A 115,343-nucleotide genomic window follows, 5' to 3' on the forward strand; every position below is an offset into this window, starting at 1 on the left:
GTGAAAAATGGCTTGAAACTGTCATAAACTTGCACAGTTTCACATTTGCAGCCCGTCTTTCTGAAGTTGTCAGGTTTGCTGCTTAACCAAAAACGCCCGACCGCCTGCGCATCAACTGCACAGAACAATCGGGCGTGAAAAGGCTTTTGGCTATCTAGCCGCCTATTTACTTCTTGCGAGCCTGACCCGGCTTCGGAGCCGGCTTGGACGGCTTGGAAGAGATCTTCTTAGCGTCGTCAGCGTTCTTCTTCTCGGTCTTGACCTCGTCGACCTTGATTTGAGCCTGCTTGGAAGCCTCTGCGGCCTTCTCCTCAGTGGTCTCCTTGGCCTCAGCAGCCTTGTCCTTGGCCTCGTCGGCCTTGTCGGCTGCCTTGCCCTTTACCTCTTCAGCCTTGTCCTTAGCCTCAGAAGCCTTCTCTTCAACGGTCTCCTTGACCTCTGCGGCCTTCTCTTCGACCTTGTGCTTAACTTCCTGGGCCTTCTGCTGGTACGGAGCTGGGTCAACCGGGAGCTTGTCGTCCTTGCGCAGCTTCCAAACGATGACACCGACGATTGCTGCAACAACAGCGAAGACCAGGGAAGCGGTTGCGATGCGACCGTTCTTGGCGCGCTGCTCTTCCTTACCGGTTACCTTGTCGATAGCCTTCTGGGTACGCACCTCGAGGTCCTTGCGAGCCTTCTTGGCCTTCTTTTCAGCCTTCTTAGCCTCGCAGCGAGCCTTGCAACGGGTCTTCTTGCCCTTGCGCTTAGCGTCCTTCTCGGCCTGCTTCGCAGCCTTCTTAGCCTGCTTCTTGGTCTCCTTGGACTTCTTCTCAACCTTGCCGGTCAGTTCTTCGGCCTGCTCAGCGAGCTGATCGCGGGCGTCGGAAACCTTTTCCTTAACGTCTTCCGCCCAATTGGTTGCTGCGTCCTTTGCTGCCTCGTTCTGTGCAGCTGCCACCTTCTTAGCCTCCTGCATCGTGTCGTAGAGCTCTGCAGCCTTCTTGTCCCGGTAATCCGAGTAGCTGTCGTAAGCGGACTTCAGTCCCTTGACAGCCAGCGAGATTGCGTTGGGGTTCATGACTCTCCTTTATTAGTGCGTCGCCAACAGGCATCGCCTTTAATTCTCAATCAATGATTAATACTGCTGCGGCGCCAGTGCCTCTGAGACCAAGATGCTTCTAAGTCCAAGAGCTAGGGCCCAGTTAGGCCTAGCGCCGAAATATTTGCAGCAGGCTCACATTCCAGCTTAGGCACTATTTGGCCTCCATGGGGGTCAACGAAGAACTCTTTTCCTTATCTTGAGAAACGTTTTCGCTGGTTTCTGCCACGGAGAAACTCACCAGTAGGAGCAATTGGCCACCAAGGTCGGTATCCTAAGGAATGTGACTATTAAGACTGCTACTGCAACTGTGCACACCAACCATGGCGATATCGTGATTGACCTGTTCGGCAACCACGCGCCGAATACCGTCGACAACTTCATCGGCCTGGCAGAAGGCACCAAGGAGTACAAGGGGCAGAACGCCTCTGGCACCGAGTCCGGCCCGTTCTACGATGAGGCCATCTTCCACCGCATCATCGCTGGATTCATGATTCAGGGTGGTGACCCGCTGGGCACCGGCACCGGCGGCCCGGGCTACATGTTCGACGATGAGATCCACCCGGAGCTCCAGTTCGATCGTCCGTACCTGCTCGCTATGGCAAACGCCGGCAAGCGCGGCGGTCGTGGCACCAACGGTTCCCAGTTCTTCATCACCGTTGTTCCGACCCCGCACCTCAATGGCGCTCACACCATCTTCGGTGAGGTCGCTGATGACGCCTCGAAGAAGGTTGTCGACGAGATCGCTCGTGTGGCTACGGATCACTGGGATCGCCCGCTGGAGCCGGTCGTGATTACCTCCATCGACATCGAGAAGTAATCCGCTAGCTTCTACGCTCTTTAACCCGTCCGGTTGTTCCGGGCGGGTTTTTTCATGCCCATTTTCGCTTTACGACGGCCCGTAACTTCAATGTTGTGTTTAGGGGTAGTGGGGGTAGTAGCACATCGTGTTAATTCTCCACATGTCCACAGCCCTGTGGACAAAATACTCCACTGTTCACCTAGGTGAACACGGGCCAAGAAGCACGTTACGGGTCCCAATTTTCACAAATTACAACAATTCACAGTTGTCCACAGACTTGTGCACATGTGTGGATAATTCCATTCTTGTAATTTACGAACCAGCGTTCGAAAGTGGTCGAACTCCGCAGAATATTGGAGTTACGCACAACTTGACTTGCAACTATGTTACTTGTTCACAGAGTTATCCACAGGCTGTGGATACTGTGGACACAGGGGATAGAACCAAAGTTGTCATGCTTTACGGTTTCTGTCACGTAACCCGTGAGAAATTTGGGACGAAATCTCTCCACAGTTATCCACAAATTACATGATTGTTACACAGGTTTCTGTGGATAACTTTTTTGCGCGATCAGTAGGAGGGAAATCCTCATTCGTCGAAAAACGTGTGGGAAACGGGTGTATTGACGGGGGTGAATTGACCTGGGTTTTTAGGTATGAAAAAAAGGCGCATCCAAAAGTGGATGCGCCTGAGGGGGTGCGATGTATTAGAGCTGACTAACGCCAACCCATAGTCATCAGCAGACCAACAATGAAAAGACCAAAGCCGATGACGTAGTTCCATGCGTTCAAAGTCACCATGAACGGAATATGCGGACCCGCGATGTAGTTGACCAGCAGCCAGCCCAAACCAATCAGCATGAACCCGAACATCAGCACCTTGTACCACACCGGCGTCTGAGTGCTGTTGATTTTGACCGGGGTACGGCTGACGGAGGAGCCACCGGATTGTGGTGAATTAGTGCTTTCGATCTTTGCCTTAGGCATAGCGCTTTAAACTCCTTAGGTTGTGGTCAGCAGGTTGCGATCAGCGCGGTATCTACACTCCCGCGGTATATGCATAATTGTAAACTTTGCATCCGAACTTACCAGTGAAGTTCGCAGGCAGTAGAATTCCCAGTTATGCAGATTCTCGTCGTCGATAACTATGACAGCTTCGTATTCAATCTGGTCCAGTACATAGGCCAGCTCGGCGAAACGGTTACTGTCTGGCGCAATGATGATGCGCGTCTCCGCGATGTTGACGACGTCGTAAAGCAATTTGATGCAATCCTACTGTCGCCCGGTCCCGGTGAGCCGTCTAATGCGGGGTGGACAGAGGACATTATTCGCGCGGTGAGCAGGCAGGACGAGCCGACACCGGTGTTGGGTGTGTGCTTGGGTCACCAGGCGATTGGTGAGGTTTTTGGTGCGCAGGTTGTGCGTGCCGACGAGTTGTTGCACGGCAAGACCTCCCCGGTCACTCATGACGGCACGGGTGTTCTGGCCGATGTGCCCAGTCCTTTTATTGCCACGCGCTACCACTCGTTGACGGTGGATCCGAAGACGTTGCCGGAGGAACTCATTGCCACGGCATTCACCGATTCGGGCATGCTGATGGCGATGCGCCACCGCGACCTGCCGATTCACGGCGTGCAGTACCACCCGGAGTCGGTACTCACCCAGTACGGGCACCGCATGCTGGTCAACTGGCTGCGACTGGCCGGCGGCGAGTACACCGAGGAACTCCTGGCGGAGTTGGAAGAGCAGCAGGCCGTGTACCAGCGCGCCTTCTCAGACGTGCTGGCACACTAGCCGCTAGTTAGGCAGCAGATCCGGCAGCCTTATGGGAGGTTCAGGAGCAGGCCGTTCCTCTGAAGAACCCTCCGGGGCAACCCCCAGCCGGTAGACGCGCAGGGTGACCTCGCCGTCCTTGTTGAGCTTGGAGCCGGCTGACGGGTCGGCCTTCTCCACGTGGTCGACCTTGGACAGATCCAGCGTGGTGACTTCCTCGGTGCGGATAGTTCCCTCGAAGCCGGCATTGGTGAGTGCCTTCTCCGCATCGCTGAGAGTCTGGCCCTCAACTCGTGGCATCTTAATTTGGTTGCCGCGCGAAACGTGCAGCTCGACAGTCGTTCCGACGGTGAGCTCCGTGCCCTTCTGGGGAACCTCAACAACGGTTCCCTGTTCCTCAGTGGAGTCAACCTCCACCACCTCGACAACGAAACCAGCGGACTCGAGGGTCGTGCGGGCGGAATCCAACCTCTGACCAGTGACATCCGGAACAGTCTTGGTCTCGATACCGGAGGAGACAGTCAAAGTTACGCGGGTTCCCTTCGACACCTGAGAACCGGCAGCTGGAGACTGCTCGATGACATTGCCACGCGGAACGTCCTCACTCGGTTCCTCTTGCAGTTTCGGATTGACTACAAGCCCCGCCTCCTCGAGCAGGCGGCGAGCTTCCTCTGCCTGTTTGTCGCGCACATCCGGCACATTGGTCAACTCCGGGCCCGAAGATACGCGCAGCTTGATGCGAGATCCCTGCGGCAACCCCGATCCGACACCCGGTTCGGTGGCAATCACCGTGTCTCGGGGCACATCTGGGTTCGGCTCGTCGACGCGGTTGACCACGAAACCAGCCTGCTCGAGAACCTGCGTTGCCTCATTGACATTTAGGCCCTCGACCTGCGGAATGGCAACGGTCTCGACCTCGGTGGACGAGTTGAAAAGCTGGTAGGCGCCGTAGCCGACACCGCCAAGAGCGACCAGCGCAGCAGCCGCCAGTGCGACAGTCTTTCCTGCGCCACCCTTCTTTTTCTCAGGCTCGTCAGTGTTAGCAATCTGAGCAGGGGCTTCCGGTTGGGCAGCTGCTCTCTCCGGTTCCGGAGCAGGGACAGGGGCCGGGGCCGGAGTTGCCTGCTGTGCAGGGGTCACCCGGGTCTCAGCATCCGATGGAGCTGCCGGAAGGAATTCGGTGGTCTTCGCGTCGTCGTCATGCGCGCCGTGGTGCGCCAGCGCCAACGGATCCTCGCCGCGTGCAAGACGACGCAAATCCTGGGCTAAGTCCTCTGCGGAGTCATAGCGCTCCATCGGGTCCTTGGCCATCGCGGTCAACAACACCGCGTCGAGGGCCTGAGCCGTGTTTGGGTCGGTGTTGAGCTTCCCCGAAGGTCGCGGCGGCTGGTCCTGAACGTGCTGGTAAGCGACAGAAAGAGGGGTTTCACCGGTGAATGGCGGGGCGCCCGTGACGGCCTCGAAAAGTACGCAGCCGACAGCGTAAATATCGGAACGGGCATCGGCGGTCTTACCGCGCGCCTGCTCCGGCGAGAGGTATTGCGCGGTACCCAGCACCGCCGCAGTCTGCGTCATCGTGGTGGAATCACCGAGCGCGCGAGCGATGCCGAAATCCATCACCTTCACCTTGCCGGTGTTGGTCAGCATGATGTTCGCCGGCTTGATGTCACGGTGAATAATGCCCGCATGGTGGGATGCCGTCAGCGCATCACACACCGATGCCATGATCGACGCGGCTTTCTTCGGGTCGAGCCGCCCCTCACGACGAACAAGATCACGCAGGGTCTCGCCCTGAATCAGCTCCATGACAATGAAAGGCACGCGCCCCATCAGGCTATCCGTCTCGCCGGTGTCGTACACCGACACGATCGACGGGTGATTCAGCAGCGCTGAGTTTTTCGCTTCACGACGGAACCTTGCGAGGAAGTTCTCATCCCTGGCAAGGTCGGCCCTCATCATCTTGACCGCGACAGAGCGACCGAGAACAGTATCTTCAGCGCGGTAGACATCGGACATGCCGCCAACGCCAATGAGCTCGCCGAGCCGATAACGGCCGGAGAGGAGATCGTCATTGCCAGACATTGTTCGTCAGTCCCTTCGGAAGGATTTCCACCAAAACATCTTGTACCTGAATATTACTGTGCATCTGGAGTCCCCAAGGTATTACCGGAGTCATTTCCCAAGGGCAATTGAATACCGGGCAGAACGCCGTCACTGGAGTCGTTGCCACTGTCGTTGCCATTGTCGTTGCCCGAATCCTGGGTCGGTTCGGACGTATCCGGAGCGGTCTCGCTGGTGTCCTGCTCAGTGGAGCTGTCAGAGGCACCGTCATTGTTGCCGCCGTCGTTATTTCCCCAGTTACCGGAATTGTCGCCCGACCAACCGTAACCAGAACCGTCGTTGGGGTCGGTGTTTTCCTCTGTGGTTTGCTGCTGTGACTGGTTCGGAATGTACTGCTCCAAGTTCGGAATGGTTGGCAGTGAACCGGTAGTCGACAGCGAATAGACGACTGCGATAGCACCGGCCAGCAACACTAGCAGCACCAACAGCACAATGCTGCCGCAGCCACAACCGCAGCCACTGCGCTTCTTTGCCGGCTTACGCTGTCGGGCGGGTTGCTGCGGTGGTCGCTGCGGTTGCTGCGGTGGCTGCGACACCGGCATGGGCGGTCGCGTCATGGCACCGAGTTCGGTGGTCGCCGGGTTGGCAGCGTTGGACTGGCGGTGCACCGTTGGGGTCACACCACGCGGCTGCGGTGGGCGGTGCCCCGCGCGCACTCGCAAAACAGCCTGTGCCAGCTCACGGCCATCGGCATAGCGACGCTGCGGATCCTTGCGCAGCATAATGCCGATAAGTTCGCGGATATGCGGATTGACCGTCGGCGCCAACGCAGGTGGTGCCTCGTTGATGTGTGCCACGGCAACCGCGACGGTGGAGTCGCCCTGGAAGGGCCGGGCGCCGGCCACCATTTCGTAGGCGACACAGCCAAGCGAGTAGATGTCTGTCGCCGGACTCACCTGTTTGCCCTGCGCCTGCTCCGGTGAGACATACTGCGCGGTACCGACGACCATGCCGGTACGCGTCAGAGGCACCGCTTCAGCGGCTTTGGCAATGCCAAAGTCGGTAATTTTCACCGTGCCCTCCGGCGTCACCAGGAGGTTGCCTGGCTTAATGTCGCGGTGGACAAGGTTCGCAGCGTGAATTGCCGACAGGCCGTGTGCAGTCTGCTCCAGCACGTCGAGCATCAGGTGCTCTGGCAGGGTGCGACGCCGCTGCAGCACCTGCGACAGAGATTCGCCACGGATGTACTCCATGACGATGTAACACGCGCCGTGGCTGCCGATGTCGCCTTCCTCGTAGGTGACAATCTTCACCACGTTTGGGCTGTTGACGCTGCGCGCAGCGGCGGCTTCGTTCTGGAAACGCTGCCGGAACTCGTAGTTGTCCGAGTACTCCTGGTTCAGAAGTTTGATTGCAACCAGTTCGCCGCTGGTGGCGTCGTCGGCAAGCCAGACGGTGGACATGCCGCCACGGCCGAGCAGACGGCGGACGTGATATCGGTCGCCAACGATGTCTTGAACTTGGTGGGCGTCCATGCTTATCGACCCGCCTGTTCGACCGCGTTAATGAGTGCACGGCCAATCGGGGCAGCAACGGAGGCGCCGGTAGCGCCCTGGCCCTGGCCGCCACCGTTTTCCACGACGACAGCCACGGCGACATCGGAGTCCGGCGCGAAGGCGATGTACCAGACGTGCGGCGCGTACTCGCCGCGGACAGCACCGTGTTCGGCGGTACCGGTCTTGGAGGCAATACGCGAACCGTTACCGCCCGAGTGCGACTCGGAGCCGCGCATCAGCTCAGTTACGGTCTCCGCGACCTCCGGCGAAATCGCCTCGCCGGCTTCAATCGGCTTAAAGGACTTGATTTCGGAGAGGTCGGCACCGCGCACCGATTTGATGATCTGGGGTTCCATGCGCACGCCGCCGTTGGCAATCGTGGCGGCGATGATGGCGTTGTCCAGCGGCGTGAAGGACACGTCGCGCTGACCAATGGAGGTCTGACCCAGCGAGGACTGATCCGGAATATCACCGACAGCGGAGGGCTGAATCGGCAGGCCCGCGTCATCGTGGGCCTCACCGATGCCGAATCGCTTAGCGACGTCCTTGAGCGCATCGGCCCCGTACTGCATACCGAGCTCAGCGAATGCCGTATTACAGGACTGCGCGAAAGCCTGGCGGAGAGTTGTAGTAGCCCCACCACAGGTCGAGCCACCGTAGTTCTCCAACGTGGTGGTGGTATCCGGAAGCGTAATCTGCGGTGCGCCAGTGACCGAGGTGTCCGGGGAAGCGCCTTGCTCCAGTGCCGTGACTGTGGTCAACACCTTGAAAGTGGAACCCGGCGGCAGCGGACGCTGAGTGGCGTGGTTGAGCAGCGGTGCACCCTCATTGTTATTGAGGGACTGCCAGGTACTCTCGTCGCCGGCGGCGATGTCATTCGGGTTGAACGACGGTGTGGAGGCCATCGCGAGAATTTCACCCGTCGATGGGCGAATGGCGACGGCGGAGCCGACGTAGCCGCGTTCAGCGAGTTGTTGGTACGCAGTCCGCTGAGCGTTCGGCAACAGCGTCAGCTCCGTGGAGGCCCCAGAGGGTTCCTTGCCCGTGACCATGTCGAGGGCGCGGGAGGTAAACAGCGAAGGGTCGCTGCCGTTCAAGATCTCGTTCTGAGAGCGTTCGATACCGGCGGAGCCGTAGATGTCCGACAGGTATCCGACCACCGCGGCATATGCCTCCGGGTTGGTGTCGTAGCTGCGGTCATAGAAGCCGCTCTCGCCCTTGACCGAGTGGGCCAGAATGTCGCCGTCAGTGGTGATTTGGCCGCGAGGTTTGGACTTTTCCTCCAGGAACTGGCGGCTATTCAGCGGATTGTGGGCGTACTTATCCTGCTGGAAACCCTGGATGTAGGTCAGGTTCGCCAGTAGAAGAACGAAGAGTCCGAGAACGACAACAAAGATTTGGCGAATGGTCTTATTCATCTACTGGTTCACCTCCTGAGATGCGGTGGCATTGTCGTTGAGGCCCGAAGGGTTGCTTGGAATACCCCAGGGGCGGTTGGCCTCGTCAGAGACGCGCAGCACGATGGCCAACATGATGTAGCTGGCCAGCAGTGAGGAACCACCGGCTGACATGAACGGAGTAGTCAGACCGGTCAGCGGCATCAGCTTGGAAACACCGGCTGCAACCACGAACAGCTGAATGGCCATAGAGAATGCGACACCGGCCGCCAGCAGCTTGCCAAAGGAATCACGAACCGCCAAGCTCGCCGAAATACCGCGGGAAATCAGAATCGCGAACAGCAGGATGATGGCACTCAGGCCGGTAAAACCGAGCTCCTCACCAAAGGCCGAGAGGATGAAGTCAGAGTGTGCCACCGGAATGTTCTGTGGGTAGCCCTGGCCCAGACCGGTGCCACCGATGCCACCCCAGCTCATGCCGAACAGACCCTGGGAGAGCTGGTAGCCGCCCTCGTCGTAGGAGCCCAACGGATCCAGGAAATGCGTGACTCGCGCCTGAATCTTGTCCGAAACCATGTAGACACCGACAACGCCGACGGTCACCAGCACCATGCCGATGATCAGCCAGGAACCACGACCGGTGGCAGCGTAGAGCATTGCCAGCACAGTGCCGAAGAGCACCAGCGCCGGGCCAAAGTCATTCTGCAGAGCCATGATGACGGTAGCGATGCCCCAGATCAGCAGAATCGGACCCAGGTCGCGAACACGCGGGAAATCAATGCCCAGGAAACGCTTGCCCGCCACATTGAACAGCGAGCGCTTATTCACCAGCAGCTGAGCAAAGAAGATCAGCAGCATGACCTTGGCAAACTCACCCGGCTGCATGGAGAACGGGCCGATGGAAATCCAGATGCGGGCATCAGCATTAATCGACGACGGCCACACCAGCGGTAGCGCCAACAGAATCAAGCCGCCGAGACCCAGCAGATACGAGTACTGCGATAGCGAGTGATGGTTGCGCAGCAGGACAATCACGCCGATAAACAGTGCGACACTAAGTACGGTCCACATGATCTGATTGCGCACCAACGAGGTGTCATTGGCCAGGTCGAGGCGGTGAATCATCACCAGCCCCAAGGCGTTGAGCGTGGCCGCAACCGGCAGCATCACCTGATCGGCGTTGGGCGCCACAAAGGTCAGCGCGATATGCGCCACTGCAAAGATCACAAAGAATCCGCCAATGATGTAAAAGACATCTGCGGTCAGAGAGTTGCCCTGAGCCAGTTCCAGCGAAATTAGTGCCAAAAGCAACAATCCTGCCGACAGCAGCAGCAGGAGCATTTCCTTCATCCGAAGCTGTCGCTTCGTGGTAGTTTCACTCATTTTCGCACCTGCCTACAGTTGACTCCTGGCTTCGAGCCCAGCTTTTCATCCTTCTTGTCATCGTCGGAAACGGACAGACATACCGGCAGTGCCGACTCCGCCAAACGTCCAATCTGGTCGCTGACACCGTCGTAGGAATCAGCCGGCAGACCTTCCAGCGAATTGCGTGCCGCCGGTGAGAGATCTTCCGGCGTCATGATGTGGCAGTCGACCTTCTCCTTCGGCGTCCCAGCCGGAGGTAGTTGAACTTTATTGTCATCGGTCAAACAGATGAACTGATGTGGCTCTTGCAGATCGAAGCCCAGCAAACTACCGGGCACGCCGTGCATCAGCTGCACCTGCCCGTCGACCACCGCGAGATGGTACATCGACTCCTTCTTCTGCCAGCCCCAAATACCAAGGCCGACCAACCCGGCCACCAGCACCAGCACCACAGAAATAACTAGCCACTTGCCCTTGGAAGCTTTCTTCTCCGGCGCCGAAGTCACTGCAATTTCCTGCGACTTCCGCGGGCGGAGTGCCGCCGCGCGTCCCGCTGACGTATTGGGGCGGGGGAGTTCCTCCTCCGCACTCTGTAGGGCACCGGCCAGGGCGGGCTCGTAAGGCGTGCGTGCCGACGAATCGACAACATCGGCAACCACCACGGTGATGTTATCCGGACCACCGGACTTCAACGCGTAGTCAATGAGCTTGGTAGCGGCCTCGTCCGGAGTGCCCTCCGAGAGCACATCCTTGATGGTATCCGCGGACACTGGATCGGATAGACCATCCGAGCACAGCAGGTAGCGATCGCCCTCGTGAACATCGCGATAAGACAAAGTAGGCTCCACCGGGCGACCGGTGAGAGCCTTCAAAATCAGTGAGCGCTGAGGGTGAATTGCCGCTTCTTCTTCGGTGAGATTGCCCTCATCCACCAGGGACTGCACATAGGTGTCATCCCGGGTAATGCGGATGAGCTCCCCGTCGCGCAGCAGATAGCCACGCGAGTCACCGACATGGCACATGCCCAGGCGGGTGCCGTCGAAAAGCAGAGCAGTCAGCGTAGTGCCCATGCCTTGCGTAGAGGGGTTCTGCTCAATTTCATCCGCAATGGAGTTATTGCCCTCCATGCAGGCGCTGCGCAGGGACTCGAGCAAATCGGGGCCGGGCTGATCATTGTCCAGCCGAGAGACGGCCGCAATCATCAGCTGAGATGCGATTTCTCCGGCGGCGTGGCCACCCATGCCGTCGGCAAGCGCGAGCAGACGCGAACCCGCATAGGCGGAGTCCTCGTTGTTCTGTCGGATGAGGCCGCGGTCAGAGCGGGCCGTGTAATTCAGAGCAAGACTCATGGTTGCAACCTCAAAGTTGTACGGCCAATACGAAATTCCATACCCGAAGCCAGGCGTTCAGGCTGTTCCACGCGCTGGCCATTGAGGAATGTGCCATTGCGGGAGTCCAGGTCCTCCAGGTACCAGATGCCGTCGCGGTTGATGACGCGAGCGTGCTGGCCCGAGGCGAAGTCATCGTTGAGGACGAAGGCATTCGACTCTGAACGGCCAATAGTGATGTCGCGTTGGTTGTTTAGGTTCATGCGCGAACCCGCCAGCGGCCCGGAGGTGACAAGGAGCTGATGTGGAGTCTGCGAGCGCTGGAAACGCTTGGCCGGAGCACTGCTGGCCTGCCGAAGTGGGCGCAGCGGAGCCGAGCCTGTTGTTTCTGTACGCAGGGTGCGAAGCGTCATCCAAATGAAAAACCACAGGACGACCAGCACGCCGATGCGCGAAAGCAGAAAAACGATAGCTTCCACGTCCGAGGAACCTCCTTATGTAGAGCTGGTGGGTCCGCAAACCGAACACACGGACGTAATTATTCCAGGAATGTGTCGGCAAACCTAGGGCAGTGGCATGTGAACCTGGTGAACCTCACTACTTAGCGGATCTGAATCAGCGGATTTAACTAGCGGATCTGAACTTCGAGAACAGAATGCCCCAGCGAGATTTCGTCGCCGTCGGCCAGCAGCCAGTTCTCAATGGGTTCGCCATTGACAATGGTGCCGTTGGTCGAATGCAAATCGACGAGCACAGCGTCCTGGCCGTCCCACGTGATCTCGGCATGCTGGCGGGAAACACCAGTATCCGGGAGGCGGAAGTCGGAAGCGGTGCCGCGGCCGATGATGTTCGAACCATGGCGCACCTCAAATACGCGCGAGGAGCCGTCCTGCAACAGCAGGGTGACGGTCTTTTCCTGGGACTGGTCTTCACCCACGGCCGCGCTGCTCAGCTCAGTTGCCGCTTCCGGGTCGACCGCGGGGATGGGGCGGGAAGCGGTGGGGAACTGCTCAGCTTCCGGCTGCGGGTGGTAGGCGGCAGAGGTCTCTGCAGCTTGGGGTTCATCATCGCTTTGCGACGGGGCTGCGTCAGTGTTGGCATCATCGGCACTGTCCTCGAATGGGACGAACTCCGAGGTGCCCACGGTGTCCTCGGTGAAAGTGCTGGCCGTCTTCAACTGGCCGGTGTGGAGAGACTCCACTGCCTGTAGGTGGACGCTAATGGAACCGGTGAAGCCCCAGCCGTTGTTACGGCAGTAGCGTGTCATGCGGTCAGCCAACTGATTCGGCAGGTTGGGCTCGGACGCAGAAAGGTTCTTGTAGTCGGCAGCGCTGATGCCAATGCGGAAATCATTGGGTGCCAAGTACTGACCGTTGGCGTCCTGCATCAGGAAGTCTTCAATTTCCTGCTTCAGGCATTCTTCTAACTCATTCGGGACAACCTTGCCGCCGAACACGCGCGCAAAGCTGTTATCGAGCCCGCGCTGAAGCGAGCTATCGAGCTTGCGGATGCGTCCTAGGAAATCCATCTGACTAAAGAAATTCGCCTTCTCCCGCCAAACCGCGGCGGGTTACGTGAAAAAAATGTGCACAAAAATTATCGATACTTAAGCAACAGTATAGAGCCCTACACCTTCAGTTAAGGGCTAGGAACTACTGAGGTTTATCAAATAGTGACGACGGTTGTGGAGGAAGTTGCTATTGCTAAGTGCTGAAAAGTGGTGGAAAACGCGCGCTGGCCTGGGGATTTGGTGGTGTATTAGCGCGGGGTGTTATAGTTCTATTCGTTCCCACGGGCGAGTGGCGGAATGGCAGACGCGCTGGCTTCAGGTGCCAGTGTCCTTTACGGACGTGGGGGTTCAAGTCCCCCTTCGCCCACAGCGAAGATCCTCGGAAGTGTAAAAGCTTCCGAGGATTTTTTGTTTGTGGGGTTGGGGTTTGGGGTGGGGCTTGGGTTGAAGCAGAGGCAGATGCTGAGCTGAGGTTGTTGGCTTGTCCTTTAACTCTCCTTTAACCCTGTCCGGCACTTATGGCCAGGTTTCGGGGACTTGTCGATGGATTCTCCTGACTTATCGATGGTTTTTCGGCACTTATGCGCACGCTGTGGGCCAGGCTCTCTCACTTGTCGATGCGCTATTCACTTGTGGACACGCTGTAGCGCATCGATAGGTGAATAGCGTGGCCATAAGTCGTCGGATGCGTCGGCCAGCTAGCATTGCAACGGCTCACGAGAAGAAATGTAGAAATCTCACAACTCATTTTGTATTGAAAGTAGAAGAAAACTTGAATAGTTTTGAGATGTGCATGAGGGCAGTCGGCCCCCATCTGGGGCATTGATATAGCGGTGTTCAGTCATGAGCTTGGCTTACGGCCATATTTTAACGACCATTTGGTACCTGTTCATATCGTGAAAAGGCAACTCAAGAATGTGTAAGAAGTATTAAGAGAGAGCCCGTTTGGTGAGTAATCTTCTTCCGAGGAAAACCTGCCAATTCATAGTCGGAAGGCAAACATGAAAATTGTATTTAGAGCAATGCTGGGTGCCGCAATTATTTTTGAAGGAGTTCTTTTCCTTCTTATGAATGTGGTATCTGGTTTGCCGGGTTGGGTATTCCTGTTACCACTTGCCGTGGTGGTTGCGGCTTTTCTCTTACTGTTTGGAGGTATGTGGCAAGACTATCTCAGAAATGGCAGGTCATGGGCTTCTTCGCTGTCCGAGACGTCAAAGAAATTTGGCGTACCTCGAAAAATACTAGCGTTACTCGTTTCGGAAGTTGGTTCGCTGCTAGCTGCTTTCACCTTTTTTAAGCCTCAGAGAAATGTCGACAGTGAAGTCAGATCCTTCACAGCATATAGAAACCTTCGAACTGTTGTTTTTATGATACTGGCGCTGAGCGTTGCAGAAATAAGCATAGTGCATTTTGCTATTTCTAATGCGTTTTGGCGATATTTATTGCTGGTAATTAGTGTTTATGCCGTAGTTCTTTTATCTGGATTTTACGTAACTGTTCGGGATCATCCACATCTAATGACACCGCAAGGACTCGTACTGCGAAATGGGCGAAGGCTTATTTGCGAAATTCCGTGGTCACACTTACGTCATGCGAGCTCCGTAACGGCAGGTGAAGGAGGGGACGTAGCAATTGACGAGCACGGCAATCTCAGGGTGCCTGTTTTGAGTGAAGTGAACGTCAAGTTAGAAGTCGATTCGCAGGTCGTGGCAGAAGATCTTTACAAGGGACCAATGATGGTTTCCTCGATTGAGATTTACTGCGACGACAAAGACACATTCCTGCGTGATCTCGCTGAGGAAAGGAATGCTCATTAAGTGCTTGGTAGCTTCCAGGGCTGGTAATCGACCCCGACCTACCGCCAAAACTTGGTCATCCCGCGCTTGTCCTCGATGTTGAACTCAATCATCTTGGCCAGCAGGTCCAGCGGCATGGACTCGGCCTTGCCATCCTTTGGCCAGGGGAAGCGGACCATCATTTTTCCGTAGGAGAGGCCGCGGTCATCGAACTCGTCGGAGAACTTCACAATGCCGTCGCGCTCTGGGGCGATGGACATGTGTTTCTTGGCGTAGGAAAAACCGATGATAAAAGTGCCATCGAGCGTGAACATCGGCTGATTCCAGGCAATGCGAACGCCGAGTTCCGGGTACTTTTCATGAACCCATTCCAACACCTCGAGAGCGACAGCGCGCTGCGTGTCATCATCTACCCGCGAGAGGTGATTGGCGAAGAACTCGGCGATGGTTTCATCGGTCATATGCTGAACAGCCATAGCCTGGATTTTACTGTGCCATCAACTAACACCCGAGCCATCAACTAACATAACTCCGAGTGGCTACAGATTTGAATACTCAGTTTGATCCCAAAAAGGCGTGGCCAGCGCTATGGACCGTGTTACTCGGCTTCTTCATGATCCTGGTCGACGCCACCATTGTCACCGTTGGTATCAACACCATCCAGCATGAACTGGGCGGTGAGCTCAACCAGGTCATGTGGGTGACCAGTGGTTATCTGCTGGCCTATGCCGTGCCGTTGCTCATTACTGGCAGGCTCGGTGACCTCTGGGGAGTCAAGCACACCTATGTAGCGGGCCTGGTTATCTTCGTGTTGGCGTCGCTGGCGTGTGGGTTGGCGCCGTCGTTAAGCATGCTGATCATTGCCCGCGTGGTGCAGGGACTGGGGGCCGCGCTGCTGACGCCGCAGACGATGGCGCTGATTACGCAGATGTTTCCGCCGGCGCATCGCGGTGCGGCGATGGGCCTGTGGGGTGCGGCGGCCGGAATTGCCTCGCTGACGGGGCCGCTGGCCGGTGGCGTGTTGATTGAGCTGCTGAGTTGGCGCTGGATTTTCCTCATTAATGTGCCGATTGGGCTGATCGGGCTCGTTTTTGCGTTCCGCTATCTGCCGACCTTTGAGACGCACCGCAACAAGATTGATTATCTCGGTGTTGTACTCAGCGCGATTGGTATGTTCCTGCTGGTCTTCGGCATTCAGGAGGGGGAGAGTGCCGGCTGGTCTGGTTGGATCTGGGCACTGATTGCCGGTGGCGTGGTGGTCCTGGCCCTGTTCACCCTGTGGGAGGCCAAGACCACGGCCGAACCGCTGATGCCGCTGTCCCTTTTTAAGGATCGCAACTTCACCATCTCCTCGCTGGCCATTGCCGTGATGGGCGCGCTGGTGGTCGCGGTCGGTTTCCCGATTATCCTCTTCGCCCAGAACGCCCGCGACCTATCGACCATCCAGGCCTCACTGCTGCTCGTGCCGCAGGCGCTCATCTCTGGTGTCATGGCGCCGTGGACTGGGCGAATGCTAGACCGGCTGAAGTTCCGTGAGTTCGCGCTGATTGGTTTTGGGTCCTCACTGGTGGGCATGCTCGGGTTCCACTACCTCATCCACGAGGATCTCTCCGTGCTGTGGCTGCTGCTGCCGGGCGCCGCATTCGGTGTGGCAAACGCGTTTATATGGGGCACGCTGTCGACGGCTGCCACCCGCAACATCGACCCGTCCCTCGCCGGTGCCGCTTCCGGTGTGTACAACACCATCCGCCAGATTGGCAGTGTGCTGGGCAGCGCACTGATTGCCACCGTCATGGCCGCGGCGCTCAGCAGTAACCGTGGCGACTTCACCACCGCCATGAGTGACGCGATGTGGCTACCGGTGGCGCTGTCGGCCGTGGGTGTCGTCGCGGCGCTGGGGCTTAAGAATCCGAAGTAAAACGCTCCACCATGTAGTCCGCGATGCCGACGGGATCGGCTAGGAAGTCCCTGGTTGTCCGTACCGCGAGGGTGTCTTCGAAGTGGGTGGTGTCGGCGTCGTCAAGCGAAATAATCGTTGCTTCTGGCGCGGCGAGCAGGATGGGGGAATGCGTCGCCATGATGATTTGTGCGCCGGCTTCCGCGAGCGCGCCGAGGCGGCCGAGGAGCTCCAGTTGGCGTAGGACCGACAGTCCCGCCTCGGGTTCGTCAAGGAAAATCAGTGATTCGGGACTGAAGCGGCGTTCGGCCAGCGTCATGATGGATTGGCCGTGGCTCATCTGGGTGAGGTCTGCCATTTCTCTGCCACCTGGTAGCTGCCCAAGCGACTCGTAATAGCGCGTGAGGTTCAGGTGCGCGTCGCCGCGAAAGAAGAACGTGTCCGGGGGATTGCGCCTGGTCAGCACCAGCGGGACCGGGGAGGTACGCTCTTGCGTCTTGTACCGCGAGCCGCCGTCCGTATCGACGCCCATCGCCGACGCCAACGCCTCCAGCACTGTCGACTTTCCCTTGCCGTTTTCGCCGGTCAGGATGGTGATCGGCGTGGTGAAGGTCATCGGGAACGGCAGGGCGAGCTTTACGACGTACGCCGGGAGCTCGGCATCATCGTGAATACGGGCATGGCGGAGGTAGATCATGGTTGCAGCAGCTGGTCAATCTGTTTGAGCAGTTCATAGCCGTCGGCGCCCTCGATGAACGGGACCTCCTTGTTCTCCAGCTTTTCAATTGGCACCGCCGTGCCGTGAGAGAGCACGTGCTCGCTGGGAGTGAGGTTGCGGATTGCGATGGCCGCGACCTTGTCGGGATGCTCCGCCGCGGCCGTGCCGTAGATGAGCGGGTCGTACTGGCCATCATCGCCGACGAGGATCCAGTTGATCTCGGGGAAGTCAATAAACAGGTCCCGCAGCCGCACCTTCTTGTGTTCCTTGCCGGAGCGGAACAGGCCGGTGGGCGTTGGCCCCCAATCGGTGAGAAGCAGTGGGCCCTTCGGCAAGTTGTTGCGGTGCAGGAACTTTTTTAGTGTGCTGAAGGTGTTCCACGCTCCGGTGGAAAGGTAGATGACGGGGACGTCCGTGTCCTCGTCCGTTTTGCTCGCGTAACGACGGCGAAGTTGCGCATAGAACTCGCCGAAGCCAGCGACGGCCTTGCGCTCATCTGTCTCCTTGACCCAGGAGTTGTAGGCGGCGATGAGGGCGCGCGGCAGCATAGTGACCAAAACGGTGTCATCAATATCGGAGACGATGCCGTATTTGGTCTCCGGGGAGAGGATGAGGACCTCTGCAGGAGTGTCGTTGATGGTGATTTCGTGCCAGCCGGGTTCCAGGCCGTGATTCCTGATTAGTACCTCGATATAGCCGTTGCTATCCGTGGTGGTTTCCACCGTGCGGTCGCCGGCAGTGATGGTGACGGGAAAGTCCGCGAGTTCGACGGTAAAGAACTGCCAAAATCCGCGTTTTTTGTTTCGTTCTTCGTCTCGTTTTTTGGCCGGATCCTTCAGGAGGACACGGCCGAATACGCGCACGCGCTCTGCATTTCCGTACCCGGTGAAACCGATGATTTCCGGTTCCCAACCAGCGTTTTTGGAACGCTTGGCGGCCAGCGCGTTGATCCTTCTCTCGGTCTTGCGGACGACATCTGCCACGGACATGCTTTCCAGGATACGGGTTGACAGGACGGGGGAGGGTGCGCGTAGGTTGGTCGCCCAAGAGAAAAGTCAACCCTTTAGGAGTGTTCTCTTTTTATGCGTTTTTCCGGTAAGTTCATCGCATCCGCCGCTGTGGCAGCAGGCATGATTGCTGCCCCGACCGCGGCCGCTAACGCTGCATCAGTTAGCGCCTGGGATCAGGTTGCGGCTTGTGAGTCCGGCGGAAATTGGCAGACCAATACCGGTAACGGCTACTACGGCGGACTGCAGTTCTCGCAGCAGACCTGGAGCGGCCACGGCGGTGACCAGTACGCACCGACGGCTGACCAGGCCACTAAGGAGCAGCAGATTGAGATTGGCGAGCGCGTGCTTGCCTCCCAGGGTGCTGGCGCATGGCCGAACTGCGGTGGTCCGCTGGGTTAATCCTCCCCATCATCAAAGACCAGATCTGGCACAGCCGCGAATGACAGCCACCACTTCATGTAGTGGTCATGGCGTGCTTTCGTCTTCTGGGTAGCGCGTTTGTCAAAAGTCTGTCGGCCGAACCCGGCTAATGGTCCGGCCGGGACGGTCGCCGCGGTAACGCCGTCGGCAGAGGACCACACCTCTGAGCCGTCCTCATAAGCGGTGATATCCCAGAGCTTGTGGGTTTTCAGGTTGTGGTGCTTCCTGCATAGGCAGTGCAGATTCTGCGTGTCGGTGGGACCACCGGCTTCGGGGTCTTCCTGGTTGTACGGCGCGATATGGTCAATATCGCACTTGTACGCTGGGACTTCGCAGCCGGGGAAGCGACATGTTCCATCGCGACCGTGGACGCGGGCGACCTGCGCTGGAGTTGGGCGGTAACCATTGGTGGCGCTGTCTGCTGAGAGGCGGACATGCGTCACCTTTTGCATCCACTCCTCCGTGACCAGCGCGCCTAGCCAGCCGGCACCGTCCAGCCAGGCGTCATCACTGTGGGGCTCGCGGAAAACATTGAGCACAACTTCCGCATTGGTGCGCTGGTGGATGAGTTCCACAAATGCATCCGCCTGCGTCATTTCCTCATTCGCGCGGAAGACCGTTTCAATTGCGCACATGGCGAAATAGGCGCGGTCCGGCCGCAGTGTGAGAATGATTTGGGAGTAGCTGTCGGGACGTTCCACCAGAGTCACCGATTCCGTGTCGGTGATGGTGGGAATTGTGCCGTCGGCGCGAGCACGGTCATCCAAGTCCGCAGCAATATCACCAATTTTGGTGGTGAGCGTGCGAGGACCAATCATTGCTTGACGACGCTTCCGTGGCGTAACCAATGCCAGAATCTTCTTCTCTGCATCGGGTATTTGATCAGGCTCGATGCCGACTACGCCATGTGCAATGATGCCGAGTTGCCGCATGGATAATGCGCAGCTTTCCCGGGCGTATTCCGCCAACTGTGGCATTTTCTCCAGCAACAGGCCAATGTCACAGATACGCAGTGCTTCACTGCGGGTGATTCCCAGCCGAATGCTGATGCGAGCGGCATGGTTTTCAACGTCATCATCACCTGCAGGGCAGCAGGCTTTAATTAACTCAAGTTGGGCGCGGTTGGTAGCCCGCGCGAGTGCTGAGAGCTCATCTTCAGGATTTTCGTGAGCCCAATATGGTTCGGGTACTTGTTCGGACTTCATTGGATCCCCCTGGTGCTCCAATGGTTGTCGGTTTTCTTTCGAACTTACTTGCTATCTTACAGGCGCTTTTCTGGCTTGTAAAGAGAAATGAAAGAGAATTTTGAGGAGTTTTCGAAGATGGTTAGCCGACTATAAAGGCACCGTTTAGCTGGGCATTTGCAGGGCGTACGCTAGGCCCTGGTCCAAAAACATAAATAAAACACCCGTTCGAAAACGAAAGCTTGGTAATCTCGCTTTCATAAAAGCAGAGCGCAGATAAACAGCGCAGAAACAGCGCAGACAGCGGGGAGTAAAACCATGATCATCCGGCACGCAACGCGGGACGATGCCGCGGCAATCGCGGAGATCTACAACGAAGCCGTAATCAACACCGTCGCCATCTGGAATGATGACACTGTCAGTGCGGAGGATCGCATCGCATGGATGGAGGCGCACTGTTAAGCGCGACCATCGATGCTGCTCGCGAGGCGGGAAAGCACGTCTTGGCTGCGGCGATAGAAGGCAGTAACGAGGGGTCGATTGCGCTGCACAAAAAGTATGGCTTTCAGCGTGTTGGGCTACTGCCGCAGGTGGGGACGAAGAACGGGCGATGGTTGGACATGCTGTTGATGCAGGTCATGCTGACAGACGGGCAGCCACCCGCTCGGCCGCGCGCTTAGCGAAGGGGCCAACGCCCATAATCGTGGCGGCACCGGGGCCAACCCAGTCGCCGTAGCCGACGAACTCGATGAGGTCAGAGTCGATGCTGCGGAAAGGGCCGAGCGCTGGGCGGAAACCGGTGCACCAGATGAGGTGGTCCGCGTGGACGTCGTCAAGCGAGGAGAACATGGGCGTCCAGGTGAGTGCGCCGGAGTCGCGGGCTTTGCGGACGGGCGGTAGGACGACGATGTCGCCGATGCTGTCGGTGGCGCCCTGGCGGTAGCGTTTGAACAGGACGCGGCCGTCGACGTCGTTGGGCATCCAGCGTGGTTCGTGGCGGGTGAACCAGGTGGTGTCGATGTTGGAAAGTACCAGTTCAGAGGCAATTTGTGCGCCGGAGTTCGCCGCGCCGACAACGGCAACGCGGGAGCTTTCGAATGGCTCGGGACCTGGGTAGTTGGCCGAATGCCACTGTTTTGCGGCGGTCGTGCCGGGGTAGTGCGGGACGAAGGGCCGGTTGCCGGTGGCGGCGATGAGCTGGCGGGATTCGAGGTCACCGGCATCGCTGGTGAGGTGGAAGGTGCCGTCATGGGAGACGTGCGTGACGGCGACCGGGCGCTGAACGCGCAGTTCGTAGCGCTTTTCGTAGGAGCTGAGGTAGTCAATCACGTGGGAAGCGGGCGGGAAACCGTCATAATTGGGCATCTGGATGCCCGGAAGGTTGGAAAAGTCCGGGGTGGAAAAGAGCGTCAGTGAGGGCCAGACATTGCGCCAGGAGCCGCCGGGAGCGGGCTGATTGTCCAGAATGAGCGGATCAATGCCGTGTTTGTGCAAGTAATAGGCGGTAGCGAGGGCAGCTTGGCCGCCACCGACGATGATGACATCCTCAAGCATGCTCCCAGCTTAACGACGAGTGCCGCACCTCGAGCTGTACTACCGTGGAGCACCATGAGCTCGCTGTTTGATCTTTCGGACAAGCCCATCGACGAACTACCCGGTTACCAGCGTACATTCGCGCCGGGCCGACTCACGGTAGGGCTGAGTCTGCCCATCGAGCAGGACGCCGAAGCCGAGCCCAAGGACGCGCTGAGCAACCAGATTCGGCTGATTCAGAAAGTCGAACGCGCAGGCATCGCGGCGGTGTGGGCACGCGACATCCCGCTGCGCGTGGAAACATTCGGCGACGTCGGCCAGGTCTACGACCCCTGGATGTACCTCAGCTACATCGCCGCACACACCACCGACATCGCGCTCGGCACCGGTGCAGTCGTCGTGCCTTTCCAGCATCCGTTGGTGATGGCTAAGCGCGCTGCCACGCTGGACAGGCTTTCCGACGGTCGTTTCCTCTTCGGCGTTGCCACTGGGGACCGACCCGAGGAGTTTCCCGCCTTTAACCAGGACAAAGGCAAGCGGGGTGAGCGTTTCCGCGAGCATATCGAGGTCTATGAAAAGGCCCTCAGCACCAGCTACCGGCCTATCCGGTGGTCCGAGGGCAAGATGGGCGGATCCGATGTGGTGCCCAAGCCGCTGGCCCGCCGAGTTCCGCTGTTGGCCACCGGCTCCTGTCAGCAGAGCCTGGAGTGGAAGGCCGCGCATACCGACGGTTGGTTCATGTACCACAAGGGCCTGGAGATGCAGAAGAAAAACATCGCCAACTGGCAGGAAGCGGTGGCGCAGGAGTGTGGCGAGGGCGTGTTCAAGCCATTCCTGGAATCACTGTGGATTGACCTGCATGAAGACCCCGATGCACCCGCACAGGGCGGCCACTTTGGGTACCGACTTGGACGCAACAAGCTCATTGAACTGCTGCAATCCCAGCGACAGCTCGGCATCAACCACGTCAGCATCAACTTCCGCACCTCCAAACGGGATGCGGAAGAGCAGATTGATGAGCTGATTGAATATGTGCTGCCGGCGCTCGATGAGCTCCCTACACAGACTCCGTAGCGCCCTGCCACTGATTAATCCCGCGGTCGACGGCCCACTTGTCGATTTCCGCGAGTTCTTCATCGCTAAACGGTGCAGCGTCCAGGGCGCCGAGGCTGTTCTTCAGCTGCTTCACCGAGGATGCACCGATCAGGGCTGAGGTCACTTCGTCACGGCGGAGCACCCACGAGATGGCCATCTGTGCCAGGGACTGGCCTCGTCGTGAAGCAATGGCGTTGAGCTCGCGGATGGCGGTGAGCGTGTCGTCGTTGAGGAACCCCGAGTTCATCTTGTGCGCCCCGAGACGCGAGGACTCCGGCACGCCATCCAAGTAGCGGTCGGTGAGAAGCCCCTGCGCAAGCGCGGAAAAGGCGATGACGCCCATGCCTTCGTCGGCGCAGGTTGCCAGCAGCTCGTCCTCGATCCAGCGGTTGAACATGGAGTAGCTCGGCTGGTGAATAGTCAGCGGAGTGTCCAGCTCACGGGCGATTTTCTGCGCACGGCGAGTGAGCTCGGGGGAGTAGGAGCTGACGCCGACGTAGAGTGCGCGACCCGAGCGGACGAGGAAGTCGAGGGCGGCGATGGTTTCTTCGATAGGCGTATCCGGGTCGGGGCGGTGGTGGTAGAAAATGTCTACATAATCCAGGCCCATGCGCTTCAGCGAGGCATCGCAGCTGGCCACGAGGTATTTCCGCGAGCCGCCGAAGCCGTAGGGACCATCCTGCATGTACCAACCGGCCTTCGAGGAAATGATCATTTCATCGCGGTAGGGAGCGAAATCCTTGGCCATGATGCGACCGAAATTCGCCTCCGCAGAGCCCTGTGGTGGGCCGTAATTGTTGGCGAGATCAAAGTGCGTGACGCCGTGGTCAAACGCGGTGCGCAGGATTTCACGCTGCGTCTCGAGCGGACGGTCATCACCAAAGTTATGCCAAAGTCCCAGCGTAATGGCTGGAAGCTTTAGCCCCGTGTCGCCTGAGCGGTTGTATGGCATCGTCTCATAGCGGTTGTCATTGGCGCGGTACACGTCTGGATAAGCCATGTCTTCAAGGGTACGCGGGCTTTACGACGAATAGTTGCGCACGATGTGGCCGACAACGGGGCGCGTGGCCAAATGGTTACCCCTGGAAGTTAATAAAAGTGAGCTTGCTGGGGAACAAGTGAGGCGGTTCGTCCGACTAATAGAGCATGACTTCAATAGCCACAGGCGATGCCGCTGGAACGCCAGCCGCAAACCCCGTCGCACAGACTCAGAAAAATGGTGGGCCACGAGCATTACTGCACCGAATCCATGTCGTTGCAGGCATCCTCGTTGCGCCGCTACTCGTTATTGCAGCTGTCACAGGCGTGGCGTATGCCCTCGCCCCGAGCATAGAAAAGGTGGTTTACCACGAAGAACTAACTGCAACATCAGGCCTTCCCGCACAGCCTCTGGAAAAGCAGGTTGAGGTCGCGCAGCTCGTGCATCCTGAGCTGCCGGTGACCGCAGTGCAGATCCCGGAAAAGCCGGGACAGACAACGCGAGTTATGTTCAACGATGAGCAGTTGAAGTCGGAGTCCTACCGACATGCGGTGTTCGTCGACCCAGGCGACTTGAGCATCAAGGGAGACCTGGTGCAGTACGGCTCCTCGGCGGCGCTGCCGCTGCGGGCGTGGATTTCGGAAGGGCACCGCAGGCTCTGGATTGATAGCAACTTTGGTCGCCTCTACTCTGAGACGGCAGCATCTTGGATGGGTGCACTGGCTATCGGTGGCCTTTGGCTCTGGTGGGATCGCTCGCGCCGCAAGCGGACACAGGGAACAAGTAAGAGGGCACATCATATGCGTCGTCACGCGAATGTTGGTGTGGCGGTCAGCGTTGGACTTTTGTTCCTGACCGTCACCGGCCTGACGTGGTCGTGGGTGGCTGGAACGGGTATTGCTAAGCTGCGCGAGACGATGGACTGGTACGCGCCGAAACCAGCTGTGACTGCGACTGCGCCAGCGAATTATGACTGGTCAGAGGCGGATAGTGTTATGAACCTCGCGCGTGCCGAGGGACTGTCCGGGAAAGTCGAACTGACACCACCGGAAGCTGGCACGGTGTGGATGGCCAAGGAAGCCCGCGAGGAATGGCGGATGGGCATTGAGACCGTCACCGTTGACGGGTCGACCGGAGCGATGGTCGATCGGATCCATTTTGCGGACTGGCCGCTGCCGGCGAAGCTGACCGAATGGCTGATTAACGCGCACATGGGCATCCTGTTCGGGTGGGTGAATCAGCTGGTCCTGGCGCTGATCGGTGTTGCTCTGCTGGCGATGATTGTGCGCGGGTACGTCATGTGGTTTGGACGCGGCCGAGGTGGTCGTCCGGGCAGGTTCCCGGCGCCAACGCGCTGGCGAGATATTCGCCCGGGTGTTGCAGCGGCTGTTGTGGCGCTGTTGATTGCCTACTCGGTAGTTGCACCACTGTTCGGTGTGACGCTTGTTGGCTTCGTGATTATTGATTGGGCCTGGCGGAAGCTCCGGAGAGGTTAGTGTAGGTTCTGTCGCCTTCGGGTTCCCTGTGCCTAACGGCGTAGTCAGACCCGCGTAAACACTCAGAAGGGTAAGCGCATGACGAAGTACTGGGATCACAACGGCAGTATCTACAAAGACGACGGCCAGGAAGACTGGTGCGTTTACAATCCCTCTTTGCGTGGTTGGGAGCGCACCTCGCGCGCTAAGGAAGCCTACGACAAGGCAGGCCAAGACTCGTTCGACCCCATCACCGAGCAGCAGGCACTCGTCGATATTGCAGAGCAGCAGGAACGCTACAACAAAAAGATTCAGGACAAAATCAAGGAACTGCGCGCGAAAATGAAAGCTGTCGGTGCGCAGGCCAGACAGGCTGCTGAACAGCCGTACCCAATCTTTGCCGAGCAATCTGCCGCATACCGTGAGGGCGCGCAGGCCTACAACGAGGGCAAATCTTGGCGCGATAACCCACATGCCCCCGAGTCAGGCCTAGCTGCCCCGTGGCGCATGGGGTTCAATACCCGCAAGCAGCAGGTAGCGGAGATCAGGGCACAGCGAGCTGCCACTGCGAAACAGGAGTTGCCCGCAAAGCACGCACGCAAAAACCTATGTAGTGCCTGCGAGTGTCTTTCATCATGAGGGCTCTAGGTGACTCATGCGCGCGATGTATTTCAGTCGGAGGAATTGGTTTACTTCGCAGGTTGACTGTTTTTACTCAGGTGGCTGGGAATGCCTCATTTCATCGCGTTAACAGAAGTGTTCCACCATTCGTGTCACTTGTTGTTTTGATTGCCGGATAGGACTAGCGGAAGTTGTGGAGAGGTTAGTGGAGACCGATTAGTTTTGTTGGTGATCCAGTCTTGGTTGGAAGGGGCATCCCCGCTCGCGCGGGCTGGGGATTGGTTCTCATTTCCCCTGATAGACTTCCCCGGTGTGACGATCTCAACGGCGGTATGCTGGGGATTGGTTCTCATTTCCCCTGATAGACTTCCGAAGCTGCCGCGCTGCTCGTTCATCTTGCTGGGGATTGGTTCTCATTTCCCCTGATAGACTTCCCGCGCCAGCTCCTACTCGCCCAGCCGGGCTGGGGATTGGTTCTCATTTCCCCTGATAGACTTCACATCCGCCACCACGCGCGCGTAATCTGGCTGGGGATTGGTTCTCATTTCCCCTGATAGACTTCCAAGGGAGGACACAGCATGGCACGCTACGCTGGGGATTGGTTCTCATTTCCCCTGATAGACTTCCAATCATCGGTGTTGTTGCGTCGATTATGCTGGGGATTGGTTCTCATTTCCCCTGATAGACTTCAAGAAAACGTCCCCGACGAGTTCTTCATGCTGGGGATTGGTTCTCATTTCCCCTGATAGACTTCTGATCTCAATCTGCGCGTCCTCCGTGTAGCTGGGGATTGGTTCTCATTTCCCCTGATAGACTTCTCTGCATGTGCCACCACACCTCACTGTCGCTGGGGATTGGTTCTCATTTCCCCTGATAGACTTCATCCCTGCACGATTCCTGTGACGGTGCAGCTGGGGATTGGTTCTCATTTCCCCTGATAGACTTCCGAGAGGCAGAAAAATACCTTTTGAACAGGTCTATCAGGGGATTTTTTCTAAAAAATTTCAAGCTGTTGTGGTGTTTCCTCCATCTTTTGGGGCGTTCCCTTACAAAAACGGAACGCATTTGACCATTGTTTGTCTGTCAACGGAACGATTCGAACTTCGCCTGCGTTGGGTAACCTTTGCTTGATGTCCCTGGCAATTTTGGCTAGTTGTGCGCCTAATGGAAGGTATTGCACGTACACGCTGTATTGAACTCGACTAAAACCGTTGTCTAGGAGGAAATTCCGAAACTTTGTAGCTTCTTTTCGTTCAATTTCCGTCTTAACTGGAAGATCAAACATGACGATGCACCACATGCGTTTGTCCTCGCGCGTCATGATGATTCCCGGAAGGGGCCAGACCATGACTCCGCACGGAACTGCTTGATTTCTCCCTCTGCGTACCGTCCGAACTGTTGGGCTGTTGCGCTTAACATTGTGGTTACGCTTCGTCCATCTTTATGGAACTGAGCAGCAGAGGCTGAAACCAGTGCTGTTCGGACGGCGGGATTTTCAATCTCGGAGTCAGGAGGTAGTTGTGCGACGGAGTAGTCGATTACTGGCCTAAATGGTTCAATCAAATCATCAGCTAGATTAAAACCATTTGATCTTGAATGATGAAAAACACCTAAGGCAGGCCAGAGTCCGGCTTCTGTGACAGCTCGAATGCAGTGACCTCTTAGGATGGTGTACCCATAATTGAGTGCGATGTTAACGAAATCAATCCCATCTTGATTTCTATGAAAAGATTCATCGTAGAAGTGACTCCAATAGTAACGAGCTGCCTGTGCCTCGACATTCGCCGGATCGCCTGACCTTACTTCTAAAGCAAGCTTGTGCAAGTCATTCGAGGCTGCGGGAAAGCCGAGCGCCTGAAGCGTTTGTGCTTGACTGTGAACCTTCGCGCGCACGAGACTGGCCCATGCCTGTTTACGTCTAGGGAGGCTTAGACTGGCCTGTGCAATTTGACGTGCCCCGACACGGGTATGTGTCGACCACCCGGTGGATGTTGCGATAGGAATCTTTCGCCAATCAGTGATGATGACTGGAATGCTCTTCTCGCCCAGTACACCAAGCAGTCCAGACGAAATATCTACATTGTTGGCAATTGTAATCACCGCAGTCTCGGCGAGGCTAACAGTCTTACAATGTCCATCATGGTACTCAGCTTTGATGTGCCCGCGGGTGTAACTAAGTCGGCCATTGAATGATGTGAAGTCGAGTACACGCCATGTCATAGTGACTCCACTTGAACGCAAGTGGGGAGATGACCCGTACTTTCGAATCGCGGTCGACCATGCGCGTCCCGACGGACAATGGTTACGGAGCCGAGACCAAACAATTTGTTGACTGCTGGCCGCCAGCCAGGACGGTCAATGACTTTTTTGCAATCTGCTGAAATATTTGGAGGAAGTCCTTCGGCAGAAAACAATGTTGGCTTTAGCTTTAGCTTTGCATTTGAGTCAAATCCCCTAATTCGCCATGACCGTATGTCCCCATATTCCGCGAGGAAAGTGGCGGCTTGACCCGTAGCAACTTTACTAGAGTTCACGTGAAGCTCATCGCCGACGACAAACCAGGTGATGTATTCGGCTGTCCCCTCTCTCAATGCCTTACGAAGTTTTGGTTCGCACTGGCGTACAGAAATGGATTGAGGCGGTAGTTCGACTGAAAATAGATCTTCACCCTGGTGACGGGCAAGATCCACAGTGTATACGCGCTGCATGCAGTACGCTTGCTGCTTTCCGTTCGTAATACGATACAAACGCGCATGGTGGAAAGAGGCGCCGAGTTCTGCATAGCCACCACGAATAGCAATTGCACCAGCTTTAACACCGAAGAAAGTGATTTCATCCTCGGCTGTTAAGTGTTTCCCATTGACTCTGATCTCCCTCGTCGGGTTTTCCGGTAATCCGTCTTTCCAGTCAAAGTCCTCTGAACGTGTAAGGGCACACCAGAGTGCAGGTGTCGATGCTCTATCAATTAATTCAGTGGATAGAGAGTCTCCAACCCGCGCAGAAATAAGTTTTCCAATGCCAGCCTCGTGCGCCTGACTATTCCCAAGGCGTAGGCGGAGATTTTCGGTAACTGAAATGCGGTTATCATCCAGAGCATCCTGGAGTAGAGGTACGGTCAAACGCATTCGATGAGTCCATTGTTCAAACAGGTACCTGTTCTGTTGGTTCCGCCCCTTGTACTCTTTCCAAGTTCCATAGTCGGAATCAGGGGTACGAGTAATAGACTCTTCCCAACGCAAGTTGTGACGTTCCAGCAATGTCTGTGCCACGGTGTACGACATCAGCGAAATTACTGTCGCGTCCAACGCATGGTGACGCCGGTCTAAACGATTCTTACCGTGACTTCCGCCCAGCATTTTTATGCGCTTTTCGATGCCAGATGCTTTGCGAGCAGATGCAGTCACGGCACCGCTAAAGACACGGATTTTAGGTGCAAAGTCCATTTGCTCGAAGTAGCCAATTAGACGATGCCTGAGTTCGACGGCCATCCATGCAACCGATTCGATACTGCGGGCATCAATTTTCTCGTCTTCCGAAGTCCGCTTCAAATTCTTGATTACGGATCCTTGGAAATCCTTCATTTCCCTAGTAGTAAGACCGCTATCGGTTGGCCACTGATTCACTCGGTCAATAGCACCTTGGAGGCTCACATTTGGGCCAGATAGTTCTTTGCTTGCCCAAACTGCAAAAGGTAACTTTCCTTTACTGAGATTGCACTTATGGCATGCAGCTAGCAGGTTATTCCGTGAGTTAGTTGAACCTGCGCCGGCACGGGGAACGACATGATCCATCTCCGCATTCTTGAAAGTGATTGGCGCACCACAGTAAGCACACTGTCCATTTTGACGCTGGATTGCCTGGTATCGAAGTTGGTCGCCACGGCGTACCTTGCCCTCAATGCCCAGTACCTTGGCGATGTTTTCTTGGACTGCACGGTTACGTTTTGCACGGCGTTCGATACCACGGTCGATTTCTCGTGCGACATTTTCGGACTTAAATCCATGTCGAGCAGTCTCAATGTTAATTGATACAGGTATGCCCCAACGCTTCTCTGCAAGCAGTAGCCAGCGGTTAATTGCACTGAGTGTTCTGTCTACAGATGGGTTTCCTGTTGGTTCAGCAACTGGAGGAGCGGCAGGGTGCCAGCTATCAGAGATGTCAAAAAGCGCCTGACGCGCTGCATGTAAGTCAGCTTCGTTATTCAGTAAGTAGTGAGAGAGTTTTTCCAAAGTCCGCACTGAGTACGCAGAGCGCCCATGAGGAAGTTTGATTGATTCAAGTTTTTCCATCTCCTCTGGAGAAAGTGAGCGTATCGCTGTCGCTGCAGCAATCGCCTCAGGAGATTCTTCGGACGTTGTCTCTACATTGGACAGCTCGTGGATTAGTTTGCTGCGCATCGCATCGCTGCCTTTGCGCCAAAACTCTCGCAGAGACTTCACTTGGCAGTTCCACATGATTTGATGAGTGTGGTTAATAGGGGGAGCTGCTGATACTCGCTCACCATCGTCATTCGAGGTAGCAGTGCCTTTTAGGCAGCCGCGATCAATGCCAAGTACTTCAGCGACATCAGTCCAGGTTGGGGAAGTCCGTTTATTCCAAGTATTGAGGAAGCCAAAGACCTTCTTGCGTTCCTCTACGGTTAGAGCGCGTTGAGCTTTTGTGGGAGAGGCGGAGTCAGCAATTCGGACGTTCGCTAAAAGACTGATGGTTCGGTATTCATTAAAAGCAAGTGTGGCGCGCCATGCGCGTGGCTGCGATGGGTCGAGCTCATCTTTGCCGACAAATTTTTCAGCTGATCCCTTCGGGCTTTTCGCGTAAAAAACTTGGGAAACCACTTTCGCCATGAATTCGGAAGTGAACTCTTGGGTGGAGCCAATTTTCAAAATCTCATTAGCAAAATCCTGTTGGTTCAGGCGCTCTGATAGGAAGCCGCCTTCGCCACGCAGTTGCGTCGCACCATTTGGCAGTGCAGTAACCAGTTGGGCCAGAGTCGGATTAGAAGGAATCGGTCCCTTAGCTATTTCTCGTGCTTTACTCTCCAATGCCCGGAACCCATCAGATGGGCTGCGCAGAGCATTAAGCCGTTCAGCCGGAACATACGGATTTCTCCAGCCACGGTGACGAGCGATATGACGGATGGCGATTGAGAAAAGCTTGTACTTTTCGCCTTCATCATCAATCTTTTGATTGGCGAGTTTTGTTCGGGCTTCCCAAGCGATTTTGTCAGCCTCATTTTCAAGGTTCACAATTGGGAAGCCATTATTCGTGAGAAAAGAGTCCAACGTCGCCAGACGTTTTTTGCGAGTGGCATACAGGCGGCGTGTACGTCGCGCCACACCAGACACTGCTTTACGCGTTTGGGCAGTCTTCTGATTGTTCGGATCCAGCCCCGAGTCGTGAATATGGGACATGGAATTTAGAATCCTGATTGGATTTCCCGCGTCATCAATCTCTAGTGCCGCAAACCCGACAGAGAACAAACCAACATCGATACCAACCACGTAGCGCATGTAAAACTCCAAAAAATTAGGGCCCCGAAGGGCCCTAAGGAGCAATCGGAACCGCTAACGGGTCGGTCCTTACTGAGGATTGGTTCTCAGTCGAGAGTCTATCACAGAGCCCGGAGGAACATGGGTTTGAAAGATTATGATGTCGATGGGGGAGACCGAGTCTCGTTGCAACGAACAGCATTAACCTGAGTTGCTTAAGGGTAACAAAGTACTTGGGTTAGGTTTTTTTGGGGGTTACCCCTGTTAAGTCGCACATCTTTGGTGATGCCCATTTTCAACCACGCCGAATCTGTTACACTTAGCAAAACGAAACTCAGGAGCTTGGTGTGCAGTACTTTTTCACGGTCCATGGCCGCAGAGATATCAACGCGTATGACTCTGACGAGGAAATGCACGCTGCCTTTGAACGGATTGGACGCTTCAATCAGAAGCTGCAGGACGAAGGTCACTGGGTTATGTCCGGAGGGCTGGTTCCACCAGAGGATGCCATGACGGTGCTGCCGGATGGTTCGCACAGCGATTTGCCGTACTACAACGCGATGACGTTCCCGTCGGCTTTTTGGATCGTCGAAGTTGCAGATGAACACGAGGCCATCAACCTGGCCCACGAAGCCTCAGAGGCGTGCGCGCAGGCCGTCGAAGTGCGCGCTATCGCCGAATAGCACACTTACTCACCGCAGCCCGTGCACTCGGCGCATGATGGTCAACATCGCTTGCGTCGGGATCCGCCGCATGAAGGGCACTGCTACGCTTGCCGACGACCCCCGCGCCACCAGGGCTAAAGGTCGCTCGGCAGCCACCTCGCGCATAACCACCTCAGCAATCTCAGAAGCGGGAATGCCACGTTCCTCATTGGCGTTCAACTTTGTCAGCATGCGGTGGACATCGGCAGCGTAAACAGAACCCTCATCGCCATACGTCGTCCGACGTGAGGAAATCCCCGTGTTGATGGCGCCCGGCTCGACAACCGTAACCCCAATACCGAACTGCGCGACTTCACCCCGCAACGAAAGCCCAAAGCCGCGGATAGCGGCCTTCGTCGCCACGTAGGAAGAACGGTAGGACAGCGGCAACCCGCCGAGCATCGAGCCCACCAGCACAATTCGGCCACGACCAGCCTCGCGCATGCCGGGCAGCAGCTGCTGTAACAGCTCCACCTGTCCTAGAACATTGACTTGGAAGAGACGCTCAAGTGCCTCGCGGGGTAGCTCCTCGAAAGCGCCCGACTGACTCTCGCCGGCATTGGCAACGACGACGTCGTAAGGCCCGTGAGCGACCACAGCGGCGATATCGTCAGCGCTGGACATGTCGAGCACCACCATCTGCACGCCCTCGGGGTGCGGCGCATCGGCGCCTCTGCGGGACGTGCCAACGACCTCGAAACCGGCCTTGACCAGTGCCTCCGCGCATGCCCAGCCGATGCCGGAGGAAGCGCCGGTCACTAACGCGCGGCCACCACCTACAGTCGGCAGCTTCAGTCCGCGGGTGAGATTCGCAAAAGCACCGGTCAGGCCACCAATCATCGAGCCTGCACCGCCTCAATGGTCATGCCGCCAGCGCGGAGACGGCGGGACAGGGCATCGCCAAGCGCGACAGTAGGAGTGAGCACGCCGGTGGTGTCCGGCAGATCGTCGTGGACGAGCGCGAGGGCGGCGCTGGAAATCATAATCGCGGTGCCTGCGTACCCTGGGTCTTCCTCAAGGGACACCTTGGAACGCCAGTGAATGCCGGAGGTATCGACGGTGTAGGCCTCGATGGTGAAGCGGCCTTCGGCCTGTGCTTCAGCGCTCGGGCCCTCGCCCGGCTTCGGTAGTTTTTTATCAATGAGCTTGGCCGTCGGCCCAAATGCCATCGCCGCCAGCGCCAACCTGCAGACAGCCGCGAAAATATTTGCGCGCACGAAAGCCTTCGGACCGCGGCCGACATTGAGTAGCTCGCGGTAGCGGAAGGAATCACCGTAATCCGCCAGCATCGCCGAGCGCTGAACAATGCGGGTGTTGAAAGGCGACATGAAGAAGGGGGCTCGCCAGTGGCGGCGGAAGCGCGCCGGACGCAGGTCGACGCCGAACTTACCCTGGTCGGGTCCCGGCTCAGCCAGCGCGTACTGATCGGCGATGATGCGACGCAGCTTGGGATCCTTCTTGGCCTGTTCAATCTGAACGCGGACTGAATCGATAGTGCCGCCGGAGACACCACCCTTGACATGCTTGAACAGCAGGGTTGTCTCACCGAGCTTGGTGTGGGCCGCCTCGTGGAGCTCACGGACAGCGACATCGGAGGGAATTGAGTCGAAGCCGCAGGAGTGAATAATCTTCGCTCCGGTCTGCTGCGCTACCTCGTGGTTGTTTGCAATGGAGTCGTGGACGAACAGCACTTCGCCACACAGGTCGACGTAGTGAGTACCTGCCTTGGCACACTCGGCCACCAGGGTGCGACCGTACTTCGCGTACGGCCCCACAACGGTCAACACCACCTTCGTGCTGGCCGCGAGCTTTGCCACCGCCTGCTGGTCGGCGGCATCCGCAACAATGACCGGCCAGTCCGATACGCCTGCATTCTCCGCGACATCGGCAAGCTTTTCAGCATTCCTACCTGCGAGCGCCACCTTCGTCTGACCGGCGTGTTTAGCCAGATAGTCCACAATCAAGCGGCCCACGAAACCCGTGGCACCGTAGACGACGATGTCGTACTCGCGGTCGTGGTTGCGACTTTGCGGCTGTGCAGGAGAAGTAGTCATGCCTACGAAACTAATAAAACGAACGCGATATCGCGCGCGAATTAAAAAGGTTTTTCAGATCCGGGTATCCAGCGAGGGGTTTGGAGGGAGGGCTAACGTAGGACAAGTGACTAGCGCTAACGAAAACCCCGAACAGATCGAAGGACTACGGCCAGAAGATCCTGGATTCCGCCTCGCGCTTATCGCTGTGCTTTTCGCCGGCCTGGCATCGTTCCAAGCGCTCTACGCAACGCAGGCGCTGCTGCCCACGCTTTCCGACGAGCTATCGGTCGACCCCGCCACCGCCGCGCTGACGGTATCCGCCACCACCGGTGGCTTGGCCTGCGCGATTATCCCGGTGTCCATTTTGTCGGAACGCTTTGGACGCAGACGCGTGATTGTCATCAGCGCATTTGTGGCAACGCTGTTGGGGCTCGTGGTGTCAATCGCGCCGGGCATCGGTTCGATGATTGCTCTGCGCCTGCTGCAGGGCATTGTCATTGCCGGTGTTCCCGCAGTGGCTATGGCTTATGTCAGTGAGGAAGTCCACGCCGACCATGTCAGTCGCGTGATGGGGCTGTATATCTCGGGCACGACGGTCGGTGGTCTGCTCGGCCGTATTATTCCGTCCATTGTGCTGGAGTTCGCCTCCTGGCGGGTGGCGATTGCGGTCTCGGCGACGGTGGCGTTTGTTTTCGCCATTCTGACCTGGTACTTCCTGCCGCAACAGCGTAGGTTCCAGCCGAAGCAGCTGTCGTTTGCAGGGGAGGGGCAGGCCATAGCGCGGCACTTGCGCGACCCGCGCATTCTCGCGCTGTGCGCCCTGGCGTTCCTGTTTATGGGGTCGTTTGTCTCTCTGTACAACTACCTGGGCTTCCGACTGGGCGATAAGTTCGGGCTCTCCCCGGCACTGGCAGGGTTCGTATTTATTCTCTACCTGTCGGGCACGTGGTCGTCGGCACGCGCGGGCGTGTGGGCGAAGACGGTGAGCCGCCGTCGCCTCATCGCCATTGCGACTCTGGCCGCGTGCGTGGGCCTGGGGCTGGCGCTGCTGCCGTGGCTGCCCGCACTGATTGTGGGCGTGCTTGTATTCACGGCATCGTTCTTCGTGGCGCACTCGCTGTCCTCGTCCGGCGTGGGGCTGGTGGCGCAGCGCGACCGCGCCGAGGCGTCATCGATGTACCTGTTCAGCTACTACGCGGGCTCATCGATTGTCGGTTGGGTCTCCGGCATGGTGTTCAGCCACTTCGAGTGGGCAGGGCTGATTCCGTGGCTGGTGGCGCTGTCCTTCATCGCGGGCGCGTGTGCCGTGGCGGGGTTGAAGCCGCGGCGCTAGAAGATAAACCTACTTCTGGCCCACAATCAGCTCAGTGCCTTCGGCTGAAAGCGATGCCTGACCAGCGGGCTTACGCGAGGGGCCAGAAACAACCTCACCAGTAGCAATATCAAAGTGGGAGTTGTGGTTCGGGCAAATCATCACACCATTGCTGACCTCAGTGATACGACCATTCTGGTGCGGGCAGGAGCTGGAGAAAGCGGCGAACTTGCCTTCCTCCGGCTGCGTGACGACGTAATTGCCGATCACCACACCGCCGCCAACCGGAATGTCGGCAGCGTCAACCTTCTCCACCGCAGACTTTGGTGCACAAGCGGCTACGAGTGCGCCAGCTGCAGTGGCGGCAGTTCCCAGGAGGAAACGACGACGGGAGCACGGGGAGACATCAGAACTCATGGCATTGAGATTACCTCTATTTCGCGACCTTTATTTCTGATAGGAGCGCTCACCGAAGATGGCGCGTCCCACACGCACGGTGGTCGCCCCCTCGGCGATGGCTTCGCGGTAGTCGCCGGACATACCCATTGACAGTTCGTTGAGGCTGACACCGTCCCGCAAATCCCCGAGCAGACTGTCCCGCAGCTCCCGCAGCTCCGCGAAGGTCTCGCGCACATTCGGATCATTCTGGGCCGCGATGGTCATAAACCCGCGCAGACGCAGGTTCGGGTATTCGCCATCGGGGCCAAACATGCGGACAAACTCCGCCGCGTGGCTCGGCGCCAGACCCGACTTCTGCGGCTCGCGGGAGGCATTGACCTGAATCAAGACATCGAGCGTGCGCTCGGAATCGGCCAAGCGACGCTGCAGTGCTCCGGCCACCTTCGGGCGGTCCAGAGCCTGAAACTCATCAGCACAACTGACCAAGTGGCCGGCCTTATTCGTCTGCAGTGGACCAATGATGGCCATATGTGGTGCCTTGTCGCCGAAGGCCTCCCGGAATGCCTCCGCCTTGGCCACCGCTTCCTGGACGCGGTTTTCCGCCAGGCCAGCGCAGCCGGCTGCTGCGAGCTCCGGCCAGGATTCCACCAGGGCGTCGACAGGCACAGTCTTGCTGACGGGCAGCAGGCGGACCTCGGAGGGCTGGCGCCCAGCTCGTCGGCAAGCGTCGTCGATCTCGGAGCGAACCTTGCGATAGTTTTCCACGAACATACCTCCCACTCTAAGGCCTGAGTAGGAAGAACTGTGCGGTAGTGTCGAATCATGCTCATGGACAGACTCTCGACGCTTTCCGTCATGCAGAGACGGATCTTGGCAATTGTATTTGGGCTGGTGTCGCTGGTCGTTGTCATCGACTTCATCTATCTTGCGGCAACTGCCTACATGATGGACCTCGAGGTCTTCCAAGACGCCGGCTGGGCACTACGACGAGACCAGGATCTCTACTCACCAGAGTTTCCCACCAGATCGGGTTTCCGCTTCATCTACCCACCGTTTGCGGCGCTGCTGTTTTACCCGCTGACCTGGGCGGGGCCGGTGACCCTGCAGATCATCTGGACGTTCGCCACGCTGGCGGCGGTGTGGGCGATGCTGTGGATGGTCTTCACTCGTCTCGGCTCTGAGCGTCCGAAGCTGATGGCTACCTGCGTGCTCGGTGTTGTGATGCTGCTCGACCCGCTGCGCGCCAACGTGCTCTTCGGGCAGATCAACGTCTTCCTCGCGCTGCTGGTGGTCTCCGATGTGCTGGGCTTTTTGCCCAAGAAACTGCGTGGACTGGGCGTGGGTATCGCGGCGGGTATTAAGATCACCCCCGCGGCATATGCGCTGGTGTTCCTCATGCGTCGTGACTTTGCGGCCGTGGCCAAGAGCTTCTGCTGGTTCCTGGTGACCGTCGCTATTGGTTTCGCCGTGCGTTTTAAAGAGTCCATCTACTTCTGGACCGATGAGTTCTTCGCCGGCAACCGCGGTGGCGCCCCGGCCTATGAGGCCAACCAGGCGTTCAGTGGTCTGCTCGCCCGCGCCGGGGTGGAGGGTACCGCGCTCGATATTGGCATCTACGGTTTCTTCCTCATCGGTGCCATCGCTGCTGCTTTCGTGGCGTGGATCTACCACCGCAACGGCTATGATGTCGCAGCCCTTGGTTTCGTTGCGCTGGCGGTCAGCTTCGCCGGGCCATACGCGGTCAGCCACCACTGGTCGATCGTCATGGTCTTCGTGCCGCTGGTGCTCTTCGTCCGCGAGATTGGGCACATTATTGTCGGTGTCCTGTTCATGATCGCCCACTGGTGGGCACCGTACAAGGTGTTCGTGGGCAATGACTTCGGCCACGCTGCCAATGTGGGGCAGTGGTTCTACGGCAACATGCAGGGAATCATGGGGGGCGTGCTCTTCTTCACCTGCCTGGGCTACGCAATCTACCTCTGGCGCAAGCCCAGTCGCGTGCGGGCACAGGCAGCTGCTTAACGACGGGCTTGCTTAACGACGACGCTTCGTCCTCGCAGTAGCCTGCTCCTCCCACGGGTTCTCCGGCCACGGGTGCTTGGGGTAACGGCCCCGCATCTCGGAGCGAACCTGTGCGTAGGCGCCATTCCAGAAGCTTTCCAAGTCCTGAGTGACCGCGAGTGGTCGCTGAGCCGGTGACAGCAAATGCATTGTCACCGGCTTTTCCAATACCTGCGGGGTCTCCGCCAGGCCGAAGCACTCCTGCAACTTCACGGCCAGGACAATCTGCGCCTCAGGGTCCGTGGGGTCCTCCGGGTACTCCAGGCGAATCTTCGAACCGGAGGGGACCTCCAGGCGTTCGGGCACCAGCCGGTCGAAGTCCGAGGCCTCCGGCCAGGGCAGCAGGCGGCGGAGGTGCTCGGCATCTAGCTTGGGTGGGGTCGGACGGTCCAGCTCGCCGGCAAAAAGGAGCTCGGCCTGAGCCGCGAGCCCTGCGGGGGAGACATCCGGCCATGGGGCACCGCGATGAGCGTGGAGAAAGGCCATGCGGCGGCGGAGCTGCTCGGTGTCGCGGTCGAGGCTGGGGGAGGCGTCGGTAAGCGCGTCGGCAAGCCAGGCGGAGTTGGCGGCAATGCACTGCTCGGGCGTCGGGGAGACCTGGCGGGATGACAGTTCGATGGCGCCGAGCAGGTCGCGCTCGCGGGCGCGAACACGGCCCTGTTCGACGCGCGCCGTGGTCTCCGTGCGGGCGAGGTGGCCGGCGGCGAGCATGGCGATTTCCAGGTCAATCGCCTCGCCGTCGCGAATCAGCGCGCGCCCATGGGAGAGCCGCGAGATGTCGGCGGCCGCGATCCATTCGTGGCCGCGCAGGTCAGAACCACGGGTGAGTTCCGCAGCGGTGCCGCCGGTAAAGAGGTATTCGTCGGAGTTCGCACTGCGGCGTCGCCCGATGAAATCCGGCCAGGCCAGGGCCGTGACCAGCGCGGGGATGTCCGAGGGCAGCAGGTTGGCGGGGGCCTCAGTATCCAGCTCAATGCGGCGCACCTGCTTGGCCAAGCCGCGGGCGTCGGTGAGTTTCTCCACCGCGCGTGCGACCGCGTCCGCGTGCTGCGGCATCATGGCCGTGGCGGTCAGCAGCGCGCGTCCCATGCGCGGATGCACCGGCAGGGTAGCCAGGGTGCGGCCGAGTTCCGTGATGTCACCGGCCTCATCAACAGCGCCCAGGCCAGCCAGAATGCGGTTTGCGACCTCCGCGTGGTGGGGTGGTGGGGCGTCGAGAAGCTTCAGTCCCTGCATCCCAGGCGTGCCCCACGCGGCGGCGTCGAGGAGTGCCTGTGTCAGGTCGGCGACCTCGATTTCCGGCGCGGGCCAGGCTGGGAGGGACGCGAACTCCGACTGAGAGACGCAGCGCACCACGATGCCCGGACCCTCACGTCCCGCACGGCCCGCGCGCTGGTTTGCGGAGGACTGCGCACACGAGCTGGTGACCAGGCCGGAGAAGCCACGCGCGATGTCGAGTCGCGGTCCGCGCGCGAGGCAGGCGTCGACAACGGCGCGCACGCCCGGCACGGTCACGGATGATTCCGCAATCGCGGTGGACACAATCACGCGCCTACCGTCCGCTTGTCGACGGAACACGCGGTCCTGCTCTTCGGAGCTCTGCTGGCCATGCAGCGTTAGCACTGTCGCATCTGAGGCGTCGGCGATATAGCCTGCGCAGCGTTCCACCTCGCGGATCCCGGGGAGGAAAACCAGCACATCACCGGCGGCTTCCTCCACCAGTTTCCTGGCCTGCGCTGCCACGTGCTGCAGGAAGTCGTCGGTCACACCGCGCGCATCCAGCCGTTGCGGAAAGGGTGCGTAGCGGATGTCCAACGGGTGGATTGCCGCCTCCGCAGCCACGATGGGAGCCGGGGCAGAGCCACCGAGCAGGGTCGCGAACTTCGGCGCGTCCACCGTTGCCGACATAGCGACAAGGCGCAGGTCATCGCGGATATCCCGCAAGTCGCGCACCATCGCCAGCACTAAATCGGTATCCAAGCCGCGCTCGTGCACCTCGTCGATGAGCACCGCGCTGGCATCCACGTCGCCGTCGCGCAGCAGTCGACGCAGCAGCACACCGGGAGTGACAAACTCCACGCGGGTGGCGCGGGAAACTTTTGTGTCGCCACGCACCGAGTAACCAACTTCCCCACCGAGCTTCGTGCCCGACAGCTGTGCCAACCGCCGCGCTGCCGAGCGCACCGCCACACGCCGGGGAGCCGTGACCACAATGCGGCCGCCCAGGGTGTTGGCTACTGCCGGCGGAACCAAAGTGGTCTTGCCGGTGCCCGGTGGGGCCTGGACTACTACGTCGTGGTCGCGCACGGCGTCGGCAAGCGAGGCGAGTTGCGACGCGAACGGCAGGCCTGCAGAAATGTTCTGCAAATTGAACTGGAAATCGGTGCTCATAGAACTGGTAGTAACTCCGGAAAGGCGGGTAAAGTGCCCGCATATGCAGGACTTATCTCGTTTTGGTTGGCTTTCAGTGGGGGCGGCGGTCGTCACCATCGCGCTGAAGTTTTGGGGCTACACTCTGACCGGATCGGTGGGCCTGCTTTCCGACGCGACGGAGTCGATTGTCAATCTGGTTGCGGCAGTTGTCGCAATTATTGTGCTCAAGGTTATCGCGCGGCCCGCGGACCGTGATCATGAGTTCGGCCATTCCAAGGCAGAGTACTTCTCGGCCGGGCTGGAAGGTGCCATGATCTTCGTGGCGGCGGCGGCCATTATTTATGTCTCCATCGAGCGGTTGGTGAACCCGCAGCCGATTGAGCAGATTGGCCAGGGCCTCGTCGTGACCGTAATTGCCTCGGTGATCAATGGTGCGGTGGCGCTGATTCTGCTTAAGGCCGGGCGCCAGCACAACTCCCTGGCGCTGACCGCCGACGGCAAGCATCTGATGACCGACGTGTGGACCTCCGCCGGAGTGCTCGTAGGTGTGGCGCTGGTGTGGGTTACCGGCCTGTGGTGGCTCGACCCGATTATCGCGCTGGCCGTGGCCGTAAACATCCTGGTCACCGGCTACAAGCTGCTGCGCGATTCCGGTAACGGCCTGATGGACAAGGCCATGGAGGGCGACGACCGCGTGGCGGTGGATGAGATTTTGGCCTCGCACCGTGACCGGAGTCGTGGCATCGACGTCCACGAAATCCGCACTCGCGAGTCGGGGCATCAGAAGTTCATTGAGTTCCATGTGCTGGTGCCGGGCGCGTGGAGCGTGGAGCGCGGTCACGATGTGCTTACCGCGATGGAAGATGAGCTGCGGGAGCGTTTCCCAGGTGTGCATATCTCCTCGCATCTGGAGCCAATTGAGGACGAACGCGCCTATGGGGATGTGCAGTTGTAACGCGAGTGAGGCAAATTCCACGAAAGCGCTGAAAGTGATGAGCCTTACACTTTAAGATTGTGTATACAAAATCATGCACTGTTTAAGTCCACTCGAAGGAACTGCATAAATGACCTCCGAAGCCTCAACCACTTCCACTGGGGATAGCCGTTTTTCCGCGAAGAGCCCGAAGTTGCCGGAGCCGTGCCCTCGGCAGGACATCATTATTCCGGCTAATGACCGCGTCCTGCTGCGCGGAACCATGTTCCGCCCGAAGGAGAACCCAGAGAACATTCCCAACGGCATCATCACCGTTCACTCCGGTACCGGTGTGCCGCAGGGTTTCTACCACCGTTTCGCTGAGACCGTGGCAGAAAAGGGCTACGGCGTTATCACCTATGACTACCGCGGAATCGGCCAGTCCGCTCTGAAGACTGACCAGAACAATGAAGACATCCGGATGTCGGACTGGATTACCAAGGATATTCCGGGTGTGATCGAGTGGGCCAAGGAGACCTACCCGGACGTGCCGCACTTCGCTGTCGGCCACGCGGTTGGTGGTCACGGCATCGTCTACGCCGGCTCCGAGGGCACCTATGACGCAGCGGCGTTGGTCAACTGCCGCGGTATGCGTATTTCCAAGGTGCCGTCAGTGGCGGGCAAGGTCCGCGCATTCTTCATCTTCAATATTCTCGGCCCGATTAGCGGTTTCATTACCGGCCACATTCCGGCGTCGGCGTGGCGTCTGGCTGTTGAGCCGCCGAACGGTGTCATGCGTCAGTGGGCTCATTGGGCTCGCAAGGAAGGCTACTTCTTCGACGATTCCGAGTTCGACTTCGCTAACCGCTTCTCCAAGGCTCCGCAGCCGTTCCTGTCCATCCGCGTTCCAGATGATTACTGGACTGAGGAGTCCTCGGCAGACCTGATTACCAATGTGATGAGCTCTGCTGAAAAGATTGAAAAGCGCCAGGCTCAGCCGGCTGGTGGCAAGGGCGTGGGCTACGGTGGTTACTTCCGCTCCGGTCACGAGAAGGAATGGGACGAGCTGCTGGCCTGGTTCCAGGCCAACAAGGGCTAAGTAGGAGGTTTCATGGCGGTTGCCCAGGTAGAAACGCCCTTCGGGGCGCTTGGAATCGCCACCTCCGCTCGCGGGGTCGTCGAAGTCAATCTCTTAGGCCCCGTGCTTGACGACGACCCCAGCGCCGCCGACCCCGAAGCGCAGGCGGTGGCGGAACAGGCAGCGCAGCAGTTCCGCGAGTACTTTGCCGGGCAGCGCCGCGAGTTTGCGCTGCCGCTGGACTGCGACATATTCACCCAGGATTCTTTCCGCGCTCGTGCGCTGACGGCACTGCGCGACGTGCCGTATGGCCAGGTTGTGACCTACGGTGAGCTCGCTGAAATGGCCGGCTCACCCCGTGCCGCCAGAGCTGCCGGCTCGGCCTGTGCCACCAATCCGCTGGGTATTCTGATTCCCTGTCACCGCGTGGTGCCCGCCAGTGGGGGAGCGGGATCTTTCGGTGCCTATGCCGGTGGCCGCGAAATGAAGCGCTGGCTGCTCGAACTCGAAGGTTGGCAAACAGTTATTCTTTAATGCATGACTTCGCATTCTCCGCGCGACCAGTTCGCCACCGAATTTGAGAACATCATCCGCAACCGCCGTGCCACGCGCGTCTACGCTGACGAACCGCTTGACGACGCTGACGTGCGCCGCCTCCTGGAGCTATCTCTGGAAGCTCCCAGCGCCTTTAACATTCAGTCTCGGGCTATCGTGCGCATCGAGGACCCTGAGGTGCGCCAGCAGGTAGTGGAAGCTGCCGGTGGTCAGAAGCAGGTTGCCAATGCGCCGCTGCTGCTCGCCTTCATTGGTGAGCCGACCGGCTGGAAGCGCGGTATTCCACGCCTGGTTGAGGCCAACAAGGCGACTGGCCTGTGGGACGAAGTTGCCGCTGCCGAGCGGGAAGCCTCGATGACCTCCTTCCATAAGGTCCGCGAGGAAAAGGGTCTCTCCCGCGAGTTCGCAATCCGCGACGCCATGATTGCCGCTTCTTTCGCTATGGTCACTGCCAGCGCCTTTGGTTGGGCTAGCTCCCCGATGACGGGCTTTAGTGAGCAGAAGGTCAAGGAAGCTATCGGTGCCGGTGACACCGATGTGGCGGTAGCGCTGTTGCTGGCCATCGGTGTCCCGGGTGAGTTCCCGGCTCACCCGGGCCGTTTCGAGTTCGAGCAGCGCGCCTACACCGACCGCTACGAGGCGTAGCAGCCCTAGCCCTACAGCGCGAGCGCTACCTCAACGGCCTGGCGGATGGCACGCTTTGCGTCCAGCTCAGCGGCCACGTCCGCGCCGCCGATGATGGTGACATTGGAGTTATCGCCGGTGACGCTCTCGCGATCCTTGCCGCCCAGGCAGTCCAGATTGGATATCTGACCAGTACAGACAATCACGTTGTCAACCGCGATGACCTGTTGCTTTTCATCGATGGTGATGTGCAGGCCCTCGTCATCGATACGGTTGTAGGTGACGCCGGTGTACTGCTTGACACCGGCCTTCTTGATCTCCGCACGGTGAACCCAACCAGTGGTCTTGCCCAGGCCCTTACCGATGCGGGAGGTCTTGCGCTGCAGCAGGTGCACCTCGCGCTCAACCTCAAACTCCTCAGCTGCGCCAGAGACCGTGCCCGGCTTGGTCAGACCCGCGCGGAACTCCGCAGGGTCACCGACGCCCCAGGCGTCCTTCCAGGCCTCGATGGTCTGGTTCGGCTTGCGCGTGAGGTACTCACACACGTCCACACCGATACCACCAGCACCGATGACGGCCACCTTGTTACCGGCCTGCTTCGCACCCGAGAGCAGTTCGTCGTAACGAATGACCTTCTCGTGGTCGATACCGTCAATGCCCGGGATACGCGGGGTAACACCCGTGGCCACAATCACGTGGTCGAACTTGGCCTTGAGCTCGTCGACGTCGGCACGCGTGTTTAGGTGAACCGGAACTTCGAGTACCTCCAGACGGCGGGAGAAGTACTTCAGCGTCTCGCCGTAGTCCTCCTTGCCCGGAATCTTTGCGGCGAGGTTGAACTGGCCACCAATCTGGTCGGCGGCCTCGAAAATCTCTGGGTGGTGACCGCGCTGAGCTGCGGCTTCCGCGAAAGCGAGTCCAGCCACACCAGCGCCGATGACGGCGATGCGCTTGGCCTTGTCCTTCGCAACCGGCACGGATACCAACTCGGTTTCGTAAGCAGCCTTCGGGTTGACCAAACAGGTGGAGCGCTTGGCCGCGAAGGTGTGGTCCAAGCAGGCCTGGTTACAGGCGATACAGGTGTTGATCTGGTCAGCTCGACCATCGCCCGCCTTGATGGCGAAGTCCGGGTCAGCCAGCAGTGGGCGGGCCATGGAAATCAGGTCCGCATTGCCGTCAGCGAGGATCTTCTCCGCAACCTCAGGGCGGTTGATTCGGTTGGAGGCTGCCACCGGGACGTCGACAAGCGAACGGAGACGACCAGTCAGATCCGTGAATGCGGCGCGCGGCACGGACGTAACGATGGTGGGGACGCGTGCTTCGTGCCAGCCGATACCGGTGTTGAAGACATCGACGCCAGCCTCGACCAGACGTTGCGCGAGTTCAGTGGTCTCGGACCAGGTCTGGCCGTCTTCCACCAGGTCAAGAAGCGAAATGCGGTACTGCAGTAAGAAGTCCTCGCCCACTTCGGCGCGAATGCGACGGACAATTTCGATGGGCAGGCGCATGCGAGCCTCGGCGCTGCCGCCCCAGTTGTCCGAGCGGTGGTTGGTGCGCTCGGCCAGGAACTGGTTGAGCAGGTAACCCTCGGAGCCCATAACCTCGATGCCGTCGTAACCAGCACGTTTCGCGAGCTTCGCGGCGCGGACGTAGGCGCCAATGGTGCGCGAGACATCAAAGCCGGTGAGGCGGTGAGCCTTAAACGGGCTAATCGGCGACTGACCGGTATTGGCGGAGCGAGCCAGCGGGCTGTAGCTGTAACGACCGGCGTGCAGCACCTGCAGCACGATGTGGCTGCCGTGGGAGTGCACGAGGTCAGTAACGCGGCGGTGATTGTCCGCCATGCGCTTCGACGCCATCATCGAACCGGCCGGAGTCAGCCAACCTTCGATGTTGGGAGCATAACCGCCGGTGACGATGAGCCCCACGCCACCTTCGGCGCGTCGACCCAGGTAGGCAGCCAGCTTGGGGATATCACGGGTGCGATCTTCCAGGCCGGAGTGCATTGAGCCCATGATGATGCGATTGCGCAGAGTTAGAGGACCGACGTCGAGAGGGGAGAGAAGATGTGGGAAGTGAGGCTGGTCAGACATGCAACCAGTATCGCGGTTTTAGCGGCTGTGTATGAGGTGAATCGGAAAAATTCCGGCACAGTTTTATATACGTTTCACGTGGAACATCAGGTGTAAAGCACACGCAGTCTTCGGCGCAGGAGGGTGTCGTATGACTACAGTCGGGGATATTAGTAGACGCATGTAGCAAGGAGTTGAGCCCCCATGACCTCTGAAACTTCAACTAATGGCAAGAAAGTAGCTGTAGTTACCGGTGCTTCTTCCGGTATTGGTGCAGCCACTGCCAAGCAGTTCGCAGCTGAAGGTTTCCGCGTTGTGCTGGGAGCCCGCCGCGAGGACAAGCTGGAGGCTGTCGCGGAGGAGATTCGCGCTGCCGGTGGTGAAGCGACGGTCTACAAGGTTGACGTCACCTCTGACGCCGATGTGGCGGCGCTGGCTAAGGCCGAACCGCGCGTCGACGTGCTGGTTAACAACGCCGGTGGCGCCTGGGGCATGGAATCGGTTGAAGGCGCTGTCGAGGAAAAGTGGCGCTGGATGTACGAGGTCAACGTGCTGGGCACCCTGCGCGTCACCCGCGCGCTGCTGCCCGCATTGAAGTCCACTAGCGGCATTGTGCTCACCGTCGGCTCGATTGCCGGCCGTCAGGTCTACACCGGCGGCGCCGGTTACAACGCAGCCAAGCACGCTGAGCGCGCGCTGGTGGAAGTCCTGCGTCAAGAGGTTGCTGCCGATGGCGTGCGCGTCACCGAAATCGATCCGGGGCGCGTCCACACCGACTTCTCACTCGTGCGTTTCGACGGCGACGAGACCAAGGCCGCAGCGGTCTACGATGGCGTTGAGTCGCTGACCGCCGATGATGTTGCCGACATCATTGTGTTCGCGGCCACCCGTCCGAAGCGCGTCAACATTGACTTCCTGCAGGTGACCCCCATCGACCAGGTGGGCGGCGCGAAGCCGAAGAAGTAAACCGACTACATAGAGGAGCCGTACATGAGCATCGATATTGCCGCTGACACCAAGATTGCCCTGGTCACGGGTGCAAGCCGTGGTATTGGCCTGGCGGTCGCCAAGGATCTCTCCCGTGACCACCATGTCATTGTGGGCGCTACCAGTGCTGAGTCTGCCGAGAAGGTGGCGTCGCAGTTGCCGTCGGCAAGCGTATTCGTTGCTGATCTGGGTGATACCGACGCCGTAAACGCGGAAGTGGCAAAGCTGTTGGAGGCGCTCGGTGGGCGCGGGCTGGATGTGCTCGTGCACTCGGCGGGCGTGTACGTCGATGGGGACGTGGCGGAGGTTTCGCGTGCGGACTGGTCGCGAATTATGGACATCAACGTCGTCGCCGTCGCCGACCTGACACGCCAGCTGCTGCCAGCGCTGCGCAAGGCGGAGGGCACGCTGGTAACCATCAACTCGGGCTCGGGATTCCGCGCTTCAGCTGGTACTTCACCGTATGCAGCGTCGAAGTTCGCGCTGCGGGCCTTCACCGATGCGCTGCGCGAGGAAGAGCGTGGCGCGGTACGAGTCAGCTCCGTGCACCCTGGGCGCGTCGATACCGATATGCAGGTTCAGCTGCAGTCGAATTGGCACCGCGATGATGCGGATTGGCGTTACGACGGAACGAAGTTCATGCGGCCTGAATCGATCGCAGCCGCAGTACGTCTGGCCGTTGATACCGGAGCGGATGCCAACGTGGATGAAATCCAGGTGCGCCCGCGCGGATAGCCGTGTAAAAGGTAGCGAAGATAAGCAAAAAGTGTGCCCACCAGGCGGATAGCCGGTGGGCACACTTTCGTGTGCAGGCTTCTTACTGAGCGTCCAGGTTCAGGCGCTCGTGCATTGCTTTGACCTCGCGCGGGACAACCTTGCCGATGGCGTTGCGCGGCAGGGAGTCGACGAAGAAGACGCGGTCCGGAGTGGAGTGCTCGGCCAGAGTTTCGCGGACGTACTCGCGCAGCATGTCCTCGGTGAGGTTCTTGCCGGCCTCATTGTCCTCGCGGACAACGTAGAGGAACAGGTCAGCGAAAATCTCGTCGTTTTCGTTGCTGCCGTGGCAGAAGACATCGGCGATGCCCGGCACCGGGCCCAGAATTTCTTCGACCTCGCGTGGGAAGACGTTCTCGCCGCCCTTGATCACCATGTCGTCGGAGCGACCACAGATGTACAGGTAGCCGTCCTGGTCGATACGGCCGAGGTCACCAATCTGGAACAGGCCATCGACGGTGGTGAACTTGTCCTTCTTGTTCAGGTAACCGATGAAGGAGAGCTCCTGAGCGGTGTGGATCATGCCAACCTCACCCGGCTCGACTTCCTTGCCGTCGTCACCCAGGATGCGAACCTTGGCGCCAATTGCCGGGCGACCTGCGGAGTCCGGGCGGGCTGCGAGGTCCGCGCCGGATGCGATGGAGCACAGGCCGGCCTCGGTGGAGCCGTAGAAGTTACAGATAACCGGACCGAAGCGGTGAGTCAGCGCGGAGACGAGCCAGCCCGGGATGGCGTTACCAGAGGAGACAATGAAGCGGAACGGGCCAATCTTGCGGTTCGGCTCCTCATCCAGAACATCCTTGATCTGGCGCAGGAAGAAGGCCGCGGAAATCATGCCGTTACAGCCGTACTGTTCACACTGGTCAACAGCCTTCTTCGGGTCGAAGACACGCATGGTGACAATGGTGGAGCCGGTAGCCATGCCAATCAGCACATTTGCCCAGCCCCAGGCGTGGAACATGGATGCGGACTGGTGAATGACCATGTTGCGGCGCCACGGAATACGATCGGCGATTGCACCCACGGTTGCCGGTGTCTTCGGCTCATTGCGCAGGACACCCTTCGGGATGCCGGTGGTGCCGGAGGACATGATGATGATGCGTCCCTGCTCCGGCTTCGGATCTAGCTTGGCGTTCGATGTACGACCTTCTTCAATGAGGTCTTCCATGAACACGAAGTTCTTGCCCGCGTTCTTGCGGGTCTCCGGCTTGGTCACGGAGGTAATAACGACGGTGACATCGTCGAGGTCTTCTGGCAGGTTGCCCAGGAACTCGTCATCGACGAACAGGAACTTGGCCTTATTCTGGTCAACGACACCGCGAATCTGAGTCGGGCCGGAGCCGATGTTCATCAGCATAATTTCGGAGCCGATGAATCCCTTGATGGCCATCGGCAGGATGATGCCGCGGCCGTTGCGTGCGATAACGCCGAAGCTGGACTTCTGGGTCATGCCACGGTCCATCAAGGCGCGAGCCAGGGCGTGGGCGTTGTCAAGCAGCTGAGAATAGGTGAGTTCACCGTCATCGTCGACAAGGGCGAGGCGATCCGGGTAGCGCAGCGCACTCATGGAAATCAGGCTGGCGACGGAGAACTTCAGGCGACGCAGGTAATCGAGAATCTTCGGCGCCGTCTTCGGAGTCATGTACAGGGCACCAGTACGCAGGAGTGGTGGAATCGACTGGGCAAAAGCCTTGATTTGGAGCCCAAGTGGTACTTCCGGAGCCTTCATTTCAGCTGCCATGGGTGAGAATCCTCCAAGATGATGGACAAGCGATTAATAGCGCCAAGCGACTCTTTAGTCACACTGACACCATCAGTCACGGTAGTGCGATTTTGTAACAACCAGACTTTAACAAACCTGTGCCGCGTCAAAAAGTAGTTTCCACGAAGAAAAGTAAAAAATACGCAGTCGGCGTGCGCAATGCTTTACGACGGATACCTTTTCGCGTACGGGCTCGAGGATACAGTGTTATCAAACAGTTATAAACCGACAGGAAGCAGTGAATATAACGAAAGGATAACACTGCGGTAACGAATTCAATTCTGATATTGACGTATATAACTCTATGAACCCAGGGGTTTTCGGTTGGTTTGTTTGACGGGGCGGGCAGTAGCTGAATGGCGGTCGCCCCCAGAAATTAGGGGGCTAGGAATCTTCTGAAAAATAGAAATGTTCGAGACTAGGAGGGGCGGAGGTTGCGAGTGCGTAGCTGAATAGGTGGCATATTCGCTGGCTTGAGCCTCGGTGTGCGGCATCGGTGAGCGTCGGAGGAAGTTGCCCTAATTCAGGGTTAGGGCGGCAAGTGCGGGCTCATCCTCTGGTGTGCAGGTAGAGAGCCAACGGTCGATGGCATCGTACTCCGCCTGTGTGAGCCACAGGTGGTATTTCTGTTTTACTGCCACCTGGCGAGCGACATACTGGCAGCGAAATGGCTTATTGGCGGGTACCCAGGATGCGGCATCGCTATCCCGCTTCTGTTGATTGGCGGGGCCATCGACGGCCAAGAGGTTGAGGGGGTCATTGGCAAAGTCCTGCCGAACCTCGGGCGGGAGTTGCTGTGCCCCCTTTTGCCAGGCGTCGCTTAAGGCTACGACATGGTCGATTTGAACGGCAGAAGAGGTATCGCGGCCACGCTGGAACTCAATCATCGTGCCGGTATAGGGATCCAGTAATTGCCCTGAAAGCACGACGCAATCGTGGCTATTTGGTTTGTACTCCTTATTAATAAGGTCACGATTCAAAATATCGTTTCGCGTGTCACATCCGTTGTGCCCAAACTCGGCAGAGACGTCGTCGCTCCAACGTTGCCCGAACTCATCGCGCGCATAGCCGGTTTTCGGTGCGCGCCCTTTTACCTCCAGCTGGTTGAGGGCGCTACGGATGCCGTCGATAGGCGATGTGCCGGGCGCTGGGGTGTCCGGGGCGGCGGGGGCGTGGGGCACTTCGGGAATCTCGGGCGCGGGTTCCTCTGGCTCGGGCGTAAATGCGGGTGCCGGTGCCGGGCTGTATGACTGGCTCTCTGGAGTGGGGGCTGTGGGAGCCGTGCAGCCGCTGAGGATTGTCGCTGCGCCGATAAGGAGGGCGAGGCCCTGCAGTGGCGAGCGGAAACGACGGTTGGCGAGCATGGAGCTAACCATAGCGGTGGGGGCGGATTGGGTATGGAGAGAGGTGTGCTAAAGAATCGAACAATTGTGCGTAGTTAGCGGGGGTGGTAGCTCGATTAGGGGGTTATGGCGTTAAAGCGGGTAGTAAAAGCCCGGTTTTAGTCGAACGGGAAGGGTGTTCTAGCTCCTTCGGGGGTGGGTAAATATAGCTAGTTCCCTAAATACGTATTGCAATACGCCTAGGTGAAAGTGCATTGTTAAAACAGTTGGAAATATAGATAACCCGTGTCCCCCAATTGGCACATTGCACCTACAAGGGGAAAACAGCCATGACAGCTAAGACAGCCATGACTCTGACCGAAACAGCGACCACATTGCCTCGTGGTCCTCAGAGGGAAGGTCTCTACCACCCGTCGAACGAACATGATGCGTGTGGCGTGGCCTTTGTTGCCGACATTTACGGTCGCCAGACTCATGACATTGTCGAAAAGGGCATTCAGGCACTGGTCAACCTCGACCACCGCGGTGCCGCCGGCGCTGAGAAGACCACCGGCGACGGTGCCGGCATTCTCATTCAGGTTCCGGATGCCTACTACCGTGCTGAGCTGAGCAAGGAAGGCGTCATTTTGCCGCCGGCTGGCACCTATGCCACCGGTATTGCATTCCTGCCGCAGTCGCGCATGGCCACCCTCGATGCCATCCGGGCTATTGAAGACATCTGCGCCGAAGAGGGCATCGAGATCTTGGCATGGCGCGATGTGCCGATTAACGCTGACGGGCTTGGCCAGATGGCTCGCCAGGCTATGCCGGTGCTGCGTCAGCTCTTCGTTACCGCGAAGAACTACGAGGGTCGCCAGCTCAGCAATATCGATCTCGACCGCAAGATGTTCTTCCTGCGTAAGCGCTGCGAGCGTGAGCTGGGTGAACAGGGCGCCGGCGAGGGCTCTGGTGGCGACACCGTGTATTTCCCGTCGCTGTCCAGCCGCACGATCGTCTACAAGGGCATGCTGACTACTCCGCAGCTGAAGGATTTCTACCTTGACCTGCAGCAGAAGGAAGTCACTTCCGCGCTCGCCATCGTGCACTCGCGCTTTTCCACGAACACTTTCCCGTCCTGGCCGCTGGCACATCCGTACCGCTACGTCGCTCACAATGGCGAAATCAACACCGTGCGCGGCAACGAGAACTGGATGCGCGCCCGCGAGTCGCTGATTCGCTCTGGCAAGCTGGGCAACATCGACCGCGCGCTGCCGGTGTGCGACCCCAACGGTTCTGACACTGCGCGTTTCGACGAGGCCCTGGAGTTACTGCATCTCGGTGGTCGTAGTCTCCCGCATGCGGTCATGATGATGGTTCCGCAGGCCTGGGAGCACGACGACAATCTCAGCCCGCAGGTTCGCGCGTTCTACGAGTACCACGCCTGCCTGATGGAGCCGTGGGACGGCCCCGCTGCCATCTGCTTTACCGACGGCCAGGTCATCGGTGCCACCCTGGATCGCAATGGTCTGCGCCCGGGGCGCATCTGGGTGACCGACGAGGGCCTGGTGGTGATGGCCTCCGAAGCTGGTGTCCTGGATATCCCGCCGGAGCAGATTGTGCAGCGCACGCGCGTGCAGCCGGGGCGCATGTTCCTGGTGGACATGAAGGCCGGTCGCATTATTGAGGACAAGGAGATTAAGTCCACGCTGGCCGCCACCGGTCCATACGAGGAATGGATCAAAGAGGGCCTGGTCGACATCACCGACCTGCCACGAGAGCGCTACCAGTACATGCCGCATGCCCGCGCGGTGTTGCGGCAGCGCGTCTTCGGCATCACCGAGGAAGACGTTGACCTAATCATCCGCCCGATGGCACTCACCGGCGCGGAGGGCCTGGGTTCGATGGGCTCAGACACGCCGATTGCGGCACTGTCCAACCGCCCTCGCATGCTGTTCGACTTCTTCTCGCAGCGGTTCGCGCAGGTGACCAACCCGCCGTTGGACTCGCTGCGCGAAAAGTCCATCACCAGCATGAATACGTTGCTGGGGGCAGAGACCAACATCCTGGAGCCCACCGCCGATGCCGCCCGTCGCATCCGGCTTGAGCATCCAATCCTGGACAACCACGACTTTGTCACCCTGTGCCAGGCGGGCAAGAACGAGGAGTATTCCGAGTTCCGTGCCGAGGTCATCTCCGGTCTGTACCCGGTCGCCCGCGGTGGCCGCGGCCTGCGCAACGCTATCCGTCGTGTCCGCCGTGAGGTCTCTGAGGCCATCGACCGTGGTGCCCGACTGATTGTGCTGTCTGACCGTGAGTCCAACGAGCGCTTTGCCCCTATCCCGTCGCTGCTGCTGACCTCCGCGGTTCACCACCACCTGGTGGAGGAGCGCACTCGCACGCGCGCCAGCCTCATCATTGAGGCTGGCGACGCCCGCGAGGTGCACCACATGGCCATGCTGCTGGGCTTTGGTGCCGATGCCATTAACCCATACATGACTTTCGAAACCATCGATGAGCTGCGCATGAAGGACCAGCTCGGAGCTCTGACGTTGGATCAGGCCTGCTCGAACTACTGCAAGGCTGCCTCCAAGGGCGTGCTGAAGGTCATGTCCAAGATGGGTATCGCCTCACTGCAGTCCTACCGTGGCGCTCAGCTGGCCGACACCGTCGGTCTGTCGCAGGAGTTCCTGGACGAGTACTTCACCGGCGCTGTTTCTCCGCTGGAAGGTATTGGTCTCGACGAGGTCGCAGAAGATGTTGCCGCCCGTCACCGCAGCGCATTCCTGCCGCGTCCGGAAGAGCAGGCACACCGTGAGCTGGATCTCGGCGGCGAGTACAAGTGGCGTCGCGAAGGCGAGTACCACCTATTCAACCCGGAGACCATCTACACGCTGCAGCATGCCACCCGCACTGGTCAGTACGCGGTATTCCGCGACTACACCAACAAGGTCGATGCGCAGACCAAGCAGCTGGCAACTCTGCGCGGCATGCTCGAGTTCGCCTCGGACCGCGAGCCAATCGACATTGATGAGGTCGAACCAGTCTCTAGCATCGTCAAGCGTTTCTCCACCGGCGCGATGAGCTACGGCTCTATCTCCGCGGAGGCACATGAGACGCTGGCCATCGCTATGAATCGCCTGGGCGCCATGTCCAACTCCGGCGAGGGTGGCGAGGACCCAGACCGTTTCGAAATGGAGGCCAACGGCGACTGGAAACGCTCTGCCATCAAGCAGGTCGCATCGGGCCGCTTCGGTGTGACCAGCCACTACCTGTCCAACTGCACCGACATCCAGATCAAGATGGCCCAGGGTGCAAAGCCCGGCGAGGGTGGCCAGTTGCCACCGAACAAGGTCTACCCGTGGATCGCGGAAGTCCGCATCACCACCCCGGGCGTGGGGCTAATCTCGCCGCCACCGCACCACGACATCTACTCAATCGAGGATCTGGCACAGCTCATCTACGACCTCAAGAACGCCAATCCGCGCGCCCGCATTCACGTCAAGCTCGTCTCCGAGCAGGGCGTGGGTACCGTCGCCGCTGGTGTCTCGAAGGCGCATGCCGACGTCGTGCTGATCTCCGGCCACGATGGCGGCACTGGTGCCTCGCCACTGACCAGCCTCAAGCACGCCGGCGGTCCGTGGGAGCTGGGGCTCGCTGAAACCCAGCAGACCCTGATGCTCAACGGGCTGCGCGACCGCATCCGCGTGCAGTGCGATGGCCAGCTCAAGACCGGTCGTGATGTCGTGGTCGCGATGTTGCTGGGTGCTGAGGAGTTTGGTTTTGCTACCGCTCCGCTGGTGGTTGAGGGCTGCGTCATGATGCGCGTCTGCCACCTGGACACCTGTCCAGTTGGTATTGCCACCCAGAATCCGAAGTTGCGGAGCAAGTTCACCGGCCGTGCCGAGCACGTGGTCAACTTCTTCACCTTCATCGCCCAGCAGGTCCGTGAATACCTCGCTGAGCTGGGTTTCCGCACCATCGATGAAGCGGTCGGACATGCCGAGTGCCTGCGTCCGCGCAAGGATCTCGACAACCTTCCGCGCGTCGCAAAGCTTGACCTGGAGCGAATCCTGCACGTTGCCGAAAGCCCCTTCTTTGCGGACCAGGATTCCTACTGCACGAAGGCGCAGGACCACGGCCTTGAGGGCGCGTTGGATGAGCGCCTCATCGACGAAGCGCAGCCCGCGCTGCGTACGGCGCGCGCGAATGGGCTGGCGCCGACACCGGTATCGCTGCACCACGCCATCAGCAATGTGAACCGTTCCGTGGGCACGCGCCTGGGGTATGAAGTCACCAAAGTCGCAGGTAAGCAGGGGCTTGCCGACGACTCCATCGTCGTCAACCTGCTCGGTTCCGCCGGTAACTCGCTGGGTGCGTTCCTGCCGGCCGGTGTGACCATCAAGCTGGAGGGCGATGCCAACGACTTCGTCGGCAAGGGCCTGTGCGGTGGCAAGATTGTGGTTCGACCTTCACGTTCGGCCCCGCCGACCGCGGATGTGGCTACCGACACCATTGCCGGCAATGTCATTGGTTTTGGTGCCACCAGCGGTGAGATCTTCGTCCGCGGCACTGTCGGTGAGCGCTTCTGCGTGCGTAACTCCGGTGCTACGGCCGTGGTCGAGGGCATCGGTAACCACGGTTGCGAGTACATGACCGGTGGCCGCGTCGTAGTGGCGGGCCCGGTCGGTCACAACTTCGGCGCCGGTATGAGTGGCGGTATCGCTTACCTGCTGGATAACGAGGCGACGCGGGCGAACATCAACACCGAGCTGGTCGATATTGTGCCGCTCGATGATGAGGACATCAGCTGGTTGGAGGCCACGCTGTCGAAGCACCGCAAGCTCACGGGTTCTAAGACTCGGTTCCCGGCTGCACAGTTCATCAAAATCATGCCGCGTGATTACGCCCGAATTCTCGACGTAGTCGCGAAGGCAAAGGACAACGACGCTGACATCAACGAAGCAATCATGGAGGCAGTAACCAATGGCTGATCCGAAGGGGTTCATGAAATTCCAGCGCGAAGAGCCTGCTCATCGCCCGGTTCCGCTGCGTCTGATGGACTGGAAAGAGGTCTATGAGGAGGCTAGCAACGAGCAGGTGCAACAGCAGGCGACCCGCTGTATGGACTGTGGCGTGCCGTTTTGTCACTCGGCCTGCCCGCTGGGCAACATCATTCCGGAGTGGAATGACCTGGTTCGTCAGAACCGCTGGCACGAGGCTTTCGAGCGCTTGCACGCCACCAACAACTTCCCCGAGTGGACCGGTCGCCTGTGCCCGGCTCCGTGCGAGGGCGGTTGTGTGCTCGGCATCAACGACGATGCCGTGACCATTAAGAACATCGAGTTGGCTATCGTCGAGCGCGGTTTCGATGAGGGCTGGGTGCAGCCGATTGTGCCGACTTTCGACACTGGCCAGCACATTGCTGTCATCGGCTCCGGTCCGGCGGGTCTTGCTGCAGCACAGCAGCTCACTCGCGCCGGGCATGATGTCACGGTTTTCGAGCGCGACGACAAGATTGGTGGTCTGATGCGCTACGGCGTTCCGGACTACAAGATGGAGCAGCGCTTCCTCGACCGCCGTCTTGAGCAGATGGAAATCGAGGGCACCGAGTTCCGCACCAACATCTCACCGACAGCAGCTGACCTGGCCGATTTCGATGCAGTGGTCCTAGCTACCGGCGCGTCGCTGGCTCGCGACCTGCCCGTCGATGGCCGTGATCTGGAGGGTATTCACCAGGCTATGGAGTACCTGCCGGGAGCCAACCGCGTTGCCGCAGGCGAGCTCGACATCCCGCCGATTGATGCCAAAGGTAAGAAGGTTGTCGTCATCGGTGGTGGCGACACCGGCATTGACTGCTTCGGTACCGCGCTGCGCCAGGGAGCGGCGTCCGTCACGCAGTTCGATATTCGCCCCCGTGCACCGAAGTCCCGTGCGGCGTCGACTCCGTGGCCGATGTACCCGCTGGTCTGGCGCGTGGCGACTGCTCACGAAGAAGGTGAGTACACCATCACCGGTTCCGAACCGCCAGAGGTTACCGAGGCGCTCGGCCTTAACGCTCGCGTCACCGGCGAGACCCTGGGCAAGCGCGTCTTCAACGTCAACACCGTCTCCTTCCACGGCGAGGACGGTCACGTGACCGGCCTGTCCGCCAACGAGGTCGAGGTCATCGATGGCAAGCGTGTGCCTATGGAGGATACGGATTTCGAACTCGATGCCGACCTAGTTCTCATCGCGCTGGGCTTCTCCGGTCCGGAGCGCGGTGGTCTGTCGCATGAGCTGGGGATTCAGTTCAACGATCGCGGTGTGATGATGCGTGACGACGACTACCTCGCCGTGCGCAGCGACATCGAGCAGAACTTCGACGGTCCCGTGTTCGTGGCCGGTGACAATGGCCGTGGTGCCAGTTTGATTGTGTGGGCTATCGCCGAAGGCCGCGCCTGCGCCGAGGCCGTGGACCAGTACCTGATGGGCGAGTCCAACTTGCCTCGCGCGGTGGAGCCAGAAGACGCTCCAATTAAGTTGTAAACCCTGGTTTAGTTCACCACTATGTTGCCGCGTGCCCCCATTTCGGCATGCACCATCTGGTGGTCAACAAAGCGGTACGTGCCTGGCTCCGGGAATTCGGCCTCAACATAACCGCCCTGCGCGGCACCGAGGTCAAGGGCTTGGGCACCGCCCACGCCGTCGTCAAGCAAAAGCGCGCCCTCCTTGTACACGCGATGGAACTGCGTGCCGACGATATGGAAGCTCGTGCCCTTGTTGGGGCCGGCGGCAAGTACCCAGAAACGTACCGTCTCACCTGCGCGAATGCGAATTGGGTGGGTGAGATACTGGTCGGGGTAGCCGTTGAACTTGTAGATATCGGGGTCCTCGGCCATGGTCTTGTCGGCGTCGGGGCTGTCCTCGCCCCAGTAGCTTTCCGACTGCACCAGAAGAACCTCGTGGTCAACATCAGTGAGATTCGGTGGGTCGATGATGACGGCACCGTGCATACCGGCAGCGATGTGCATGGACATGGGCATGGTTGCGCAGTGGTACATCCAGATGCCCGCGCGGTCAGCACGGAAGCGGTACTCAAGCTTCTCACCAGGGGCGATGTCGCGCATTGGCTCGTCCGGCGAAACAATGCCGGCATGAAAGTCGATGGAGTGACTCATGGTGCCGTCATTAATGAGCGTGACGACGAACTCGTCGCCCACCTTGCCGCGCAGAGTTGGCCCCAGCGGTTTGCCGTTGTAAACCCAGTGCTGCTGCTCGACGCCAGGGGCAGCGTAGCCGGTGAACTCGCTGGCTCGCAGGGTGACGTGGTGGACTGTGGTGTCCTCGGCGGGCGTCAACATTGGATTGATGGTGGGGGAGTCCGGACCGGGCTGTTCGCCGACATTCCCGAGTGCGCCTGGCGTTGCGTGGTCGGAGTGGCCGCTGTTCCCGGTGCGGTGTGAATGATTCGAGCCACCTGCATTGACCGTGAGCGTCATGCCCATCTGGCGGTGACCAGCAATGGTGCACCAGCCGTCAATGTCACCGGGAACAACCGGCACTTCAATGGTGGCGGAGTTGCCAGGGGCGACACGTCCGGTGTCCTCGCCGGTGGCCAAGCGCAGATCGTGGACCTGGGAATCAGCGTTGACCATGGTGATGACCAGTCGGTCGCCGGGGTTCGCCTCTATAACGTTCGGGGTATAGGTCATATCGTTGGCAGTAACCGTCACCTCGACGGTTTCTCCGGTGGGCGCAACATCACCGGTGGTTTCCATGCTGCTCGTACCACCACCGCTACCGCTCAGCGCAACGCCGACGGATACTACCAGGCCTAATACAGCCAGAGCAGCGGTAGTTTGAGCACCGAGACGACGCGCGGTTGCTTGCAGCTCGACCGGCTTCGGCGATGCTTCCTTGTTAGCTCGTGCCTTCTGGCGTTCCTTCAGCGCACCAATCTGTGCCTTTGCGGCCCGGCCGACCAGCGGTAGGTAGGACACTAATGCGAGGGAGACCAGCGCGGAGACCGCCACCTTGGTCCACGACGGCAGTGGTAGCAGCCACAGTGCCAGACCAATATTGATGGTCGACCAGCGGAATGCGCCCGCACGGTCAAGTTCCTTCATACCTGCTGAGACTGGACCAGCACCTCCGCCGATGGTTGCGGGCAGGAGTTGGCTCATCATGCCGATAAGCAACTGAGCGCCGAAACCGATTACCAGCGGCAGCGTGAGGGTTGAGATTACGAAGCCGTCGTCAAGCGCCTTGACTGTGGCGACTGCGAGTGTGCCGATTAGCCATACGATGGCGGCCGCGACAGACAGCGCCGGGTAGCTGAGACGGTCGCGCGGGTCTTTAGCGACAGTCATGACGTTGTGTGCCCACGGGATGGCGGCTATGACCCAGCCGATAGTGATAATGCCAAGGCCGACCGAGGCGATCCAGTTGAAGCTGGTCAGTGCACCGATCGCGGTAACTGCGATACCTATGAGCTGTACTGCTAGTGCCAGCTTCGGGCGGGAATGCGGCGACATCTGGGTTCGCCACAGCGCTGGGAACATGGTGATGAGCGTGCCGCAGGCCGCGAGCCCGAGGAAGCCAATGAGGTTGACGGCTTCGTGTGCCAATAGGAGGTCGTCGTGAAGCGCTTTGCCCTTCGGAGATGCGAGGATGGCGCCGAGTGCAGCGCCGATGGGCAGTAGGCATGCCGACGCGACGTAGTGTGCAACGGAGATGGCGAATGGCCGATCGCGCTTCGCTACCAGGTCGCGTCCGAGGGAAAACGCATGCCATGCGACGGCGACGCCGACGACCGCCGCGCCGACGGTGGTCACTGGCCACCAGTCACCGAGCTTGCCGACGACCGTCGCGACAATACCTACGTTGAGCAGGTAAATATTTGCCAACTGAATCTTCCGATTGCCAACGGCCATCGGCGACGAAAGGGTGAATGAGTGCTGCCACAATGATGGAGGCGAACCACCAGCGCACTGGCATACCGGCCTTGCGATGCCAGGACATGCGGCGCTTCTTGCCAGGCTTAGTAGGCGGTTTGGTTGTGGGGGATTGGGGTTCTGGTGTGGCGTGCGACGACATATATCAATAATACGCATACTGGGTGCGCATTTAATATGGGCGCATGTAAGAGTGCTTTTATTTGGTCGGGTCTTCGCCGTTTTTGTGGGCCTGCCAGGACTGTGTGGTCTTCTGTGTCTGACGCATCCGGTTTTGAATCAGCATCAGGGTAGTAAGGAAGGGCTTCCGGGTGATGAAAGCGCGTGCCCGACGCGTTGATGATGTGCTCACGGGGGGGGGTGTAACCCTTTTGTCAAAAGCGATTGTTTGAGCATTCACGCAAATACTTCCTTGAATAAATATCTCAATAAAGAGGTGATTTTGCATTAATTGCAATCGTCAGGAAGTGGCTACGTTAGAAGCTAGTTTGTACAGCTAGTTAGATGAATGTAAACAGATTGAAGCTTCAGTAAACAGTTGGTGAAACGTTGTTTTACCAGGGAGAATGGTGAGTGGTAAAGGTGGCTTTTTGGCTACCCGAACGATGGGGTAGCCCTTTGTAGTAGGGGGCTGTAAATGTAGTTCATATCGCTTAGTATGCCAAGCCTGTGGAACGCATTGTGCGTAAGAAAATTTAACCAGCAGTAAAAGGCATAAGAATGTTTATCCGAGACTGGAAGCAGCTCGCCTGGTGCGTATTTGACGTACTCGCCTGGCTGATTGCGCTGTCCGCCGCTAACGGAATCGTCCGCGGTGAATTGGTATCTTTCTCTGAAATATCAGGCACTAATTTTTTGGTTGTCGCTGTCGCCGTGGCCGTCATCGTCCTGCTCGGCCTGCTGCTCGGGGAGTACACCAACCCACAACGCGTATGGCCCGGCAGTCGAACTGAAGATATTGTTCTGCTGAGCATCAGCATGGGCGGCGCTACCGCAGCCACTGGGTTAGCTCAAATCCTGAAGACCTTCCCGGAAATTGCGTGGTACGTTCCGTTCGCAGGCGGCTGTGTCGCAACTTTGGCAAGTATCTATACCCGAACTCTCGCTCGCTGGATTACCAACAACTTTGGCTCCCGTCAGACGGATGATCGCTTGATTGTTCTCGGTGCAGGCCGTCGAGCCAAATTCTTTATTAACAGCCTTACGGATTCCGGTATCTCCCGTGAGAACCGCTTCCACTTGGTTGGAATCGTCGATCCCAAAGAAAGCGGCGAGAACCATATTTCTCGTATCCATGGTCTCCGCGTGGTTCGTGGAATTGATCAGCTGGGTGAGCTCGCATCGCGCACTTCGGCGCAGTCGGTCATCATTGCGACTGATGAGCCACTGTCCACTGAGTGCATCAACGTCCTCAACCACATTTGTGAGGAATCGTCGCTGCGCCTGCTCATTCTGCCGCCGGTGGAAGAGTACTCGCGCCACCGTGGTGCTGTCGCTACCTCGCAGGTGCGCGAAATTAACATCGCCGACCTCATTGGCCGTCAGCCTCTGCACCTGGATGAATCCAAGGTCGCTTCCATAATCCGCGGTAAGAAGGTGCTGGTCACCGGCGCTGGAGGTTCTATCGGTTCGGAAATCTGCCGACAGGTTCACCGCTTTGAGCCGGCAGAACTGATCATGCTGGATCGCGATGAGGGCGGCTTGCATGCCACGCAGCTGTCGCTGACGGGTTCGGCGCTTCTCGACGGCTCCGATACCGTCCTGGCTGATATCCGTGACGCGGAGATGCTGACGCAAATCTTCACCGAGCGCAAGCCCGATGTTGTCTACCATGCTGCAGCTCTCAAGCACCTGCCACTGCTGGAAAGCTACCCTGCAGAAGCAGTGCAAACCAATGTCATCGGAACCCAGAACGTCCTGGATGCAGCGGCTGGGGCCAACGTTTCAACCGTTATTAATATTTCCACGGACAAGGCTGCGAACCCGGCCTCGATTCTGGGTGAATCCAAGCGCGCTGCGGAACGTCTGACTGCGCACATGGGGAAAACTCACGAAGGTGTCTGGGCATCTGTCCGCTTCGGTAACGTGTTTGGCTCGCGCGGTTCAGTCATTACGACTTTCCAGCGTCAGATTGAAGAGGGCGGCCCGGTGACGGTGACGCATCCTGACGTTCAGCGCTACTTCATGACCATTCCGGAGGCATCGCAGCTGGTGCTGCAGGCTACCGTTATTGCAGAGTCCGGTGAGACTCTGGTGCTGGAGATGGGTAAGCCGGTCAAGATTGCTGAGCTGGCGGAGAACTTGATCAGGCTCCATGACGCAGACGTAGAGATTGTCTACACGGGCCTTCGCGAAGGTGAGAAAATCTCCGAAGACTTGGTTGATGACCGCGAGGTTCCCAAGATCGGTGATCGTCATCCGCTAATCACTGAGGTACGTGTTGAGCCGGAACGGCTGAATTCGCGGATTCTCCCGTGCACACATAATCACGATGCTGCACGTCGTTGGCTTGCAGAGCACGGTGGGGCGCAAAGCAGTATTGAGGCGCATCCCACCGGTGCACAATCACTTGCAACCGTTAGTGCGAAAGCAAAAAAGTTAGGATGACTCCCCACCGTGACAACTACCAGCTCCTCTAACTCCGGGCAGCTGGCGCAAAGAGTTCGAACAGTTGCGACGATTTCGGCAGCTTCAGCGCTCGCCGCAGTCGTCGCCTTTGTGGTCAGTATTCTTTCCGCGCGAGTGCTGGGGCCCGCTGGTCGAGGCGAGGTCGCTACCGTTTTGCAGTTCGCCTATATTGTGGCGCCATTCGTCGGCTTTGGGGCCGATCGGCTTTTGCTGCGCCGCGATGATTACGACCACGGTCTCATTCCGAGTGGTTACGCCATGACCGTGGTCGCTCTGATTGCCTGCGCCATCGCAGGAGTCGTCTACGGACCGTGGACGGCAATGGCCGGCGTCGTCGCCTTGGTTACCGTGTCATTTTCCATGGTTCGTGCGATGGCCATCAGCCGCCATCGAGTGTCCTTCTTCGTCGCAGTATTCGTCGGCTTCCAGGGCTCAGTACTGCTGATTAGCGCTGCGCTATATGTCGCCGGAGTCGAAGACTGGCGCTGGTGGGCTGCAGCCTATATCTTCCCGGCACTGCCACTGGCAATCTGGTCGCTAGCGAAGTCACGCAAACACACCGATTCCCGTGTTGGCGGAGTGGTAGAGACGGCTCGAACAAATGCCCCATTCATCGCATCGGGCCTGGGGCCGCTGACGACGACACGCTTGGGTCGCGTTTTGCTGCCGGCGCTGGCCTCACCGGCGTCGTTAGGTCTTTTCGTAGTCGTGGCGACGGCGACGGAACCGCTGTACTGGATCGCGCAGTCTGTCGCCGATCAGCGCACCAGCGACCAGAGGGGTCGCGAACTCACCCCATCTCGTGTGCTCCGACATCTTGGCATAGTCACTGCAGCGTACGGCGCACTTGGTGCGCTCGGTGGGGTGGCACTCTACTTCCTCATCGTGCCGGTATTCGGCCATGAGTTTGAGCCTGCCCGGGAGTTGGTGCTGCCACTGACTATCGCGGCCGTGGTGCTCGGCTGCTACCGACACCTGTGCGGTGAAATTCTCGGCAGCGACAATCCCCGTCGAATTGGCCGAGTGGAGCTCATTTCCGCCGTTATCGCTGTCATTTGTTACCCGATTGGCATTCTTCTCGGAGATGCCCTCGGTCTCGCGTGGACCAGCGCAGTTGTCTATTTTGCAGCAGCCGTGGTCGCGGTAGTGGCGCTAATGCGGCCAACCGGAGGCCAGAAGAATCCATCAACTACCACCGAAGAACTCCCCGTCGACGTAATCGAGGAAGCCTAAACAATGCGAATCACTTATATCCACCAGCACTTTGTTCTCCCCGGTGAGCCGGGTGGTTCCCGACCCTACGAGTTTGCGCGCCGAATGGCCGCCGCAGGCCACGAGGTGACAATGATCTGTGGTCGCGATGAGGCCATGGATAAAACTGTTGATGGTATCCACGTGCGTCGTCTAGCGATTCCGTACCGCAATGAAATGTCGAAGCGCGAGCGTATCGTCAGTTTCTTGAACTTCCTGGTGCGCGCCTCCGCGGTCGCTGCCCGTGTGCCTGCCGACGTGATCTACGCGTCCTCGACCCCGCTGACTGTGGCGGTTCCGGGAATCGTGGCGAAGTTTACCCAGCGTGCGCCGTTGGTGGCGGAGATCCGTGACCTGTGGCCAGAGGTGCCGATCAAGTTGGGCTACCTCAATAATCCGGTGGCAATTTTCTTGGCCAAGCAGCTGGAGAAGGCATTTTATGCGGCATCGAGCGAGGTCGTGGCGCTGTCGCCGTCGATGGCCGATGGCGTCAAAGAGGTCGCTCCGAAGAAGCGCGTGACCGTCATTCCGAATGCGTCGGACTTTGAGCGTTTTGATGTCCCGGCCGAGCAGCGCGCAGCTTTCCGCAAGGATCAGGGCTGGGGCGATGACGTGGTGGCTGTCTATGCCGGTGGTTTTGGTATGTCCTACCAACTGGAGTGGCTTGTGGATCTGGCGGCGCAGCTGCGTCGTGATGGCGTGGAGAATGTGCGCTTTGTCCTGCTGGGGCAGGGAAGCGACTCGGATGCGTTGTACCAGCGCGCCGAGAACGCTGGCCTCGATGCCGATGCGATGTTCCTTGGCCGTCAGCCGAAGGAAGATGTCGCCAAGTACGTGTCTGCCGCCGATATCGCGCTATCGCCGCTGCGTGATGACCCCTGCCTGGAGGGCAACTCCCTGAACAAGGTCTTCGATGCCATGGCCGCATCGCGTCCGGTGGTGTTCAACCACGGTGGCTGGCTGGAGGAAGCCGCAACCGAGCACGATGCCGGTTGGCGTCTCTCGCGCGATATTCCGGCCGCAGCCAAGCGATTCGCTGAGATCATCTCCGACCGCGATGAGATGCGCGCAGCGGGACAGCGAAATCGCGAACTGGGTGAGAAGCGTTTTGCCCGTGACAGCCTGTACTCCCAGCTCATCGAGGTACTCAACCGCGTCCGAAAGGTGCAGAAGTAATGACTAACGCCGACGCTAACAAGCCCAATGAGCGGATCTTCCTTTCGCTCGCGACAGTCACCGAAGCAGAAGAACAGGCCGTCGTTCGCGCGCTCCACTCTGGTTGGGTGGCTCCGTTGGGCCCCGAAGTAGACGCGTTTGAAGCGGAGATTGCCAAGCGCTGCGGTGTTGAGCTCGCGCTCGCGCTGTCGTCTGGCACCGCTGGTCTGCACTTGGCGCTGCTTGCGCTGGGGATCGGTGAAGGTGACTACATTCCGGTTTCCACCATGACCTTCGCGGCCACGACCAACGCCATTGCTTACGTTGGTGCTACGCCGGTGTTCGTCGATGCCGCAGAGGACGGAAACATCGACCCTGAGCTGCTGCTCCGCACCGTCGATGAGCTGCTTGCCGAGGGCAAGAGCGTTCCCGCCGTGATGATTGTGGACCTCTTTGGCCGCTGCGCCGATTACCCGGCCTTCGCGCCACGCCTGGAAGAACTCGGCATCGCGCTCATCGAGGACGCCGCCGAGGCGCTCGGTGCCAGCGTCCATGGTCAGCCGGCCGGCAGTTTCGGCCGTGCCGCCGCGCTGTCTTTCAACGGCAACAAAATCATGACCACCTCCGGCGGTGGCATGCTGCTGTCCAACGATGCTGACCTCATCGCCCGCGCGCGCTACCTCTCCACGCAGGCGCGTCAGCCCGTCGCCTGGTACGAACACACCGAAATCGGCTACAACTACCGCCTGTCCAGTCTGCTCGCCGCACTGGGGCGGGCGCAGCACTCGCGTCTGGACGACATGATCGCTCGCCGCCGCCAGATTCGTGATGCGTACATCGATTTGCTCGCCTCGCTTGACGACGATGCCCCTGGTAAAGGTACCCGCTTGCTCTCTGACTCCGACGAGCGTTTCACCGAGAACTGCTGGCTGACCTCAATTGTGTTGCCGCAGGAGGCCGTCGATAAGGGCGTCCTGAGCCCAGACAGCGTGGTTGCAGCACTTGGTGAGGCCAGCATTGAGGCTCGTCACCTGTGGAAGCCGATGCACCTGCAGCCGGTATACGAGGACGCACGAGCCAGCATCAACGGCACCGCTGAGAATCTTTTCTCCCGTGGCATTACTCTTCCTAGTGGTCCGGCGCTGGACGATGACGACGTCGCGCGGGTGATAGGTGTTTTGAAGGAAGTGCTGGGATGACTTCTACAGAGGTAGCAGGAGAAACTGTAAAACAGCGAAAACCAATACTGCAGTCGCTGTTTATTGTGGTGGCCGCGGGAATGTTTGCTGGTGTCCTCTACGTTGGCGACACGACGATGAAGGACGTCTCTTCGGCGCTTCCTAATCTCTCTCTTGCATTGCCGATTTTGGTAATCGTTGCAATCCTTACAGCCATCGGCACCCCAGAAGCGCAGCGCCAGAGTTGGCTGAATGCGATGAAAGGCGCTGGCAATGTAAAGCAGTGGCCGATGGCCGTGTGGGCATTAGTGGCTTTCTATGCCTGGTTGTTCTGGATGATGCTGTCCGGACTGTGGGCCCCCGAAGCTGCCGAAGTTGCTCCTGTCGTTACTGCGTTGATAACGCTTGGGCTCATCGCCACGATGTCAGCAATACTGTTCTATTTGCATCCTCAGGCACTGGTATGGCTGTGGTTAGCAGTAGCCATTTGCTCGCTTATTTTTCTCTACGGTGGCATTACTGGTCCGAAATATGTCGGGCGCATGACGGCGTTCGGCGGTGGACCGAATGTCTTTGCCCGTTTCATGCTGTACGGCATCGCGGCAGCTGTGTTTTTCATGCTGTGGCGTAAGTTCATGTGGGCAGTTCTCTTGTTTGCTGCACCATTTGCTTACGGTCTCGTTGCGTCGGGAAGCCGCGGTGTACTGGTTGCTACCACCGTGGTAGTCCTCTTTACCGCAATAGCTGTGTTTTTTCACTGGGGTTGGAAGTGGGCGACTGTTTTTTACGTCGCAGTCGCCGCAGCGGTCGCGTATGGATACTCGCGGTTCATCGCAGGTACCGAGATTGAAGAATACTTTAAGACGCGCTTTATCCAATTGACCTTCGAAAAAGAACATGATTCCGGACGCGGTTATCTCCATGATGAAGCTTTCCGAATCATGAGTGAACACCGCATCTTTGGTGGAGGCCTGCATAGCTTCGTTGTGCTGTCGACACCGAGGTCTTCACGTCCACTGGAGCATCCGCACAATATCTTCTACACAGTCGGATCTGAAGCGGGTGTCATAGGTATCGGCCTGTTTGTGATTGTGCTGGTTGTGCTGGCAATCGCCTGTCGCCACCTATTCAAGTTTCTTCAAGCTGGTCTGACCGCAGCTGTGGCGTTAGCGGTTCTTGTGGCACAGGTTTTTTCCGGCTACTACTACGATTCCCGTTCGCTATGGCTATTTGGCTTTGCAGCAGCATTTACAATGCTGAGCCTACGGCGCAAGGCCGCAGCATCGGCAGAACCAGAGCTGGATGAGCAGCCGCAACCAGAACCCGCAGTCGAGCCCGAACCAGTCATGGTCACCGATACCGCGGAGCCGGTTGTGCCGGAGCTGGAGCCAGCGGTGGCCGTCGTCAAGCAAAGTGCGCCTGACAACCAGAATGACCACAAGAAACTGCGCGTTGCGGCAGCGTCGTTTGCCGCGGCCGGTGCAGTGGGTGCAATCGGATGGCTGGTCAGGAACCGTTCCAATGCGGAAGTCGATGCGCGTGCCGAAAAGCTTCTGCGCGAAATGTTCAACGAAAAGTAGGAGATGACCAATGGATTCACTGAGCATCCGCGCGCAACGGGTAATTAAGCGTGGCGTCGACATCGCGGCATCTGCAGCGGGTCTGATTGTGCTGTCGCCAGTTATGGGCGCTACGGTTCTGGCAGTGCGACTTTCCATGGGAAAGCCAGTCCTATTCCGCCAGGAACGCCCGGGCCAGGATGGTGAGCCGTTTAATATCCTCAAGTTTCGGACGATGCACCACGTCAATCCGGAAAAGGGGCTTGTCGACGATGCGTCCCGCCTCACCGAGGTGGGAAAATTCCTTCGGTCCACAAGCTTGGATGAGCTCCCGGAGCTCTTTAACGTTCTGCGTGGCGATATGAGCCTCGTTGGCCCGCGTCCGCTGCGAATGAAGTACCTAGAGCGCTATTCGCCGCGCCAAGCACGCCGCCATGAGGTGCCACCGGGAATTACGGGGCTTGCCCAGGTGTCGGGCCGCAATGGCATCACCTGGGAAGAGCGTTTCGAGTACGACGTGCAGTACGTGGATAATTGGTCGCTACTGCTCGATGCAAAGATTCTGCTCGACACGATCTTGGTGGTGCTCAAGCGTGAAGGGATCTCGGAAGAGGGGCAAGTGACCATGACCGAGTTCACCGGTTCGTCGGATAAGGACGTTTCGGCTAACGCAGGTTCTTAATTACGCCCGCGGGAACACCGGCGACAACGGTGTAGTCATCGACGTTTCTGGTAACTGCGGCTCCGGATCCGATGTAAGCTCCCTCGCCGACGGTGAGGCCGGGGTTGATTACGGAGTTGGCGCCTAGTGTGCAGGCCTCGCCAAGCGTGACAAAGCCCGACACGGCATTGAGCGGGAAGATTGTGCAGTAGTCCCGCAGCACTGCATCGTGGCCGATTGTGACATTCATATTGATTTGGGCGTGCTTGCCTACCTCAATATTGCAGGTCAAGCGTGCCCCGGGGCAGATGACCGTGCCCTCTCCGAGCGAGACCAGCGCGCCAATGCTGGTGTCTGGGTGGACCAGAGTCGCAGGCACGAGCCCTTCGGCATCTGCGCGTTGCGCAATCGAACGTCGAGCTGCGCCGCTACCGATTGCGACTGTGTAATAAACCCCCTCGGGCAAGTCCGCGAGGATTTCGGTTTTGCCCAAGAGTTGCACGCCCATTTTGTGGAAAAAGGTCATATCTGGGGTGCCATCATCAATAATGCCTAGGATTTCCCACTGCGGTGGTAGGCCGTTGGCTGCTGCGTAGTCGTTGATGTCCTTGATGAAGCTGACCACGTTTCGCCCAAAACCACCAGCGCCGACGATGACAATTTTTTCGGTCGTCGTGTTGTTAATCCACTGCTTTGGCATGAGGACAATTGTCCCATGCCGTATAGCGGCACCGCCAGGGCAAAAGCGTCGAAGTGAATTTGCACGCTAAGAGATTAGGGGGCGATTGTGTATGGGTGCCAACGTTCGAAGCACCATCGTTTAACGAGGCTGTTCATTCCGGCCTGCTAGTTAAGATGCTGATAAGAAGCAGATGGAGAAGGTCGCGTGAGGGTATGCGGTTAAGGACGAGAGGAGATAGAGAAGAAGATGGTTAAGAAAAATCCTGATTTAGTCAGCGTAAATATCCGTGGTGCAGCGATGGGTTTAACAGATTTCCTGACCCCGTATGAGACATATATGTGCTGGGCTCGATTCGAGTTCTTCCATCCCGATACTCCGAACCCTGAAGCTTTGAAGGATAACCCAAACCTTTATTCATCGCTTGAAATTGGGCAGAATTTTTCTAAACGAGTGGACTGGGGCAACCAAGAAGAAGCATCACGGGGACTTCGGGCTTTGAGTCAGATGCTTCGGAATAGTGACTATTCCGACTGGGAGGGTGAATTAAGGTATGAAGCCTTGATTCAAGATCTCAGCCGCGCTTGCCGTGAAGATGGTTTTAGGTTGTCTTTGGAGAGTCAGAGGATTGAGGAGCCGGAAGGGGTTCCTCTTGATCTTTTCGATTTGAGTAATCTGCCTTCAATCGATGGGGTTACGCGAAAAGTTAAGAAGCTAAACCGAGCTTTAACAATCGAGCATGACTACTTGGAAGTCGTAGGTTACGCGAAGGATGTAATTGAAGCAGTCGCTGCTGCAATTCTTTCCGCTATGGGAATGAAGGATTCGGAAATCATTGATCTCAGGGTGATGGAGAGGGCATCCAAAGTGCATAAAATGCTAGGAATTGGCGAATCAGGGGGAGCTTTGATGACAAGCGAAGCTTTCGAGTCGGTACGTAGAGGACTGAATAAGATGGTTCAGGGTGTAGCGGACCTAAGGTCTCGCCAAACTGACTCAGGACATGGAATGAATGAAGTTCCAGAACTCGATAAAGTAACTGCGGATTTAGCAGTGGACTCTGCTATTGCGTGGTGTCGTTATGTCCTCGGAGTCTATAACCAACGGCAGATATCTCCCTTTTAAGTATTGAAATTTTTTGGTCTTTTCTCTCATTACTAAAAAGTTATCTGTATCTAGTGATTCTTCAGCTGGATTTACTTGGTCTCTGTAGTAGGCTCTTGGCGGCCTATTTTTCCGTTAGAGAAATGGGGAAAGGTTCGAGCTATCTAAACGTTGGTGGATGTGTCTCGAAAAGCTCCATTAGAGTTTTTCTCGTTGCAGTTCGGGAAGGTAAAAGTTCATAACCTAGGAAAGCCTAGGTTGTGTTCGCCGTAAAGCGAGAAATCACTATAGAAAGTGCGACGGAACTATATTTGGGGCTGCAAAGATGCCTAGTAGTGAATCCATAGATTTCCCTGGCGCTGGTTCGAGGCTGAGCTCCGAATCCACCTACCACCAGTATGTGGGATAGCGGAGGCCGCGCAGTCGATTTGCGAGGATGCCAAGCATCACGATCATGATCGACGAAGCGAAAATGAAGCCTATGAAGCGGAAATCGTTGGCAAGCCCATGACCGTGTGGCATCAGCACAGTGACCATAGCGGTAGCGGTGGCAGGGGAGTGCGCCGCGCGAGCAAGAAGCATGAGCGCGAAGGCGACGCCGGCGGCAACCGCTGCAGCAATGATGGTCGAACCCAACATGTGCAGAATTGCGATGCCAGTCGTGCAGCCGATGAGGTGTCCGACCACGACATTTCGTGGCTGAGCCAGAGGCAAGTTGGGCGCACCGACAATAAGCGCCATGGCAGCGCCAATAGGAGGCAGAAATAGCAGGTCAGAGACAGAAGTTGAGATGAGTGCCAGGGTCATCAGCGGCAGGCTCACGGCTACCGAGGCGGCGATAACATGGCGTAGCGGAGGGCGAGGTGGCGCTTCGCTGGCGATCCGGGGCCACTTCGGAGACCGTGAATTAGACATGAGAACGATGTTAGGGTGTGCTGCCTCATCTGCGTCGCGGTTCGAGGTTTTTATTGAAATAGAAGTTTAAATGGGGTGGCTCCCAGGTCTCCCAAGCCTCCAAAGCCGAACCAGACCCGAACCAACCCCGACCATTTTCACCGGGTATGACACACTTAAGGACATGGAGCCTATCGATGTCGCAATCCGGGATGAGTCCATCCGTCTCGGGCAATTCCTGAAGTTGGCAAACCTGGTGGAAACGGGCGGTCTGGCCAAGGAACTCATTGCCGAGGGCCAGGTCAGCGTGAACGGTGAGGTCGACACCCGCCGTGGCAAGGTGCTGCGTCCAGGGGACGTCGTCTCTGTTGCCGGTATGTCGGCACGCGTGGCCACCGCCGATGAAGTCGATGATGACTACTTTGATGAGGCCACCGCCGACGATGACTTTGATCCTGAAAAGTGGAGGAACTTGTAACTCATGCCCGCATTTCCCGCCGAATTTGGCATGCCCCTGCGCGTAGATCTGCTCTCCGCCGCACCGCGTAAGACCGAGCGCTTCTACCGCGGCGTTCTCGGGTGGGCTTATCGCAATACCGCGCCAATCCATGAGGATGCCCGCGAGGCATCCGCTGGTCGCCGCGTTGCCATGCTGTCCGGAATGCCGGTGTCGGTGCTGCTTGAGGCCGATAAGGACGCTGAGGATGCCTTCGTCAACCAGTGGCGCGTGAATTTCCATGTCGACTCCGCCGCTGGTGCCGTCGAGAAGGCGCGTGAGCTCGGCGCCGAGGTCTTCCAGGAACCGACCCCGCTTGTCGACGGATCCACGATGGCTGTCGTTTCCGACCCCGCCGGTGGCCTCATCGGGCTACTGGAACAGCCGGGTGAGCAGGCCTTCATCGCAGCGGGCGAGCCCGGCACACCAGTGTGGTTCGAGCTGGTCGCAGGCCCGGAGGAGACCTTCGAGCAGGTCGCGGACTTCTACCGCAACTTCTTTGGCTGGGAAATCGCAGTGCGCAACAAGAACGAGCACGGCACTTTCGCAGTTGCGATGGAAGACGGGGCGCCGTTCGCTGGCTTGGTAGCCAGCTCGGTTGCTGCACAGACCGATGCGGCAGATAAGAGCTTCGTTGGCTGGCTGGCCTACCTTGGCGTGGAGAACATCGACACCGCTGTCGCCAAGGCTGAGGAACTGGGCGGTTCCGTGCTCGTTGCCCCGCAGGCCACCGAGTTCGGCCCGCTGGCAACCGTGCAGGATCCGTGTGGTGCGGCAGTTGTGCTCTGCGAGGTGCCGCTGCCACCGGAGGAGGACATCCGCGAGTCCGACCCGCTGGAAGGCATTGACCTCAGCCAGTTCCAGTAGGGGCTAGAGCTCTTCTTCGTCGTCCTCAGGGTCCTGTTTTCCGGTGTAGTTAACGTGTAAAGGATCGTCTTCGTTTTTTAGCCAATGCAGCGAAGAAGTCATTGGTCCAGGTAAAAAGTTCACTTTTACCAAGGTTGACTTGCTGCTGGAGCAATGGGTGATAAACAACCCGCTGTGACGGTGGGCAGTCGTAGTAAAAGATTCGGTACAGTCCAGCGCGCGATTCACGTATATGGCGATGGCAGTACTTGACCAGTTCATCAGCGCGATCCTCTGCGGTCTTATGACCAAACAGTGTTGCCGCACGTTTGCGGTAAAAGCCACCATCAACAAGCACTGCTGTAGTGATCTCGCGTAAAGGCACAGCTCGCGCAGCACTATATCTGTTTCTACTCATATTTCTTGGCCCTCCCCCCTATGAGTAATCCCAGTCATCGGCGCTCTCCTTATCGGCGGAGGGTCAACGGCTGGGATTGATAGCAACCACTTTAATTGCGCTTCGTAATCGAGTCAATGCCTACAACCCCAGCTCCGCCCGCACTGCAGTCACAAACTCGCTGGTAGTCGCGGTGCCGCCGAGGTCTGGCGTCGGCGCGGTGCACTTGGCGGCGTAGACGGCCTCGCGCAGCTTGGCTGCGGGCGCAAGTTCCGAGGTCGGATGCCCAAGGTGCTCCGCGCACATTGCCGCAGAGAGCAAAAACGCAGCCGGGTTGGCGATGCCGCGCCCGGCAATGTCCGGTGCCGAACCGTGCACCGGCTCGAAAACCGCAAAGTCGTCGCCAACATTCGCCGATGCCGCCAGCCCCAGCCCGCCAATCAAACCGGCACCGATGTCACTGAGAATGTCGCCGATGAGGTTTTCCGCGATGATGACATCAAAGCGCGCCGGGTCGGTCACCAGCTGCATTGCCACGGCATCCGCATTGGCAAAATCGAATGCGACCTGCGAATACTCCTCCGCCACTTCTTCAACTGCCCCGCGAATCACACGCGCAGAGTCCCGCAGGATATTCGGCTTGTCCGCCACCGTCACCGTCGGCGTGGCCTCCGAATCGGGGTTTGCCGCCTGGCGCGCGAGAGCCAACTTGGCCGCCTGTCGCGCAAGGCGGTGCCACGCAAAGGACGTCGTCACGCGCAAAGAAATCGCAACGTCGCCACGCTTATCGACGGCGCGAGCCACCGTCGAGTCCTCCGCCACCTCTGCCCACAGGTGGTGGTGCGGGGAGTCGGTCGGGGTGTCGTAAGGCGGGAGGAGATAGTCGTGACTGTAGAGACCCTCGGTGTTTTCGCGGACAATGGTGAAGTCGACAGCCGCGCCGGGCAGGGTGACCGGGCGGATGTTGGCGAAGAGGTCGAGGCGCTGGCGCAGCTGGAGAACAGGGGAGCGGTAGGTCAGGCCGGTATCGCGCAGATGCGGTGCTAGTTCTTCCTCAGCCTCGCGAGCGGGCTTGGAGGTAATCGCCGCGAGCAGAGCGGCGTCGCTGCGTCCGAGTGTTTCCCAAGTTTCCTGCGGGACGGGATTGCCGTGCGCGCACCACTGGGACCAGCCAATTTGTGCCTCTGTCAGCTCCCAGTGCGGGAAGACATCGGCGATGAGTCCTCGGCAGGCATCGGTGATTTCAGGGCCGATGCCGTCGCCGGGCAGGAGTGTGATGCGGCGCGGTGCCGCTTCTAAAGCAGTCGCAGGCTGGTCGGTTTCCATGGCTCTTAGCCTAGGACTGCGACGCCTGCGCGTGTGTGGTTTGGCCTACTTAGCGAAAGTAACCGGGATCTCGGTGATGTCCTCGAAGCCCTCGCTGTGGTCACCGAAGAGCTTCAGCACGCAGTCCTGCTGGGTGCAGTCCACGGCCTCGCCGGTGGGCACAACGCTGAGCTCGAAGTGTGCGGTGTTGTCGTCGGCGATGGTGGTGGTGCCGCCGGACTTCTTGGTAATCCACTGCTGCGACTGGGTGCCGGCACTGCGGTCACCGGTGCAGTCCGGGACGGGGTTGCCTGGAGCCTTCTCGGCGGCGCAGAGTGCGGCGTAGTAGCCGTAGTCGGGGTCGAGACCAGACAGGTCGACGGAGATGACATCGCCCTCGGAGAGGTCGTTGACCGGCTCGGCCTCCATGGTTACTTCGCCGGCGCTGGCGTCGGTTTCTTGATCTGCAGCGGAGCTGGTGGTTTCCGAAGCGTTGGCAGCATCCTGCGCGGCATTGTCCGCGTCATCTGCGCCACAGGCGGCGAGAAGTGGAAGTGCGGCGACGGCCGGAATAGCCAGGAAAGCCGCGCGACGCTGGAGTGTACGAGTAGTCATAGGAGGTAACGTCCTTCCGAAAAACTGTAGAAATTACTATCTTTATTTAAGGGTAGGCTAACCTAGAACTAAAAGATAGCCTAAGATTCTTTGGGTGAGTAGAGCAAAGTCCTTTCTAAGCTCTTTGTTACTAGTGTTAGTCGTTATTTAGTCAATCTTTTTGTCGTCTATCTCCGTGCAGCGTCAGCTCACAGAGGGGGAATATGTTCACCGTGCCTGCCTGTCGCGTTCGCAGCCTTGCCGGAACACTGCTGAGTGTTGTCCTAGTCGCAGGACTAGTCGCCTGTGGTTCCGATGATGCCGCGAGGGAGGGGGCATCGTCGTCAAGCGCTGGCGTGACGACGGTTCCGCGCGCCGACAACATTTCCGCTCACGGTGCCGCGCATGCGAACCTACCTTCGGAAAACCCCGAAGTGCTGCTGAAAGACCCGAAGCCGGCAGAAGATAAGGACTACCAGCGTATTCTCACGCTTGACCGGGCGGGAGCACTCAGCCGAGCGGTCTACACGCTTGGCCTCGGAGACCGTCTGGTGGGGCGCGACTCCACCTCCGATTTCCCGGCGGTAAAGGATTTGCCGAACCTCACCATCGGCGGGCATGCAGTCAATGCTGAGTCGGTGATGAAGCTAAAGCCGGAGCTCATCATTACCGATGGCACGATTGGCCCTAGCCGTGTCTTCGACACGTTTGAAAAAGCGGGGATCACCGTCGTCCATGTGTCGGACGAGCGCACTCCCGAGACGATCAACACGCTTATCGACGAAGTCGCGGGCGCAGTCGGCCTGGCTGACCAAGTTGGCCCGGTGAAGGAGCACCTGGACAAGGAGCTGGCGGCTGCGACCGAGTACGCGCAGGCCAAGGCCGATGGCCGCAAGATGATGATTCTCTACGTGCGCGGAACCGGTGTGGCCATGATTGCGGGACCGGATTCTGGTGGGCGTTCTCTGATCACTCGTCTCGGCGGTGTCGATGCCGGTGAGGGCGTGGGTATTGAGGGTGCGTTCACGCCGATTACGCCAGAGTCGCTCATCGCTGCGGCTCCAGACACCATCCTGGTTATGTCTGGTGGCCTGGAGTCCGTCGGCGGGATTGAAGGCTTGAAGGAAATCCCGGGTATCGCACAGACCCCGGCGGGCCAGAATGAGTCCGTTGTGGACGTGCCCGATTCGCAGCTGCTGTCCTTTGACTCGCAGTCGCCGCGTGCGATTCGCGCCATTGCGGATGCTCTCTACGGTGGCGGTGCTGGTGATGGCGCTGACAAGACTGCGGGAAAGTGACTGGCTGAGCAATGCAGACAACCGCGAACAAAACTAGTCCGTTCAGACAGGTGGCCGTTTTCATTGGACTCGCCCTAGCGCTGGTGCTGGCAATAGGTTGGTCGGCCTCCGTGGGGCAGTTCGGCGCTACCATCGGCGAATCACTGAGCTCAATGGTGAGGCTAGTGTTCAATGGCGGTCTCGGTGACGCGCCAGAGCCCATCGACACCGTGCTGTGGCAAGTGCGACTGCCGCGCATCGCGCTGGCCTGCCTCGTTGGCGCGGGGCTCGCCCTCGCAGGTGTGGCGCTGCAAGCGGTGTTCGGCAACCCGCTTGCCGAACCCGGCCTCATCGGCGTTTCCTCCGGCGCCGCGGTCGGCGCTGCCACCGCCACAGTTTTGGGCACCGCCGCCGGGCTTTCCGGAGTGCTCGGCGGAGTGTTGAGTGTCTTCGCCAGCAGCTGGGCCATTGCGGTCTCAGCTTTTATTGGTGGCGCGGTAGCCACGGCTATTGTGGCCGCCAATGCGCACGGTGGCCGCGATATCGCTCGAATCATTCTGGTCGGTGTGGCTGTGAACTCCATCTGTGGTGGTCTGGTTTCGCTCCTGACATTCGTAGCCTCCACGGCTGCCCGCGACCGCATTGTGTTCTGGCAGATGGGCTCGTTTGCCAGTGCCACCTGGACGCAGGTTGTCATTATTACGTTGGTGACAGTTCCGGCCGTGATTGCCATGTGGGTCAGCTACCGCAAGCTGGACATTCTGAGTCTTGGTGAAGCGCAAGCCCGCCACCTGGGTATTAACGTCGTCACGCTGCGTCGCGCCATCATTTTTGGCACGTCCCTGGTCGTGGCGGCTGGTGTGGCATTTTCCGGCATCATCGTCTTCATCGGCCTGGTCGTGCCGCACGCTGCACGACTGCTGCTGGGACCAGCGCATCGCACGCTGATTCCTGCATGCATCCTCGGCGGCGCGCTGGCCACAACGCTGGCCGACCTCGCGGCCCGCACCATGATCACCGGTGCGGACCTGCCGCTGGGAATGCTCACCTCGATCGTCGGTGGCCCGCTGTTCTTCTGGCTGCTCCTGCGTTCGAAGAGGGCGGTGCACTAATGGAAATTCACTCTGGCCTGGGCATTTCTGCCGAAAATGTCAGCATCACCCTGGACGGTCACCGCATTCTCAACGATATTTCCGTGGTCGCCGAGCCCGGAAAAGTCACCGCGCTGGTCGGCCCGAATGGTGCTGGAAAGTCGACACTGCTCGCAGCGCTTTCCGGCGACCATGAGCTCAGCGGCGGCAACGTCCGGATCGGCGAGCACTCCATTACCGAGCTCTCCATCGCCGACCTGGCCCGCTACCGCGCCGTCCTGGTACAGAGCCAAGAACTGTCCGTGCCATTCACCAGCCGCGAAGTAATCAACTTCGGACGCAACCCCTGGGGCTGCCCGAACGAAGAGCTGCTCGCGGAAGTCATCACTGAATGCGACGTCGCGCACCTCCTTGACCGGGAAGTCCCGACCCTCTCCGGCGGCGAGCGCGCCCGCGTCCACAGCGCGCGCGTGTTCTACCAGGACACTCCTGTCGTGCTTCTCGACGAACCGACCGCAGCCCTGGACCTCCACCACGCCGAAAAAATCATGGGAATGATGCGCGCCCGCGCGGCGGCGGGCAAAGCCGTGGTCGTGGTCCTGCACGATTTGTCCGCCGCAGCGGCGTATGCCGATCACGTTGTGGTGGTGGCGCAGGGGCGCGTCGTAAAGCAAGGCCCGCCTGCGGAAACCCTGGATGCACAGACCGTCAGCGAAGTCTACGGCATCGGTGTGGAAGTGCTTCAGGACTCCGCGGGCAACCCCGTGCTGGTGCCTCAGCGTGCGGGCCACAATCTCTCACCCCAGTCTCCGAACCTCACAGAGAAAGAAGAAAATCATGGTTGAAAACACGATTAAAGAAGGTGACAAGCAGGCTGCTCAGCCCCTGGCAGAGCGACTCAAAGTGGAGACTGCGGGTGTCCACAGTGAAGCGGAGAACTCCGACTTCATGTCGAGGCTGCTTGCGGGTGAACTGAATGCGCAGGCGGCCATCGATCTAACTGGTCAGCTCTACTTTGTGTACGAAGCGTTGGAGCAGGCCGTGCGGTCCACTGCGGAGTCGCCGCAGGTCAGAGCGGTCTACGATGCGCAGCTGGAGCGCCTGGAGGCTCTGGCGGCCGACCTTGAACATTTGGTGGGGCCTGACTGGCGGGAAAAGATCTCGCCAGTGGAGGCGACAAAGAACTACGTGGCCGAGCTTCGTGAAATCGAAAGCAACGGCAACGCCAACGCCGCATTGGCACACCATTACGTTCGCTACCTGGGCGATCTTTCTGGTGGTCAGGTGATTGCGTCCATGCTGGCCAAGCATTACGGCATCGGTGCGGAGGGAACCCGATTCTATGACTTCTCCGCGATCGGAAAAATTAAGCCCTACCGCGACGGCTACCGACAGAGACTGTCTGAGCTGGGCATTTCGGATGCCGACAAAGATGCCGTGGTTGACGAGGCGAAAAAGGCATTTCGTCTCAACCGGGCCATTTTCCACGACCTAGCTGGCGGCCTAGACGACGCAGTGGCGTAGGTCGCGGACTGGAGTGCTGTGACCGTGGCGGTGGGCGGTATGCGTTAGCCGATGTACACCACTGCGTTACGGCCGCCCGTGCACTTGATGTTGCCGCCAGCAGGGCGGCACCACATGTTGTAGGTCAGGCCAGTCGTTGGGCTGTAGGCCGTGATGGTGCCGGATTCCGCACCAGTGGAATTGCGGTAGCGGACGTAGGCGCTGTGTACATTTCGAACGAACGGATCGCTCGTTGAGGACGTGCCCTTCCATGCGCTGGAGAGGTTGCCGCCAGCCAGGCCCGATGAGCGAGACGAGCCCGAATTACCGGATGAGCCACTCGAATCTTGAACAACCACGGTCTCAGTCTGTGTGACCGGTGGGTTGGGCTGGCTCGAAGCATCGGCAGCGGCCTGTGTAGTGGCAGCCGTCTGTGTGTCGGCCGCAGTTACCGAGTCATCTTTACTCAGGGTGACATAAAGTACCGCGCCAACCAGGCCCAGCAGGACCACGACCAGCACTGAAATGAGCGCAATCATTGCGCCGGAAGTACCTGATCTTTGCTGCGGATACGCCGGGGCTGCGTAAGCGAAAGCTGGTGCCGGCTGCGCAGCGAATTGGGGCTGCGGCTGTGGTTGGGGTTGAGGTGCCTGGTTCGGGTACACGGGGCCGAAAGAACCGGTGGAAGGATTCGAATTGTAGTTGGGGTCTGAGCTGGGGAACTCGTTATACGACATGCTGGACGTACCAATCACGAGGAGGAAGTGTTCCCCCTGTGATGAGCCCAACCCACGTAGCGAATGGTGCTCCATCCCTTGGGGACACGGTTAACGGCTTTTATTGTATTACTGGGAAAACTGTAAAGCATGTTAGGAGACGCATGTCTTGCGCAAAATGCGGCAAGGACGGGTTTAGCTAGACCCGAAATGAGGTGGTGAGCTTCAAATGAGGCTGTGACCATCGAGAAACTGCCTAAGTTTATGTCAGTTTCGGCACTAATTTCTGCTTGTTTTTGTCATAAACCTAGTCAGTAACTCATGAGCCGGTCCAAGACTCCGGGCTGCATATGTGAAACTGGGGCGCGCGTGAAACCCCACGGCCATTTTTCGGCCGTTTCGTTCATGCGCACCCCAGTTTGTTGCGAGGTGTAGCTGGTAGCTGGTAGCTGCTTAGTGGCTACATCCCCAGGATTTCCTTGAGCTCGGCCTTAATCTGGTCGAGCCGCTCGGCCGCGGCCACGTGCGGAATCGCGGCCGAAGCGACCGGCAGCACGACTTCCAGGTAGCACTTCAGCTTCGGTTCCGTGCCGGAAGGCCGGGCAATGACGCGGTCGTTGGCCTCGGTGAGGATGAGAATGCCGTCGGTAGGCGGGATGTGATAGCTCTCGGCCTTGGCGTCGACCATGTCTAGGCCGTCATTCATGTCCGTGACCTGTGTGACCTTCGATCCGGCCAGCTGTGCAGGCGGGTTGGCGCGCAGAGTGTCCATGCCCTTGGTAATCAGCGAGCGGTCCTCGACTCGGAAGGTCAACGGGGCGGTCTTGTAGAGGCCGTGGGCGCAGGCGACCTCATCCAGCAGGTCCTGAATGCCCAGCCCCTGGCCCTTCAGACGCGCCACCGCGTCGGCGACACGCACCGCCGCAGATACGCCGTCCTTGTCTCGCACGACTGCCGGATCGGTGCAGTAGCCAATGGCCTCCTCGTAGCCGAAGACGAGCCCGTCCACACCAGCAATCCACTTAAAGCCAGTCAGTGTAGCGCGATAATTCAGTCCGTGACCTGCGGCAATCTTGCCCAGCAGGGGTGAGGACACAATCGAGTTAGCCATTGTGGCCGGAAACTCTGCGCCCTCATCATTGGTCACGGTCGCAATCCCACGGGCCTCGGCATCCGCAGCGATGACTTCACCCAGAAACGCACCGATGTCATCGCCGGAGAGCTGTCGCCAGCCGCCGTCGACGCCGCTATCCGGAATAGCCACCGAGCAGCGGTCCGCATCCGGGTCAGCCGCGATGATGACATCCGCGTCTTCGGCACGCGCGAGCTCAAACGCAAGATCCAGCGCACCGGCTTCCTCCGGGTTCGGGAACGATACCGTCGGGAACTCCGGATCCGGCGCGAACTGCTTTTCGACCACGCTGACATTCGAGAAACCTGCCGCGTTCAGTGTGCGCACGATGTTCTCGCCACCGACACCATGCATCGGGGTGAGAACAATCTTCGCTGCTTGCTTCTCTTCGCTTGACGACGTCGTTGCGAGCGCTGCCGCCCGTTTCACATAAGCATCCAGCAGTTCAGGACCAACCTGCTCGACGGCATCGAAGTCACGCGGGACCTCATCAGCCGGTGGAGCAGCGGCGATGGCGTCCGCAATTTGCTTGTCATGGGGCGCGATGATTTGGACGCCTCGGCGGGAATCCGACTCCACCGCGCGGCCACCGAGGTAAACCTTGTAGCCGTTGTCCTTCGGTGGATTGTGGCTGGCCGTGACCATGATGCCGGCATCGGCATTGAGGTGGCGCACGGCAAAGGCGGTCACCGGTGTGGGCAGCTGCTGTGGCAGAGCCAGGGCCTTGCCACCGGCTGCGGCGACAACCGCGGCGGCATCGCGGTGAAAATCGGCGGAGCCGTGGCGGGCATCGCAACCAATGACCACGGTGAAGTCGTCGCCCACAATGTTCTTCAGATGCGCAACCAGGCCAGCGGTGGCACGGATGACCGTGGCACGGTTCATGCGGGACTGACCAGCTGCAACGACACCGCGAAGACCTGCAGTGCCGAATTCGAGTGGCCCGGCGAAACGGCTTTCCAGCTCGGCAATCGCATCGGGGTTGGCGGCCTTGGCTTCGTCGTAAAGCGAAGAGAGCTCGGCGGCGGTGGCCTCGTCCGGATCGTGGGCGATCCAATCGGTGATGGTGGCTTGTAGCTGTTCGGAGAGCATCGGGGTTCGCCTACTTCAGACCGTCGAGGACAGCGGCGGAGGAGGAAAGACCCAGGCGAGAGGCGCCAGCGGCGATCATTTCCTCAGCGGCAGCGGCATCGCGGATACCGCCAGAGGCCTTGACGCCAAGGCGGTCGCCCACGGTTTCGCGCATGAGCTTCACGGCGTGAGCGGAAGCGCCGCCGGCCGGGTGGAAGCCTGTGGAGGTCTTGACGAAGTCTGCGCCTGCGGACTCGGAGGCCTTGCAAGCTGCGATGATTTCCTCATCGGTCAGGGCGGCCGACTCGATGATGACCTTCAGGATCTTGCCCGGAATGGCGTCGCGAACAGCCTTGATTTCGGCCTCGAGGTCGTCGAAGCGGTGCTCCTTGGCGAAAGCGATGTTAATGACCATGTCGACTTCTTCAGCGCCATCGGCCACAGCGCGAGCGGCTTCAGCGGCCTTGATCTCGGCCTTCACCGCGCCGGAGGGGAAGCCGACGACAGTGGCGATGTGCAGGCCCTCAGGCACCTCGACTGGGAGCTGCGAGGGGGAGATGCAGATGGAGTAGGTGCCGAGCTTGGCGGCCTCGGCGATAAGAGCCTTGACCTGGTCAGAGGTGGCTTCTGGCTTGAGCAGGGTGTGGTCAATCATCTTGGCAACATCAGCGCGGGAAGTCATGGGAGAAATCAAGTCCTTTCGGAAATTTGGGAGAGAGCGTCAAGGTAGGGAGGTGGCGGGCTCGGGGCGGGGAAGTGGCGCCGACGCGAGCCCATCAGTAATTTTTCTAGGACACGCGATCGAGGATAATCTCGCGCTCGGCTGTCGGCGCGGTGTCGCCGATTTCAATGCCCGGCTCGATGGACTCGAGAGCGCGCTCGAACTTATCCGGAGTTTCAGTGTGCAGCGTGAGCAGCTTCTGGCCCTTGACCACCTTGTCTCCCGGCTTGGCGAAAATCTCAATACCGGCAGTGGCCTGCACCGGATCATCCTTACGAGCACGTCCCGCGCCCAAGCGCCAGGAACCAACGCCGAGAGCCAGTGCATCCAGCTTGGTCAGGTAACCGTCAGCCTGCGCAACCACATCGTGCGTGTGAGGTGCCACCGGCAACGCGGCATCCGGATCGCCGCCCTGAGCGCGGATCATCTTCTTCCACGAATCCATTGCGCGGCCGTCCTTCAGAGCCTGCTCCACGTCGGCATCGTGCACGCCGGCCAGCTCGAGCATGTTTCGGGCCAGTTCACAGGTCAGCTCCACGACGTCTGCGGGGCCGCCGCCGGCGAGAACCTCCACCGATTCGCGGACCTCGAGGGCGTTGCCGATGGTCAGGCCCAGCGGCGTGGACATGTCCGTCAGCAGCGCGCGGGTGTTCACGCCCGCGTCGTTGCCCAGGTCAACCATGGTGCGGGCCAGTTCGCGGGCCTGATTCAGATCCTTCATGAAGGCGCCCGAACCGACCTTGACATCCAGCACCAAGCTGGAGGTGCCCTCCGCAATCTTCTTGGACATGATCGACGAGGCAATCAGTGGAATGCAGTCGACCGTCGAGGTGATGTCACGCAGCGCGTAAATCTTCTTATCCGCAGGTGCCAGACCCGCACCGGCTGCTGCGACGACCGCGCCGGAATCCTCCAGGATCTGCATCAAGCGGTCATTCGGAACATCAGCCTGCCAGCCCGGAATGGATTCCAGCTTGTCCAGGGTGCCGCCGGTGTGGCCGAGGCCGCGGCCGGACAGCTGCGGGACGGCCACGCCGTAGGAGGACACCAGTGGGCCCAGCGGCAGCGTGATCTTGTCACCGACACCACCGGTGGAGTGTTTGTCCGTGGTGGGCTTGCTCAGCGATGCGAAGCTCATGGTCTCGCCCGAGTCAATCATCGCCTGAGTCCAATCCACAATCTCGCGACGGTTCATGCCGCGGATGAAGATGGCCATGTTCAGCGCCGCCATCTGTTCATCGCCCACGACACCGCGAGTGTAGGCATCAATGACCCAGGAAATCTCTTCCGGACTGAGCTCACCGCCATCACGCTTTACCTTGATGACGTCAACTACATCGAACTTTTCAGCCATTGTTCGCTCCTTTTATAGGCGATTGTGCTTAGCGATATTGGTCTTGTGAACTCTGCTGATTCCGATTATCATCAGCACTAGAACAAATGTCAATAGGCAACTTTCCATTTGTACCCACATAAGTATGTTTGCATAAACACCTCGAACAGGCTCGGGGAGGGAGAGCACAATGTCCTACATTTCAGACGAAGAACTACTGGCTAAGGCCTACGCAGCCACGGAAAACTCGTACGTCCCCTATTCAGGTTTTCCGGTCGGTGCCGCACTTCTGCTTGACGACGGCACGGTGGTCACAGGCTGCAACGTGGAAAATGCGTCCTATGGGTTGACCAACTGCGCAGAGCGTACAGCCGTGTTCCGCATGGTCGCGGAGCACGGCGGCAACCATAAGATTGCGGCCTGTGCCATTGTCGGGCGAAAGGCGGCACCGTGCCACCCCTGTGGTGCCTGTCGGCAGGTCCTGCACGAATTTGGGTGCAAGCGTGTCATTGTGGAATCCGAGCGCCCGGAAAATGGTGGTTTAGGCGCTCCGGCCAGCATCGACTTCGAAAAAATTCTCCCTTACGCCTTTGGTCCCGAGGACCTGTAGGCATCATCACCACAGCCTCTTTTATCAAGAAAGAAGACCTTAGTCATGGATAGACTGCAAGGCTTACTGGGCATCATCCTCGTCATCGGATTTGCCATTGCTATCTCAAAGAACAGGAAAGCCATTAACTGGCGCACGCTCGGCGTTGGCCTGCTGCTGCAAGCGGTGTTCGCGCTGGTAGTGCTGAAGTGGGAACCCGGCTTCCAGGCGTTGAAGAGCGTCGCCGGTGCCATTGAGAAGATGATCGACTTTACAAATGAGGGCACCTCATTTGTCTTCGGTAATCTTTTCGACGGCACGGGGAAAAACTTCGTCTTCGTGCTCAACGTGCTGCCAGTGATCATCTTCCTGGGCGCAGTCCTCGGTGCCCTCTACTACCTGCGGGTAGTGCAGTACTTCGTTGAGTATGTCGGGTCCGCACTGAAGTTCATTATGGGAACCTCGAAGGTAGAGTCCGTCTTCGCTTCCACGGTGATTTTCCTCGGGCAGTCGGAGGCTCCGCTCGTCGTTAAGCCGTATATTCCGAAACTGACCAAGTCGGAGCTGTTCGCATGTATGTCGGGCGGTTTTGCTTCGGTGGCCGGATCGACGTTGATTGGTTACTCCCTGCTCGGTGCGCCATTGGAGTACCTGCTGGCGGCATCGGTAATGAACGCGCCGGGCTCGCTGCTGATTGCGAAGACTTTCTGGCCGGAGACGGAGGAATCCGATCTGGATGCGTCGGTGAAGGATGTCCGCGACACTGAGTCGAAGAACGTCATTGACGCGCTTGGATCGGGTGCGTTGGCCGGTGGTCGTATCGCTGTGGTTGTGGCATGTCTGTTGATTGCGTTCATCGCTGTGATTGCGATGCTGTCGGCCATGATTGGCGGCATCGGCGGCTGGTTCGGTCAGGAAAACTGGTCACTGGAGGGGCTGTTCGGCCTGATCTTCGCGCCGATTGCCTGGTTGATTGGTGTGCCGTGGGAGAACGCAGGGCTGGTCGGTAGCTTCATTGGTGAGAAGACGATTCTGAACGAGTTCGTCGGCTACACCTCGTTCTCGGAGCACGTCGACTCGCTGGATCCGAAGTCCATCATGTTGGCGACCTTCGCCCTGGCTGGCTTCGCCAACCTGTCTTCCATTGCAATTCAGATCGGTTCCTTCGGTGCGCTATCGCCGGAACGTCGCGGTGAGATTGCCAAGAACGGTCCGCTGGCGCTGATTGCGGGTCTGTGCACCAACCTGCTCAACGCTGCAATTGTGGGTGTGATTGCGCTATAGCTAGGTTCTGTGTGGTTAGTTACTGGCCCTGCTAGTCGATCCTCTTGAACGGATCGGTAGTAGGGTCAGTCTCAGCAGCAGGCTGCGAGGAAAAATCTTCAGTTGCTTCTGCTGGCATTTTATCCAGGCGGTCGAGTTCCTCAGTTCGGAATTCGGCCGCCTGCTTTTCTAGATTCTGATGGATTTTCTGCTCGCCCTCGGCGGCCGCGGTAGCTCTGGGTGGAAGCTGGATGTATCGCTCTGCGGGCAGGCCGGCGCGCAGTTGGCGCATCCTCTCAACCTCGGCATCCAGCTTGAAGCCGAAGACCACGACCACATTAATGCTCCAGAGTGCGGTCATCAGCGCGATAACCGCACCCATGGCGCCATAGGGATTCGAAGCCGCAAAGTTGAATAAGTACAGCTGGAGCGCCTTGCCGATGATCAGCGAGCTAATAATTGCCAGTGCCGAACCTGTGCTGAGCCAGCGGAATTTGCGCATGCGCACGTTCGGCGTGAAGTAGTACAGCGAGCCAATCAGAATCATCGACATCAAGATAATGACCGGCCAGCGTACCCAACTCCAGACGGAGATGCAGAAGTCAATAATTTGGCGCGTGGTCGATTCAATACCCAATGGGCGGGCAACCGGTTCGACAATGGTGATAACTAGCTGGTCATTGACAATAATCGCAATGAGCAGTACCACAGTGCCGATTAACAGCAGCAGCGTAATGGCGACCATGAGCAGGTGGTAGCGAATCAGCGTGCGACCTTCGGAAACACCGTAGATGGAGTTCGCCGTGCGCGAAAAAGCGCGCGTGTAGGCCGAGGACGAAATCAGTGCAAAGACAATACCGATAGTCAGTGCGACAAGACCGCCCGTGGCGGAGCCGATAATCGTTGAAATGACATTGCGGATCGGTTCGGCATACTCAGCCGGAATGTAGCTGCGGATGAAATCTTCGGTCAGTCGGTTGAGGTCTTCTGTATAGCCGGCCAGCATCAGCGTGGCAATCGAATAAATCGCAAGCAGTGCGGGCGCGAAGGTCAACACCGTGTAGTAGGTCAACTTCGCGGCAGCGTCGAAACCGAGCTCCAAGAAAAATTCGATACCCGCACGCTTGAGGGCGTAGAGCGCTCCTTTCCACCCCACGGGTGGCAACTTCTTCGCGGACTGGGCAAATGATGCGTCCGCCGACTCGTAGGCCTGGAGTGTGTGCTTGATTTGCTGTGCTGGTGACACCTAAAGAATCGTCCTCTCCGACCGGACAGCGGCTGCAACATATATGCGGACATGTGCGCTCGCTTAAGTCTATCGGTCGAAGAGGACAAAGACGCTTCTCGGGCCCGGGTGTCAGTTCTTTGTACTGATGCGTTCCGGGACGGTTATTCCGTGGCAGTAAGAGGGGTGGAGCTATCGGGGGAGCCCGGTGAGCCCGGTGAAGCCGGTGAAGCCGGTGCAGCTGGTGAGTCCGATGAGTCGAGCGAAAGTAGGCGCTCGGCGGTGGCATCGTCAATGACCAAGTGAGTGGCCAACTTTGTTCGAAGGGCCACATCGATAGCCTCGGCCTTGTGTGCGCCACCGGCCACAAGTACCCGAGTGGGGATCCGGCGCAGGTCAGAGAGGCTGATACCTACCGTGCGGGCATCGACCTCTGGCAGCGCAATGCCACCGTCCGGGCGGTAGAAGCGTGAGCAGGCATCGCCCACTGCGCGCTCCACGAGTAAGTCCTTTTCGGTTGCCGACAGCTGCCCCAAGTTCAAGGCCAGTGAATCATGGTCGACTGCGCCGACAGTGAAAACGGCAATGTCCACCGTCCGGCCAAGCGCCAATACGCTGGCGATGAACCGATCCTGTTCCACGATGCGCTTGGTCTCGACCGAATCGAAAATCACCGGCAGCGGCAATGTGCGGGCATAGGCATGGAAAGCGTGGCAGAACCCGCCAATAGTGCGGATGTCATTCGTCGACTTATCGGAATGACTCATTCCGCCCTTGAGCTGCACAATTTCCACGCCCGAGACATCCTTGGACTTCAGTTGCGTGGATACGGAGTACATGGTCTTACCCCACGAAACACCGAGAAGGGTACCGTCGACCACCAGCTCGTCGAGAAGCTCGGCGCCCACACGCCCCAACTCGCGGAGCAAGACCGCGTTGCCAGCGCGTGCCGGTTGCGCCAGGCGCACATCGTTGAGCTGGTAGCGATCCCGCATCTGCGTCGCGGTCTCTGAGGCTTCCTCGCGCGGGTCGTGGATTTCAATGCGCACGTAACCGCGCTCACGGCCAAGGTTGAGCAGTTTAGAGACCGTTGGACGGGAAACCCCGAGTTCGGCTGCAACCTGAGACTGTGTGAGCCCCTCGCCGTAATAGAGTTTGACGGCGGTGAGTGCTTGGATGTCGCGAGTGTCCACAGCGGCCTCCTCCAGCAAGAGCACTTAGCAAGCGCACTTGTAACAGGAACCTCGCTTGATTGGGGCCCTGCCCGATTTGATCATCGGGAAAGCGTGCGCCTCACCTGTGATTTTAGTTCCACGTTTGCAAAAACAAAAAGTCAGCTTTTGCATTTGTAGTAAACGGTGAGGCGTTGGCTGTCCCCGGAGGCTGCTGGAAGGCATCGGAGAGCCCGGAAAGCATCGGAGGATAAGGCAGCGCAGGTTGGGTTCCCGCAGAATTACCAGATATTCACGCGCTCATTCGGCTCACGCCACATGCCGTCCCCCGCTGAAGTGCCGAAGGCCTCATGGAACTCATCGATGTTGCTGGCAATGACGTTGCAGCGGAACTCCGCCGGCGAGTGCGGGTCAATGGCAAGCAGCTGACGTGCAAACTCCGGACGAATCTTGGAACGCCAGACCAGTGCCCACTGCTTGAACAGGTCACGGTAGGTCTCGGGGGTGTCCTCCAACCCGAGTTCCTTTCCGCGGGCAGCGAGGAAACGGCGGAAAGCGACGACAGCAATACCAAGCCCGCCCAAGTCACCGATGTTCTCGCCCAAGGTGAAGCGACCATTGACGCCGGGCAGGTCAGCGCCCTCCTCGGCCTGCTCGCGCAGAGCCTGCGGAACCAGGCCCTCGTACTGGTCCACCAGAGCGGAGGTCAGCTTCTCAAAAGCTGCACGATCTTCATCGGTCCACCACTGGTGAAGGTTGCCGTGACCGTCATACTGCGAGCCCTGGTCATCAAAACCATGCCCAATCTCGTGACCAATAACCGCACCGATGCCACCGAAGTTCTCCGCCGGGGAAGCGTCCGGTGAGAAGAACGGCGACTGCAAAATCGCAGCCGGGAACGTGATGTCATTGACCACCGGATTGTAGAAGGCATTGACCGTCTGCGGAGTGCCATGCCACTCATCACGATTGGCCGGAGTGCCCAGCTTTGCCACCTCATAATCATGCGCAAAAGCGCTGGCAGCACGGGCATTGTCCATCAGGGAATCCCCGAGCTCCATCGCCGAGTAATCACGCCAACGCTCCGGGTAACCAATCTTGGCCTTAAACAGCGACAACTTCTCCAAAGCCCGCTCTTGCGTCGCCTTCGTCATCCACGGCAGCTCCGAAATGCGCTCCCGGTACGCCGCCAGCAGGTAGTCCACCAGTTCCAGGACCTGCTCCTTGTACTCCGGCGGGAAGTGCTTTTCCACATACAGCTTGCCGACGTCATGTCCAACCGCCCCGTCCGCAAAGGCAACACCACGCTTCCAGCGTGCACGCTGCTCGGTCGAACCCTGCAAGGTGCGGCCGTAGAAGTTAAAGCTCTCCGCAGAGAAGTCATCCGACAGGTAGGCGGCACGCTGGTGGAGAACGCGCCACAGCGCCCACAGGCGCAAATCTGCCAGGTCAGTGTCCTGCCACAGCTTGCTCAAGTGCTCGAAATACGACGGCATCATCACCACGATGGTGTCGATGGCAGTCTGGTTCGTCTCATTGACACCGGTGGCCGCGAGCCATTCCGCGACCGGGAAGCCGGTGGGGAGATCAGAAATAGCGGTCTTGTTATAGGTCTTCAGTGCGTCGCGGGTATCGACCACATTCCAGTGACCAGCGGCAATGCGCTTTTCAAAAGCCACGATGCGCGCCGCCGCAGCGGCCGTGTCTACCAACTCGAATGCAGCAAGTGCAGTGGAGAGGTCCCCCGCGCCGTCGTCATGCGAGGAGAGGAGCTTCAACATAGCGGCAACATGCTGCTCATAGGCGGCGAGAGTGTCGGCGTGACCAGGCTCGCGGTAGTAAGCCTCATCCGGGAGGCCGAGGCCCGACTGCAGCAGGTAGAGAGCATCCAGGTCCGAGCCGGAATCCTTCTCTACCCAGTACCCGAGTGCACCGCCGACGCCAAGGCGGTCGAGGCGGCCGAGCGCCAACGCCAGCTCATGCGCGTTCTCGGCGGAGGCAATTATTTCTAAATCCTGCGCGAGTGGAGCAGCGCCGGCGCCATTAATAGCGGCTTCGTCCATGAAAGAGTTGTACAAGCGAGCGACGCGGGAATTCGGATCCGCATCGGCGGCAGTGGTGATGAGCTCGCGGACGTTTTCCTCCGCCTCATCCCTCAGCTTGTAAAAGGCGCCATCGATGGGGCGGTCAGCCGGGATGACGTGATTACTAACCCACTCACCGTTGGTGGCCAAGTAGAGGTCATCCTGTGGGCGAGGAGTCGTTGAGAATTGGGACGTTGCGGACTGGGTCTCAGTATTAGTGCTATTTGTCATGCCGCCAGTCTAGGGGCAAGGGCGGATTGCAGCTGTGACTGGAGGGGTGGAATAAGTTTAGGCTTACGAATGGGGCTGAAGTGGTTTAGGGGGTAAGGTGCAAACCATGAAATTTCTTCCACTTTCCGCGACCGCGGTGCTGAAGCGACGCCCGGGACGCGCCACTTTGGCAAGTATCGTGGCCGTTGCGCCGCTGACCTTGGGTGTTATTGCACCGGCTGACGCGCAACCCCAGGACGCATCTGCACACTCCAACCCGTCCGCTGCTGATTCCAAGGGGTCGCTCGACTTTTTGACCGAATCACCGAGCATCACCGATGCGCCGCTTGCGTCGGATGTTCAGGAGTCGCAGGGCTCTGGTGCCAACGGTTCCTCAACTGGTTCGGCTACCAGCGCATCGTCGAACCCGGCTCGCACCGGCTTCCACATGGGGCCGACCGGTGTGGACGTCTCCAAGTGGCAGCGCCCAGGTGGCGTCGCGCTGAAGTGGGACGAGGTCGCAGCCAGCGGCCAGAAGTTCGCTTTCATCAAGGCCACCGACGGTGTCGAAGGTGACCAGAAGTACTTCCTCGAGGACTCCATTGCTGCAGCGAAGGCCGGTCTGTATGTGGGCAGCTACCACAAGGCACATCCGGATCGCTCCGCAATTGCGCAGGCTGACCAGTACGTAGAAGCACTGCAGCAGCGCGATGAGCAGATCTCCACAGACAAGACTCTGCCACCGGTGCTGGACATCGAGCTGGACAATGGCCTCAACCCGACCCAGCTGCAAAAGTGGACCAAGGACTTCCTCGAGCGCGTAGAGGAAAAGACCGGCGAAACCCCGATGATTTACACCTACCGTTGGTTCTGGCAGAACCCGATGGGTAACTCGACCGACTTCACCGACTACCCGCTGTGGCTCGCCGCCTACGAAGACAGCGCTCCGACCTCGCTGCCGGGCGGTTGGGAGAGCATGGCCTTCTGGCAGCGTTCCTCCACGGGCCGCGTCGATGGCATCCCGACCAACGTGGACGAGGACGTCTTCAACGGCACCGAAGCTGAGCTGCAGCAGCTGGCTGCTGCTCACTAGCAGGATGTTGTGGGGTCTGGGGTCGGGCTAAAACTTCGTCCGCCCCGCACGCCACGCAATCAACGCAGGCAGGAGCTTGTCGACGTCGTCGACGACAATAAGCGCATCGAGAAGCTCCGGCCGCACAAAACCCGCATCCACAACGTTGCGGAGCAGAGCCAACAGCGGCTCCCAAAAGCCCGAAGGGCCCAGCAACGCCACTGGCTTGGCATGAATCCCCAGGTGCTGCTGGGTCCACACTTCGAAGAACTCCTCCAGCGTGCCCGCGCCGCCGGGGAGCGCAACAAAAGCATCGCCAAGCTCATACATGCGCGACTTGCGGTCGGCCATAGTCGCAACAGTTTCCAGGTGAGTCAGCCGCGGATGGGCAATTTCCTTCTTGACCAGGACCTCGGGGATGACACCGGTGACACTGCCGCCGTCGTCAAGCGACGCGTTAGCAACCGTGCCCATAAGACCAATCGCCGCGCCCCCGTAGACGAGCTCCACCCGATTTTCCGCGAGTGTCTGGCCGAGGCGTTCGGCGGTGACGCGCCAGGCGGGATCGTTGCCGAAGCCGGAGCCGCAGAAGACAGTCAGTGACGACAGTGCGCGCTGTGGCTGCTCACGGCCAGCGGCAAGCTGGGGCAGCTCTTCGCGGAGCTTCGGCAGAGTGGTTTCGACCAGCATAGGGGCGATTTTCCCGGTCGGTAGCCAGGGGTCGAGCCAGCGGACCTCTTCAATTTCGGCGTGGGGCTGAACGTTCGCCAGCTCATCGGTGAACTCGCCGACATAGCGCACATGGTGGCCGACGACCTCGAAGCCCGCCTCGTTGGCGGCGGCCGCACGGGCGATATTCCACGGACGCAGCTGCGATAGCTCGATGTCCACGCCGAGCTCCTCGGAGACTTCGCGCGCGGCGGTGACCTCCGGGTGATCGACGGACTCACCCGGCTCGAACTTGCCGCCGGGCAGCATGAACGTATCCGTGCCCCGCTTACGAACGCACAAAACCCGTCCCACCGGGTCAGTCACAACCATTGCGGCGACAACGATGGAACGGGTTTGTGCAGTCACTCGGTCTCCTTAGGTGAAGGAGGCACCGAGGCTCTTTCGCCTAGGGATCCTTCACAATCATCTTCCCGGGCGAGTATAGACCCGAGCGAGTGATATCTTCATACTCAATTTCGGCGACATCCGGCTTGACCTTGTCCTTATTCGGACGCGGCGAGAGCTTCTCGACGGAACCCCAGTCGCGGCGCCAGTCGTTCTTGAGGTAAGTCGGTACGGACGTAGCCTCATTCACAGCGTCGGAGAATCCGAGCGGACCACCGCCATCGACCGACTGCCAGACATCTGCACCGACGACCTTCAGGCCACGGTCCGGAGTGATGCGGTACTCCGGAAGCTCTGCGACACCTGCGTAGTGGTCGAACGGACGCTGGCACGGGAACTGGAAGGCAACCGGCCAGTCCGGGATAGTCGCAGTTTCCGGCGAAATGACATCAGTCATCGACTGCAGCTCGGCCAGGCGAGGAGGGGTCAGCGCCAGCCACTGATCCTCGGAGACGTCATTGTCCTCCGCTACCAGTCGCACAGCGGTAGCTCCCTCTGGGATCTCCTCGGTCAGGAAGCGCAGGTTACGCCAGGTCGGAGCAGGGCCGATATCAATCGGCTCCGACTCGGAGAGGACCTCGAAGCCATCCTCGTCGCCGCCCTTGCGACCGTACTGTGCCACCAGCTTGCGACCCTGCTGAGCCACACCGTTGATGTCGTGGTGGAAGATACGGCCGGCCGCCGATACGACGAGTAGCGGGTGGGCCTCGTCAATCTCAGGCAGCTGGAACCAGGAAGTTTCCAGGCTTGCAGGACGCTGAATGTCCTCGGAGTAGGAGCCAAGCACCGGCACCTTATCCGGATCCAAGCCAAATGGCAGCTCGACCTGCGAGCCGTTGACACCCTTGTCGGCGCGCTTGCCGCCGTCGGTGCCCGACGCGGAACCGCCCTCAACTGTGGCTTCCGGATCAGTAGATTGATCATCAGTGTCGGCAGTACTTGCCTGGCTCTGGCTGGTGTCCACAGCTTCGGCCTTCATATTTGACGGGACGCCGTTCGGGTCGAAGCCACGGTTCTTGCCGCCACCGCGCAACGATTCCGCTAGCGGCTTGCCATCGACGGTATTCAGGAAGCCATCGTTCGGATCGGTTTCCATCAGCACATCGCTCGCCATATTACATGTCTGACCAGCCAAGGAGCGGATATTGCCCGCGGCGACCGAGTATGCCGGGTACTGCGATACTGCGCCCTTGCCCAGTGAAGCCACCATGAACATCGTCACCAGCAGCGTCGTCACCGCAATCGGGGACGATGCAACTGCATTGATGCGGCGCGCGCGTGCCGACTTTTCCTGCGACTTCGGCTTGGTGCGGAACTCCTGGACGAAGTTCATTACGGCACCAGCCAGCAGCAGTAGCAAGGCTAGAGCCAATACTGCTGAACCCAGCTGGTGGCCGCGCAACTGAATAGTCTTGTCGAACCACGGCACACCGTAGGACGACACATACCACCAGCCGTTAATGCCCATCAGCGAGAAAGCGAGGATGAAGGTGAAACCACCGGCAAAGAACAGCTGGTTGCGCGGGTTACCTGCTACCCAATGGCTAATGGCCATAGCGGCAAGTGCTGCCAGGGAAGCCGCGATGCCCGCGTACACGCCGAAGTGGTGCGTCCACTTTGTCGGCGTGAAGGTCAGGAAGAACATGGTGCCGATGAACATGAACACCAGGCGTGCCGACGGACCGGCCAGAGCCCCCGGAACGGTGCGGTGACGAAGCAGCGCGGCAATCGTGATGCTCAAGCACGCCAGTGCAATCAGAACCGGGAAACGACGCGGGAAGGCGCCGTCGACCGACTGCAGCACCAGCCAGTAGTAGCGGACGTACTCGTTGTACCAAGGCTCCGACGGGCCGATGATGCTGCGGACGCGAATGGACTCGCGGACCGTGGCCAAAGTCTGGTCGCCGAAGACACCGACCAAGATGGCGGTGCCCGCAGCCAGGAACGGTGCAATCTGCATCAGTGGGGCCTGCCAACCACCACCGAGAGCCTTATGGCGCTCAACGACAATGCGCACCAGCATCGGGATGCCTGCGAGCAGGGCAGCAACTGCCATTAGGCCCGTTGGGCCCGAGCCCAGTGCCAGCGTGGCGATAACCACTGCGACTGCAGCTGGCAGCAGGCGTCGAGTTAGAATTGCGCGCTCGATAAATACCCAGGTCAGCAGGGATCCCAGAGCAATGACCGGCTCCGGGCGCAGTCCGTTGTTGTACGGCAGCCAGAAGGCCAACAGCACACCAGCAGCAGACCAGTAGGCCACCCGGCGCTGGGCAATCTTCTCGCCGAGGCGCGGGATAACCATTCGGGAAATAATGAACCACACCAGCAGTGCGGACAGCAGCGCAGGAAGTCGCATCCACAGAGACGAGGTGGACACCTTCACCATCAGCGACAGCAGGTCGTAGTAGGGGCTGCCGAACGGTGACTCAGGAGCGCCGAACCAACGGTAGTAGTTCGCCATGTAGCCCGACTCGTCGGAGACGCGCGCCATGGTGAAGATGTAACCGTCATCGGAGGTGTTGCCACCGATGAAGTGCCAAACAACCAAAATCGTGCCGACCAGGATGTCCAGCGGAGTCGGCTTCAACGCACCGCGCTTGAACAGCGGAGTGAAAGGGGAACCGTCGATACGGTCAATGCGAGCCAACGCGACCAGGGAAGCCAGCGTCAGAAGCAGACCCAAGTACATGACGATGTACTTCACCACTGTCGGGTGTGAGGTGTAGCGGGAGTCGATGTTCATGTGGACATCGAGTCCATCGGCTACGGCCTTGGCCGCGTCACCGTCAGCGGGCAGGTCAGTGTAGATACCGGTGACCTGCGGACGGTAATCGCCGTGTGTGGTGGCGGTGAGCTTCTCACCATCTGAGTTCTTGGCGCCGTCGATGTTGACGGTGGTCTCATGCTCGTTTGAGCGGATCTCCAGGATCTTGCCCTTGTTGCTGGCAAGCTCCTTCTTATCCAGGCTCATCACCACGCTGTCGCGCAGAATGACGTCGAGGCCGTCCTTGCCCGAACGCACCATCAGGCCCCGTTTGGTCGGCTTATCCGCGGTCGGGGGGATAGTCGACAACAGGGTCGTCCGTTTGTCGGAAAGTTCATCCGTCAGGGACAGAGGCAGATCGACGCTCAGATCCAACGGTGCCTGCGCCATAAGCGGTGCATCCACTGAGTTCAGTGTGTCGCGCTGAGGCCAAGACACGGAGGACTGAGTATTCACGACCGGGAGGAACGGTGTGATGACAAAGCAAATGAAACCGACGATTCCAGCGATAATCGCTGTCCAACGAGTCAGTGTCGTAGGAGAGGGGCCGTCCATAGGCGGTCTCTCCACGCGGTCGATGGTCACTTCGGGTGAGCCGTCGACACTTTCTTTGATTTCTTTAGTTTCGGCAGTCACAAGGAAAGATACTACGGTAATTGGCGTTTTTCTTTGAGTTTGCAACGCGAAAGTTACATCACAGTTTCCACATTAGTAACAGGAATCACGTTTACAGCAGGGGATAGCCGCCCAATACCTACTTGCGAACCGCCACTACGAACGGGCCGACCTGGTTTAGCTCCCAGTGCTTCTCAAATGCAGAGCGGGCAAAATTCAGGCTCCGGAAGACCACATTCGGATTGTTCGGATAGATATCATCCGCGATGTCCAACGTCAGTGGAGCGGCATCCTCGGCATCAGGTGTCTCAACCTCGCCCCGCAGCACAATGGCATCCGGTCCGCGCCACGGCGTTGCATCCATGGCCTGCACGAGCTCATCGGGATCGCGAATCTCCGACCATTCCTCCAATGCCTGATTACGGCGGTCAAACTCACCCAGAGGGTTAGCGTAGTGGCTGGTCAGTGCCTGGAATCCATACCAGGGATAGAGTGCTTGGAAATTCTTCTCATCCGTCAGCACCACTGTCTGGGCCGGATCGAGCCCGGCCTCCTTCAGCGTTTGGTCCACCGCTGAGTACCACGCCCCGGCATTCGGTGGGAAGCGGTCCGCGCGCTCGCCGTTACCGTCGGTGTCGGTATGCGCCAAGTCGATGGCACCATGCAACTTATTCGGAATCGACTGCGCGTAGCCAATGCCCGCCAGCAGCAAGACTGCCGCCATTACCGCGGAAACGCGCTTGGCAATGTGAGCTGGTGCCGCCTGCGGCCAATACTTCTCGATGCCGTTGAGACGGGCGTCGGCAAGCGCGACCACACCAGCCGCAATCAACATAAACGTAATCGGTGCGGTGAGGCGGAACCCCAGCAGTGTGCGTCCGAGCAACGTCGCCACCATCGAGGCAACTACCCAGCCATAGAGCACCAGCGTGCCCAGGCCGAGCGCGCGGGCATCCGGCTCCGTGGCGCTGACCAGCATGCGCACGACACCGATGAAACACAGCACACCGATTACGCTGGCGGCGAGCATCGGCAAAGGCAGCTGCGCGCCCTCCGGGGGCAGGTAGTGCGTCGCTGTCGCGCCCGAGCGCGGTGCCCCCGTCGCAACCGCCAGCATGTACGGCCCCCACACCGTCGCCGCAATCAGCATCGATCCCACGCCCATAATGATCAGACGCACTACAGGCATCCAAGAGCTTGACGACGTCCACGCGACCACGGCCAACACGACCACAATAAGCGCGCCTACGGCAGTGTAAAGAGTGTAGAAGGTCGCAGAAATACCCAGGAAGACGAGCACGCCAAACATGGCGGACCAGGCGCCGGTGAGACCGCGCCAGGCCATCACGGTCATCGCCGGAAGACCCATAGCAACGACTGCGGCGTAGGGCTCATCGGCGACAGTCGCCAGGGCGACCGCCGTGGTTGTCAGCGCAATGCCAGTGGCCACGGGCAGGGAGCCACTCAGGCGTTGCCACACCGGGACCAAAACACAGCCAGCGGCAGCGAGTGTAATCAATGCCCAGGGCTGGAAGACCTCCCAGCCGGCAATGCCCAGGATATTGGCCAGGCGTCCGCCCAGGAAAAACCAACCAGCGGGGTAGAAAGACGGGATGTCGATGTACGACATGTCATGCAGGCCAGGCTCCGAGGCCATCCTGGTGAGGTATTCAGTGCGGAACTCCTGGTCGACGGACAGACCGTCCAACCACAGCCTGGTCGAGCCCATCGGTAGGCCGACGGCAGAGACCACCAAAATGGCCGGTGACATGTAAGCCATCAGATACGTCAACCACGTTAGCCACCGGGGGCGATTATCTTTGCCCTTGGTGGCGAAGAAATACAGCAGGACGGTGGTGAGCGTCAGCGTGATGACAATCAGCGCTGTTGCGACTGCCCTGGTCAGCTGCGAGCCGCCAAAGGCCGGCAGCGACAGGCGGTGGAACACAAACCAGGACGCTAGAGCGATAACCGAACCGCCCACAAGCGCTGCGAACAGGTAGGTCAGAGCAGCCTTGAGGGAGAGCTGGTCATCGTTGAAGATTTCGTAGCGATCTTCGTCAACCAGCTCACTGTAGGATCGTGCGCCCGTTGTGTTGGCGCTAGTGTTGTCGGCACCCGTGGTGTCAGCGCTCGAGGTTTCGGCCTGCTTGTCTACCATGCCCTCAAGTTTTGCACAGGAACCGGACTCCGACGAACGGCGGAGCTAAAGGTGGGTACGTCAGCCCGTCAAGCCCCGTCAAGCTCCGCCGAGTTCCATCGAGTCCCCCGAGTCTCGCTTTTAAATCGGCAGCTTCTTGAAGATCGGGCGCGGAATGTGCTTCAGCACCATCATCACCAGCTGGAATGCCGGCGGAGCCCAGACCAGTGTCTTACCGGCCTCGACGGACTTCACCGCGAGCTTGGCGACATCTTCCTTGTTCACAGTCAGCGGGGCCTCGTCCACGTCAGCGGACATACGGGTACGTACCTGACCAGGGCGGATAACCAGGGTCTTGACGCCGTACTCCTCCAGGGCCTCGCCCAGGTTCAGGTAGAAACCATCCAGGCCGGCCTTGGTGGAACCGTAGACAAAGTTGGAGCGGCGCACGCGCTCACCAGCGACGGAGGACATGGCAATGAACTGACCATGGCCCTGCGCCTTGAACTTCTGGCCAACCAGAACACCCATCGACATCGCGCCGGTGTAGTTGATGTTCGCAGCCAGGACGGCCTTGCGCTGGTTCTGCCAGAGCTCCTCGGCGTCGCCAAGCATGCCGAACGCGACGATGCAGATGTCCACGTCGCCGTCGGCAAATGCCTTATCGACGACCTCCGGGTGGGAGTCGAAGTCCGTTGCGTCGAAGTCGAGGGTGACCACCTCGGAAGCGCCGGCGGCCTTCATCTTTTCAGCGGAGGCCTCGCGCAGCGGATCGTTCGGCAGGGAAGCCAGGATGACCTTGGCTGGGCCCTTCTTCAGGAACTCGGCGGTAATGGCCAGACCGATTTCACTAGTGCCGCCGAGCAGCAGGATGGACTGGGCAGCGCCTACAGCATTAATCATTGGGGCTTAAATCCTCTCGGTTCTTTTAGTGCAGTTCCAGTCGACGCGACATGTCAGAGGCGAAGACACCGTGCGGATCGATCTCATTGCGGGTGTCCAGCCAGCTCTGCATCTCGGGGTACATCTGGTGGAAGTTAGCGGCGGAAGTGCGCGACTCCTTGGCCAGGTAGAGGCGGCCGCCGAACTCCATGACGCGCTTGTCCAGATCATCGAGGAAGGCGCCGAGACCCGGCTTGATCGGGAAGTCCACGCAGACGTTCCAACCCGGCATCGGGTAGGACAGTGGGGCCTTGTTGCCGGGGCCAAAGAGCTTGAACACGTTGAGCGCGGAGTAGTGGCCGGAGCGCTGCATGTCCCGGATGATGTCCTTGAAAGGCTCGACGGCGTCGGTCGGCACCACGAACTGGTACTGCAGGAAGCCGTTGGAGCCGTAACCACGGTTCCACTCGCCGATGAGGTCCAGCGGCTGGTAGAACTGCGTGAGGTTTTTGACCTGGTTACGCGCCGGGGCGCCCATGAAGTAGTAGGCCTCACCGATAGCCATGAGGGAAAGCTTGTTCATGGTGAAGTTCGGGAAGATATCCGGAACCGTCATCAGCTGCGGAGCGTTGAACTTCAACGGATCTTTGGCCAGCTTCGGGGCGAATTCCTCCAGCTGCGCCAAGGTTGCGAGCGAACCGCGGGAAATAGTGGAGCGGCCCAGCTTTGGCTCCGGGGAGATGACGTCGAACCACGCGGAGGAATACGTGTAGTTGTGCTCCGAGCCATCGGAGTGGAATGCCACGGTCTCGTCGAGGTTATTCGTGCGGTCCGTATCGGCGATGAAGTAGGCCGTCTCGGTCTTGGTCATCTTGATCCGAGCGCGGACAATAATGCCGGTCAGGCCCATGCCGCCGACGGTTGCCCAGAACAGCTTGCCGTCCGGGTCGTCTGCAGAGCCCTCCGGCTCAAGGTGCAGGATACGGCCGTCAGCGACCAGCAGCTCCATCGACAGCACGTGGTTGCCGAAGGAACCTGCGGAGTGGTGGTTCTTACCGTGAATATCCGGACCAATGGCACCACCGATAGTGACCTGGCGAGTTCCCGGCAGCACCGGCACCCACAGGCCGTAGGGCAGTGCGGCCTTCATCAGCTGGTCCAGCGTGACACCGCCGTCGACATCAACAATCGCCGACTCCTGGTCAATGGAGTGGATCTTGTTGAGCTTCTGCATGTCGATGACCAGACCGCCCGAGTTCTGGGCGGGGTCGCCGTAAGAGCGGCCCATACCGCGGGCAATTACACCGCGGCGCAGGTGGGCAGGCTTGTCGGAGTTCTGGTCTGCGACAGCCTTGACGGCGTTAACGATTTCATCCAAGTCCGGCGTCGACAGCACCTGGGACTTAGCGGGGGCGGTACGACCCCAACCGGTCAGGGTCCTGGCTTCTGTGTGTACGGCTCCGTAGGCACCGTTCGAAGCATCGGTGCTGGACTTGCCGTTAGTGTTAGTGGACATCAAGGCTAGGCTACCCCTTTGCACCGGCTCCGTCGCCCGTGACGCTCCGAGGTGTTGGTCACGCTTGAGGTCGCGCACGGGCCGTCGGAAAGCAAGCGAAATGTGCGGAGAGACTATAGATCCATAATTTTTCGGATCTCTTCCGGCAGCATTTCCTGCGAGGTGATCTGCGGGCCGTCGTACGCCTCGAGTGCGCGGTAGACCTGTGCGCGTTCCTTGCTGTCGAGGATGGGCAGTTCCTCGGCGAACAGCATGACCATCTGGTTCGACAGCGGGGTGTTGGTGTACTCGGCGGCCATGTTGATGGTTTCACGCGGCTTCTTCTTGAAAAAGTCGAACATGCGATAAAGGCTACCCCGCGTGGGATCCGTCACTCGCGATACCATCAACCTCATGACTTCCACGCCTGCTGCTACTCCGCAGACCCTTGCCGTATGTAGTTCCACATCGCCCGTTGTCATTTGGCATGTGGAGCTCTCGCCGTCCTTTGCAGGCGAGAGGTTGTCGGGTGCATGGCTGGTGGATCCGCTTGACGACGGAGCCCTGGAGACCGCCACCAATCTGCTCACCGGTTGCTTTGTTGCGTCTGTGACCGCGGGCGATGGTGACGGTGACGCTGCGGCAGAGAGCGCTGAGGGTGCTGAGGGTGCGGACTTGCTATCGCAAGCGATTGAGCAGGCGGGGGCCACGGTGATTGACCTGCCGGCATCCGTGGCCGGCATTCGTGACCACATCGGGCAGCTGCGCGCTGCCGCGAAGGAAGAGAAGGCCAAGCCCGGCAAGGGAAATCTGACGGAGCCGCGGTTTCCCAAGGTCAACGACGTGGAGGTTATTGATTTTCCGCATGTTGGCGAAAAAGTCGCAGGGCCGGTGCTGGGGCTTGCCCGCGGGGTAGAAGAGCTGGTGGCGCAGTGGACCGCGGTGGAGTCGCAGCGCCTGCGTCGCAAGTACTTGGTAGAGCCGTGGGGCGCGGAGCCGCGCCAGATTCCACTGGTAAAAACGCGCGCATTGTAGCGAGTTTTTGCTATCCAGGCCACATTGTTTTTCCTGCGTACGCTGTGAGGTATGGCAGCACAGACCGATAACGTAGTCGCCTTCCCGGGCGTTCGCGTGGCCACGGAACCGGCCACGCTCATTATCGGTGCCTCTTTGGAGGAAGAACCGTGCAGCGCCCACCGCGTCTTCGGGGTCAATGACCAGATGGATCTGCGAAGCCTGTCCCGCGTGTTAGCGGTCATCTTTGGGTGGGGCGAGGAAAGCGTGCCGACGAAGTTCCATTTGCCCGGCTCTGCGGTGGAGTCTGCGGCGCAGCTGGTGACTGGCGGCAGACCCGCAGCGGTCGGAGTCGTCGATGTTCCCCTGTCCACCACAGTTGCCGAGGTGCTGCAAAGTCCCGGCGATACCCTTATCTGGCAGTGGGGCTTGTGGGAACATACCTTGCAGGTCAGAGAAGCTTTTGCCCGCGATGAGGCCACCCCGGATGCCCTGTGTATCGGTGGCTCGGGCTCTATCCGCGCACTGGGAGATGTGGACGCGGAGGAGCCGGTAGATATTGCCGCAATCAATAGGGAATTGACCGGGCGGGACTCTATTCAAAATACGCTGGCCACCGCTCGTGCTGATGTGGTGGACATCATCGAGAGGTCGGGGGTGTTTGAATTCGTGCCCCTGTTACAGGCTCTGGACCTGCAGAGGTCGGAATCAACCGCGCTGGAATTGACCGGGGAGGCGGGGGAGAGCGTCGTTAAGCGATTGCGCGCATTGCCTATAGAGGACGCCGAGAAAGACCCAGCCGGGCACGATGCGGCATTGGTGGAGCTGCTGTGCTTGGCGGCGCTGACCTCGGATGAGCTACGGCATGATGTGGCGGCGCATGTCATGGAGCGCCTCGGCTGGGAGAGCGACGAGGGCATCCCGCTATCCGGCGAGGACGTTGAGGAATTGGCGGCGGCTAGCTGGGCGGAGATGAGCGCGTTGGGGCTAGCTGGGGAGGATGCGCTCTCGCCGGTGGAGCGGCTGGATCTGCTGCGTGAGGCGCTGCGGCGTTAGTTCTTTTCTCCTCTTTATTGCCTGTTTATGTTCGCGCTGGCTGTTTGTTAGCTGGCCGGTGGCCTAGAATTCCTAGGCGTGTCAGCGAATGAAACAGCAAATGAAAACCCGAACCGCGACAACGGCAAGCTCGGAAACGGCTCCCACGAAAACGGTTTTGTCGTAGAGGACTCGGCCGCAGTGCCAATGGCGACGGAGACCAAGGACGAGCACGGACTGAAAGTGCAGATGATGCGCTTTATCATCTCCGGCGTCATCGCGGCGGTGGTGGACTTCGGCCTGACGTTCATCATGCTCAACGCCTTCGGGGCGACCAACTTCTGGGGCAAGACGGTCGGCTGGGTTTTCGGCACGATTACGGCGTACATCATTAACAGCCGCTGGACCTTCAAGTCGAAGTCCTCGGCGAAGAAGGTGCTGGCAGTTGCGGTGCTGTACCTGATTACCTACGCCACCCAGGTCGGCATCTTCAACGTGTTGCAGCCCTGGCTCGTCGAATCCTGGGACTGGAACGCGCAGTGGGCACAGTTCGGCGCATTCGTCGTCGCACAGGGCGTTGCGACGGTAATTAACTTCATCATTCAGCGTGTATTCATCTTCCGTGTGAAATAGCGCGATACGCTGGGGGACGTGACTTCGACTGCTTCTAATAAGGAATCCACTCAGCTGACCGCCGAAACCGATGTTGACATGCTGACTATTCAGCGCGTGCTGTTTGCTCCGCCCGCAGACTGGGTGGAGCCGGATTTGTACTACCGAGTCGAAGGCGTTGGCGCCTACGACAGCTCGGTGCAGGCCACCCGTAACTCGATCACGCTCGGTCGCCACACCGTAGTGCGCACTGACACCTACTTCGGGCGCTTCCGAGCTTCTTACTGGCAGCGCTGGACCTCAATTAAGCAGGTCGAAATCCGTGCGCGCGTGGTCGGTTCCGCGCGTGTGCTGGCCTACACCGAGGATATTGGGGGCCACCTCCGATTGGAGGACTCCTGGGCAGCGGGTGGCTCGGATGCCGACGGCAACTGGACCGGTGAGCACTCGCCGATGTCGGGTTCTGCCAATGAAGAGGTTCGCCTGACCGTCCCGCTGGACCGCTTCGCCGATGGCGGTGCCATTCACCTGCGCTTCGACACCGAGGACGCAGGCGCAAAGATTTCCGATGTCCGCTATGTTGTGCCCAAGTCGGCTATCAAGCGCGATATTCCGACTGACCTGGTCATTTGTTCTTACAACCGACCGGTTGACTGTGCTCGAACCGTCGCCACGCTGGCTGAGGACCTGCCAGCCCTTGAGCGCGTTCGCACCATCCGCGTCGTTGACCAGGGCGAACAGCACCCGGCTGACGAAGCCGACTTCATCTGGGCCAAGGAGATCCTCGGCGAGCGCCTGAACGTTGTCCACCAGCCAAACCTCGGCGGCGCCGGCGGTTTCTCCCGCGGCATGCGCGACGCCACCGCTGCGGGCGACTGCATGGTTCTGCTTACCGACGACGACATCCGCCCCGAGCCCGAAACCACCCTGCGCCTATCCGCCCTGGCCGTATGCGCGGAAAAGCCGATGCTGCTCGGTGCGCAGATGCTCTTCCTGTTCAACCCGACCAGCCTCTTCCGCACCGGTGAGACCTACAACTGGAAGGCGCTGACCGTCGAGGAGAACGACCCCAAGTTCGGTTACGCCGACGTGGACGTGCGCAAGTACCACCAGCTGCGTCGCCTGGGCGTTGACTACAACGCCTGGTGGACCTGCCTGGTGCCGTCCGAGGTCATTAAGAAGATTGGCCTGGCGCTGCCGCTGTTCTTCCAGTACGACGACATCGACTACGGCTTCCGCGCCGCCAAGGCCGGCTACCCGACTGACACCATTCCGGGCGCCGCCGTCTGGCACGCCGATTTCTACTGGAAGGACATCGAAAACGCCGCCCAGTACTTCGGCCTGCGCAACTCCCTCATCGCCGCCACCATGCACGGCGATGTCACCGCAAAGGACATGGTCAACGTCGCTTCACGACGAATCCTCTCGAACCTGGTCTCCATGCGCTACGGCCTGGCCTGGACGCAGATGGAAGCTGTTCGTGACCTGCTGCGTGGCCCGGAGGTGCTGAAGAACGCATCGCAGGGCGACTTCGCACGCATTTCTGCTGGTCGAAAGAACTTCCCGGAGACCGAGCTGCTGCCGATGCACGAGATGCCGGGTGGTCTGACTCCGGTTCGCCCACCGTCACACGAAATCTCCAGTGAAAACAAGACGATGGCAAAGCGTTTGGCTTATACGCAGATGGGTAAGAAGCGCCCTGGTCCGGTGGCTGTGGCCTTCGAGGACTCCTTCTGGTGGCACATTTCCACGTTCGACGATGTCTGGGTCACCGATGCCTCCCAGAACGGAGTGCGTCACCTGGTCCGCGACCTGGATAAGGAAAAGTCCATGCGCGCCGAGACCATCAGCCTCATGCGCGAACTGTCCTCCAAGTGGGACGACCTTGCGAAGCAGTGGCGTGCCGCCGTGCCATCTTTGACCAGCGAAGACAACTGGGAAAAGTTCTTCCAAGGCGAGTAGTTCTTCAATCATGACCACGCACACACCCACGCCTTCGACTAGCTCAGGTGGCAAAACCCGCAAGCAGCTCATCGCCATTTTGGTGCTATTGGTGCTGATTATCCTGTTGCTGGCTCTGTTCCTTTTCCTCCAGGTTTCTGGGGATCGAGGTGGCGATTCGGCGGCTGCCGAGGGTGGGGCGTCGTCGTCAAGCGAAAATGGCGATGCGCAGGTGCAGGCGCAGGCGGAGAAGGCCGTCGTTGTGTACAAGCAGGTGCTGGCGAACCCGGCGCCACTGCAGACTTTTGTCGGAGAAGTTAGCCCCGGTGGGGCGATGAAATATGCGCTCGTGCATCTTGATGATGGGTGCGTGCCCGAGCTGGTGCTGAACTATGGCACAAGTGCGATGAGCGCCGAAATTGATGCGATTGGTGTCTACGGCGTTGACGAGAATGGTCAGGAAATTCAGTTTCAGAATTCCTACCATGACGGCGTGACTTCTGTGGGCGGTGTACGTCGCGCTCTTCAGCGAGCTACTGGTCAGCCGGGTATGTTCTCGTTTTCTGCAGAGAGGATGGGGCGCGATCAGGAAGATTTGCTGGTGACGCGCCAGGGCAATGAGCTGGTGGAAACGCCTGCGAATCCGGGTGCCGGGGAGTTCGAACAGTTTAACTGGATTCCGGTTGACAACCTGGATGTCGTCGAGGCCATTGCTGCTGGTAATGACTGCGCGCCGGGCTCGGGCTCGGGCTCGAATGGTGCTGGCGCTGATGGTGGTAACGGTGGCAACGGCGGCCCGAATCCGACGGCGGGGCGGTCGGCTTCGGGGTCGGGGGCTGGTTCGGGTTCGCAGTCCGGGGCGTCGGGTTCTAGTCCGCAGGGGTCGAGCAATGGAACCAGCGGCCAGCAGACCGTAACCGGTACCGTGAAGGTTTTCCAGAACCGAGCCGAGGTTCTCGCTTATCAGCAGCGTGAGGATCCCAACCCCCATGCTGCCGACAATCGACAATTTGCGATTCTGGTTCTCGACCAGCCAACTGAAGTGACAGCAACGCTTGCAGGAAGTAATGAAACTGAGACACGCACTATTGACCATGTCGTGATTAACCCAAATCGCCACAGCGATGGGGAAAGGGCAACGATTAGCTTCTCAGCTGACGAGAAGTACTGGCCGTCAGACACCGGCATTCCGTTCGGTCTCGCAGTTGAGGACGGCGCCAAGTATTAAGTAAGCGACAGCTGGGTGTCCGCAGCTAGTTATCCACAGCCGCCAAATTGTCCACAGAAACGGGCAATTCGGCGGCTTTTCTGCTGCCAATTTCCGCGGGGTCGACCATAACTAAAGGCACTAATTCCAATGCGTGAATTCCTGTAGCCCACCTCGGGGAGCGTGCCTAAACCAATGCCTAACTGGACTTACGATTCCGATGGCCTCATCCACGCGGCTTCGCAGAAACAAATCAAGCATCCTTGTGAATATGTCAGTGCCAAGTCAGAGCTGGATAATCTGCACGGGCACGTCGGAAGCGCAAATATTCGAGATGGATCCCTGCTCAGACTGGCGTACGGCACCTACATCGAGTGCTCTCGCTGGAATGCGCTGTCAGCATTCGAACGTTTTCAACTACAGATAAAGGCACTGGTCAAGCCAGGTTCCGGGACAATCATTACGGGCGAAGCAGCCGCTGCGTTGCATGGCATCCCGTTGCTTGTTCGAAATGCCACAATCGCGCTTGCCAATTCCGGCCTGCGCCGACCTGGCGGCGGATTGCGCCATGTCAGTGGCAGAATCCTCGAACAAGACATCGTTCGCATTGGTGGGCGCTGCGTTACAGATGTGCCGAAAACCGTCATCGATATCTGCCGCACCGCCGAGTCCGAAAACGGGCCAATCATCGTTGACACCGCACTGCGACAGTGGTGTGACCTCGAAGAACTGCACACCGTCCTCACAAATTACCCACGTTCGCCGGGGACCCGTCGCGCCCGCGAGCTACTTCGAACTGCCAGCGAACACAGCGAAACCATCGGTGAGTCGATCACAAAGAAATGCATAATCGACTCAGGAATTGCCACGCTTTACGACGAAAAATGCGTGCTCATGCAGCAGGTCGAGTTCTATGACAGTGAAGGATTCATTGGGCGCGTCGATTTTTATGTGCCTCATCTGAATTTGATCATTGAGTTCGATGGGCTGACTAAGTATTCCGGTGGCGGGGTAGCAGCTACGGAGACTGTGCTTCTGAAAGAGCAAGCTCGCGAGAAGCGTCTGCGAAACCTCCACTTAGATGTACTCCGCTTCCAATGGTCACAGGTCATTAATGGGGACTGCGTGGAGGTCTTGCGACAGTTCGCTATTCGGCAGAGGCAGCGCATTCAGGCAGGTGGATTGGTATTTTCGTCCGAAGTTGGGCGTTTTCGTCAAGCCACTGTCCCGTATAAAGATCGGCAGCTCCGTGAGTCCAGAATCCAGGAGCGTAAGCAGCGTTTGCAGCTTCTGGAAAATGCACCGGCCTCGCGCGACTCAGGCTAAGTTCAGCTGCTGACCTGTTGCAATTGTGCTGACTTATGGCCAACTTTCCGCCACTTGTCGATGACTTTTCAGGACTTATGGCCACGCTGTTGGCCTGGCCCGCGCACTTATCGTAGGACTATTCACTTATGCGCAGGCTGTAGCGCATCGATGAGTGAATACCTCATCGATATGTCAGTGGAGGAGAAGGGAACCAGGGGTTAGGTAACACTTTTGCGCACTGAGCACTCGAAATGCGGACTACACGACCCGGGCGAGATCAAATATGCAGGCCAGCGCCTCAGCCTCAGCCCCACCAGCCGCAACGTCTGCGCTCCAGGCCAGCGCCACAGCCTCAGCCCCACCAGCCGCAACGCCAGCCCGAACTACTTCGACTTTGGATCGAAGCGCTCGAAGTTCTCCGCGCGCCCCTGCTTCAGTAGCTTGAACCAGCGGTAGAAGCCGCGGACATCGCGGCGCTGGACCAGGAAGAACCAGCCGAAGCGCAGGAACTCCTGTGGCATGAGCTTGCGCATGCCGGGCTGGCTCATCAGGTAGCCGCGGTTGCGGTAGGTGAAGTAGCGCTTGAAGTCGTTGGTCGGGTACTGCGTGTGCATCTTGCCGCCGAGAATGGGCACAAATTCACCCGAGCCGGAGGGGTGCAGGTAGGCCGTCGTCAAGCATGTGCCGAACCGGAGGCCGGAGCGGACCAGGCGGCGGTGGAATTCGACCTCGTCGCCGCGGATGAATAGGCGGTAGTCGGGAACGCCGAGCTGTTCCAGCGAGCGGGCGCTAAACAGCGCGCCGTTGAACAGGGATGCGATGCCGGGCAGGAGATCGTGGTTGCCGTCGATGGTCTCGAGGTCGCTAGGCAGTTCGAGCCCGGTAGCAGCCTTCTGATCTGCGAAATTGGTGAACCACTTCGTGCCCTCGGAGTCGCGTACTTCCGGGAGTTTGGGGTTGATGCCGCTTTCGAAAAGCTCCTCGCGATGACGGCGCCACACCAGCCCGCGGCGCAGGGGGAATGCCAGCTTGTTCGGGGCCTTAATGTCGCAGACCACCGGCGAGACAGCGTCGAGCTGGTGACGTCGCGCGCAGCTGTGCAGCGCCTTCAGCACGTAGGAGTCCTCCGGGCGCCCGTCATCATCGGCGCACCAAATCCACTCCGCGCCCAGCGACAGCGCAGTCAGCATACCCAGTGCGAAACCACCAGCGCCGCCCAGGTTCGTCTTGGAACCGACGTAGTGAATCTCCGGCGCCGATCCGCTTTCCGACGACTGCTGCGCCGCCACCTGCTCGGCGAGTTCCTTGACCTTCGGGTCGTTGCCGTTGTCGACGATGATGAGCCACTTCGGCATGTGGGTCTGGCTGGCAACGATGGGAAGCGATTGGCGCAGGTCCTCGATGCGGTTGTGAGTCACCACGATTGCGGCCGTTGCTGCCTCATCGTGATTTGGGTGGTCAGCCGAGTTTTCGCTCACTTCGTTCTCCATCGGGGACGTACCGTTTATTACTGTTTTTATTGCTGTCTATCTTGCCATGTTGCTCCGGGTGAGCAATTCCAAGCATCCGTGCCGCCCGCCAGCCGCCGGCCGGCTGCCCGCGAGCCGCTCGCTCGGCCACGATGGGGGAACCGCGCCCGGACTCCCGGCGAAGCTGCTACCGTCGCTGCGCGAGCACGCGGCGCACCTGGTCGGCGGCCTCTTTACCTTCGTAGGCTTCGACCACTTCGTCGACAAGCCCTGCCTGTCGAACCGTACCGTGATCAATCCACAGCGCCGTGTCGCACAGCTGCGCCAGGAACTCATTTGAGTGCGACGCAAACACCAGCAGACCGGAGCGATCGACCAATTCGGTCAACTTCGTCCGGGCCTTCGCCATGAATGCGGCGTCGACGGCTCCGATGCCTTCGTCGAGAAGCAAAATCTCCGGCTCAATGGACGTGACCACGCCGAGCGCCAGTCGCACGCGCATACCGGTGGAGTAGGTGCGCAGTGGCATGTGCAGGTAGTCGCCGAGTTCGGTGAACTCTGCGATTTCGTCGAGCTTGGATTTCATCTGCTTGCGCGTCTGCCCCAGGAACAGACCGCGGATGATGATGTTTTCCAGGCCTGAGATCTCCGGGTCCATGCCGACACCGAGGTCGAACACCGGAGCCACACGGCCGCGCACATCGGCGGCACCGCGCGTGGGCTCATAGATGCCCGACAGCAGTCGCAGCAGCGTGGACTTACCCGCTCCGTTGTGGCCAACCAAGCCGACGCGGTCGCCCTCGCGCAGATGGATGTTGATGTCCTTCAGCGCCTCAATGACCACGACATTGGAGTCATTGCGGCCAATCGCACCACCCGCGGCGCCGAGGAACGCCTTCTTCATCGACCGCGATTTGGCGTCGAAAATGGGGAAGTCAACGCACGCGTTGTAAGTATCAATGCTGACCATGCTTATCCCTTGCTAGTTCTATTCGCTTAACGACGGCCTTTGCGGCCTAAACCCAGTAGCTCACGCGGGAGCGCCACAGGCGCATAGCCCCGAGTGCCAGCAGCAGGCCGACTGCGGTGCAGGCGAGGACAATCCACCAGTGGTAGGTATCCACCGGCTCGCCGGTTAGCGGGGCACGGATGATTTCCAGGTAGTGGAACAGCGGGTTGATCTCTGCGATGCGTGCGCGTTCGGCGACGGCACCGCCCTGTTCCTCCAGCGTCTTGGTGGTCCACACAATCGGAGTCATGTAAAACACCAGCTGAATTAGGGAATCCAGCAGTGGTGCCACGTCGCGGTAGCGCGTAGCGATGATGCCGAAGAACATCGTCACCCACACACCGTTGACCACCAGCAGTGCCATCGCTGGGATGACTAGGAAGAAGTTCCAGCCCAAATCCGGACGGAAGACCAGCACGAGAATCAGCCAAATCACCATGTTGTGGGCCAGGAAAAGCAACTGACGCCACACCAGCCTGTAGACGTGAACACTCAGCGCACTGGGCAGCTGTTTGATGAGGCCTTCGTTTTCAATGAAGACGGTTGCGCCCTCGCGCACGCAGCCGGAGATGAAGCCCCAGATAATCAGACCAACGGTCACGTGCGGCAGGAAGAACGCCAGGTCCTGCTGGAACAGCAGCGAGTACAGCAGGCCGAGAGCCAGGGCCATCGCGCCGGTGGCAATGGTGATCCACAGCGGGCCAAGCGTGGAGCGACGGTACCGCTGCTTGATGTCCTGCCAGCCCAGTTGCAGCCACAGTTCGCGCTGGCCGAAGCCGATAGCTAGATCCCGCCAGGCAGCGCCCATGGTGCGGGAACGCGACTTGAAAGCCGGTGCCTCGCCTGTTGCGTCAGTTATGCGCGCAATGTCGCGACGGAGAGTTTCCTCCGTGCGGATAGCGGAGCCATTGCGCACAGTATTGGCCGACTGGTCGGCTGCAGCTGCGGATTGGCGATCATTTTCTGCGTTAGTCACGTCTCCAAAATACTAGCTAGGGCGGTTTAGATTGAATACCGACGGCACTGGGCGAGCCATTATTCCATGTCGTGACAGCGAACAACGGTCGCGTGGGACGGTCGTCATTGGTGGTGACGTGGTGCTTCTGAGGCTGTTTCCACGGTTGGTTATGTGACTGGTTATGTGACCCTGGAAAACTTACATACAATCGCCGCTGTAACTGCTTTATGGCATGCAGCTGGTGCATATGGTTCACGCATCGGGAGTGCTTGCGCATGGATACAGGCAGGAAAAGTTCGGCCAATTTTAAGCAACTGCTAAAAAGGGATAAAGATTATCCTATATGGGGTTGCTTCGATAGAATTGGCTCCAACTAAGATGTGCAAGCGATACACGGTTCGGGGCATGGATGCTCGATTCGTGGGTGATTGCACAGTTAACTCTGAAATAGATATCGCAGCTTGAATTCGAAACCGGGAAAGGGTTTTCATGGCCTTCGATGTGCCGACAACCAGGGGTGCTTACTCGTCGCTTTCCGACGGGTGGACATACCTCAATGCGGGTCAACGCACCCAGGTACCCGAGCGTGTCCAGGCTGCGATGATTTCTGCATTTCGCAATGCGCAGAAGTCCCTTCCTGGTGAGACTGGGGCGGGGGCTCATGGCCAGTCGCGCAGCTCGGGCGTTCCCGCTGCAGCGGAACTAACCGCCAGTGCGCGCCGGGCTTTTGCCGATCTCACTGGTGGCCCGGTCGCCGGCGTGGTGTTGGGATCTTCGCGTGAGGTGCTCATGGAGCAGTTCACGTCCGCAATGAGTCGACGCTTGACGCTCGGCTCTAACCTGGTGATTTCTCGCATTGGTTCGCAGGTCGTACACGCACCACTACGCCGAGCAGCCAATCTCTACGGAGCTCAAGTCCGCATTGCTGAGGCTGACTTGTCCTCGGGTACGTTGCCGTCCTGGCAGTTCGACGAGCTCGTAGACGAGCACACTCGCCTCGTTGTCGTCCCGGCCGCGGATCCGTTCATTGGCACCATTGCCCCGGTAGCTGACATTTCTCGGCGGGTGCATGAGTACTCCAACGCCTGGGTTTTGGTTGATGCCTCGGATATTGTCGCCTACCGCGATGTGTCGATGAGCAAGCTGGGCGCCGACATCATGCTGGTTGATGCCTCCGTGCTGGGCGGGCCTGAGGTCGCAGCATTGGTGTTCAAGGATCCCGAGATGTTCGAGCGCATGACGTCGTTAAGCTATGTGCCGAATGTGCGCGGCGTCGAGCGGATCGAGGTTTCCGCGGTGTCGCCGGCATTGCTCGGCGGAGTGTCGGAATCGGTGCTGCACCTGGCATCGCTGGATAGCACGGCGAGGGGGTCACGTAGGCATCGCATTGAAACGGCGATGCCGCAGGTTTCTCGCTACTTGACGACGTTGTCGGAACGCCTGATTGCAGCGTTGATGACCCTGCCTCGGGTGTACATCATCGGTATGGATACCGAAGATGATTCTTTCGCGAGTGTGTCGCGGGCACAGCACATTCCGCGCGTTAGCTTCCTCGTCGATGGGGTGTCGGCGAAGGTGGTTGTGGACAGGCTGCTGGATAATGGCCTGGTGACCAGCATTGTTGATGCATACGAATCGCCACTGCTGGAGGCCATGGGCATCGATGAGGCTGGAGGCGCCGTGGGAGTTGGCCTCCAGCCGTTCAATACGCCGCACGACATTGACCAGCTCGTGCGCGCAGTTGCCTCGCTCGGTTAACTAGGTAGTCAGCTAACTAGACGGTCAGCACAATCTTGCCGCTGACCGCGCCGCTGTCGAGCAGCTCGTGGGCCTTGGCTGCGTCGCGCATATCCATGACCTCATGAATTTGAGGGGTGACGGTGCCGTCGGCAAGCATTGGCCAGATGGTGTCCTCTGTGGCGTTGACGATGCGAGCCTTGTCAGCGAGATCGCGGTAGCGCAGGCCGGTGGCGGTGATGGAGCCGCGCTTGCTCAGCAGGCGGCCGATGTTGAGCTCGCCCTTAACGCCTCCCTGCATGCCGATGATGACCAGGTGGCCGTCCTTCGCCAGGGCCTTGACGTTTCGGTCGAGGTACTTTGCGCCCATGATGTCCAGAATGACATTGGCGCCACCCTCAGCTGCAACGATCTCCTCGAAGTCCTCTTCCTTGTAATTGATGAGGATGTCGGCGCCGAGCTCCTTGCACTTAGCCAGCTTCTCCGCCGAACCGGCGGTGACTGCGACGCGAGCACCGAGCCGCTTGGCCATCTGAATAGCGAAAGTGCCGATGCCACCCGCGCCACCGTGGACCAGCAGTAGGTCGCCTTCCTTGAGGCCGGCAATCATCACGACATTCGAGAACACCGTGCAGGCAACCTCGACGATGGATGCGGCCTCGGTGAAGGAGTAGCCATGTGGCAGGGGGAGAATCTGGCCGGCCGGGACTGCGACCTTTTCGGCGTAAGCGCCACCGGAGAGAAGGCAGCAGACCTCGTCGCCGACTTTCCAGCCCTGGGAGTCCCCCTTGACCTCTTCAATGACACCCGCGCACTCCAGGCCGAGAGTGTCGGTCACGCCTTTCGGTGGCGGGTAGTGGCCAGCGGCCTGCAGTAGGTCAGCACGGTTTACGCCAGCGGCCTTGACCTTGACCAGCACCTGCCCATCCTCGAGAGTCGGTTCCGGAGCATCGGCCCATTCCAGGGCGCGGGGGTTGGAAAGATCAGTCTGAATGATTGCCTTCATAGTCTTCAAAGGTAATGCAAAAACTGGTTATGCACGCGGTATTTCAAGCTCTTTTGCAATTAGCAAAAATAGTTATGTCTGTAGAGGTGGATGCTTGGGGTGTGGTTTCCGATGAAGGGCTTGCGAAAGGTGCTGGCAAGGGGTGTTATGAGGGCGTTTGCTGCCTTACGGCGGTATGCGGTTATGATGTTGGCGTTGGAAGTATGGCAGAGCGGCCGAATGCACTGGTCTTGAAAACCAGCGAGGGTCACACCTCCGGGGGTTCAAATCCCCCTGCTTCCGCAGATAGAAACCCTCGGTAGATGTTCTACCGAGGGTTTCTTCATTTCTCTTAAAAGTTGGCGTATGTGCTGAGGTCAGCGACGGATAGTCGGACCTTTGGGAGGCTTTCGTGGTTAACCCCGTTATGGGGTGGTCGGACGGGCATGTAATTGGGCTCTTTGGATACCCCTGAACAGCGTTACAGGGGGCAAGCTGGGGTGTTTTGTCGCGGGATGGAAAATGGGGGCAATTTTGGCAGCGGTGTGGAACAGCCATTTCAGGGCAGTGCGTATTTCTATAGTTAAAAGTATTCCAGCCGGCCCAAACCTGTAACGCATGTGCGGACATGTGACTGGTGTGACTGATGTGGCGACATGGTTTTCGATTTTTAGGGCGATGTTCGAAAAATGGCTACTTGTTGCCGCCGTCGATAGGCGTCGTATTAACTATCGCCAAGTGAACCGCACGCCGATGCATCACGCGTGCATTCCTACTGGAGAACCGCCATGTTTGGCCTACTCCGACCACAAGTCTTCGCATCGTTAAAAGGAGCCCGTGACAGATGGCAACTCGCACCGTACGTAACCGCAGCATTGCTCGCATTGCTGCACTCTCTCTAGCTGCAGGTATGACCTTTGCGGGATTCGGTAATACCGCACATGCTCAGGACCTGCTGAGCGTTGATTCCATCACTCAGACTGTCACCGACGCCATTGGTGAAGTCACCGGTACTGGTTCCTCCAGCGCGACGCATAGCTGGAAGAACTCCAATGTGACGCGATCCGTTGAGGTCAATGGTGTCGCGGGTGCCGTCGTCAAGCCTGGCGATGTCGTGACCTTTACTCTGACTTACACGGACAACAACATCTGGGGTGCGAAGTCCTACATTCAGCGCATGACCGATGTCATTCCGAATGGTCTGCAGTACGTGGCCAACTCGGCGACGTACAAGGTCGGCAACGATGAGTGGGCGAATCCGAACGAGTCGGATAAGTGGCTGGAAATCGTTAACAACGGTGCGGTGGAGTTTGCAGCCGACAGAATCACACAGGCATGGGGTTCCCCGACCACGTCGACTGTGAGTTTCAAGTGGAAGTACCGCGTCACGGACGCAATTGCCGACGGTGCGTTGAATACGGGAACCGAAATCCACTTCAACCCGAGCAACTCGGTGGAGAAGCTGCATGACATGGGGCCGAAGCTCACTGTGAAGCGGGAGGCGCCAGCTCCGGATATTCCGGGTATTCCGGATGTCCCAGGTGGCTCGCTGGGCTCCCCGAGCCTGCAGTCGCCGAGCCTGTCGTCACCGGGCTTCCAGTCCCCGGGGCTGCCGTCGCCGGGCATTAACCGCTAAGTAATTCCAGCTTTTCCACCGCGCCTGTTTTCAGGTTTTCACAGAAAGTTTTCCCATCATGCGCAATATGCACTCCAAGAACATCGCGGCCTCTCGTCCGCGACGTCGCTCCCGTACCGCCATTGCCGCAGTTACCATCGCAGCTGGCTTGACCTTCGGTTTCGGCGCTCCGGCCATGGCGCAGTCCCCGGGTCTGCCCTCGCCGAGTCTGAACTCGCCAGGACTTAATTCGCCTGGTCTGACCCTGCCGGGCTCGAGCGCCCCGAAGAAGAAGCTCGGCACCATCGGTGGCCCGGCATGGTCTGCTGATGTTTACTCGCAGATTATCCGCGGTAAGGAGGTCCGACCGGGTGACGAGGTCACGATCCGTATTGAGGTCGTCGGTGTCAACGGCAACGCCAAGCTGCGGGGAATCGGCCACAACATCCCGGCTGACTTTGAGCTCGTTCGTGTGACTCGCCAGTCGCAGGACAATATCCTCGGCGGCGGTATTTACACGCTGAAGGAGGGGGAGTACGTCAACACCGAGCGCAACGGTAATCGTCAGGTGCGCCTGTCCTGGACGGAGGGCGGCTTCCTCGGTGCCTTCAAGGACAACCCGACTGTCAGCAGTTCGAAGTCTGTCTCCGTTGACTTCACGTACCGGGCTCCGGACTACGAAGGTGAGTTCGACAACGGCGGCTACGCCCACGTGGGCGCGCTTTTGAACCCCAACGAGAACTGGGTTGTCGGCGGCGAAAAGGTAGTCGTGAACAAGAATGCGAAGCCGTCGTGGTGGCCGTTCTAACGACTGTTCTAGGTCGCGATTAGCGGCAGTTCTCTCTGAGGGATAAGTAAAAACTTCCCCCGGATAGAGAGCGAATTGCAGAACGTAACCCCCGGTCGCATGCGGTCGGGGGTTTCGTGTGTCCGAAATCTGCCACAGGTAATTTTGCGGAGGTAATTTAATTGCTCCGACCAACGTGTACTGTGGCCTGAAACAATACGGGCAAATTGCCAAAACCGGTAAGCTCGGTCTTGCTGTAATACAAACCCAGCGTCATACTGGCGGACGGTATTGAGGGAAAAGGTCGAACAATGGCAACGAATCGGAGCAACCACTCGGACGACTCGTTCGGTGAGTGGAGCATAAATCCGGGCACGTCAGATGATCAACCCTCCGCTGATACGCCGGCAAATGCGTGGAGCGCTGTGGATGGGGCACAGTGGGAGCAGCCTGA

Annotated in this window: 97 protein-coding genes, 2 tRNA genes and 1 CRISPR repeat array (1 of these 100 running past the window's edge); of the genes, 49 read left to right on the top strand and 50 right to left on the bottom strand. The window is 59.1% G+C overall.

Annotation, left to right across the window (positions count from 1 at the left end):
• Positions 1-166: 166 nt before the first annotated feature.
• Positions 167-1,060: a hypothetical protein gene (locus tag CHU70_RS04475; protein WP_016421751.1), complete on the bottom strand. Its 894-nt coding sequence runs from the start codon at positions 1,058-1,060 to the stop codon at positions 167-169.
• A gap of 304 nt (positions 1,061-1,364) precedes the next feature.
• Here CHU70_RS04475 and CHU70_RS04480 point away from each other — a divergent pair, with 304 nt between their 5' ends.
• A complete protein-coding gene (locus CHU70_RS04480; RefSeq protein WP_369707163.1) occupies positions 1,365-1,901 on the top strand; it encodes a peptidylprolyl isomerase in 537 nt (178 codons plus the stop codon).
• 698 nt (positions 1,902-2,599) lie between these two features.
• Here CHU70_RS04480 and crgA read toward each other — a convergent pair.
• Positions 2,600-2,869, bottom strand: a complete 270-nt coding sequence (crgA, locus tag CHU70_RS04485) for a cell division protein CrgA (RefSeq protein WP_005511903.1) — start codon at positions 2,867-2,869, stop codon at positions 2,600-2,602.
• A 135-nt stretch (positions 2,870-3,004) separates the two neighbouring features.
• On the opposite strand from crgA, the gene CHU70_RS04490 reads away from it, so the two are divergent.
• Positions 3,005-3,676, top strand: a complete 672-nt coding sequence (locus CHU70_RS04490) for an aminodeoxychorismate/anthranilate synthase component II (protein WP_048731900.1) — start codon at positions 3,005-3,007, stop codon at positions 3,674-3,676.
• A gap of 3 nt (positions 3,677-3,679) precedes the next feature.
• Here CHU70_RS04490 and pknB read toward each other — a convergent pair whose 3' ends face one another.
• The 7 genes from pknB to CHU70_RS04525 all read right to left on the bottom strand — a co-directional run bounded on the left by pknB (position 3,680) and on the right by CHU70_RS04525 (position 12,890).
• A complete protein-coding gene (gene pknB, locus CHU70_RS04495) occupies positions 3,680-5,737 on the bottom strand; it encodes a Stk1 family PASTA domain-containing Ser/Thr kinase (protein WP_147739777.1) in 2,058 nt (685 codons plus the stop codon).
• 53 nt (positions 5,738-5,790) lie between these two features.
• A complete protein-coding gene (locus CHU70_RS04500) occupies positions 5,791-7,251 on the bottom strand; it encodes a serine/threonine-protein kinase (RefSeq protein WP_147719294.1) in 1,461 nt (486 codons plus the stop codon).
• 2 nt (positions 7,252-7,253) lie between these two features.
• Positions 7,254-8,690 carry a penicillin-binding transpeptidase domain-containing protein gene (locus tag CHU70_RS04505; RefSeq protein WP_147719293.1) on the bottom strand — a complete coding sequence of 479 codons (1,437 nt, stop codon included), beginning with the start codon at positions 8,688-8,690 and terminating at the stop codon, positions 7,254-7,256.
• Positions 8,691-10,052 carry an FtsW/RodA/SpoVE family cell cycle protein gene (locus CHU70_RS04510; protein ID WP_016421756.1) on the bottom strand — a complete coding sequence of 454 codons (1,362 nt, stop codon included), beginning with the start codon at positions 10,050-10,052 and terminating at the stop codon, positions 8,691-8,693.
• Entirely contained in the window at positions 10,049-11,383 is a 1,335-nt protein-coding gene (locus CHU70_RS04515; RefSeq protein WP_016421757.1) for a PP2C family serine/threonine-protein phosphatase, read from the bottom strand. The genes CHU70_RS04510 and CHU70_RS04515 overlap by 4 nt, the downstream gene beginning before the upstream one ends.
• Positions 11,380-11,841: an FHA domain-containing protein gene (locus CHU70_RS04520; protein ID WP_016421758.1), complete on the bottom strand. Its 462-nt coding sequence runs from the start codon at positions 11,839-11,841 to the stop codon at positions 11,380-11,382. Before CHU70_RS04520 ends, CHU70_RS04515 begins: the two co-directional genes overlap by 4 nt.
• A 149-nt stretch (positions 11,842-11,990) precedes the next feature.
• Entirely contained in the window at positions 11,991-12,890 is a 900-nt protein-coding gene (locus tag CHU70_RS04525; RefSeq protein WP_049193412.1) for a DUF3662 and FHA domain-containing protein, read from the bottom strand.
• 265 nt (positions 12,891-13,155) lie between these two features.
• Here CHU70_RS04525 and CHU70_RS04530 point away from each other — a divergent pair.
• Both CHU70_RS04530 and CHU70_RS04535 read left to right on the top strand, forming a co-directional pair.
• Positions 13,156-13,239 (top strand) — tRNA-Leu (locus tag CHU70_RS04530).
• A gap of 634 nt (positions 13,240-13,873) precedes the next feature.
• Positions 13,874-14,689: a hypothetical protein gene (locus tag CHU70_RS04535; RefSeq protein WP_049172588.1), complete on the top strand. Its 816-nt coding sequence runs from the start codon at positions 13,874-13,876 to the stop codon at positions 14,687-14,689.
• A 38-nt stretch (positions 14,690-14,727) separates the two neighbouring features.
• On the opposite strand, the gene CHU70_RS04540 is transcribed toward CHU70_RS04535, so the two are convergent.
• Entirely contained in the window at positions 14,728-15,144 is a 417-nt protein-coding gene (locus CHU70_RS04540) for an iron chaperone (protein ID WP_070652678.1), read from the bottom strand.
• Positions 15,145-15,203: 59 nt separating this feature from the next.
• Between CHU70_RS04540 and CHU70_RS04545 the strand changes: the two genes are divergently transcribed.
• Complete coding sequence (locus tag CHU70_RS04545) at positions 15,204-16,586, top strand: DHA2 family efflux MFS transporter permease subunit (protein WP_049172585.1); 1,383 nt, start codon at positions 15,204-15,206, stop codon at positions 16,584-16,586.
• On the opposite strand, the gene CHU70_RS04550 is transcribed toward CHU70_RS04545, so the two are convergent.
• Complete coding sequence (locus CHU70_RS04550; RefSeq protein WP_147719291.1) at positions 16,570-17,262, bottom strand: AAA family ATPase; 693 nt, start codon at positions 17,260-17,262, stop codon at positions 16,570-16,572. The genes CHU70_RS04545 and CHU70_RS04550 overlap by 17 nt on opposite strands.
• Positions 17,259-18,272, bottom strand: a complete 1,014-nt coding sequence (locus tag CHU70_RS04555) for an App1 family protein (protein WP_147719290.1) — start codon at positions 18,270-18,272, stop codon at positions 17,259-17,261. Before CHU70_RS04555 ends, CHU70_RS04550 begins: the two co-directional genes overlap by 4 nt.
• Before the next feature lie 93 nt (positions 18,273-18,365).
• On the opposite strand from CHU70_RS04555, the gene CHU70_RS04560 reads away from it, so the two are divergent.
• Positions 18,366-18,692: a transglycosylase family protein gene (locus CHU70_RS04560; protein ID WP_005511827.1), complete on the top strand. Its 327-nt coding sequence runs from the start codon at positions 18,366-18,368 to the stop codon at positions 18,690-18,692.
• On the opposite strand, the gene CHU70_RS04565 is transcribed toward CHU70_RS04560, so the two are convergent.
• Positions 18,689-19,918, bottom strand: a complete 1,230-nt coding sequence (locus CHU70_RS04565) for an HNH endonuclease signature motif containing protein (protein WP_147719289.1) — start codon at positions 19,916-19,918, stop codon at positions 18,689-18,691. The two genes, CHU70_RS04560 and CHU70_RS04565, sit on opposite strands and share 4 nt — an antisense overlap.
• Before the next feature lie 297 nt (positions 19,919-20,215).
• Here CHU70_RS04565 and CHU70_RS11485 point away from each other — a divergent pair, with 297 nt between their 5' ends.
• Both CHU70_RS11485 and CHU70_RS04570 read left to right on the top strand, forming a co-directional pair.
• A complete protein-coding gene (locus CHU70_RS11485; protein ID WP_306295161.1) occupies positions 20,216-20,359 on the top strand; it encodes a GNAT family N-acetyltransferase in 144 nt (47 codons plus the stop codon).
• Positions 20,338-20,577 (top strand): GNAT family N-acetyltransferase, encoded by a 240-nt coding sequence (locus CHU70_RS04570; RefSeq protein WP_318155830.1) that lies wholly within the window; start codon positions 20,338-20,340, stop codon positions 20,575-20,577. The genes CHU70_RS11485 and CHU70_RS04570 overlap by 22 nt, the downstream gene beginning before the upstream one ends.
• On the opposite strand, the gene CHU70_RS04575 is transcribed toward CHU70_RS04570, so the two are convergent.
• Entirely contained in the window at positions 20,534-21,451 is a 918-nt protein-coding gene (locus CHU70_RS04575) for an NAD(P)-binding domain-containing protein (RefSeq protein WP_147719288.1), read from the bottom strand. The two genes, CHU70_RS04570 and CHU70_RS04575, sit on opposite strands and share 44 nt — an antisense overlap.
• A gap of 54 nt (positions 21,452-21,505) precedes the next feature.
• Here CHU70_RS04575 and CHU70_RS04580 point away from each other — a divergent pair, with 54 nt between their 5' ends.
• Positions 21,506-22,504, top strand: a complete 999-nt coding sequence (locus CHU70_RS04580; protein WP_147719287.1) for an LLM class oxidoreductase — start codon at positions 21,506-21,508, stop codon at positions 22,502-22,504.
• Here CHU70_RS04580 and CHU70_RS04585 read toward each other — a convergent pair.
• A complete protein-coding gene (locus CHU70_RS04585) occupies positions 22,488-23,525 on the bottom strand; it encodes an aldo/keto reductase (protein WP_304505044.1) in 1,038 nt (345 codons plus the stop codon). The genes CHU70_RS04580 and CHU70_RS04585 overlap by 17 nt on opposite strands.
• 146 nt (positions 23,526-23,671) lie before the next feature.
• On the opposite strand from CHU70_RS04585, the gene CHU70_RS04590 reads away from it, so the two are divergent.
• Positions 23,672-25,000 carry a PepSY domain-containing protein gene (locus CHU70_RS04590; protein ID WP_147719286.1) on the top strand — a complete coding sequence of 443 codons (1,329 nt, stop codon included), beginning with the start codon at positions 23,672-23,674 and terminating at the stop codon, positions 24,998-25,000.
• Between the two features lie 78 nt (positions 25,001-25,078).
• Positions 25,079-25,618 carry a hypothetical protein gene (locus CHU70_RS04595; RefSeq protein ID WP_070856965.1) on the top strand — a complete coding sequence of 180 codons (540 nt, stop codon included), beginning with the start codon at positions 25,079-25,081 and terminating at the stop codon, positions 25,616-25,618.
• Positions 25,619-25,870: 252 nt separating this feature from the next.
• A CRISPR array of direct repeats spans positions 25,871-26,546; the repeat unit is 36 nt; unit sequence GCTGGGGATTGGTTCTCATTTCCCCTGATAGACTTC.
• A 48-nt stretch (positions 26,547-26,594) separates the two neighbouring features.
• Here the strand turns inward: CHU70_RS04595 and cas2 are convergent.
• From cas2 to cas9, 3 genes are read right to left on the bottom strand one after another with little or no spacing between them, the layout of a single operon-like run.
• Complete coding sequence (gene cas2, locus CHU70_RS04600; protein WP_256375966.1) at positions 26,595-26,948, bottom strand: CRISPR-associated endonuclease Cas2; 354 nt, start codon at positions 26,946-26,948, stop codon at positions 26,595-26,597.
• Positions 26,918-27,820: a type II CRISPR-associated endonuclease Cas1 gene (cas1, locus tag CHU70_RS04605; protein WP_083327464.1), complete on the bottom strand. Its 903-nt coding sequence runs from the start codon at positions 27,818-27,820 to the stop codon at positions 26,918-26,920. Before cas1 ends, cas2 begins: the two co-directional genes overlap by 31 nt.
• Positions 27,817-31,110: a type II CRISPR RNA-guided endonuclease Cas9 gene (gene cas9, locus CHU70_RS04610; RefSeq protein WP_147719285.1), complete on the bottom strand. Its 3,294-nt coding sequence runs from the start codon at positions 31,108-31,110 to the stop codon at positions 27,817-27,819. Before cas9 ends, cas1 begins: the two co-directional genes overlap by 4 nt.
• Positions 31,111-31,436: 326 nt before the next feature.
• Between cas9 and CHU70_RS04615 the strand changes: the two genes are divergently transcribed.
• A complete protein-coding gene (locus CHU70_RS04615) occupies positions 31,437-31,772 on the top strand; it encodes a YciI family protein (protein WP_048731941.1) in 336 nt (111 codons plus the stop codon).
• 9 nt (positions 31,773-31,781) lie between these two features.
• Here the strand turns inward: CHU70_RS04615 and CHU70_RS04620 are convergent, their stop codons facing one another.
• Positions 31,782-32,633 (bottom strand): SDR family NAD(P)-dependent oxidoreductase, encoded by an 852-nt coding sequence (locus CHU70_RS04620; protein WP_147719284.1) that lies wholly within the window; start codon positions 32,631-32,633, stop codon positions 31,782-31,784.
• On the bottom strand, positions 32,630-33,847 hold the full coding sequence (locus CHU70_RS04625) for a trans-acting enoyl reductase family protein (protein WP_147719283.1): 1,218 nt from the start codon (positions 33,845-33,847) through the stop codon (positions 32,630-32,632). Before CHU70_RS04625 ends, CHU70_RS04620 begins: the two co-directional genes overlap by 4 nt.
• Before the next feature lie 106 nt (positions 33,848-33,953).
• Between CHU70_RS04625 and CHU70_RS04630 the strand changes: the two genes are divergently transcribed.
• The gene (locus CHU70_RS04630) at positions 33,954-35,162 is read left to right on the top strand and encodes an MFS transporter (RefSeq protein WP_147719282.1); all 1,209 of its coding nucleotides are present in this window, start codon (positions 33,954-33,956) and stop codon (positions 35,160-35,162) included.
• Positions 35,163-35,171: 9 nt separating this feature from the next.
• On the opposite strand, the gene CHU70_RS04635 is transcribed toward CHU70_RS04630, so the two are convergent.
• Positions 35,172-35,558: a Rieske (2Fe-2S) protein gene (locus CHU70_RS04635; protein ID WP_049172555.1), complete on the bottom strand. Its 387-nt coding sequence runs from the start codon at positions 35,556-35,558 to the stop codon at positions 35,172-35,174.
• Between the two features lie 30 nt (positions 35,559-35,588).
• Positions 35,589-36,311: a YggS family pyridoxal phosphate-dependent enzyme gene (locus CHU70_RS04640; RefSeq protein WP_049189826.1), complete on the bottom strand. Its 723-nt coding sequence runs from the start codon at positions 36,309-36,311 to the stop codon at positions 35,589-35,591.
• Between the two features lie 84 nt (positions 36,312-36,395).
• On the opposite strand from CHU70_RS04640, the gene CHU70_RS04645 reads away from it, so the two are divergent.
• A complete protein-coding gene (locus CHU70_RS04645) occupies positions 36,396-37,562 on the top strand; it encodes a glycosyltransferase 87 family protein (protein ID WP_242451352.1) in 1,167 nt (388 codons plus the stop codon).
• A 12-nt stretch (positions 37,563-37,574) separates the two neighbouring features.
• Here the strand turns inward: CHU70_RS04645 and CHU70_RS04650 are convergent, their stop codons facing one another.
• Positions 37,575-39,992 carry an ATP-dependent RNA helicase gene (locus tag CHU70_RS04650; protein ID WP_147719280.1) on the bottom strand — a complete coding sequence of 806 codons (2,418 nt, stop codon included), beginning with the start codon at positions 39,990-39,992 and terminating at the stop codon, positions 37,575-37,577.
• Positions 39,993-40,035: 43 nt separating this feature from the next.
• Here CHU70_RS04650 and CHU70_RS04655 point away from each other — a divergent pair, with 43 nt between their 5' ends.
• The 4 genes from CHU70_RS04655 (at position 40,036) to CHU70_RS04670 (ending at position 43,165) form a co-directional block, all read left to right on the top strand.
• Positions 40,036-40,929: a cation diffusion facilitator family transporter gene (locus CHU70_RS04655; protein ID WP_070429092.1), complete on the top strand. Its 894-nt coding sequence runs from the start codon at positions 40,036-40,038 to the stop codon at positions 40,927-40,929.
• 109 nt (positions 40,930-41,038) lie between these two features.
• Positions 41,039-41,986, top strand: coding sequence for an alpha/beta fold hydrolase (locus CHU70_RS04660; protein WP_147719279.1), 948 nt, complete (start codon positions 41,039-41,041; stop codon positions 41,984-41,986).
• Between the two features lie 12 nt (positions 41,987-41,998).
• Positions 41,999-42,499 carry a methylated-DNA--[protein]-cysteine S-methyltransferase gene (locus CHU70_RS04665; protein WP_147719278.1) on the top strand — a complete coding sequence of 167 codons (501 nt, stop codon included), beginning with the start codon at positions 41,999-42,001 and terminating at the stop codon, positions 42,497-42,499.
• Between the two features lie 3 nt (positions 42,500-42,502).
• Complete coding sequence (locus tag CHU70_RS04670; protein ID WP_049172542.1) at positions 42,503-43,165, top strand: nitroreductase family protein; 663 nt, start codon at positions 42,503-42,505, stop codon at positions 43,163-43,165.
• A gap of 11 nt (positions 43,166-43,176) precedes the next feature.
• Here CHU70_RS04670 and CHU70_RS04675 read toward each other — a convergent pair whose 3' ends face one another.
• On the bottom strand, positions 43,177-45,237 hold the full coding sequence (locus CHU70_RS04675) for an FAD-dependent oxidoreductase (protein WP_070607218.1): 2,061 nt from the start codon (positions 45,235-45,237) through the stop codon (positions 43,177-43,179).
• Positions 45,238-45,420: 183 nt separating this feature from the next.
• Here CHU70_RS04675 and CHU70_RS04680 point away from each other — a divergent pair, with 183 nt between their 5' ends.
• Together CHU70_RS04680 and CHU70_RS04685 are read left to right on the top strand one after the other, a co-directional pair.
• Entirely contained in the window at positions 45,421-46,182 is a 762-nt protein-coding gene (locus CHU70_RS04680; RefSeq protein ID WP_049193380.1) for an SDR family oxidoreductase, read from the top strand.
• A 24-nt stretch (positions 46,183-46,206) separates the two neighbouring features.
• Complete coding sequence (locus tag CHU70_RS04685) at positions 46,207-46,938, top strand: SDR family oxidoreductase (RefSeq protein WP_016421787.1); 732 nt, start codon at positions 46,207-46,209, stop codon at positions 46,936-46,938.
• A gap of 82 nt (positions 46,939-47,020) precedes the next feature.
• Here CHU70_RS04685 and CHU70_RS04690 read toward each other — a convergent pair whose 3' ends face one another.
• The gene (locus CHU70_RS04690; RefSeq protein WP_049193377.1) at positions 47,021-48,718 is read right to left on the bottom strand and encodes an AMP-binding protein; all 1,698 of its coding nucleotides are present in this window, start codon (positions 48,716-48,718) and stop codon (positions 47,021-47,023) included.
• 539 nt (positions 48,719-49,257) lie between these two features.
• Entirely contained in the window at positions 49,258-50,103 is an 846-nt protein-coding gene (locus CHU70_RS04695) for an HNH endonuclease family protein (protein WP_070566562.1), read from the bottom strand.
• A gap of 326 nt (positions 50,104-50,429) precedes the next feature.
• Between CHU70_RS04695 and gltB the strand changes: the two genes are divergently transcribed.
• Together gltB and CHU70_RS04705 are read left to right on the top strand one after the other, a co-directional pair.
• Complete coding sequence (gene gltB / locus CHU70_RS04700) at positions 50,430-55,052, top strand: glutamate synthase large subunit (protein ID WP_187269759.1); 4,623 nt, start codon at positions 50,430-50,432, stop codon at positions 55,050-55,052.
• Positions 55,045-56,586, top strand: a complete 1,542-nt coding sequence (locus CHU70_RS04705; protein ID WP_147719276.1) for a glutamate synthase subunit beta — start codon at positions 55,045-55,047, stop codon at positions 56,584-56,586. Before gltB ends, CHU70_RS04705 begins: the two co-directional genes overlap by 8 nt.
• A gap of 8 nt (positions 56,587-56,594) precedes the next feature.
• Here CHU70_RS04705 and CHU70_RS04710 read toward each other — a convergent pair whose 3' ends face one another.
• Positions 56,595-58,973, bottom strand: a complete 2,379-nt coding sequence (locus tag CHU70_RS04710) for a multicopper oxidase domain-containing protein (protein ID WP_187269952.1) — start codon at positions 58,971-58,973, stop codon at positions 56,595-56,597.
• Between the two features lie 220 nt (positions 58,974-59,193).
• A complete protein-coding gene (locus tag CHU70_RS11230) occupies positions 59,194-59,346 on the bottom strand; it encodes a hypothetical protein (RefSeq protein WP_180802981.1) in 153 nt (50 codons plus the stop codon).
• 368 nt (positions 59,347-59,714) lie between these two features.
• On the opposite strand from CHU70_RS11230, the gene CHU70_RS04715 reads away from it, so the two are divergent.
• The 6 genes from CHU70_RS04715 to CHU70_RS04740 are packed head-to-tail and all read left to right on the top strand — an operon-like array spanning position 59,715 to position 67,447.
• Positions 59,715-61,601 (top strand): polysaccharide biosynthesis protein, encoded by a 1,887-nt coding sequence (locus CHU70_RS04715; protein WP_147719274.1) that lies wholly within the window; start codon positions 59,715-59,717, stop codon positions 61,599-61,601.
• Between the two features lie 9 nt (positions 61,602-61,610).
• A complete protein-coding gene (locus CHU70_RS04720; RefSeq protein ID WP_147719273.1) occupies positions 61,611-62,855 on the top strand; it encodes a lipopolysaccharide biosynthesis protein in 1,245 nt (414 codons plus the stop codon).
• Between the two features lie 3 nt (positions 62,856-62,858).
• Positions 62,859-64,049, top strand: coding sequence for a glycosyltransferase family 4 protein (locus tag CHU70_RS04725; protein ID WP_147719272.1), 1,191 nt, complete (start codon positions 62,859-62,861; stop codon positions 64,047-64,049).
• Positions 64,049-65,227, top strand: a complete 1,179-nt coding sequence (locus CHU70_RS04730) for a DegT/DnrJ/EryC1/StrS aminotransferase family protein (RefSeq protein ID WP_147719271.1) — start codon at positions 64,049-64,051, stop codon at positions 65,225-65,227. Before CHU70_RS04725 ends, CHU70_RS04730 begins: the two co-directional genes overlap by 1 nt.
• A complete protein-coding gene (locus CHU70_RS04735) occupies positions 65,224-66,786 on the top strand; it encodes an O-antigen ligase family protein (RefSeq protein ID WP_147719270.1) in 1,563 nt (520 codons plus the stop codon). The genes CHU70_RS04730 and CHU70_RS04735 overlap by 4 nt, the downstream gene beginning before the upstream one ends.
• Positions 66,787-66,796: 10 nt before the next feature.
• Positions 66,797-67,447: a sugar transferase gene (locus CHU70_RS04740; protein ID WP_147719269.1), complete on the top strand. Its 651-nt coding sequence runs from the start codon at positions 66,797-66,799 to the stop codon at positions 67,445-67,447.
• Here CHU70_RS04740 and CHU70_RS04745 read toward each other — a convergent pair.
• The gene (locus CHU70_RS04745; RefSeq protein ID WP_070601362.1) at positions 67,431-68,126 is read right to left on the bottom strand and encodes an acetyltransferase; all 696 of its coding nucleotides are present in this window, start codon (positions 68,124-68,126) and stop codon (positions 67,431-67,433) included. The two genes, CHU70_RS04740 and CHU70_RS04745, sit on opposite strands and share 17 nt — an antisense overlap.
• Before the next feature lie 228 nt (positions 68,127-68,354).
• Between CHU70_RS04745 and CHU70_RS04750 the strand changes: the two genes are divergently transcribed.
• Positions 68,355-69,230, top strand: coding sequence for an abortive infection family protein (locus CHU70_RS04750; RefSeq protein ID WP_070601361.1), 876 nt, complete (start codon positions 68,355-68,357; stop codon positions 69,228-69,230).
• A gap of 366 nt (positions 69,231-69,596) precedes the next feature.
• Here CHU70_RS04750 and CHU70_RS04755 read toward each other — a convergent pair whose 3' ends face one another.
• The gene (locus CHU70_RS04755) at positions 69,597-70,124 is read right to left on the bottom strand and encodes an HPP family protein (RefSeq protein WP_049189801.1); all 528 of its coding nucleotides are present in this window, start codon (positions 70,122-70,124) and stop codon (positions 69,597-69,599) included.
• A 163-nt stretch (positions 70,125-70,287) separates the two neighbouring features.
• Here CHU70_RS04755 and CHU70_RS04760 point away from each other — a divergent pair, with 163 nt between their 5' ends.
• Both CHU70_RS04760 and CHU70_RS04765 read left to right on the top strand, forming a co-directional pair.
• The gene (locus tag CHU70_RS04760; protein WP_005510922.1) at positions 70,288-70,581 is read left to right on the top strand and encodes an RNA-binding S4 domain-containing protein; all 294 of its coding nucleotides are present in this window, start codon (positions 70,288-70,290) and stop codon (positions 70,579-70,581) included.
• A 3-nt stretch (positions 70,582-70,584) separates the two neighbouring features.
• Entirely contained in the window at positions 70,585-71,466 is an 882-nt protein-coding gene (locus CHU70_RS04765; protein ID WP_147719268.1) for a VOC family protein, read from the top strand.
• Between the two features lie 49 nt (positions 71,467-71,515).
• Here CHU70_RS04765 and CHU70_RS04770 read toward each other — a convergent pair whose 3' ends face one another.
• The 3 genes from CHU70_RS04770 to CHU70_RS04780 all read right to left on the bottom strand — a co-directional run bounded on the left by CHU70_RS04770 (position 71,516) and on the right by CHU70_RS04780 (position 73,762).
• Entirely contained in the window at positions 71,516-71,863 is a 348-nt protein-coding gene (locus CHU70_RS04770) for a hypothetical protein (protein WP_176719133.1), read from the bottom strand.
• A 120-nt stretch (positions 71,864-71,983) separates the two neighbouring features.
• A complete protein-coding gene (locus tag CHU70_RS04775; protein WP_070604749.1) occupies positions 71,984-73,168 on the bottom strand; it encodes an isocitrate/isopropylmalate dehydrogenase family protein in 1,185 nt (394 codons plus the stop codon).
• 45 nt (positions 73,169-73,213) lie between these two features.
• The gene (locus tag CHU70_RS04780; RefSeq protein WP_147719267.1) at positions 73,214-73,762 is read right to left on the bottom strand and encodes a neocarzinostatin apoprotein domain-containing protein; all 549 of its coding nucleotides are present in this window, start codon (positions 73,760-73,762) and stop codon (positions 73,214-73,216) included.
• A 203-nt stretch (positions 73,763-73,965) separates the two neighbouring features.
• On the opposite strand from CHU70_RS04780, the gene CHU70_RS04785 reads away from it, so the two are divergent.
• The 4 genes from CHU70_RS04785 to CHU70_RS04800 are packed head-to-tail and all read left to right on the top strand — an operon-like array spanning position 73,966 to position 77,633.
• Positions 73,966-75,039: a hemin ABC transporter substrate-binding protein gene (locus CHU70_RS04785; protein WP_070547029.1), complete on the top strand. Its 1,074-nt coding sequence runs from the start codon at positions 73,966-73,968 to the stop codon at positions 75,037-75,039.
• Between the two features lie 11 nt (positions 75,040-75,050).
• Entirely contained in the window at positions 75,051-76,130 is a 1,080-nt protein-coding gene (locus CHU70_RS04790; RefSeq protein WP_049172506.1) for an iron ABC transporter permease, read from the top strand.
• A complete protein-coding gene (locus CHU70_RS04795) occupies positions 76,130-76,954 on the top strand; it encodes a heme ABC transporter ATP-binding protein (RefSeq protein WP_083280647.1) in 825 nt (274 codons plus the stop codon). The genes CHU70_RS04790 and CHU70_RS04795 overlap by 1 nt, the downstream gene beginning before the upstream one ends.
• Positions 76,947-77,633 carry a heme oxygenase (biliverdin-producing) gene (locus CHU70_RS04800; RefSeq protein WP_147719266.1) on the top strand — a complete coding sequence of 229 codons (687 nt, stop codon included), beginning with the start codon at positions 76,947-76,949 and terminating at the stop codon, positions 77,631-77,633. The genes CHU70_RS04795 and CHU70_RS04800 overlap by 8 nt, the downstream gene beginning before the upstream one ends.
• A 44-nt stretch (positions 77,634-77,677) precedes the next feature.
• Here the strand turns inward: CHU70_RS04800 and CHU70_RS04805 are convergent, their stop codons facing one another.
• The 4 genes from CHU70_RS04805 to CHU70_RS04820 all read right to left on the bottom strand — a co-directional run bounded on the left by CHU70_RS04805 (position 77,678) and on the right by CHU70_RS04820 (position 82,606).
• Positions 77,678-78,367: a hypothetical protein gene (locus CHU70_RS04805; RefSeq protein ID WP_242451353.1), complete on the bottom strand. Its 690-nt coding sequence runs from the start codon at positions 78,365-78,367 to the stop codon at positions 77,678-77,680.
• A 421-nt stretch (positions 78,368-78,788) separates the two neighbouring features.
• Positions 78,789-80,552: a phospho-sugar mutase gene (locus CHU70_RS04810; protein ID WP_147719264.1), complete on the bottom strand. Its 1,764-nt coding sequence runs from the start codon at positions 80,550-80,552 to the stop codon at positions 78,789-78,791.
• 10 nt (positions 80,553-80,562) lie between these two features.
• Positions 80,563-81,213 (bottom strand): deoxyribose-phosphate aldolase, encoded by a 651-nt coding sequence (gene deoC / locus CHU70_RS04815; RefSeq protein WP_070866447.1) that lies wholly within the window; start codon positions 81,211-81,213, stop codon positions 80,563-80,565.
• A 106-nt stretch (positions 81,214-81,319) separates the two neighbouring features.
• Positions 81,320-82,606, bottom strand: a complete 1,287-nt coding sequence (locus CHU70_RS04820) for a thymidine phosphorylase (protein WP_016421814.1) — start codon at positions 82,604-82,606, stop codon at positions 81,320-81,322.
• A 169-nt stretch (positions 82,607-82,775) separates the two neighbouring features.
• On the opposite strand from CHU70_RS04820, the gene CHU70_RS04825 reads away from it, so the two are divergent.
• A complete protein-coding gene (locus CHU70_RS04825; protein WP_048732021.1) occupies positions 82,776-83,195 on the top strand; it encodes a cytidine deaminase in 420 nt (139 codons plus the stop codon).
• 45 nt (positions 83,196-83,240) lie between these two features.
• Positions 83,241-84,458: a NupC/NupG family nucleoside CNT transporter gene (locus CHU70_RS04830; protein WP_048732023.1), complete on the top strand. Its 1,218-nt coding sequence runs from the start codon at positions 83,241-83,243 to the stop codon at positions 84,456-84,458.
• A 31-nt stretch (positions 84,459-84,489) separates the two neighbouring features.
• Here CHU70_RS04830 and CHU70_RS04835 read toward each other — a convergent pair whose 3' ends face one another.
• The 3 genes from CHU70_RS04835 to CHU70_RS04845 all read right to left on the bottom strand — a co-directional run bounded on the left by CHU70_RS04835 (position 84,490) and on the right by CHU70_RS04845 (position 89,149).
• Positions 84,490-85,683: a YihY/virulence factor BrkB family protein gene (locus CHU70_RS04835; RefSeq protein WP_242451354.1), complete on the bottom strand. Its 1,194-nt coding sequence runs from the start codon at positions 85,681-85,683 to the stop codon at positions 84,490-84,492.
• Between the two features lie 143 nt (positions 85,684-85,826).
• Positions 85,827-86,855 (bottom strand): sugar-binding transcriptional regulator, encoded by a 1,029-nt coding sequence (locus tag CHU70_RS04840; protein ID WP_147719263.1) that lies wholly within the window; start codon positions 86,853-86,855, stop codon positions 85,827-85,829.
• Positions 86,856-87,115: 260 nt separating this feature from the next.
• Entirely contained in the window at positions 87,116-89,149 is a 2,034-nt protein-coding gene (locus CHU70_RS04845) for a M13 family metallopeptidase (RefSeq protein WP_147719262.1), read from the bottom strand.
• A gap of 106 nt (positions 89,150-89,255) precedes the next feature.
• On the opposite strand from CHU70_RS04845, the gene CHU70_RS04850 reads away from it, so the two are divergent.
• Complete coding sequence (locus CHU70_RS04850) at positions 89,256-90,221, top strand: glycoside hydrolase family 25 protein (protein ID WP_147719261.1); 966 nt, start codon at positions 89,256-89,258, stop codon at positions 90,219-90,221.
• Between the two features lie 27 nt (positions 90,222-90,248).
• Here the strand turns inward: CHU70_RS04850 and CHU70_RS04855 are convergent, their stop codons facing one another.
• From CHU70_RS04855 to CHU70_RS04880, 6 genes are all read right to left on the bottom strand, one after another.
• Positions 90,249-91,277 (bottom strand): TIGR00730 family Rossman fold protein, encoded by a 1,029-nt coding sequence (locus tag CHU70_RS04855; protein ID WP_147719260.1) that lies wholly within the window; start codon positions 91,275-91,277, stop codon positions 90,249-90,251.
• Between the two features lie 40 nt (positions 91,278-91,317).
• Positions 91,318-94,716 (bottom strand): arabinosyltransferase domain-containing protein, encoded by a 3,399-nt coding sequence (locus CHU70_RS04860; protein ID WP_147719259.1) that lies wholly within the window; start codon positions 94,714-94,716, stop codon positions 91,318-91,320.
• A 118-nt stretch (positions 94,717-94,834) separates the two neighbouring features.
• The gene (locus CHU70_RS04865) at positions 94,835-96,856 is read right to left on the bottom strand and encodes a galactan 5-O-arabinofuranosyltransferase (protein WP_147739779.1); all 2,022 of its coding nucleotides are present in this window, start codon (positions 96,854-96,856) and stop codon (positions 94,835-94,837) included.
• 120 nt (positions 96,857-96,976) lie between these two features.
• Complete coding sequence (locus CHU70_RS04870) at positions 96,977-97,738, bottom strand: decaprenylphospho-beta-D-erythro-pentofuranosid-2-ulose 2-reductase (RefSeq protein WP_049189783.1); 762 nt, start codon at positions 97,736-97,738, stop codon at positions 96,977-96,979.
• Positions 97,739-97,763: 25 nt separating this feature from the next.
• Positions 97,764-99,233: an FAD-binding oxidoreductase gene (locus CHU70_RS04875; protein ID WP_049193891.1), complete on the bottom strand. Its 1,470-nt coding sequence runs from the start codon at positions 99,231-99,233 to the stop codon at positions 97,764-97,766.
• Between the two features lie 113 nt (positions 99,234-99,346).
• Entirely contained in the window at positions 99,347-99,574 is a 228-nt protein-coding gene (locus CHU70_RS04880; protein ID WP_005510976.1) for a hypothetical protein, read from the bottom strand.
• A gap of 19 nt (positions 99,575-99,593) precedes the next feature.
• Here CHU70_RS04880 and CHU70_RS04885 point away from each other — a divergent pair, with 19 nt between their 5' ends.
• From CHU70_RS04885 to CHU70_RS04910, 6 genes are all read left to right on the top strand, one after another.
• Positions 99,594-100,247 carry a hypothetical protein gene (locus CHU70_RS04885; protein WP_048732041.1) on the top strand — a complete coding sequence of 218 codons (654 nt, stop codon included), beginning with the start codon at positions 99,594-99,596 and terminating at the stop codon, positions 100,245-100,247.
• Between the two features lie 51 nt (positions 100,248-100,298).
• A complete protein-coding gene (locus CHU70_RS04890) occupies positions 100,299-101,282 on the top strand; it encodes a hypothetical protein (protein ID WP_049172474.1) in 984 nt (327 codons plus the stop codon).
• 78 nt (positions 101,283-101,360) lie between these two features.
• Complete coding sequence (locus CHU70_RS04895) at positions 101,361-101,894, top strand: GtrA family protein (RefSeq protein WP_053087276.1); 534 nt, start codon at positions 101,361-101,363, stop codon at positions 101,892-101,894.
• Positions 101,895-101,912: 18 nt separating this feature from the next.
• Complete coding sequence (locus CHU70_RS04900; protein WP_070595838.1) at positions 101,913-103,835, top strand: glycosyltransferase; 1,923 nt, start codon at positions 101,913-101,915, stop codon at positions 103,833-103,835.
• Between the two features lie 10 nt (positions 103,836-103,845).
• The gene (locus CHU70_RS04905; protein ID WP_147719257.1) at positions 103,846-105,042 is read left to right on the top strand and encodes a hypothetical protein; all 1,197 of its coding nucleotides are present in this window, start codon (positions 103,846-103,848) and stop codon (positions 105,040-105,042) included.
• Between the two features lie 174 nt (positions 105,043-105,216).
• Positions 105,217-106,347 (top strand): hypothetical protein, encoded by a 1,131-nt coding sequence (locus CHU70_RS04910; protein WP_147719256.1) that lies wholly within the window; start codon positions 105,217-105,219, stop codon positions 106,345-106,347.
• A gap of 365 nt (positions 106,348-106,712) precedes the next feature.
• On the opposite strand, the gene CHU70_RS04915 is transcribed toward CHU70_RS04910, so the two are convergent.
• From CHU70_RS04915 to CHU70_RS04925, 3 genes are all read right to left on the bottom strand, one after another.
• Entirely contained in the window at positions 106,713-107,819 is a 1,107-nt protein-coding gene (locus tag CHU70_RS04915) for a glycosyltransferase (protein WP_049189777.1), read from the bottom strand.
• A gap of 166 nt (positions 107,820-107,985) precedes the next feature.
• Entirely contained in the window at positions 107,986-108,768 is a 783-nt protein-coding gene (locus CHU70_RS04920; RefSeq protein ID WP_005510871.1) for an ABC transporter ATP-binding protein, read from the bottom strand.
• A 46-nt stretch (positions 108,769-108,814) separates the two neighbouring features.
• On the bottom strand, positions 108,815-109,783 hold the full coding sequence (locus CHU70_RS04925) for an ABC transporter permease (RefSeq protein ID WP_147719254.1): 969 nt from the start codon (positions 109,781-109,783) through the stop codon (positions 108,815-108,817).
• A gap of 471 nt (positions 109,784-110,254) precedes the next feature.
• Here CHU70_RS04925 and CHU70_RS04930 point away from each other — a divergent pair, with 471 nt between their 5' ends.
• Complete coding sequence (locus CHU70_RS04930) at positions 110,255-111,523, top strand: aminotransferase class V-fold PLP-dependent enzyme (protein ID WP_070652701.1); 1,269 nt, start codon at positions 110,255-110,257, stop codon at positions 111,521-111,523.
• A gap of 16 nt (positions 111,524-111,539) precedes the next feature.
• Here CHU70_RS04930 and CHU70_RS04935 read toward each other — a convergent pair whose 3' ends face one another.
• Positions 111,540-112,508: an NAD(P)H-quinone oxidoreductase gene (locus CHU70_RS04935; protein WP_048732059.1), complete on the bottom strand. Its 969-nt coding sequence runs from the start codon at positions 112,506-112,508 to the stop codon at positions 111,540-111,542.
• Positions 112,509-112,705: 197 nt separating this feature from the next.
• On the opposite strand from CHU70_RS04935, the gene CHU70_RS04940 reads away from it, so the two are divergent.
• The 4 genes from CHU70_RS04940 to CHU70_RS04955 all read left to right on the top strand — a co-directional run.
• Positions 112,706-112,790, top strand: a tRNA-Ser gene (locus tag CHU70_RS04940).
• Between the two features lie 541 nt (positions 112,791-113,331).
• On the top strand, positions 113,332-114,123 hold the full coding sequence (locus CHU70_RS04945) for a DUF11 domain-containing protein (protein ID WP_070603644.1): 792 nt from the start codon (positions 113,332-113,334) through the stop codon (positions 114,121-114,123).
• Positions 114,124-114,181: 58 nt separating this feature from the next.
• Complete coding sequence (locus CHU70_RS04950; protein ID WP_070603643.1) at positions 114,182-114,910, top strand: hypothetical protein; 729 nt, start codon at positions 114,182-114,184, stop codon at positions 114,908-114,910.
• Between the two features lie 290 nt (positions 114,911-115,200).
• On the top strand, positions 115,201-115,343 hold the 5' portion of the coding sequence (locus tag CHU70_RS04955) for a hypothetical protein (RefSeq protein WP_070603642.1). 601 nt of this gene lie beyond the right edge of the window; 143 of the gene's 744 nt are visible here — the first part of the coding sequence; its start codon is at positions 115,201-115,203; the stop codon falls past the right edge of the window.

It is taken from the genome of Corynebacterium sp. LK10, from assembly GCF_008042455.1.
GTDB lineage: Bacteria > Actinomycetota > Actinomycetes > Mycobacteriales > Mycobacteriaceae > Corynebacterium > Corynebacterium jeikeium_D.

Coding starts and splice junctions, on each gene's coding strand:
- CHU70_RS04475 (WP_016421751.1), bottom strand. CDS start 1,060: ATGAACCCCAACGCAATCTCGCTGGCTGTCAAGGGACTGAAGTCCGCT.
- crgA (WP_005511903.1), bottom strand. CDS start 2,869: ATGCCTAAGGCAAAGATCGAAAGCACTAATTCACCACAATCCGGTGGC.
- CHU70_RS04490 (WP_048731900.1), top strand. CDS start 3,005: ATGCAGATTCTCGTCGTCGATAACTATGACAGCTTCGTATTCAATCTG.
- pknB (WP_147739777.1), bottom strand. CDS start 5,737: ATGTCTGGCAATGACGATCTCCTCTCCGGCCGTTATCGGCTCGGCGAG.
- CHU70_RS04500 (WP_147719294.1), bottom strand. CDS start 7,251: ATGGACGCCCACCAAGTTCAAGACATCGTTGGCGACCGATATCACGTC.
- CHU70_RS04505 (WP_147719293.1), bottom strand. CDS start 8,690: ATGAATAAGACCATTCGCCAAATCTTTGTTGTCGTTCTCGGACTCTTC.
- CHU70_RS04510 (WP_016421756.1), bottom strand. CDS start 10,052: ATGAGTGAAACTACCACGAAGCGACAGCTTCGGATGAAGGAAATGCTC.
- CHU70_RS04515 (WP_016421757.1), bottom strand. CDS start 11,383: ATGAGTCTTGCTCTGAATTACACGGCCCGCTCTGACCGCGGCCTCATC.
- CHU70_RS04525 (WP_049193412.1), bottom strand. CDS start 12,890: ATGGATTTCCTAGGACGCATCCGCAAGCTCGATAGCTCGCTTCAGCGC.
- CHU70_RS04535 (WP_049172588.1), top strand. CDS start 13,874: ATGAAAATTGTATTTAGAGCAATGCTGGGTGCCGCAATTATTTTTGAA.
- CHU70_RS04540 (WP_070652678.1), bottom strand. CDS start 15,144: ATGGCTGTTCAGCATATGACCGATGAAACCATCGCCGAGTTCTTCGCC.
- CHU70_RS04550 (WP_147719291.1), bottom strand. CDS start 17,262: ATGATCTACCTCCGCCATGCCCGTATTCACGATGATGCCGAGCTCCCG.
- CHU70_RS04555 (WP_147719290.1), bottom strand. CDS start 18,272: ATGTCCGTGGCAGATGTCGTCCGCAAGACCGAGAGAAGGATCAACGCG.
- CHU70_RS04560 (WP_005511827.1), top strand. CDS start 18,366: ATGCGTTTTTCCGGTAAGTTCATCGCATCCGCCGCTGTGGCAGCAGGC.
- CHU70_RS04565 (WP_147719289.1), bottom strand. CDS start 19,918: ATGAAGTCCGAACAAGTACCCGAACCATATTGGGCTCACGAAAATCCT.
- CHU70_RS11485 (WP_306295161.1), top strand. CDS start 20,216: ATGATCATCCGGCACGCAACGCGGGACGATGCCGCGGCAATCGCGGAG.
- CHU70_RS04570 (WP_318155830.1), top strand. CDS start 20,338: ATGGATGGAGGCGCACTGTTAAGCGCGACCATCGATGCTGCTCGCGAG.
- CHU70_RS04575 (WP_147719288.1), bottom strand. CDS start 21,451: ATGCTTGAGGATGTCATCATCGTCGGTGGCGGCCAAGCTGCCCTCGCT.
- CHU70_RS04580 (WP_147719287.1), top strand. CDS start 21,506: ATGAGCTCGCTGTTTGATCTTTCGGACAAGCCCATCGACGAACTACCC.
- CHU70_RS04585 (WP_304505044.1), bottom strand. CDS start 23,525: ATGGCTTATCCAGACGTGTACCGCGCCAATGACAACCGCTATGAGACG.
- CHU70_RS04590 (WP_147719286.1), top strand. CDS start 23,672: ATGACTTCAATAGCCACAGGCGATGCCGCTGGAACGCCAGCCGCAAAC.
- CHU70_RS04595 (WP_070856965.1), top strand. CDS start 25,079: ATGACGAAGTACTGGGATCACAACGGCAGTATCTACAAAGACGACGGC.
- cas2 (WP_256375966.1), bottom strand. CDS start 26,948: ATGGTCTGGCCCCTTCCGGGAATCATCATGACGCGCGAGGACAAACGC.
- cas1 (WP_083327464.1), bottom strand. CDS start 27,820: ATGACATGGCGTGTACTCGACTTCACATCATTCAATGGCCGACTTAGT.
- cas9 (WP_147719285.1), bottom strand. CDS start 31,110: ATGCGCTACGTGGTTGGTATCGATGTTGGTTTGTTCTCTGTCGGGTTT.
- CHU70_RS04620 (WP_147719284.1), bottom strand. CDS start 32,633: ATGATTGGTGGCCTGACCGGTGCTTTTGCGAATCTCACCCGCGGACTG.
- CHU70_RS04625 (WP_147719283.1), bottom strand. CDS start 33,847: ATGACTACTTCTCCTGCACAGCCGCAAAGTCGCAACCACGACCGCGAG.
- CHU70_RS04635 (WP_049172555.1), bottom strand. CDS start 35,558: ATGAGTTCTGATGTCTCCCCGTGCTCCCGTCGTCGTTTCCTCCTGGGA.
- CHU70_RS04640 (WP_049189826.1), bottom strand. CDS start 36,311: ATGTTCGTGGAAAACTATCGCAAGGTTCGCTCCGAGATCGACGACGCT.
- CHU70_RS04645 (WP_242451352.1), top strand. CDS start 36,396: ATGCAGAGACGGATCTTGGCAATTGTATTTGGGCTGGTGTCGCTGGTC.
- CHU70_RS04650 (WP_147719280.1), bottom strand. CDS start 39,992: ATGAGCACCGATTTCCAGTTCAATTTGCAGAACATTTCTGCAGGCCTG.
- CHU70_RS04655 (WP_070429092.1), top strand. CDS start 40,036: ATGCAGGACTTATCTCGTTTTGGTTGGCTTTCAGTGGGGGCGGCGGTC.
- CHU70_RS04660 (WP_147719279.1), top strand. CDS start 41,039: ATGACCTCCGAAGCCTCAACCACTTCCACTGGGGATAGCCGTTTTTCC.
- CHU70_RS04665 (WP_147719278.1), top strand. CDS start 41,999: ATGGCGGTTGCCCAGGTAGAAACGCCCTTCGGGGCGCTTGGAATCGCC.
- CHU70_RS04670 (WP_049172542.1), top strand. CDS start 42,503: ATGACTTCGCATTCTCCGCGCGACCAGTTCGCCACCGAATTTGAGAAC.
- CHU70_RS04675 (WP_070607218.1), bottom strand. CDS start 45,237: ATGTCTGACCAGCCTCACTTCCCACATCTTCTCTCCCCTCTCGACGTC.
- CHU70_RS04680 (WP_049193380.1), top strand. CDS start 45,421: ATGACCTCTGAAACTTCAACTAATGGCAAGAAAGTAGCTGTAGTTACC.
- CHU70_RS04685 (WP_016421787.1), top strand. CDS start 46,207: ATGAGCATCGATATTGCCGCTGACACCAAGATTGCCCTGGTCACGGGT.
- CHU70_RS04690 (WP_049193377.1), bottom strand. CDS start 48,718: ATGGCAGCTGAAATGAAGGCTCCGGAAGTACCACTTGGGCTCCAAATC.
- CHU70_RS04695 (WP_070566562.1), bottom strand. CDS start 50,103: ATGCTCGCCAACCGTCGTTTCCGCTCGCCACTGCAGGGCCTCGCCCTC.
- gltB (WP_187269759.1), top strand. CDS start 50,430: ATGACTCTGACCGAAACAGCGACCACATTGCCTCGTGGTCCTCAGAGG.
- CHU70_RS04705 (WP_147719276.1), top strand. CDS start 55,045: ATGGCTGATCCGAAGGGGTTCATGAAATTCCAGCGCGAAGAGCCTGCT.
- CHU70_RS04710 (WP_187269952.1), bottom strand. CDS start 58,973: ATGGCCGTTGGCAATCGGAAGATTCAGTTGGCAAATATTTACCTGCTC.
- CHU70_RS04715 (WP_147719274.1), top strand. CDS start 59,715: ATGTTTATCCGAGACTGGAAGCAGCTCGCCTGGTGCGTATTTGACGTA.
- CHU70_RS04725 (WP_147719272.1), top strand. CDS start 62,859: ATGCGAATCACTTATATCCACCAGCACTTTGTTCTCCCCGGTGAGCCG.
- CHU70_RS04730 (WP_147719271.1), top strand. CDS start 64,049: ATGACTAACGCCGACGCTAACAAGCCCAATGAGCGGATCTTCCTTTCG.
- CHU70_RS04735 (WP_147719270.1), top strand. CDS start 65,224: ATGACTTCTACAGAGGTAGCAGGAGAAACTGTAAAACAGCGAAAACCA.
- CHU70_RS04740 (WP_147719269.1), top strand. CDS start 66,797: ATGGATTCACTGAGCATCCGCGCGCAACGGGTAATTAAGCGTGGCGTC.
- CHU70_RS04745 (WP_070601362.1), bottom strand. CDS start 68,126: ATGCCAAAGCAGTGGATTAACAACACGACGACCGAAAAAATTGTCATC.
- CHU70_RS04750 (WP_070601361.1), top strand. CDS start 68,355: ATGGTTAAGAAAAATCCTGATTTAGTCAGCGTAAATATCCGTGGTGCA.
- CHU70_RS04755 (WP_049189801.1), bottom strand. CDS start 70,124: ATGTCTAATTCACGGTCTCCGAAGTGGCCCCGGATCGCCAGCGAAGCG.
- CHU70_RS04760 (WP_005510922.1), top strand. CDS start 70,288: ATGGAGCCTATCGATGTCGCAATCCGGGATGAGTCCATCCGTCTCGGG.
- CHU70_RS04765 (WP_147719268.1), top strand. CDS start 70,585: ATGCCCGCATTTCCCGCCGAATTTGGCATGCCCCTGCGCGTAGATCTG.
- CHU70_RS04770 (WP_176719133.1), bottom strand. CDS start 71,863: ATGAGTAGAAACAGATATAGTGCTGCGCGAGCTGTGCCTTTACGCGAG.
- CHU70_RS04775 (WP_070604749.1), bottom strand. CDS start 73,168: ATGGAAACCGACCAGCCTGCGACTGCTTTAGAAGCGGCACCGCGCCGC.
- CHU70_RS04780 (WP_147719267.1), bottom strand. CDS start 73,762: ATGACTACTCGTACACTCCAGCGTCGCGCGGCTTTCCTGGCTATTCCG.
- CHU70_RS04785 (WP_070547029.1), top strand. CDS start 73,966: ATGTTCACCGTGCCTGCCTGTCGCGTTCGCAGCCTTGCCGGAACACTG.
- CHU70_RS04790 (WP_049172506.1), top strand. CDS start 75,051: ATGCAGACAACCGCGAACAAAACTAGTCCGTTCAGACAGGTGGCCGTT.
- CHU70_RS04795 (WP_083280647.1), top strand. CDS start 76,130: ATGGAAATTCACTCTGGCCTGGGCATTTCTGCCGAAAATGTCAGCATC.
- CHU70_RS04800 (WP_147719266.1), top strand. CDS start 76,947: ATGGTTGAAAACACGATTAAAGAAGGTGACAAGCAGGCTGCTCAGCCC.
- CHU70_RS04810 (WP_147719264.1), bottom strand. CDS start 80,552: ATGCTCTCCGAACAGCTACAAGCCACCATCACCGATTGGATCGCCCAC.
- deoC (WP_070866447.1), bottom strand. CDS start 81,213: ATGACTTCCCGCGCTGATGTTGCCAAGATGATTGACCACACCCTGCTC.
- CHU70_RS04820 (WP_016421814.1), bottom strand. CDS start 82,606: ATGGCTGAAAAGTTCGATGTAGTTGACGTCATCAAGGTAAAGCGTGAT.
- CHU70_RS04825 (WP_048732021.1), top strand. CDS start 82,776: ATGTCCTACATTTCAGACGAAGAACTACTGGCTAAGGCCTACGCAGCC.
- CHU70_RS04830 (WP_048732023.1), top strand. CDS start 83,241: ATGGATAGACTGCAAGGCTTACTGGGCATCATCCTCGTCATCGGATTT.
- CHU70_RS04845 (WP_147719262.1), bottom strand. CDS start 89,149: ATGACAAATAGCACTAATACTGAGACCCAGTCCGCAACGTCCCAATTC.
- CHU70_RS04850 (WP_147719261.1), top strand. CDS start 89,256: ATGAAATTTCTTCCACTTTCCGCGACCGCGGTGCTGAAGCGACGCCCG.
- CHU70_RS04865 (WP_147739779.1), bottom strand. CDS start 96,856: ATGGTAGACAAGCAGGCCGAAACCTCGAGCGCTGACACCACGGGTGCC.
- CHU70_RS04870 (WP_049189783.1), bottom strand. CDS start 97,738: ATGATTAATGCTGTAGGCGCTGCCCAGTCCATCCTGCTGCTCGGCGGC.
- CHU70_RS04875 (WP_049193891.1), bottom strand. CDS start 99,233: ATGTCCACTAACACTAACGGCAAGTCCAGCACCGATGCTTCGAACGGT.
- CHU70_RS04880 (WP_005510976.1), bottom strand. CDS start 99,574: ATGTTCGACTTTTTCAAGAAGAAGCCGCGTGAAACCATCAACATGGCC.
- CHU70_RS04890 (WP_049172474.1), top strand. CDS start 100,299: ATGGCAGCACAGACCGATAACGTAGTCGCCTTCCCGGGCGTTCGCGTG.
- CHU70_RS04905 (WP_147719257.1), top strand. CDS start 103,846: ATGACCACGCACACACCCACGCCTTCGACTAGCTCAGGTGGCAAAACC.
- CHU70_RS04910 (WP_147719256.1), top strand. CDS start 105,217: ATGCCTAACTGGACTTACGATTCCGATGGCCTCATCCACGCGGCTTCG.
- CHU70_RS04915 (WP_049189777.1), bottom strand. CDS start 107,819: ATGGAGAACGAAGTGAGCGAAAACTCGGCTGACCACCCAAATCACGAT.
- CHU70_RS04920 (WP_005510871.1), bottom strand. CDS start 108,768: ATGGTCAGCATTGATACTTACAACGCGTGCGTTGACTTCCCCATTTTC.
- CHU70_RS04930 (WP_070652701.1), top strand. CDS start 110,255: ATGGCCTTCGATGTGCCGACAACCAGGGGTGCTTACTCGTCGCTTTCC.
- CHU70_RS04935 (WP_048732059.1), bottom strand. CDS start 112,508: ATGAAGGCAATCATTCAGACTGATCTTTCCAACCCCCGCGCCCTGGAA.
- CHU70_RS04945 (WP_070603644.1), top strand. CDS start 113,332: ATGGCAACTCGCACCGTACGTAACCGCAGCATTGCTCGCATTGCTGCA.
- CHU70_RS04950 (WP_070603643.1), top strand. CDS start 114,182: ATGCGCAATATGCACTCCAAGAACATCGCGGCCTCTCGTCCGCGACGT.